Source organism: Polaromonas sp. JS666 (genome assembly GCF_900103405.1).
Taxonomy (GTDB): Bacteria; Pseudomonadota; Gammaproteobacteria; order Burkholderiales; family Burkholderiaceae_C; genus Polaromonas.
In genome coordinates, this window is sequence record NZ_FNHX01000006.1 from 1 (window position 1) to 111,178 (window position 111,178).

General features: G+C 65.7%; 114 protein-coding genes and 1 riboswitch (1 of these 115 cut by a window edge). Of the genes, 42 read left to right on the forward strand and 72 right to left on the reverse strand.

Annotated features, from left to right (window positions below):
* The 10 genes from BLQ85_RS15975 to BLQ85_RS16020 all read right to left on the reverse strand — a co-directional run.
* Positions 1-91: GTP-binding protein (locus BLQ85_RS15975; RefSeq protein ID WP_032978997.1), on the reverse strand; the 91-nt coding region annotated here is incomplete at its 3' end.
* A 146-nt stretch (positions 92-237) separates the two neighbouring features.
* Positions 238-2,340 carry an elongation factor G gene (gene fusA / locus BLQ85_RS15980; protein ID WP_007875017.1) on the reverse strand — a complete coding sequence of 701 codons (2,103 nt, stop codon included), beginning with the start codon at positions 2,338-2,340 and terminating at the stop codon, positions 238-240.
* 222 nt (positions 2,341-2,562) lie between these two features.
* Positions 2,563-3,036, reverse strand: coding sequence for a 30S ribosomal protein S7 (gene rpsG / locus BLQ85_RS15985; RefSeq protein ID WP_011481226.1), 474 nt, complete (start codon positions 3,034-3,036; stop codon positions 2,563-2,565).
* Positions 3,037-3,261: 225 nt separating this feature from the next.
* A complete protein-coding gene (gene rpsL / locus BLQ85_RS15990; protein ID WP_007851137.1) occupies positions 3,262-3,639 on the reverse strand; it encodes a 30S ribosomal protein S12 in 378 nt (125 codons plus the stop codon).
* 248 nt (positions 3,640-3,887) lie between these two features.
* On the reverse strand, positions 3,888-5,102 hold the full coding sequence (locus BLQ85_RS15995) for a D-alanyl-D-alanine carboxypeptidase family protein (protein ID WP_074578238.1): 1,215 nt from the start codon (positions 5,100-5,102) through the stop codon (positions 3,888-3,890).
* Positions 5,103-5,156: 54 nt separating this feature from the next.
* Entirely contained in the window at positions 5,157-5,798 is a 642-nt protein-coding gene (locus BLQ85_RS16000; protein WP_074578583.1) for an alpha/beta hydrolase, read from the reverse strand.
* 27 nt (positions 5,799-5,825) lie between these two features.
* Positions 5,826-6,164 carry a (2Fe-2S) ferredoxin domain-containing protein gene (locus BLQ85_RS16005; protein WP_074578239.1) on the reverse strand — a complete coding sequence of 113 codons (339 nt, stop codon included), beginning with the start codon at positions 6,162-6,164 and terminating at the stop codon, positions 5,826-5,828.
* A 43-nt stretch (positions 6,165-6,207) separates the two neighbouring features.
* The gene (locus BLQ85_RS16010; protein WP_083336882.1) at positions 6,208-6,480 is read right to left on the reverse strand and encodes a DUF2798 domain-containing protein; all 273 of its coding nucleotides are present in this window, start codon (positions 6,478-6,480) and stop codon (positions 6,208-6,210) included.
* 178 nt (positions 6,481-6,658) lie between these two features.
* Positions 6,659-7,753, reverse strand: a complete 1,095-nt coding sequence (locus tag BLQ85_RS16015) for a VanZ family protein (protein ID WP_074578241.1) — start codon at positions 7,751-7,753, stop codon at positions 6,659-6,661.
* 164 nt (positions 7,754-7,917) lie between these two features.
* Positions 7,918-8,346, reverse strand: a complete 429-nt coding sequence (locus BLQ85_RS16020; RefSeq protein WP_007875025.1) for a CopD family protein — start codon at positions 8,344-8,346, stop codon at positions 7,918-7,920.
* 446 nt (positions 8,347-8,792) lie between these two features.
* Between BLQ85_RS16020 and hemB the strand changes: the two genes are divergently transcribed.
* The 4 genes from hemB (at position 8,793) to BLQ85_RS16040 (ending at position 12,294) form a co-directional block, all read left to right on the forward strand.
* Complete coding sequence (hemB, locus tag BLQ85_RS16025) at positions 8,793-9,809, forward strand: porphobilinogen synthase (protein ID WP_007875026.1); 1,017 nt, start codon at positions 8,793-8,795, stop codon at positions 9,807-9,809.
* Between the two features lie 3 nt (positions 9,810-9,812).
* Positions 9,813-10,928 (forward strand): magnesium transporter CorA family protein, encoded by a 1,116-nt coding sequence (locus BLQ85_RS16030; RefSeq protein ID WP_074578242.1) that lies wholly within the window; start codon positions 9,813-9,815, stop codon positions 10,926-10,928.
* Positions 10,929-10,967: 39 nt separating this feature from the next.
* Positions 10,968-11,576: a DUF2799 domain-containing protein gene (locus BLQ85_RS16035; RefSeq protein WP_074578243.1), complete on the forward strand. Its 609-nt coding sequence runs from the start codon at positions 10,968-10,970 to the stop codon at positions 11,574-11,576.
* Between the two features lie 136 nt (positions 11,577-11,712).
* Positions 11,713-12,294 (forward strand): DUF1003 domain-containing protein, encoded by a 582-nt coding sequence (locus BLQ85_RS16040; protein WP_074578244.1) that lies wholly within the window; start codon positions 11,713-11,715, stop codon positions 12,292-12,294.
* Between the two features lie 4 nt (positions 12,295-12,298).
* Here the strand turns inward: BLQ85_RS16040 and BLQ85_RS16045 are convergent, their stop codons facing one another.
* From BLQ85_RS16045 to BLQ85_RS16060, 4 genes are all read right to left on the reverse strand, one after another.
* The gene (locus BLQ85_RS16045; protein ID WP_074578245.1) at positions 12,299-12,961 is read right to left on the reverse strand and encodes a glutathione S-transferase family protein; all 663 of its coding nucleotides are present in this window, start codon (positions 12,959-12,961) and stop codon (positions 12,299-12,301) included.
* A gap of 149 nt (positions 12,962-13,110) precedes the next feature.
* Positions 13,111-13,989 (reverse strand): amidohydrolase family protein, encoded by an 879-nt coding sequence (locus tag BLQ85_RS16050; protein ID WP_074578246.1) that lies wholly within the window; start codon positions 13,987-13,989, stop codon positions 13,111-13,113.
* 2 nt (positions 13,990-13,991) lie between these two features.
* The gene (locus BLQ85_RS16055; RefSeq protein ID WP_074578247.1) at positions 13,992-14,681 is read right to left on the reverse strand and encodes a dienelactone hydrolase family protein; all 690 of its coding nucleotides are present in this window, start codon (positions 14,679-14,681) and stop codon (positions 13,992-13,994) included.
* Between the two features lie 55 nt (positions 14,682-14,736).
* Positions 14,737-15,345, reverse strand: a complete 609-nt coding sequence (locus tag BLQ85_RS16060) for a 2-hydroxychromene-2-carboxylate isomerase (protein WP_074578248.1) — start codon at positions 15,343-15,345, stop codon at positions 14,737-14,739.
* A gap of 139 nt (positions 15,346-15,484) precedes the next feature.
* On the opposite strand from BLQ85_RS16060, the gene BLQ85_RS16065 reads away from it, so the two are divergent.
* From BLQ85_RS16065 to creC, 4 genes are all read left to right on the forward strand, one after another.
* Positions 15,485-16,231, forward strand: coding sequence for an SDR family oxidoreductase (locus BLQ85_RS16065; RefSeq protein ID WP_074578249.1), 747 nt, complete (start codon positions 15,485-15,487; stop codon positions 16,229-16,231).
* Between the two features lie 155 nt (positions 16,232-16,386).
* Positions 16,387-17,019 carry a MarC family protein gene (locus tag BLQ85_RS16070; protein WP_074578250.1) on the forward strand — a complete coding sequence of 211 codons (633 nt, stop codon included), beginning with the start codon at positions 16,387-16,389 and terminating at the stop codon, positions 17,017-17,019.
* A gap of 6 nt (positions 17,020-17,025) precedes the next feature.
* A complete protein-coding gene (gene creB, locus BLQ85_RS16075) occupies positions 17,026-17,724 on the forward strand; it encodes a two-component system response regulator CreB (RefSeq protein ID WP_074578251.1) in 699 nt (232 codons plus the stop codon).
* Between the two features lies 1 nt (position 17,725).
* On the forward strand, positions 17,726-19,120 hold the full coding sequence (gene creC / locus BLQ85_RS16080; RefSeq protein ID WP_074578252.1) for a two-component system sensor histidine kinase CreC: 1,395 nt from the start codon (positions 17,726-17,728) through the stop codon (positions 19,118-19,120).
* Between the two features lie 14 nt (positions 19,121-19,134).
* Here the strand turns inward: creC and creD are convergent, their stop codons facing one another.
* The 6 genes from creD to BLQ85_RS16110 form a co-directional block, all read right to left on the reverse strand.
* On the reverse strand, positions 19,135-20,493 hold the full coding sequence (gene creD / locus BLQ85_RS16085; RefSeq protein WP_074578585.1) for a cell envelope integrity protein CreD: 1,359 nt from the start codon (positions 20,491-20,493) through the stop codon (positions 19,135-19,137).
* 107 nt (positions 20,494-20,600) lie between these two features.
* The gene (locus tag BLQ85_RS16090) at positions 20,601-21,188 is read right to left on the reverse strand and encodes a Crp/Fnr family transcriptional regulator (RefSeq protein ID WP_074578253.1); all 588 of its coding nucleotides are present in this window, start codon (positions 21,186-21,188) and stop codon (positions 20,601-20,603) included.
* 13 nt (positions 21,189-21,201) lie between these two features.
* Positions 21,202-21,876 carry an ABC-type transport auxiliary lipoprotein family protein gene (locus BLQ85_RS16095; RefSeq protein ID WP_074578254.1) on the reverse strand — a complete coding sequence of 225 codons (675 nt, stop codon included), beginning with the start codon at positions 21,874-21,876 and terminating at the stop codon, positions 21,202-21,204.
* Positions 21,873-22,805: an MlaD family protein gene (locus tag BLQ85_RS16100; RefSeq protein WP_074578255.1), complete on the reverse strand. Its 933-nt coding sequence runs from the start codon at positions 22,803-22,805 to the stop codon at positions 21,873-21,875. Before BLQ85_RS16100 ends, BLQ85_RS16095 begins: the two co-directional genes overlap by 4 nt.
* A 12-nt stretch (positions 22,806-22,817) precedes the next feature.
* Positions 22,818-23,606 (reverse strand): ABC transporter ATP-binding protein, encoded by a 789-nt coding sequence (locus tag BLQ85_RS16105; RefSeq protein WP_074578256.1) that lies wholly within the window; start codon positions 23,604-23,606, stop codon positions 22,818-22,820.
* The gene (locus BLQ85_RS16110; RefSeq protein WP_074578587.1) at positions 23,603-24,733 is read right to left on the reverse strand and encodes an MlaE family ABC transporter permease; all 1,131 of its coding nucleotides are present in this window, start codon (positions 24,731-24,733) and stop codon (positions 23,603-23,605) included. Before BLQ85_RS16110 ends, BLQ85_RS16105 begins: the two co-directional genes overlap by 4 nt.
* A gap of 336 nt (positions 24,734-25,069) precedes the next feature.
* Here BLQ85_RS16110 and BLQ85_RS16115 point away from each other — a divergent pair, with 336 nt between their 5' ends.
* A complete protein-coding gene (locus tag BLQ85_RS16115) occupies positions 25,070-26,803 on the forward strand; it encodes a GMC family oxidoreductase (protein ID WP_074578257.1) in 1,734 nt (577 codons plus the stop codon).
* A 20-nt stretch (positions 26,804-26,823) separates the two neighbouring features.
* Here the strand turns inward: BLQ85_RS16115 and BLQ85_RS16120 are convergent, their stop codons facing one another.
* From BLQ85_RS16120 to BLQ85_RS16155, 8 genes are all read right to left on the reverse strand, one after another.
* Positions 26,824-27,282 (reverse strand): MarR family winged helix-turn-helix transcriptional regulator, encoded by a 459-nt coding sequence (locus BLQ85_RS16120; protein WP_074578258.1) that lies wholly within the window; start codon positions 27,280-27,282, stop codon positions 26,824-26,826.
* Between the two features lie 125 nt (positions 27,283-27,407).
* Positions 27,408-28,397 carry a Bug family tripartite tricarboxylate transporter substrate binding protein gene (locus BLQ85_RS16125; protein WP_074578259.1) on the reverse strand — a complete coding sequence of 330 codons (990 nt, stop codon included), beginning with the start codon at positions 28,395-28,397 and terminating at the stop codon, positions 27,408-27,410.
* A 94-nt stretch (positions 28,398-28,491) separates the two neighbouring features.
* Positions 28,492-28,911, reverse strand: coding sequence for an acyl-CoA thioesterase (locus BLQ85_RS16130; protein ID WP_074578260.1), 420 nt, complete (start codon positions 28,909-28,911; stop codon positions 28,492-28,494).
* Between the two features lie 5 nt (positions 28,912-28,916).
* A complete protein-coding gene (locus tag BLQ85_RS16135; protein ID WP_074578261.1) occupies positions 28,917-29,702 on the reverse strand; it encodes an SDR family NAD(P)-dependent oxidoreductase in 786 nt (261 codons plus the stop codon).
* On the reverse strand, positions 29,699-30,952 hold the full coding sequence (locus BLQ85_RS16140) for a thiolase family protein (RefSeq protein ID WP_074578262.1): 1,254 nt from the start codon (positions 30,950-30,952) through the stop codon (positions 29,699-29,701). Before BLQ85_RS16140 ends, BLQ85_RS16135 begins: the two co-directional genes overlap by 4 nt.
* 19 nt (positions 30,953-30,971) lie before the next feature.
* Positions 30,972-32,831 carry a feruloyl-CoA synthase gene (locus BLQ85_RS16145; RefSeq protein WP_074578263.1) on the reverse strand — a complete coding sequence of 620 codons (1,860 nt, stop codon included), beginning with the start codon at positions 32,829-32,831 and terminating at the stop codon, positions 30,972-30,974.
* 89 nt (positions 32,832-32,920) lie between these two features.
* Complete coding sequence (locus BLQ85_RS16150) at positions 32,921-33,694, reverse strand: crotonase/enoyl-CoA hydratase family protein (RefSeq protein WP_074578264.1); 774 nt, start codon at positions 33,692-33,694, stop codon at positions 32,921-32,923.
* Between the two features lie 206 nt (positions 33,695-33,900).
* Positions 33,901-34,734 carry a phosphate/phosphite/phosphonate ABC transporter substrate-binding protein gene (locus tag BLQ85_RS16155; RefSeq protein WP_083336883.1) on the reverse strand — a complete coding sequence of 278 codons (834 nt, stop codon included), beginning with the start codon at positions 34,732-34,734 and terminating at the stop codon, positions 33,901-33,903.
* Positions 34,735-34,869: 135 nt separating this feature from the next.
* Between BLQ85_RS16155 and BLQ85_RS16160 the strand changes: the two genes are divergently transcribed.
* Entirely contained in the window at positions 34,870-35,256 is a 387-nt protein-coding gene (locus tag BLQ85_RS16160; protein ID WP_074578265.1) for a hypothetical protein, read from the forward strand.
* Here the strand turns inward: BLQ85_RS16160 and BLQ85_RS24970 are convergent.
* From BLQ85_RS24970 to BLQ85_RS16190, 6 genes are all read right to left on the reverse strand, one after another.
* Positions 35,253-35,711, reverse strand: coding sequence for a hypothetical protein (locus BLQ85_RS24970; RefSeq protein WP_074578266.1), 459 nt, complete (start codon positions 35,709-35,711; stop codon positions 35,253-35,255). The two genes, BLQ85_RS16160 and BLQ85_RS24970, sit on opposite strands and share 4 nt — an antisense overlap.
* 36 nt (positions 35,712-35,747) lie before the next feature.
* Positions 35,748-37,256: an ammonium transporter gene (locus BLQ85_RS16170; protein WP_371327300.1), complete on the reverse strand. Its 1,509-nt coding sequence runs from the start codon at positions 37,254-37,256 to the stop codon at positions 35,748-35,750.
* A 410-nt stretch (positions 37,257-37,666) separates the two neighbouring features.
* Entirely contained in the window at positions 37,667-39,739 is a 2,073-nt protein-coding gene (gene mrdA / locus BLQ85_RS16175) for a penicillin-binding protein 2 (RefSeq protein WP_074578267.1), read from the reverse strand.
* Positions 39,740-39,925: 186 nt separating this feature from the next.
* Positions 39,926-40,444 carry a rod shape-determining protein MreD gene (mreD, locus tag BLQ85_RS16180; RefSeq protein WP_074578268.1) on the reverse strand — a complete coding sequence of 173 codons (519 nt, stop codon included), beginning with the start codon at positions 40,442-40,444 and terminating at the stop codon, positions 39,926-39,928.
* A complete protein-coding gene (gene mreC, locus BLQ85_RS16185) occupies positions 40,441-41,370 on the reverse strand; it encodes a rod shape-determining protein MreC (protein WP_074578269.1) in 930 nt (309 codons plus the stop codon). Before mreC ends, mreD begins: the two co-directional genes overlap by 4 nt.
* Before the next feature lie 61 nt (positions 41,371-41,431).
* A complete protein-coding gene (locus BLQ85_RS16190; protein WP_007872262.1) occupies positions 41,432-42,475 on the reverse strand; it encodes a rod shape-determining protein in 1,044 nt (347 codons plus the stop codon).
* Positions 42,476-42,782: 307 nt separating this feature from the next.
* On the opposite strand from BLQ85_RS16190, the gene gatC reads away from it, so the two are divergent.
* From gatC to gatB, 3 genes are read left to right on the forward strand one after another with little or no spacing between them, the layout of a single operon-like run.
* A complete protein-coding gene (gene gatC, locus BLQ85_RS16195; protein WP_074578270.1) occupies positions 42,783-43,082 on the forward strand; it encodes an Asp-tRNA(Asn)/Glu-tRNA(Gln) amidotransferase subunit GatC in 300 nt (99 codons plus the stop codon).
* Positions 43,079-44,590 (forward strand): Asp-tRNA(Asn)/Glu-tRNA(Gln) amidotransferase subunit GatA, encoded by a 1,512-nt coding sequence (gatA, locus tag BLQ85_RS16200; protein ID WP_175456133.1) that lies wholly within the window; start codon positions 43,079-43,081, stop codon positions 44,588-44,590. The genes gatC and gatA overlap by 4 nt, the downstream gene beginning before the upstream one ends.
* 49 nt (positions 44,591-44,639) lie before the next feature.
* Positions 44,640-46,100, forward strand: a complete 1,461-nt coding sequence (gene gatB, locus BLQ85_RS16205; RefSeq protein ID WP_074578594.1) for an Asp-tRNA(Asn)/Glu-tRNA(Gln) amidotransferase subunit GatB — start codon at positions 44,640-44,642, stop codon at positions 46,098-46,100.
* A gap of 44 nt (positions 46,101-46,144) precedes the next feature.
* On the opposite strand, the gene BLQ85_RS16210 is transcribed toward gatB, so the two are convergent.
* Positions 46,145-46,804, reverse strand: a complete 660-nt coding sequence (locus tag BLQ85_RS16210) for a DUF4124 domain-containing protein (protein WP_074578271.1) — start codon at positions 46,802-46,804, stop codon at positions 46,145-46,147.
* Positions 46,805-46,813: 9 nt separating this feature from the next.
* Positions 46,814-47,566 carry an orotate phosphoribosyltransferase gene (gene pyrE, locus BLQ85_RS16215; RefSeq protein ID WP_074578272.1) on the reverse strand — a complete coding sequence of 251 codons (753 nt, stop codon included), beginning with the start codon at positions 47,564-47,566 and terminating at the stop codon, positions 46,814-46,816.
* A gap of 10 nt (positions 47,567-47,576) precedes the next feature.
* Between pyrE and BLQ85_RS16220 the strand changes: the two genes are divergently transcribed.
* Positions 47,577-48,443 (forward strand): exodeoxyribonuclease III, encoded by an 867-nt coding sequence (locus BLQ85_RS16220; protein ID WP_074578273.1) that lies wholly within the window; start codon positions 47,577-47,579, stop codon positions 48,441-48,443.
* Between the two features lie 227 nt (positions 48,444-48,670).
* Here BLQ85_RS16220 and BLQ85_RS16225 read toward each other — a convergent pair whose 3' ends face one another.
* The 5 genes from BLQ85_RS16225 to BLQ85_RS16245 all read right to left on the reverse strand — a co-directional run bounded on the left by BLQ85_RS16225 (position 48,671) and on the right by BLQ85_RS16245 (position 54,655).
* A complete protein-coding gene (locus BLQ85_RS16225) occupies positions 48,671-49,057 on the reverse strand; it encodes a response regulator (RefSeq protein WP_074578274.1) in 387 nt (128 codons plus the stop codon).
* A 6-nt stretch (positions 49,058-49,063) separates the two neighbouring features.
* Positions 49,064-51,961 (reverse strand): PAS domain S-box protein, encoded by a 2,898-nt coding sequence (locus BLQ85_RS16230; protein ID WP_074578275.1) that lies wholly within the window; start codon positions 51,959-51,961, stop codon positions 49,064-49,066.
* Between the two features lie 21 nt (positions 51,962-51,982).
* Complete coding sequence (locus tag BLQ85_RS16235; protein ID WP_074578276.1) at positions 51,983-52,324, reverse strand: Hpt domain-containing protein; 342 nt, start codon at positions 52,322-52,324, stop codon at positions 51,983-51,985.
* A 303-nt stretch (positions 52,325-52,627) separates the two neighbouring features.
* Complete coding sequence (locus BLQ85_RS16240) at positions 52,628-53,785, reverse strand: HPP family protein (RefSeq protein WP_074578277.1); 1,158 nt, start codon at positions 53,783-53,785, stop codon at positions 52,628-52,630.
* A 27-nt stretch (positions 53,786-53,812) separates the two neighbouring features.
* Positions 53,813-54,655 carry a M48 family metallopeptidase gene (locus tag BLQ85_RS16245; RefSeq protein ID WP_074578278.1) on the reverse strand — a complete coding sequence of 281 codons (843 nt, stop codon included), beginning with the start codon at positions 54,653-54,655 and terminating at the stop codon, positions 53,813-53,815.
* A gap of 31 nt (positions 54,656-54,686) precedes the next feature.
* Between BLQ85_RS16245 and BLQ85_RS16250 the strand changes: the two genes are divergently transcribed.
* The 4 genes from BLQ85_RS16250 to BLQ85_RS16265 all read left to right on the forward strand — a co-directional run bounded on the left by BLQ85_RS16250 (position 54,687) and on the right by BLQ85_RS16265 (position 59,120).
* Positions 54,687-56,033, forward strand: a complete 1,347-nt coding sequence (locus BLQ85_RS16250) for an AmpG family muropeptide MFS transporter (protein ID WP_074578279.1) — start codon at positions 54,687-54,689, stop codon at positions 56,031-56,033.
* 195 nt (positions 56,034-56,228) lie between these two features.
* A complete protein-coding gene (locus BLQ85_RS16255) occupies positions 56,229-56,945 on the forward strand; it encodes a response regulator (RefSeq protein WP_074578280.1) in 717 nt (238 codons plus the stop codon).
* A 5-nt stretch (positions 56,946-56,950) separates the two neighbouring features.
* Complete coding sequence (locus BLQ85_RS16260) at positions 56,951-58,192, forward strand: ATP-binding protein (protein WP_074578281.1); 1,242 nt, start codon at positions 56,951-56,953, stop codon at positions 58,190-58,192.
* A gap of 304 nt (positions 58,193-58,496) precedes the next feature.
* Positions 58,497-59,120 (forward strand): carboxymuconolactone decarboxylase family protein, encoded by a 624-nt coding sequence (locus BLQ85_RS16265; protein ID WP_074578282.1) that lies wholly within the window; start codon positions 58,497-58,499, stop codon positions 59,118-59,120.
* On the opposite strand, the gene waaF is transcribed toward BLQ85_RS16265, so the two are convergent.
* The 6 genes from waaF to radA form a co-directional block, all read right to left on the reverse strand.
* Positions 59,117-60,133, reverse strand: coding sequence for a lipopolysaccharide heptosyltransferase II (waaF, locus tag BLQ85_RS16270; RefSeq protein ID WP_074578283.1), 1,017 nt, complete (start codon positions 60,131-60,133; stop codon positions 59,117-59,119). The two genes, BLQ85_RS16265 and waaF, sit on opposite strands and share 4 nt — an antisense overlap.
* Positions 60,120-60,329 carry a zinc-finger domain-containing protein gene (locus BLQ85_RS16275; RefSeq protein ID WP_074578284.1) on the reverse strand — a complete coding sequence of 70 codons (210 nt, stop codon included), beginning with the start codon at positions 60,327-60,329 and terminating at the stop codon, positions 60,120-60,122. Before BLQ85_RS16275 ends, waaF begins: the two co-directional genes overlap by 14 nt.
* 8 nt (positions 60,330-60,337) lie before the next feature.
* Entirely contained in the window at positions 60,338-61,276 is a 939-nt protein-coding gene (locus tag BLQ85_RS16280) for a branched-chain amino acid transaminase (protein ID WP_007873858.1), read from the reverse strand.
* An 82-nt stretch (positions 61,277-61,358) separates the two neighbouring features.
* On the reverse strand, positions 61,359-61,772 hold the full coding sequence (locus BLQ85_RS16285; RefSeq protein ID WP_074578285.1) for a glycerate kinase: 414 nt from the start codon (positions 61,770-61,772) through the stop codon (positions 61,359-61,361).
* Between the two features lie 57 nt (positions 61,773-61,829).
* On the reverse strand, positions 61,830-62,618 hold the full coding sequence (locus tag BLQ85_RS16290; protein WP_074578286.1) for a metallophosphoesterase family protein: 789 nt from the start codon (positions 62,616-62,618) through the stop codon (positions 61,830-61,832).
* 20 nt (positions 62,619-62,638) lie between these two features.
* Entirely contained in the window at positions 62,639-64,018 is a 1,380-nt protein-coding gene (gene radA, locus BLQ85_RS16295; protein ID WP_007873855.1) for a DNA repair protein RadA, read from the reverse strand.
* A gap of 174 nt (positions 64,019-64,192) precedes the next feature.
* Between radA and BLQ85_RS16300 the strand changes: the two genes are divergently transcribed.
* The 3 genes from BLQ85_RS16300 (at position 64,193) to BLQ85_RS16310 (ending at position 67,169) form a co-directional block, all read left to right on the forward strand.
* Positions 64,193-65,179, forward strand: a complete 987-nt coding sequence (locus BLQ85_RS16300) for a Bug family tripartite tricarboxylate transporter substrate binding protein (protein WP_007873854.1) — start codon at positions 64,193-64,195, stop codon at positions 65,177-65,179.
* Positions 65,180-65,257: 78 nt separating this feature from the next.
* Positions 65,258-66,232, forward strand: a complete 975-nt coding sequence (locus tag BLQ85_RS16305; protein WP_074578595.1) for a 2-dehydropantoate 2-reductase — start codon at positions 65,258-65,260, stop codon at positions 66,230-66,232.
* Positions 66,233-66,278: 46 nt separating this feature from the next.
* The gene (locus tag BLQ85_RS16310; protein ID WP_074578287.1) at positions 66,279-67,169 is read left to right on the forward strand and encodes an NAD(P)-dependent oxidoreductase; all 891 of its coding nucleotides are present in this window, start codon (positions 66,279-66,281) and stop codon (positions 67,167-67,169) included.
* Positions 67,170-67,185: 16 nt separating this feature from the next.
* Here BLQ85_RS16310 and BLQ85_RS16315 read toward each other — a convergent pair whose 3' ends face one another.
* Genes BLQ85_RS16315 through alr form a run of 3 tightly spaced genes read right to left on the reverse strand, consistent with a single transcriptional unit; the run spans position 67,186 to position 69,242 of the window.
* Positions 67,186-67,650, reverse strand: a complete 465-nt coding sequence (locus BLQ85_RS16315) for a GNAT family N-acetyltransferase (RefSeq protein WP_074578288.1) — start codon at positions 67,648-67,650, stop codon at positions 67,186-67,188.
* Positions 67,651-67,660: 10 nt separating this feature from the next.
* Positions 67,661-68,122 (reverse strand): RDD family protein, encoded by a 462-nt coding sequence (locus tag BLQ85_RS16320; RefSeq protein WP_074578289.1) that lies wholly within the window; start codon positions 68,120-68,122, stop codon positions 67,661-67,663.
* A gap of 25 nt (positions 68,123-68,147) precedes the next feature.
* Positions 68,148-69,242: an alanine racemase gene (alr, locus tag BLQ85_RS16325; protein ID WP_074578290.1), complete on the reverse strand. Its 1,095-nt coding sequence runs from the start codon at positions 69,240-69,242 to the stop codon at positions 68,148-68,150.
* A gap of 188 nt (positions 69,243-69,430) precedes the next feature.
* Here alr and lplT point away from each other — a divergent pair, with 188 nt between their 5' ends.
* The 3 genes from lplT (at position 69,431) to BLQ85_RS16340 (ending at position 72,240) form a co-directional block, all read left to right on the forward strand.
* Entirely contained in the window at positions 69,431-70,711 is a 1,281-nt protein-coding gene (gene lplT / locus BLQ85_RS16330) for a lysophospholipid transporter LplT (protein ID WP_074578597.1), read from the forward strand.
* 110 nt (positions 70,712-70,821) lie between these two features.
* Entirely contained in the window at positions 70,822-71,706 is an 885-nt protein-coding gene (locus BLQ85_RS16335) for a DMT family transporter (RefSeq protein ID WP_254806456.1), read from the forward strand.
* A gap of 48 nt (positions 71,707-71,754) precedes the next feature.
* The gene (locus BLQ85_RS16340; RefSeq protein ID WP_074578292.1) at positions 71,755-72,240 is read left to right on the forward strand and encodes a glutathione peroxidase; all 486 of its coding nucleotides are present in this window, start codon (positions 71,755-71,757) and stop codon (positions 72,238-72,240) included.
* A 23-nt stretch (positions 72,241-72,263) separates the two neighbouring features.
* Here the strand turns inward: BLQ85_RS16340 and BLQ85_RS16345 are convergent, their stop codons facing one another.
* Entirely contained in the window at positions 72,264-72,956 is a 693-nt protein-coding gene (locus BLQ85_RS16345; protein ID WP_074578293.1) for a helix-turn-helix transcriptional regulator, read from the reverse strand.
* A gap of 190 nt (positions 72,957-73,146) precedes the next feature.
* On the opposite strand from BLQ85_RS16345, the gene BLQ85_RS16350 reads away from it, so the two are divergent.
* From BLQ85_RS16350 to BLQ85_RS16390, 9 genes are all read left to right on the forward strand, one after another.
* Positions 73,147-73,506 carry a hypothetical protein gene (locus tag BLQ85_RS16350; protein ID WP_074578294.1) on the forward strand — a complete coding sequence of 120 codons (360 nt, stop codon included), beginning with the start codon at positions 73,147-73,149 and terminating at the stop codon, positions 73,504-73,506.
* A gap of 98 nt (positions 73,507-73,604) precedes the next feature.
* Positions 73,605-74,060 carry a hypothetical protein gene (locus BLQ85_RS16355; RefSeq protein ID WP_074578295.1) on the forward strand — a complete coding sequence of 152 codons (456 nt, stop codon included), beginning with the start codon at positions 73,605-73,607 and terminating at the stop codon, positions 74,058-74,060.
* Positions 74,061-74,113: 53 nt separating this feature from the next.
* Positions 74,114-74,593, forward strand: a complete 480-nt coding sequence (locus tag BLQ85_RS16360; RefSeq protein WP_074578296.1) for a hypothetical protein — start codon at positions 74,114-74,116, stop codon at positions 74,591-74,593.
* Between the two features lie 10 nt (positions 74,594-74,603).
* Positions 74,604-75,296, forward strand: coding sequence for a penicillin-insensitive murein endopeptidase (locus BLQ85_RS16365; protein WP_074578297.1), 693 nt, complete (start codon positions 74,604-74,606; stop codon positions 75,294-75,296).
* A gap of 61 nt (positions 75,297-75,357) precedes the next feature.
* Positions 75,358-75,936 carry a GNAT family N-acetyltransferase gene (locus tag BLQ85_RS16370; RefSeq protein ID WP_074578298.1) on the forward strand — a complete coding sequence of 193 codons (579 nt, stop codon included), beginning with the start codon at positions 75,358-75,360 and terminating at the stop codon, positions 75,934-75,936.
* 50 nt (positions 75,937-75,986) lie between these two features.
* Positions 75,987-76,805 (forward strand): class I SAM-dependent methyltransferase, encoded by an 819-nt coding sequence (locus tag BLQ85_RS16375; protein WP_074578299.1) that lies wholly within the window; start codon positions 75,987-75,989, stop codon positions 76,803-76,805.
* Positions 76,806-76,997: 192 nt separating this feature from the next.
* On the forward strand, positions 76,998-77,705 hold the full coding sequence (locus tag BLQ85_RS16380; RefSeq protein ID WP_217631826.1) for an aminoglycoside 3'-phosphotransferase: 708 nt from the start codon (positions 76,998-77,000) through the stop codon (positions 77,703-77,705).
* Positions 77,706-77,779: 74 nt separating this feature from the next.
* On the forward strand, positions 77,780-78,373 hold the full coding sequence (locus tag BLQ85_RS16385; protein WP_074578599.1) for a helix-turn-helix domain-containing protein: 594 nt from the start codon (positions 77,780-77,782) through the stop codon (positions 78,371-78,373).
* A gap of 5 nt (positions 78,374-78,378) precedes the next feature.
* On the forward strand, positions 78,379-78,909 hold the full coding sequence (locus BLQ85_RS16390; protein WP_083336890.1) for a GNAT family N-acetyltransferase: 531 nt from the start codon (positions 78,379-78,381) through the stop codon (positions 78,907-78,909).
* A 70-nt stretch (positions 78,910-78,979) separates the two neighbouring features.
* On the opposite strand, the gene BLQ85_RS24830 is transcribed toward BLQ85_RS16390, so the two are convergent.
* The gene (locus BLQ85_RS24830; protein WP_254806457.1) at positions 78,980-79,387 is read right to left on the reverse strand and encodes a DUF6356 family protein; all 408 of its coding nucleotides are present in this window, start codon (positions 79,385-79,387) and stop codon (positions 78,980-78,982) included.
* On the opposite strand from BLQ85_RS24830, the gene BLQ85_RS16400 reads away from it, so the two are divergent.
* On the forward strand, positions 79,349-79,816 hold the full coding sequence (locus BLQ85_RS16400; protein WP_074578302.1) for an Lrp/AsnC family transcriptional regulator: 468 nt from the start codon (positions 79,349-79,351) through the stop codon (positions 79,814-79,816). The genes BLQ85_RS24830 and BLQ85_RS16400 overlap by 39 nt on opposite strands.
* Positions 79,817-79,829: 13 nt before the next feature.
* Here BLQ85_RS16400 and BLQ85_RS16405 read toward each other — a convergent pair whose 3' ends face one another.
* From BLQ85_RS16405 to glnK, 8 genes are all read right to left on the reverse strand, one after another.
* The gene (locus BLQ85_RS16405; protein ID WP_074578303.1) at positions 79,830-80,279 is read right to left on the reverse strand and encodes an EVE domain-containing protein; all 450 of its coding nucleotides are present in this window, start codon (positions 80,277-80,279) and stop codon (positions 79,830-79,832) included.
* Positions 80,276-80,650 carry a VOC family protein gene (locus BLQ85_RS16410; protein WP_074578304.1) on the reverse strand — a complete coding sequence of 125 codons (375 nt, stop codon included), beginning with the start codon at positions 80,648-80,650 and terminating at the stop codon, positions 80,276-80,278. Before BLQ85_RS16410 ends, BLQ85_RS16405 begins: the two co-directional genes overlap by 4 nt.
* Positions 80,651-80,850: 200 nt before the next feature.
* Positions 80,851-82,080 (reverse strand): glycolate oxidase subunit GlcF, encoded by a 1,230-nt coding sequence (glcF, locus tag BLQ85_RS16415; protein WP_074578306.1) that lies wholly within the window; start codon positions 82,078-82,080, stop codon positions 80,851-80,853.
* 4 nt (positions 82,081-82,084) lie between these two features.
* Positions 82,085-82,855 (reverse strand): YoaK family protein, encoded by a 771-nt coding sequence (locus tag BLQ85_RS16420; protein WP_074578308.1) that lies wholly within the window; start codon positions 82,853-82,855, stop codon positions 82,085-82,087.
* 7 nt (positions 82,856-82,862) lie between these two features.
* A complete protein-coding gene (gene glcE, locus BLQ85_RS16425) occupies positions 82,863-83,966 on the reverse strand; it encodes a glycolate oxidase subunit GlcE (protein ID WP_074578310.1) in 1,104 nt (367 codons plus the stop codon).
* 79 nt (positions 83,967-84,045) lie between these two features.
* Entirely contained in the window at positions 84,046-84,960 is a 915-nt protein-coding gene (locus tag BLQ85_RS16430; RefSeq protein ID WP_074578317.1) for an SMP-30/gluconolactonase/LRE family protein, read from the reverse strand.
* Positions 84,961-85,119: 159 nt separating this feature from the next.
* Positions 85,120-86,679 (reverse strand): ammonium transporter, encoded by a 1,560-nt coding sequence (locus BLQ85_RS16435; RefSeq protein WP_074578318.1) that lies wholly within the window; start codon positions 86,677-86,679, stop codon positions 85,120-85,122.
* A 31-nt stretch (positions 86,680-86,710) separates the two neighbouring features.
* Positions 86,711-87,049 (reverse strand): P-II family nitrogen regulator, encoded by a 339-nt coding sequence (glnK, locus tag BLQ85_RS16440; protein WP_007873831.1) that lies wholly within the window; start codon positions 87,047-87,049, stop codon positions 86,711-86,713.
* Between the two features lie 311 nt (positions 87,050-87,360).
* On the opposite strand from glnK, the gene BLQ85_RS16450 reads away from it, so the two are divergent.
* Entirely contained in the window at positions 87,361-88,911 is a 1,551-nt protein-coding gene (locus BLQ85_RS16450; RefSeq protein WP_074578323.1) for a YifB family Mg chelatase-like AAA ATPase, read from the forward strand.
* 12 nt (positions 88,912-88,923) lie between these two features.
* Here BLQ85_RS16450 and BLQ85_RS16455 read toward each other — a convergent pair whose 3' ends face one another.
* The 6 genes from BLQ85_RS16455 to BLQ85_RS16480 form a co-directional block, all read right to left on the reverse strand.
* Positions 88,924-90,252 carry an HdeD family acid-resistance protein gene (locus tag BLQ85_RS16455; protein ID WP_083336884.1) on the reverse strand — a complete coding sequence of 443 codons (1,329 nt, stop codon included), beginning with the start codon at positions 90,250-90,252 and terminating at the stop codon, positions 88,924-88,926.
* Positions 90,253-90,310: 58 nt separating this feature from the next.
* A complete protein-coding gene (locus tag BLQ85_RS16460) occupies positions 90,311-91,528 on the reverse strand; it encodes a M23 family metallopeptidase (RefSeq protein ID WP_175456134.1) in 1,218 nt (405 codons plus the stop codon).
* 106 nt (positions 91,529-91,634) lie between these two features.
* Positions 91,635-92,444 (reverse strand): glycine zipper 2TM domain-containing protein, encoded by an 810-nt coding sequence (locus BLQ85_RS16465; protein ID WP_074578328.1) that lies wholly within the window; start codon positions 92,442-92,444, stop codon positions 91,635-91,637.
* Positions 92,445-92,628: 184 nt separating this feature from the next.
* Positions 92,629-95,382: a methionine synthase gene (metH, locus tag BLQ85_RS16470; protein ID WP_074578330.1), complete on the reverse strand. Its 2,754-nt coding sequence runs from the start codon at positions 95,380-95,382 to the stop codon at positions 92,629-92,631.
* Positions 95,383-95,397: 15 nt separating this feature from the next.
* Positions 95,398-95,491: riboswitch (S-adenosyl-L-homocysteine riboswitch) on the reverse strand.
* Between the two features lie 71 nt (positions 95,492-95,562).
* The gene (locus BLQ85_RS16475) at positions 95,563-96,540 is read right to left on the reverse strand and encodes a Bug family tripartite tricarboxylate transporter substrate binding protein (protein WP_074578332.1); all 978 of its coding nucleotides are present in this window, start codon (positions 96,538-96,540) and stop codon (positions 95,563-95,565) included.
* A 178-nt stretch (positions 96,541-96,718) separates the two neighbouring features.
* Entirely contained in the window at positions 96,719-97,765 is a 1,047-nt protein-coding gene (locus BLQ85_RS16480; RefSeq protein ID WP_074578333.1) for a homocysteine S-methyltransferase family protein, read from the reverse strand.
* Between the two features lie 161 nt (positions 97,766-97,926).
* Between BLQ85_RS16480 and BLQ85_RS16485 the strand changes: the two genes are divergently transcribed.
* Complete coding sequence (locus tag BLQ85_RS16485; RefSeq protein ID WP_074578335.1) at positions 97,927-98,319, forward strand: rhodanese-like domain-containing protein; 393 nt, start codon at positions 97,927-97,929, stop codon at positions 98,317-98,319.
* Between the two features lie 59 nt (positions 98,320-98,378).
* Complete coding sequence (gene recQ, locus BLQ85_RS16490; RefSeq protein ID WP_074578337.1) at positions 98,379-100,262, forward strand: DNA helicase RecQ; 1,884 nt, start codon at positions 98,379-98,381, stop codon at positions 100,260-100,262.
* A gap of 52 nt (positions 100,263-100,314) precedes the next feature.
* Here recQ and BLQ85_RS16495 read toward each other — a convergent pair whose 3' ends face one another.
* Positions 100,315-101,352, reverse strand: coding sequence for a glycosyltransferase family 2 protein (locus BLQ85_RS16495; RefSeq protein WP_074578339.1), 1,038 nt, complete (start codon positions 101,350-101,352; stop codon positions 100,315-100,317).
* On the reverse strand, positions 101,339-101,854 hold the full coding sequence (locus BLQ85_RS16500) for a serine O-acetyltransferase (protein WP_074578341.1): 516 nt from the start codon (positions 101,852-101,854) through the stop codon (positions 101,339-101,341). Before BLQ85_RS16500 ends, BLQ85_RS16495 begins: the two co-directional genes overlap by 14 nt.
* 563 nt (positions 101,855-102,417) lie before the next feature.
* On the opposite strand from BLQ85_RS16500, the gene BLQ85_RS16505 reads away from it, so the two are divergent.
* The 5 genes from BLQ85_RS16505 (at position 102,418) to BLQ85_RS16525 (ending at position 107,399) form a co-directional block, all read left to right on the forward strand.
* Positions 102,418-103,392, forward strand: a complete 975-nt coding sequence (locus tag BLQ85_RS16505; protein WP_254806463.1) for an amino acid ABC transporter substrate-binding protein — start codon at positions 102,418-102,420, stop codon at positions 103,390-103,392.
* Between the two features lie 96 nt (positions 103,393-103,488).
* Positions 103,489-104,691 (forward strand): amino acid ABC transporter permease, encoded by a 1,203-nt coding sequence (locus BLQ85_RS16510; RefSeq protein WP_074578343.1) that lies wholly within the window; start codon positions 103,489-103,491, stop codon positions 104,689-104,691.
* 3 nt (positions 104,692-104,694) lie between these two features.
* Positions 104,695-105,798, forward strand: coding sequence for an amino acid ABC transporter permease (locus BLQ85_RS16515; protein ID WP_074578345.1), 1,104 nt, complete (start codon positions 104,695-104,697; stop codon positions 105,796-105,798).
* 13 nt (positions 105,799-105,811) lie between these two features.
* The gene (locus tag BLQ85_RS16520; RefSeq protein WP_074578347.1) at positions 105,812-106,555 is read left to right on the forward strand and encodes an amino acid ABC transporter ATP-binding protein; all 744 of its coding nucleotides are present in this window, start codon (positions 105,812-105,814) and stop codon (positions 106,553-106,555) included.
* A gap of 10 nt (positions 106,556-106,565) precedes the next feature.
* A complete protein-coding gene (locus BLQ85_RS16525) occupies positions 106,566-107,399 on the forward strand; it encodes a class II glutamine amidotransferase (protein ID WP_074578349.1) in 834 nt (277 codons plus the stop codon).
* Positions 107,400-107,405: 6 nt separating this feature from the next.
* Here BLQ85_RS16525 and BLQ85_RS16530 read toward each other — a convergent pair whose 3' ends face one another.
* The 4 genes from BLQ85_RS16530 to BLQ85_RS16545 form a co-directional block, all read right to left on the reverse strand.
* Positions 107,406-108,401 carry an ABC transporter substrate-binding protein gene (locus BLQ85_RS16530; RefSeq protein ID WP_074578351.1) on the reverse strand — a complete coding sequence of 332 codons (996 nt, stop codon included), beginning with the start codon at positions 108,399-108,401 and terminating at the stop codon, positions 107,406-107,408.
* Positions 108,402-108,415: 14 nt separating this feature from the next.
* Positions 108,416-108,745 (reverse strand): 4Fe-4S dicluster domain-containing protein, encoded by a 330-nt coding sequence (locus tag BLQ85_RS16535; RefSeq protein WP_074578353.1) that lies wholly within the window; start codon positions 108,743-108,745, stop codon positions 108,416-108,418.
* Complete coding sequence (locus BLQ85_RS16540) at positions 108,742-110,385, reverse strand: FAD-binding protein (protein WP_074578355.1); 1,644 nt, start codon at positions 110,383-110,385, stop codon at positions 108,742-108,744. Before BLQ85_RS16540 ends, BLQ85_RS16535 begins: the two co-directional genes overlap by 4 nt.
* A gap of 170 nt (positions 110,386-110,555) precedes the next feature.
* A protein-coding gene (locus tag BLQ85_RS16545) for an ATP-binding protein (RefSeq protein ID WP_074578358.1) crosses the window boundary here: on the reverse strand, positions 110,556-111,178 show its 3' portion. It continues 1,744 nt past the right edge of the window; only the last 623 of its 2,367 coding nucleotides appear in the window; its start codon lies off the right edge, out of view; its stop codon occupies positions 110,556-110,558.

Genomic DNA, 111,178 nt, shown 5'->3' on the forward strand with positions numbered 1-111,178 from the left:
CCGCCGTCAGCGTCGTCTTGCCATGGTCCACGTGGCCAATCGTGCCTACGTTGACGTGCGGCTTGGTCCGCTCAAATTTGCCTTTTGCCATTTTTCTCTCCAGATAAAGAACATGCCCGTGTACGGTTTAACGTCTGCACTGTGTTGCTGATTCGCTTCGCACGGGTACAAAGCGGCACACAATCGCAGACAAGGAAAAAAGCCGCCGGCCCATCCGGGACCGGCGGCTGAAGTGACTTACTTGGCGCGGGCAGCCATGATGGCTTCCGACACGTTGCGCGGAGCTTCAGAGTAGTGCTTGAACTCCATGGAGTACGTTGCACGGCCCTGCGACATCGAACGCAGCGTGGTCGAATAACCGAACATTTCCGACAGCGGCACTTCGGCCTTGATGGCCTTGCCGCCACCAACCATGTCTTCCATGCCCTGAACCATGCCGCGGCGTGAGGACAGGTCGCCCATCACGTTGCCGGCGTAGTCTTCAGGCGTTTCGACTTCCACAGCCATCATCGGCTCCAGAATCACCGGGCCGGCTTTCTTGCAGCCTTCCTTGAAGCCGAAGATGGCAGCCATCTTGAAGGCCAGTTCGTTCGAGTCCACGTCGTGGTACGAACCGAAGTGCAGCGTGACCTTGACGTCGACCACGGGGTAGCCGGCCAGCACGCCGGACGTGACGGCTTCGTTGATGCCCTTTTCCACGGCGGGGATGAATTCACGGGGAACCACACCGCCCTTGATGGCGTCGACGAACTCGATGCCCTTGCCGGCTTCGTTGGGCTCGATCTTGAGCACAACGTGGCCGTACTGGCCCTTACCGCCGGACTGGCGCACAAACTTGCCTTCGGCTTCTTCCACGGTCTTGCGGATGGTTTCGCGGTAGGCCACCTGGGGTTTGCCCACATTGGCTTCCACGCCGAACTCGCGCTTCATGCGGTCAACAATGATTTCCAGGTGCAGCTCGCCCATACCGGCGATGATGGTCTGGCCGGATTCTTCGTCGGTCTTGACGCGGAAAGAAGGATCTTCCTGCGCCAGGCGCTGCAGGGCAATGCCCATTTTTTCCTGGTCGGCCTTGGTCTTGGGTTCCACGGCCTGCGCAATCACGGGCTCGGGGAAGACCATGCGCTCGAGCATGACGATGGCATCGGGATCGCACAGCGTTTCGCCGGTGGTCACATCCTTGAGGCCCACGCAGGCGGCGATGTCGCCAGCGCGGATTTCGCTGACTTCTTCACGGTTGTTGGCGTGCATCTGCACGATACGGCCGATACGCTCTTTTTTGCCCTTGACCGGGTTGTAGACGCTGTCGCCCTTCTTCAGGACGCCGGAATACACGCGCACAAAGGTCAGCTGACCCACGAACGGGTCGGTCATCAGCTTGAAGGCCAATGCGGAGAATTTTTCTTCGTCGTCGGCCTTGCGAACCACGGGCGCTTCGTCTTCGTCGGTGCCGCTCACGGGCGGAATGTCCACGGGCGAAGGCATGAATTCAATCACGGCGTCCAGCATGCGCTGCACGCCCTTGTTCTTGAAGGCGGAGCCGCAGTACATCGGCTGGATTTCGCTGGCGATGGTGCGCGTGCGGATACCCAGCTTGATTTCGTCTTCGGTCAAGTCGCCTTCTTCGAGGTACTTGTTCATGAACTCTTCAGACGCCTCGGCAGCGGCCTCGACCATCTTCTCGCGCCATTCCTTGGCGGTCGCCACCAGCTCAGCGGGAATTTCGCTGTAGGTGAACTTCATGCCCTGGGACGCTTCGTCCCAGATGATGGCCTTCATCTTGATCAGGTCGACCACGCCGGTGAAGTTTTCTTCAGCGCCGATGGGGATCACCATGGGCACGGGGCTGGCCTTCAGGCGCAGCTTCATCTGCTCAACGACCTTGAAGAAGTTCGCACCGGTGCGGTCCATCTTGTTGACGAACGCAAGGCGGGGAACCTTGTACTTGTTGGCTTGGCGCCAGACGGTTTCGGACTGGGGCTGAACGCCGCCCACGGCGCAGTACACCATGCAGGCGCCGTCAAGCACGCGCATGGAACGCTCCACCTCGATGGTGAAGTCCACGTGGCCCGGGGTGTCGATGATGTTGATGCGGTGCTCGGGCAGGGACGTGTCCATGCCGCGCCAGAAGCAGGTGGTGGCGGCGGAGGTAATCGTGATGCCACGCTCCTGCTCCTGCTCCATCCAGTCCATGGTCGCTGCGCCGTCGTGCACTTCACCAATCTTGTGGTTCACGCCGGTGTAAAAAAGGATCCGCTCGGTGGTGGTGGTCTTGCCGGCGTCGATGTGCGCGGAGATACCAATGTTGCGGTAGTTTTGAATGGGGGTAGCGCGGGACATAAATTACTTTCAGTTCGGGGTTACGAACAAAGACTCGTTGAAAGACTGCCCGGCACCCGGGCATCCTTCATTTCTTCTACGCGTCTGCCTGCAGGGAATCATGTTGTGCACGACACCCGGCTGGCAGAAACTGGGGCTGAACCGCCGGCGATCAAGGTGGCTCACACCTTCAAATCACCCGGCAACCCCTCAATTCAGCGCAGCAAATACTGCGCTCAACAATCAGAAGCGGAAGTGGCTGAACGCCTTGTTGGCTTCTGCCATGCGGTGAACTTCGTCACGCTTTTTCATGGCGCCGCCGCGGCCTTCGGTCGCCTCCATCAGCTCATTGGCCAGGCGCAGGGACATGGATTTCTCGCCGCGCTTCTTGGCAGCTTCCTTGAGCCAGCGCATGGCCAGGGCCATACGGCGAACGGGACGCACTTCAACCGGCACCTGGTAGTTGGCACCGCCGACGCGGCGGGACTTCACTTCAACCATGGGCTTGATGTTGCCGATGGCCATGTGGAAGGCCTCGAGCGGATCTTTGCCGGGGTTCTTTTTCTCGATAAAGTCGAGCGCGCCGTAAATGATGCGCTCTGCGACGGCCTTTTTGCCGCCTTGCATGATCACGTTCATGAACTTGGCGAGATCAACATCGCCAAATTTCGGATCAGGAAGAATTTCACGTTTAGGGACTTCGCGACGACGTGGCATTTTTTCACCTCTTTGCTTCAGTTGGCATTGCTTTTGGCAACACCGCGAGAGTTATCAAAACCCTCACTTACTCGACCGGTGCAACCATTTGCACTTGGGTCACTTCGTTTCAACCACCTGCCAGGGCGAGTGAAACACCTGTTTTTTTGAAGAACTGTCACAGACTTTCGTGACAACTTCCTCTGGCGCGAGCGCTCAATGAAGAGACAACCCGAGCCGTTTGGCTTATTTGGCCTTTGGCTTCTTCGCACCGTACTTGGAGCGCGACTGCTTGCGGTCTTTCACGCCTTGCAAGTCGAGCGAACCACGGACGATGTGGTAACGCACACCGGGCAAGTCCTTGACACGACCGCCGCGAACCAGCACCACGCTGTGTTCCTGCAGGTTGTGGCCTTCGCCGCCGATGTAGGAGATGACCTCAAAACCGTTGGTCAGGCGCACCTTGGCAACCTTACGCAGAGCGGAATTGGGCTTCTTTGGCGTCGTGGTGTACACACGGGTGCACACACCGCGGCGCTGCGGGGAATTTTCCATCGCAGGGCTCTTGGACTTGATCTTTTCGACCTCGCGCCCCTGACGGACTAACTGATTGATGGTTGGCATTGAAAACGTCCCTAAACGTCTGAAAACTGATTTACCGTGTTGATACGGGCACAAATATTTCCCGCCGTGAAAGCGGAAAAGCCTTCTAGTATAAACCGGTTGGGGGAAACGCTCAAGTAAAAGGCGGAAAGCGCCAGGCCATGCCTGCGCGCGCAAGGCAAGGCCAGCAGGCCTTTTCGGGATTTTGACGCCCCGCCAGGCTCAAATCACCGGGAATGTTAGCGCACACTCCCGATTTTCAGCCTGCTTTATTTGATCCAAAGCCGGATGGCATCCCAGGCACGCCCCAGAATGCCGGCTTCTTCCACCGCTTCCAGGGCTACCAGCGGCACCTCGGCCACCGGCGCCGGGTTGTCGCCCAGCATGACCTTGAGCGTGCCGACCGCCTGTCCTTTGGCAAAAGGAGCGACCAGCGGGTCCGGCCGGGCCACCTGGGTTTTGACCTTGGGCGCGCTGCCTGCGGCCACGGCTACCACGATGGCCTGGGGCCGGCCCAGCTTCACCGTGGACGATTTGCCCTTCCAGACGGATGGCGCAACTACAGCCTGGCCGGCGTCAAACAGCTTGACGGCTTCATAGGCGGTGTAGCCCCAGTTGAGCAGCTTTTGCGACTCATTGGCGCGGGCGCTGTCGCTGGTCGTACCCAGCACAATGGCCAGCAGGCGCCGTCCGCCCGGCGCGCCGGACGCGCCCAGGTTGGGGAAGTCGCGCTTGGCCGTGGCGATCATGCAGTAGCCGGCGGCGTCGGTATGGCCGGTTTTGAGGCCGTCCACCGTCGGGTCGCGGAACAGCAAAGTGTTGCGGTTGGTGTCGTTGGCGGCCGGCGTGCCGGGGTAGCGGTACTTCTTGATGGCCGAGTAGCCGATGTAATCGGGGAAATCCGTCATCAGCCGCGTGGCCAGGATGCTCAGGTCGCGCGCCGTGGTGGTGTGGCCCACCTCAGTCAGGCCTTCGGGGTTTCTGTAGGACGTCGATTTCATGCCCAGCGCCTTGGCCTGCTCATTCATGAGCTGCACAAAATGCTCGGCCGTGCCGCCCACGCCCTCGGCCAGCGCCATGGTCGCGTCGTTGCCCGATTGCACCACCATGCCCTTGATGAGGTCCTCGACAGGCACCTGCATTTTCGGGTCTATGAACATGCGCGAACCCGGCATCTTCCAGGCGCGCTCGCTGACGCCGAAGGTCTGCTTCAGGTCGATTTTCTTGGATTTGAGCGCGTCGAAGACCAGGTATTCGGTCATCAGCTTGGTCAGCGAGGCCGGCTCGACCGGGGAATCGATGTCCTTGGCGGCCAGGATCTGGTTGGCGGTGACGTCCAGCAGTAAATAAGAACGCGCGGCGATTTCAGGCGCCTGCGGCACCTGGGCGTGCGCCTGGGGCAGCACCGCGGAGAAAGCCAGGAGGGCGGCGGCGAAGGCGCGCAGGCCGGCGGCCGGGCGGAAAGCCTTGAAGGAAAGGTGCATGGGGTATCGCTGAAAAGTAGGAATTTAAGAAAACAAAAAGCCTGGCGGCGCGGGTCAGGCTGAAGGCGAGGACAGGTGGCGGACCACAAGATTTTTCAACAGGGGCAATTGTCCATGAAAGAAATGGCCGCCCCCGGGCACAACCGTAACAGGCAGTGCCTGCGGGCGCGCCCAGTCCATCACGGCCGACAGCAGCACCGTGTCATCCTGCTCGCCGTGCACCACCAGGGTTTTCAGGTGTGCGGCCGGGTCAATCGGCGCGGCCGGCGCGCGGCTCACGCTGGTCCCGACCAGCACCAGCTTCTCGATAGTGCGGACTGCGGCCAGGCGCTGGAAGGCATGCGTGGTCACAAAAGCGCCGAAGGAGAACCCGGCAAGCGCCAGCAGCTGCCCGTCGCCCGCCGGCGCGGCGTGCTCCACCACCGCCAGCAGGTCCTCGAGCTCGCCCCGGCCTTCGTCGTGACTGCCGGCGCTGCCGCCCACGCCGCGAAAGTTAAAGCGCACCGCCGTCCAGCCGCAGTGCACAAAAGCCCGCGCCAGCGTCTGCACCACCTTGTTGTCCATGGTGCCGGCAAACAGCGGATGCGGGTGCGCGATGACCGCCACGCCGCGCGAATCGCCGGCGGGAAGGTCCAGCGCGATTTCCAGCGCGCCCGCCGGGCCCTGGATGATGGATTTTTGGGTTTGGGAGTTCACGGAAACCGCTTTCTTCAATCAGAAGGCCTAGCGCCCCAGGTGCGCGGGCGTGAGCAGGCGCTCGACCACCTTGCCGTTTTTGAGGTGCGACTCAACGATCTCGTCGATGTCGCTGGCGTCCACATAGGTGTACCAGACCGCTTCCGGGTAAACCACGGCCACCGGGCCGCCGGCGCAACGGTCCAGGCAGCCGGCCTTGTTGACCCGCACCTTGCCGGGCCCGGCCAGCCCGGCGGCCTTGACCTGCGACTTGCAGCGGTCAAAACCTTCCTGGGCGCGGTGGTTGGCGCAGCAGTCTTCACCGTTGGCGCGCTGGTTCAGGCAAAAGAAGATATGGCGTTCGTAATAGGAATTATGTTCAGGCATGTGGTGACTTTAGAGGATGTGGTGTTCGATATGTTCCGCAGGCTCAGGCGGCCTCGACGACAAAAGCCGTGGCTTTTCTCACCAGCGGGAGAACCAGCAGCAGGGTCGGGAAGGCAATGACCCAGGAAACGGCCCAGGCGCCCAGCCAGATGCGCAGGACGCCGGGCGCGAGGCCCACGCCTTTGAACGTACTGATGAGCGAGACGATGCAGGTCATGAAAAGCGACAGCAGCAAAGGCGTGACCCAGCGCGCGCTGCGTGCGGGGAGCTTGGCGAAACCGAAAGGGGTGCGCGATGAAGATTTCGAAGAGTTCATACATGTTTCCATAAGCCGTCCAGTCAAGGCGCCTTTCCCGCGGCCGGCAGGCCTGAAGGAAAACACACGCCCGGCAGGGCCGGCGGTGGTTGGCGCGTTGATTAACGTAAACGCTTACGGCAACTCTTGAGGGAGATCGCCAGGTGATGGTAGCAGATGAAGGGGGTTCCGCGTGCGGCTAGGCCTTGGGCTCCCGGCCCGACAGCCGCACCAGTACATATAAAAGCGCCGCGTAAGGCCAGAGCCAGCCCAGCCATTGGACCACCCCGTGAAAGCGGATGAAACGGCCCTGCTCCCAGGTCTGCAGCGTCTGCGCGAAATAGGGGTCCGCCGGCGCCTGGTTGAGCAGCCCCAGGTGAATGGCCAGCGCCAGCAGCGCCAGCGCGGCCGCCGCGCGGCGCGGCACGGCCAGCAGCAACAGGGCCAGCACGGCCGTCAGGCCCAAGCCCGCCTGCACTGGGATGTCCAGCCAGGCCCAGGCGTGGTCGGGGCCGTAACTCAGGGCCGCGGAGAGGGCCGATGCCACGATGCCGGCCGCGATCACCGCCGCCGAGAAGGCCGCCCGCTGCCAGAGCGTGCGGATCACGCAATAGCCGAGCAGGCAGGGAATCAGCGCACCCAGCGCCACGCAAACCAGCTCCGCGATGGGCACCAGGGGTTGCAGCTCCACATCACGCACCGGCATCCACTGCAAAAAAGGCGTATCGGCCAGCGCATCAGCCAGGGCCGCTTCCAGCCGCTCGAACACCTGCCCCAGCCCCATGGGCACAGAGGCCGGAAACAGCAGGGCCATAGGCCAGAGCACCAGCAGCACCAGCGCGCCCCGCGCGTCATGGGCAAACCAGCGCGCGCGAAAGCGGCTCCAGCGGTCCACCACGCCGGTTTTTTCCAGCGCCCAGGCAAAGCAGGCCCCCAGCCAGGCGCCCACCGTGTTCAGCAACAGGTCGACGTTGGAAGGAATACGCACCGGCAGGTAGCTTTGCAGCGTCTCCATCGCCAGCGACAGCAGGCCGCTGGCCAGCACCGCCACCGTCACGGCCCAGGACACGCGCCGGCTGCGCAGGGCCGACAGCGCCAGCAGGAAGCCCAGCGGCGCGTAACCCAGCAGGTTGGCGCCCACGTCAAAACCGGTCCAGTACTGAGGCAGCGGCGCCATCAGGAAGCGAAAGGGCGAGATGCCCTGGTCGCGCCAGTCCGTGAAGGGGTAAAGGCTGGCGTAAACAATCAGGCAGATGGCGGCCAGCGCGAGGGGCCAGGCAGTGGTCTTGTGCACACCCCTGGAATTTGGCACACCCCCGACATCCTCACTGCGCTTCGCTTCGTGTAGTTCTGCCCCCCCTTGCGGGGGGCGACGCCTAGCGTCCGGCAAAGCCGGTCCGCTGGTGCCTGCTGGTTTTTGGGGGGCCTTCTTTTTCACTGCGATGCCCGCTTGTGATCCTAAAAAGGCTTGACCACGACCAGGATGACGGCGGCCAGCAGCAGCAGCACCGGCACTTCATTGAACCAGCGGAACCACTTGTGGCTGCGCGTGTTGCGGTTGGCCACGAATTTCGCGAGCAGGCGGCCGCAGGCATGGTGATAGCCGATCACCAGCACCACCACGGCGAGCTTGGCGTGCATCCAGCCATTGCCCGGGCCGCGGCCTATGCCGTAACCCAGGTAGAGCCACAGGCCAAAAGCCAGCGCCGGCACGGCCAGGATGGTGGTGAAGCGCATCAGCTTGCGCGCCATCAGCACCAGCCGCTCGCGCTCTGCCACGCTTTCCGGCGGCACCATCGCCAGGTTCACAAAAATGCGCGGCAGGTAAAACAGCCCGGCAAACCAGCTGGCGATAAAAACGATGTGGAGTGATTTGACCCAGAGCATGAAGGTAGTTTAGTCCGCAGCCTGTAAAACCCCGCCATCAGGCTTGGACGCTGCAGCCGCGCATTCAGAAATTCGCCGGCCGGGATGAAGCGCAAGGCGCCCGGAGCGCAGGACACCGGAATGGGCCGAGCACCGCGCAACGCCGCGATTCGCCCGGCCAGCGGATTTATGAATGCGCGGGGCAAAAAAATGCCCGGAGGCATAAGCCACCGGGCTGGTAAGCCTTTTTGCTGTCACACGCAAAGGCCCCGCTCAGGGAGGAAAAGCGGGATGCAGCTACCAAATGGTAACCACACGTATCAATTCTAACCACGGCCGTCCGGCCTTGGCAATGCTTTTCTAAGTAACCTAAGAAACAATCATGTAAAGCTGGCCAAGCGCTCCTGGGCACGGGCCGTGCGCCAAATAGCTCGCGGCTTTTCCGAAAGCTTTGGCACAATTTGCGCATGACTTTCCACGCCTCCAACTTCGCCCCCTTTCCGGCAGGCCGCCCCCGGCGCCTGCGCCGCGACGCCTTCACCCGCAACCTGGTACGCGAGCACACACTTACCGCAAACGACCTGATTTACCCTGTGTTTGTGGTGGACGGCAAACAGCAGCGCCAGCCGGTGGCCTCCATGCCCGGGGTCGAAAGGCTGAGCCTGGACCTGCTGCTGCCGGTGGCCGAGGAATGCGTGAAGCTGGGCATCCCGGTGATGGCTCTCTTCCCGGTGGTCGACGCCTCGCTCAAGACTTATGACGGCAAGGAGGCCACCAACCCGGACGGCCTGATCCCGCGTGTGGTGCGCGAACTCAAGAAGAACTTCCCCGGCCTGGGCGTGATGACCGACGTCGCGCTGGATCCTTTCACCACGCACGGCCAGGACGGCCTGCCGGACGAAAACGGTTACATCCTCAATGAAGAGACGGTGGCCATGCTGGTCCGGCAGGCGATGTGCCAGGCCGAGGCCGGCGTGGACATGGTCGCGCCCAGCGACATGATGGACGGCCGCATAGGCGCCATCCGCCAGGCGCTGGAAGCCAAAAAGCTGATCCACACACGCATCATGGCCTACAGCGCCAAGTACGCGAGCGCCTTCTACGGCCCCTTCCGCGATGCGGTGGGCTCGGCCGGCAACCTCGGCAAGGCCGACAAAAAGGTCTACCAGATGGACCCGGGCAACAGCGACGAAGCGCTACGCGAGGTGGCCATGGACATCGCCGAGGGCGCCGACATGGTGATGGTCAAGCCCGGCATGCCTTACCTGGACGTGGTGCGCCGCGTGAAGGACGAGTTCAAGGTGCCCACCTTCGCCTACCAGGTCAGCGGCGAATACGCCATGATGAAGGCCGCCGCGCAGAACGGCTGGCTGGACCACGACGCGGTCATGATGGAAAGCCTGCTGGCCTTCAAGCGCGCCGGCGCCGACGGCGTGCTGACCTATTTTGCGATCGATGCCGCGCGCAAGCTGCGGCAAGCCTGAGCAGTGCGCGTTTTCACCATCAGTGCCGGAAGCCAGGGCGTCGTCGAAACCGAGGCCCTGCCGACCCAGTTGCCGGCGCAGGGTTTTGTCTGGATCGCCTGCGCGCGCCGCGAGTTCGAGGCGCTGCAGGCCCAGATCCAGGCCAGCCTGCAGCTGCTGTGCGGCACCCAGCTGGTGGACCTGCATGTCTCCGACCTGCTGAACAACCAGCTGCCCTCGCACTACGACTACACCTCGCAGTACGACATCCTGGTGTTCCGCCGCCTGGCCGCGAGCCAGACCGAAACCGACCTCAGCCAGCCCGGCGAGCCGCTGCAGGCGCGCCTCAAGCGCAGCGGGCCGCCGGTGCTCAAGCGCATAGACACCAGCCCGGTTGGCTTCGCCGTATTCGACCAGTTGCTGCTGACGGTGCATCCCGCCGATTGCGCGGTGCGCGACGCCTACGCGTCCCGGCTGCTGAACGCCACCACCGCCGAATCGCGCTCCAGCGGCGTCAAGCTGCCCGCCAGCCCCGCCGACATGATGCTGCGCATCGTCAACCAGATCGTGGACGGCTACCTGGAGTTGCGGCGCGAGCTCACGCGCCAGCTCGACCACTGGCAGTCCGAACTGCTCAGGCCCGGCACGCGTTTTACCAACTGGAGCTCGGTGCTCGACGCGCGGCTGGCCATGCACCAGCTGGACGAAATCTGCGAGGACCAGCGCTCGGCCGTGCAGGACTGGATCGATTCCGTGGAGACCTGGCCCGAAGGCGGCACGCCCGCCCTGGTGCGCGAACGCGAGCTGCTCAAGGTGCGCTCGCGCGATGTGCTGGAGCACATAGAGCGCGTGGTCCACCATGTGCGCCGCATGGAGCAAAGCGCCGAAACCGCGGTGCAGATGCATTTTTCGGCGCAAAGCAACCGCACCAACGACATCATGCGCACGCTGACGGCGCTGACCGCCATCTTCCTGCCGCTGAACCTGATCACCGGCTTCTTCGGGATGAATTTCGAGTTCATGCCTTTTCTTCACACTTCCACCGGCTTCTGGTGGACCGCCGGATTTATGGTCCTGATCGTCGCCGTGGTCGGGACGGTATTCTGGCGCAAGCAATACATCGCCCGAACTCGCGGCTAGGCGCGTCGCAATCCCAGTCTATTCGCAGGAGACACCGCCATGCCAGTTGCCTTCACCCGCCTCTTCTTCGCCGGCACTTTCCTGCCGCGGGCGTCCTGGCTGGCCCTGTTGGCGGTCTCGGCACTGCTGGCCGGCTGCGAGAGCCTGAGCCCCGCCGAATGCGCCACCGCCGACTGGCGCCAGTTGGGCGTGCAGGACGGCAGCCGCGGCCGCACCGACCGCGCCGCCGACTACTACGAGTCCTGCGCCAAGGCAGGCATTGCCGTGAACGTGGCCGTCTACCGCGCGGGCCGCGACCAGGGCCTGCAAAGCTACTGCCAGCCGGCCAACGCCCTCAACGAAGGCCTGGCCGGCAACAGCTACGAAGGCGTCTGCCCCGCGCCCATGGACCAGAACTTCCGCAACATCCACGGCATTGCCTGGCGCGAGCAGGACGCCCGCAAGACCCTGGCGCGGCTGCAGCGCGAGCAGGACCAGATGCAGGCGGAACTGCGCGACGCCAAAACCGCCGAAGACCGCAAGCGCACCCTGCGCGAGCAGCTCGCACGCTCGGACCGGCGCATTGAAGAAGCCCGTTACGCGGTGCGCGACGCCAGCTACCAGCTGGACCGCCTGCGCAGCGACATGCGCCAGCGCGGCCAGTACTAGCCGGGCCCGCCACAGCCCCGGCGCCGCGCCAAAAGCCATTTCCCGGCCTCACCATACGGCGGCGTCCGACGCCCTCTTTCGCCCGCGCTGGACACACTGGCTCAAGCGTATCCATGCCCATGAAGGAGGATTTCCCATGCACAAGCAGCCCGCTGACGCCCGGCACAGAGCAAGGAACGCCCGCGATACCCGCGCCGACGACCTCACACGCGAAAACGTGCAGTCCATGCGGCGCGTGGAGGAAACCGCGCTGGCCAACCGCAGCCGCGCCGACCGCATGGCGGCCTTTATCGCCGGCTTCTGCGGCTCCATGCCTTTTGTCTGGCTGCACGCGGCCGCTTTTGCAGGCTGGATAGCCCTCAACACCTGGCCGGGGCTGGCGCATTGGGACCCGTATCCCTTCACCTTCCTCACGCTGGTGGTCTCGCTCGAGGCGATTTTTCTCGCGTCCTTTATCCTGATCAGCCAGAACTACGAGCTGCGCGTCAGCGACAGGCGCAACCAGCTGGACCTGCAGATCAACCTGCTGACCGAGCAGGAAAACACCAAAATGATCCAGATGCTGGAGCGCATCGCCAAAAAAGTCGGCGCCGATAGCGGGAGCGACCCGGATCTGCGCATCCTCAAGGAAAACACCAACCCGGAAAAACTGGTCGCCCAGATTGAACAGGCGCAGCACGAAGACTCGCCTGCCGCAAAGGCCCCGAAGAAAAGTTAGCGTCTCAGACCCAGGGCTGGGCCAGGCCTTCGGCCTCGAAGGCCTTGACCACCGCGGGGCGTGCCAGCGCGCGCTTCAAATAAGCACCCAGGTGCGCGCGGTCACGCGCGGGTTTGGACGCGAAGTTGCGCGTCCAGCGGCACAGCATCAGCGTGTAGATGTCCACCGCCGAATACTTCGCGCCCAGCAGCCAGGGCTGTTCATGTATTTTTTCCAGCCGTGCCAACTCGGTGTCCAGCTGGTCCAGCATCAGGCCGACCTTGGCTTCGGCATGCGACTTCAGCTCGGCCACGCCCGCGCTGTTGCCGGCATCCATCCAGCGGTCGGTGTAGAAATAAACAATCAGGGTGGACTGCACGGTATTGGTCAACCAGACCAGCCACTTGTAGAAATGCGCGCGCTCCGCCGTGCCCGGCGCCGGGGCCAGGCCGGCCTCGGGGTGCCTGTCGCACAGGTGCAGGCAGATCGCGGCGGTTTCGTAAAGCACCAGGTCGCCGTCGACCAGCGTCGGAATCAGGCCGTTGGGATTGAGCTTGCGGTAGGCCTCGGAACGATGCGCGCCCGTGCTGGTGTCGACCAGGATTTTTTCAAAGGGAACGCCCAGTTCCTGGAGCAGGATATGGGGCGCCATGGCGGCGGTGCTTGGGGAGAAGTGCAGTTGATACATCATTGCCCCCACGGTCGCTCACTGCGTGTAGCTCCCTGCCCCCCGAGGGGGCCGCCCGCCTGCGGTCTGGCGAAGCCAGTCCCGCGGCTCATGCTGGGCTGAAGATTCTCGTGGTCATTCATATCGATCCGGTCATTTCTAGTGGAAGATTATTTTTCGGCCATGCCGAAGATACCAGCCGCATTGCCCCAGGCGATCTTGCGCGCCGCGTCGGGCGGTAGATCACCCAGCCAGGCGCGATAGCCCTTCATGAGTTCGTCGTAATACAGCCAACGCTGGTTGACCCAGGTGTCGGAGCCGATCATGAAGCGGCCCGGGTACTTGAGCAGCAGCGCGCGCCATTCAGGACACAGTTTGCCGGCATCGCAGGTCAGGCCCGGCCGGTAAGACAGCTCGCCCATGAGCTGCGGATATTTGCCCAGCAGTGCGTCGACTCTCTCCACCGGTGCGCCGCCTATGCCGGTGTGCGCCCAGACCAGCCGGGCGTCGGGCGCATGGGCCATCAGCAGGTCTATGGCCGTGTCGTCCACATGGGCCAGCACCGCGAGTTTGTTCTTCGCGGCGAACTGCATCAGCTTGCGGGCTACGGCGCCGTTGGCATTGGCGCTGTCATACAGGTGGAACTCGCCTATGCCCTTGTACGGCCCGGCCTGGTCGCCGGCCACGCCGCGCGCGAATTCCGCCTGCACCATGTCGTAGATGGACTCGTCGCGAAACCAGTTGTCGTAATCGGCGCGGTTGCGGTACAGGCGGATAAAGGGAACCACGGTGACACCGGCCTTGCGCGTCTCGGCCATGGCGGCCAGCGACTTGGTGCCGTCGTTGGGCCGCGAGTTGGCGACGATGGCCTTGACGCCATTGCGCTGCATGCGCGCCAGCACGTCGGCCGGCGAGTGCGGGCCGCTGTTCCCGTTCCAGGCCTCCTCGTTGTAATGCAGATGGGTGTCAAACAGCGGCCCGGCATAGTCGGCCGCAAAGCCCGGCGCCGCGCAGGCCGCCAGGACGAGGGCTACCCACGCGCCGCGCATGCTCAAGCCAGCTTGGCGGCAAAAAAGGCCAGCGAACGCTCGCGCGCCAGCTTGGCCGCCGCTTCGTTGTAGGAGCCGCGCTGGTCGCAGTTAAAGCCGTGGTTGGCCGGGTAGACGTGCACCTCGACCTCAGGATGCGCCTTGGTGAAAGCCTCTATGCCCTCCATGGGGATCCAGTGGTCCTGGTCGCCGAAGTGGGCCATGACGGGGCACTTGGGCTGGCGCGCGATTTCTTCCTCGGCCGTGATGCCGCCGCCGTAATAGGGAATCGCCGCCGACAGGCCGTCCAGCAGGCAGGCCGCCCGCCAGGTCAGCAGCCCGCCCCAGCAAAAGCCGATGATGCCGACCTTGCCGCCGCTGGCCTTGGCCGCATGGTCTATCGCCGCCTGCAGGTCCTGCAGCACGCCGGCGCCGGGCAAGGCGCTGACGGCGGTCTTGAGTTCGAAGCCGGCTTTCATGTCTTCTTCGCTGTAGCCCATCTCAACGCCAGGCTTGACGCGCTCAAAGGTCGCGGGCGCCACCGCGAGGTAGCCCTGGGCGGCAAAGCGGTCGGTGACGGCGCGTATATGCGAGTTGACGCCGAAGATCTCCTGCACCACCACGACGCCGCCGCGCGGCTTGCCATCGGGTTGTGCGACATAGGCCGGCACGACAAAACCGTCGGCGGCGGTGAGATTGATGAATTGGCCCATGGGATGCTCCTTGAGAATTGCGTAAGTTGAGTGGCGGGGTGAATCAGCAGCCGCTTCAGGCGCCCGCCATGAGTTTGCGCTCGACGAAGTCAAGCCGGTCCTGGCCCCAGAACAGTTCGCCGTCCACCACATAGCTGGGCGCGCCGAACACGCCGGCGTCTATCGCCTGCTGGGTGTTGGCCTCATAGCGCTCCTGCACGGCCTGGCTGAAGGACTGCTCCAGCCGTTCTGCGGGCAGGCCGCATTCGGCCAGCAGCTCGGCCAGCACCTTTTCATCGGCGATGTGGCGCTCGCGCACCCATACGGCGCTGAAGATGGCCCCGCCGATCTTCATCGCGGCTTCGGTACCGTCATGCAGGTCCACGGCAATGATGAGGCGCGCCGCATCGTCGCCGGAAACCGGGAAGTACTTGGGCTTGAGGTTCAGCGGCGCATGCAGGTAGTCCGAATAGCGCTGCAGCTCCAGCAGCCGATAGGCCTGACGCTGCGGTGCCCGCTGGGCCAGCGGCAAGCCGCCCGAGATCGGGAACACCTTGCCGCCCAGGTCTATGGGCAGCACCCGCACGGTGGCACCCGCCGCCCGGGCGATCTGCGCGAAGCGCTCATGCCCCAGGTAGGTCCAGGGGCTTTGCGGGGTGAAGTAGTAGTCCACGGTGGTGCTCAAGAGTGTCTCCGTCAGTGTCTGTGGATGGGTGGGCCGCGCCGCCGGCGGTCGGGCATTGCGCAAGATACGGCTTAGGGTACATTGATCCGCCCAATCCTTGTTTTTACCCGGGATTGCCATTTTCTGCAGGAGGTGCGGTTTGTCAAAAGTTGTTCTGATCACGGGTGGCTCGCGCGGCATAGGCGCGGCTTCGGCCCTGCTGGCGGCGCGCCAGGGCTGGGCGGTGGCCGTCAACTACGCCAGCAACTCCCTGGCCGCCGACGAGGTGGTGCGGCAGGTCCGCCAGGCCGGCGGCAACGCCATCACGGTGCAGGCCGATGTGGCCGATGAGGCGCAGGTACTGGCCATGTTCGAGAAAGTGGACGCCAAGCTGGGCCGGCTGGACAGCCTGGTCAACAACGCCGGCGTGGTGGACCGCACCACCCGCGTCGACGCCATCACCCTGGCGCGGCTGCGGCGCATGTTCGAGATCAATGTGTTCGGCTCCTTCCTCTGCGCGCGCGAAGCCGTCAAGCGCATGAGCACGCGCTACGGCGGCGCGGGCGGCTCCATCGTCAATGTCTCCAGCGCGGCGGCGCGGCTGGGCGCGCCGGGCCAGTATGTGGACTACGCATCGGCCAAGGGCGCCATCGACACCTTTACCGTCGGGCTGGCCAAGGAAGTCGCCACCGAGGGCATACGCGTGAATGCCGTGCGCCCCGGCATCATCGACACCGACATCCACGCCTCGGGCGGCCTGCCCGACCGCGCCCGCGACCTGGCGCCCCAGGTGCCCATGCAGCGCCCGGGTACCGCCGACGAAGTTGCCGCCTCGATTGTCTGGCTGCTCGGCGACAATGCGGGCTACACCACCGGCGCGTTGCTGGATGTGGCAGGAGGCAGGTAGCGTGCCCCCACGTTCGCTCACTGCGTGTAGCTCTCTGCCCCCCCGAGGGGGCGCTGCGCCTGCGGCCCGGCAAAGCCGGTTCCGCGGCCCCTGCTGGAATCCACTGCGCAGTCCGCTACCCTACTTGCCTCTTGAGTTGCCTTTAAGGAATAACGATGGACTTTAAACCGCTTGTGACACTGCTGGCCATCGTCAACCCGCTGGCCATCGTGCCTTTCTTCATCCATTACACGCAGGACTTTTCCGACGAGCAGCGCCGCCGCACCGTGCTGGTCGCGTCCTTCACCGCCTTTGTCGTGATCGCCATCAGCGCGCTGCTGGGCCTGCAGATCCTCGACTTCTTCAGCATCTCGCTGGCGAGCTTCCAGGTCGGCGGCGGCATGCTGCTGCTGATCAGTTCCATGAACATGCTGAATGCCCAGCCGGCCGAAGCCAAGCCGCAGACCAATGAAATGGAAGACGGCGCGGCCAAGGCCGCGCGCGGCGCCAGCATCGCCGTGGTGCCGCTGACCATTCCGCTGCTGACCGGGCCGGCCACCATGTCCACGGTGGTGATTTACGCCGAAAAGGCCAAGACGGCCCTGCAGCTGTCCATGCTGGTCGGTTACGGCATCGTGATCGCCCTGGCCACCGCCATCTGCTTTTCACTGGCCGAGCCGATTGCCCGCGTACTGGGCAAAACCGGCATCAACGTCATGACGCGGCTGATGGGCCTGATCTTGGCCGCGCTCTCGGTCGAGGTGATGGCCGACGGCCTGGGCAAGCTGTTCCCCATTCTTCGCACCTGAATACAGATGGCCGGTGCGCGCATCCTGCTGGTGGAGGACGACCCGGCGATTGCCCGCTCCATCATCTACACCCTGGAGCGCGACGGCCTCAGTGTGACCCACAGCCTGCTGCTGGGCGATGCGCGCGCCCAGATCAGCCGGCAGCCACCCGATGCCGTGATCCTGGACGTCGGCCTGCCCGACGGCAGCGGCCTGGACTTGTGCCGCGAGCTGCGCGCCGCCGGCAGCCTGCCGGTGCTGATGCTCAGCGCCCAGGGCGAGGAAATCGACCGCGTGCTGGGCCTGGAGCTGGGCGCCGACGATTACGTGAGCAAGCCCTTCAGCCCGCGCGAGCTGCTGGCACGCGTGCGCAGCCTGCTGCGCCGCGCGCGCATGCCGGCTCCCGCACCGGCGCAGGCGGCCAGCCCTTTCGAGATCGACACCGCAGGCCAGCGCGTGAGCCTGCACGGCCGCCCGCTCAATCTGACGCGCCGCGAGTTCGGCCTGCTGGCCGATTTGCTGCGCCACCGCGGCCGTATACGCTCGCGCGATGAACTGCTGAACGCCGTCTGGGGTGCCGGCACGGACAGCACGGACCGCACCGTGGACACCCACATCAAGACCCTGCGCGCCAAGCTGCAGGAGATCGCGCCAGGGCATGACTGCATCACAACGCACCGCGGCATGGGTTATTCCCTGGACGTAGACCGCATCAAAGGCGGCTGAGATGCGCCTGGGCATACGCCTGCTGTTCGGTTTTTTCCTGGTCACCGGGCTGGCGGCGTTTTTCACGCTGCGCGTCTTTATGGCCGAGGTCAAACCCAGCGTGCGCGAGGTCATGGAAGACATGATGGTGGACACCGCCAACATCCTGGCCGAGCTGGCCGGCGACGACCTGGCGGCCGGCGCCATCGCGGACGGCCGCTTTGCCGGCCATGTGCGCAACTACGCCAGGCGCCCCATAGACGCAAAAATCTGGGGCCTGGCCAAGCAGTCGCTGGATTTTCGCGTTTACGTCACCGACGCCGGCGGCAAGGTGGTGTTTGATTCGGAGAACGCGGCGACCGGCCAGGATTATTCACGCTGGCGCGACGTGGCTCTGACCCTGCGCGGCGAATACGGCGCGCGCGCCACCCGCGAGGTGCAGCAGGACGACCGCACGTCGGTGATGTATGTGGCCGCGCCGGTGCAGCGTGACGGAAAAATCATCGGCGTGCTGACCGTCGCCAAGCCCATGTCCACGATACAGGCCTTTATAGACCGGGCCGAGCGCAAGATCCTGCTAAGCGGCGCGCTGCTGCTGGTGCTGTCGCTGGCCATCGGCGTGGCGGTAACGCTGTGGGTGGTATGGAGCATTCGCAAGTTGCGCCGCTATGCCAACGCCGTCGGCCAGGGCGAAAAACCCGCGGTTCCGCAGATACCGGGTGAGCTTGGCGAACTGGCCGTGGCAGTCGATGCCATGCGCCTGAAGCTCGAGGGCCACGAGTACATAGAAGATTACGTGCGCGCCCTGACGCACGAGCTCAAAAGCCCGCTCGCCGCCATCCGCGGCGCGGGCGAGCTGCTGCAGGACGAGCTCCCCGAAGACGCGCGCCGCGAGTTTTCGGGGCAGGTACTGGCCCAGTCCGGCCGCATGCAGGCGCTGGTGGACCGCATGCTCGAGCTGACGAAGCTGGAGCAGCGCCATGCAAAGGTAGAGCGCGAGCGCCTTTCTTGGGCCGGCGTCCTCAAACCCTTTGAGGTGGCGCCCGGCGGCCGGGCCCAGCATGCGGTCAAAGTCGTAATCAGCCCGGAACATGCCGACGTGCATGCGGAGCCCGGCCTGCTGGGCCTGGCGCTGAGCAACCTGATGGAAAACGCGCGCTCGTTCGCGCCCCAGGGCTCGACCATCACGCTGGAGGCAGGACCGGACCGCATCGCCGTGCAGGACAGCGGCCCCGGCGTGGCCGACTACGCCCTGCCCCGGCTGGGCGAACGCTTTTTCTCGACCGTGCGCCCCGACGGCCATACCAAAGGCTCGGGTCTGGGGCTGGCCATCGTGCGCCAGATCATGCTGCTGCATGGCGGCCGCGTGGTGGTACGCAACACCCAGCCCGGCTTGCGGGTCGAGCTGCATTTCTAGGCGGGCCGCGCCCATCACCCGGCCGCCTTCACGGTTTCGGGCTGCTTGAAGCGCGCATACCAGTCGACGCGGCGCGTCAGCATCATCACGGCGGCCAGCACCGCGAACAGGGCCACGGCGCCCAGCAGCAGGGCCGTCTGCTCCATACGCAGCAGCACAAACAGCATGCCGTACAGCGTGGCGATGCCCAGGCCGAAAGGCAGGCCGCGCGACCAGTGGCCCAGCATGTGGCTGGCGTAATAAGTCAGCAGGAGCACGCAGGCTGCCGAGGCGATCACGTAAGCACTTTCAAACGGCATGTGCTCCGACAGGCTGACCAGCAGCAGGAAAAACATGCTCATTGCCGCGCCCACCAGCAGGTACTGGATGGGGTGCACACGCAGCGACTTCATGAACTCGAACATGCCTACCGCCAGAAAGGTCAAACCTATGAACAGCAGGCCGTATTTGGTGGCCCGGTCGCTGAGCGCGTAGGTGTTGGAGGGGTCGACAAAAGTCACGCTAAGGGTCTCCACACAGGAGCTGCTGACCGAACTCTCATAGGGCGGGCAGGTGCCCCTGCGTTTGGCCGCGTCCCGCTGGGTCACATCCTGCTGAGCCGTGCTGGCCAGCGAGCTGACGCGCCAGCTGGCCTCAAAACCCTCGGGCGTGACCTTGCGGTCCACCGGCAGGAACTGCCCGCTGAAGCTGGGGTGCGGCCAGTTGGACGTAAGCTGCACCCGGGTGTCTCCGCCCAGCGGCACCACCGAAATGCTTTCGGTGCCCACCAGTTCCAGCTCCAGCCGCGCCTGCAACGGCACGGCCTGCAGCAAGGCCGGCGACAGCGGCGCATGCACGCCGCGCGGGTAGCTGCCGTAAAAGGTGCCGGGCTTGAGCGCCAGCAACTGCTCGCCGATTTTCACGCTCGCATGGCGTATGCCGCGCGCGTCGGACACCGCCATCATGAGCAGCGGCTGGCCGCAGTTCATGCGCGAGCCGGTGTGTTCCGGTATGGGTTTGAGCGCCTCCAGGTCCGCCCACTCGGCCACCAGGCTGGCTTTGAGGTTGAACGCCTGTGTTGCATGCAGGCCGCGTGCGCGCGGCTCCAGCTTGCTGGCCCCCTGGAGCGTGAGCGAGGCCGGCGCGGCGGCCAGCACGAATTCACGGCGCTCGCTGCGCACTTCCTTGCTGGCATTGGTGACATCCCACTCTTCGGTGCAAGCCCGGTGGATCAGCGGGCCGGTCAAGGTCTGCGAGCCGGCCAGGCTTTGGGCGATGCTTTGGATGGCGACCTGGCGGTAGTTCTGGCGGTCGTGCACCACGTCGCTGATTTTCATCAGCGCGACGACCAGCAGCACGATCACCAGCGCGAGTGCGGCGACTTTCTGTTTCATGACTTCCTTTCGTTTGAACAACGAAGGGGAGTTTGCAAACCGCGTGTGAAGGCAGCATGAGCTGCACACGGCCTGTGTGAAGTGAAAGTGAAGTGCGGGCAGGCGCTTCAACGCGCTGGTGTTTCCGCGGCTGCGGCAGCTTGTTTTCTAAGTATTCTGACCAACTGGTTGCTGGTATTGCGCAGGCGCTGCGCCATCATCTGGGTGATCTTGACCAGCAGCTTGGCGCCCACGCCAGGGTGGTCGCGGATCAGCAGGGCGATTTCGTGGCGGCCCCAGACGCCGGCCTCCACCGCCTCGATGGCGGTGCAGGTGGCATAGCGCGGCTCGCTGTCCAGCATGGACATGTCGCCCACCGCCGCACCGGCACGCACCACCGCCACGCGCGACACGGCCGCTTCGGCGCCGGCATCGGCATCGGCGTCCGCCGGTAACTCCAGGCGCTTGGTGACGTCCACCGTGCCTTTGAGGACCAGCATCATCCAGTCGCCGGCCTCACCTTCACGGATCATCACCTGGCCCGGTTCGGCGCGCACCAGCAGCATGGAGGCGCCCAGGATATCGGCCTCGGCCGGCGTGAAATCCTGCAGCAGCTGCGAGGTCTGCAGCAGGTCCGGGCCGTAGGCGCTCAGGCGTTCGCAGCAGCCGAACACATGCAGCCCGGCGGCGTCCAGCTGTTCTTGCAGCGTTTTCATGGCGCTGCGCGCGTCAACGCGCGGGAGTTTGCTGCAGCCACTGGTCGATCTCGGCGATGGCCGCATCGGTGGCGGCCGTCAGGGCCTGCACGCCACCGGGTGCGTCGCTGCTGGGCGCCGGCCGCTGCACGATGACGTTGCGCTGGCCGACCAGCTTCTCGCCGGCGGGTGTGACCTCCAGCAGCGTGGCGCGCAACCGGATCAGGCCGACGCTGGCCGTGGGCGAGCTGAACAGGTGGCTGAACTCTTCAAGGTCCAGGCGCAGCAGCAGCGGCAGCACCGCGTTCTGGCTGCGGTTCAGCGCCACGCTGGCCCCGGCGTTGAACACGGCACGGCGCTGGCCCAGCTGCTCGCGCACACGCTGGCGCACCAGCTGCGCGGGCGGCATGCTCCAGCGCGCCTGCGAATAAGGGCGCAGTTGCTGCGTGTCGGCATAGCCCAGGCGGTACAGCACCGCCATGTTGTCCAGCGCGCCGCCCGGGGTGGAGACGTCGTCCAGGGCCAGCGGCGGCAGCGGCGCCTGGCGCGTGGTGGGCAGGGTGGCGGTCGGGCCCGGGCCGAAGTCGTACATGGTGGCGCGCGTCGGTTTGTCGGGCAAGCCCGAACAGCCGGCCAGCGCCAGGGCGGCCAGCAGTGCACCGGCCAGGCCCACGGCCCGCGAAGGAAATTTGGAAAAAGTGGACGTCATTTTTTCACTCCAGAGGCGGAAAATCCGGGTTCGCCGGGGCCGGGTACGGGCGGGCCGTTGCCGAAGATCAGCGACTGCGGGTTATCGTCGACGGCGCTGACAGTACGGCGCATCTGGCGCATGGCGCGCGCGGTTTCGTCGGCGACTTCGCCGAGCTTGGGCAGCGTTGCGGCGCTGAAGGTCTCCACGCCCGCGGCCAGCGCGGTGCCGCCTTCGGAGAGCTTGTCCAGCGGCCCGCCCTTTTCATTGAGGCGGGTGGCGGTCGTGCTGATGTCATCAGCGGCCGTCTTGACGGACTTCAGCGTGGCCGTGGTGTCGCGCGACAGGGCCGGCAAGGATGCCACCGTGGGCTCCAGCCCTTTGGCGACACGGTCCATGCTGCCGGCGGCGTTGCCGAGCTGCTTGACGGCCGCGGTGATGGCCTGCTGGTTTTCGTCCGACAGCAGCTTGTTCAGCCGCGTACTGGCTTCCTCGACCTGGTTGAAGATCACCTCGCTTTGTTTGAGCAGCTTGTCCAGGCCGCCGGGCTTGAGCGGAATGCGCGGCGGGTCGTCGTCGTTGACGGCCAGGCGCTCGGCAGACTTGCCGTCGTCGTCGAGCTGGATAAAACCCAGCCCGGTGACACCCTGCGAGGCGACAGTCGCGAACGTGGACTTGGTGACCGGCGCGCCGCGGTCTATGGAGACGCGAATCAACACATTGCCCTTGACCTTCTCGTCAAAGCCTATGAGCTCGATCTTGCCCACCGGCACACCGCGAAAGCGCACCGCCGCCTGCGGCTGCAGGCCGGAGACGGTTTCGCTGGTGCTCATGTCGTAGAGGTCGCGCTGGGTGTTGTCGCGCGTGAGCCAGACGGCCAGCAGGACCAGCAAGGCGGTGACCACCAGCACAAAAGCGCCGGCGGCCATGGCATGGGCTTTGTTTTCCATAGTGATGCCTTTCTAGACGGTAAAAGGGTATTCGCGTAATAACTCCATCGCGCGCTGCCCCCTTTCCCCGAGGAAAAATTCGTGGATGAAGGGGTGCGGGAAGGCCACCACTTCCTTGGGAACGTCGTTGACGATGACCTTGTGCTCTGCCAGCACCGCGATGCGGGTGCTGAGTTCAAACAGCGTGTCCAGGTCGTGCGTCACCATGACCACCGTGAGTTCCATGTCGCGGTGCAGCGAGCGCAGCAATGAGACAAAGCTGTCGGAGCTTTCCGGGTCCAGCCCGGCCGTGGGCTCGTCAAGCAATAACAGCGGCGGGTCCATGATGAGGGCGCGCGCCAGGGCCACGCGTTTGATCATGCCGCCCGAGAGGTCGCTGGGCATCTTGTCGGCCGCATCGGGTCCCAGGCCCACCATCTGCAGCTTGACCATGGCCGCCTCGTAGATCAGCGCGCGCGGCAAAGTCTTGAGTTCACGCAGCGGAAAGGCAATGTTCTCCAGCACGGTGAAGGCCGAGAACAACGCGCCCTGCTGGAACAGCATGCCGACGCGGCTGGCCGCACCCTGCTTGCCGAGCTCGGCCGCCGGCCTGCCCAGCACCGTGATCTCGCCCTGGGTCGGTTTCTCCAGCCCCAGCATCTGGCGCAGCAGCACGGTCTTGCCGGTACCCGATCCTCCCACCAGGGACAGCACCTCGCCGCGCTCCACGGTCAGGTCCAGGTCTTTGTGCACCACGGCTTTTTTCTCGCCGTTGGGGAACACGGTCCAGAGCTTTTTGATGTCGACGATGGGATCGCTCATATGCCCACGCTTTTAAACAAGACCGCGAACAGCGCATCGACCAGGATGACCACGGTGATCGACGTCACCACCGAGGCTGTGGTCCCCTGCCCCAGGCTTTCGGTGTTGGGTTTGACGCGCAGGCCGTAGTGGCAGCCGACCAGCGCGATCAGCACACCGAAGACCACCGACTTGCCCGTGGCCAGCGTGAGGTTGGCCACGTCCACCGCGGCCGGCAGCGAGTTGATGAAGTAGGACGGCGTGACATCCATGGAAATGTCGGCGGCCAGCATGCCGCCCAGCAAGGCGGCGATAGTGGTCCAGACGCTGATCAGGGGCATCACCACGGCCAGCGCCAGCGCGCGCGGCATGACCAGGCGAAAGCCGCGCGCGATGCCCATGACGCGCATGGCGTCGAGCTCCTCGGTGACGCGCATCACGCCGATCTGCGCCGTGATGGCCGAGCCGCTGCGCCCGGCGATCAGGATGGCGGCCAGCACCGGCCCGAGTTCGCGGATCAGTGAGATGCCCAGGATGTTGACGATAAAAGCGTCGGCGCCGAACTGGCGCAGCTGTTGCGAGATCAGGTAGGCCAGCACCACGCCGATCAGAAACCCGACCAGCGCGGTGATGGGCAGCGCGGTGGCGCCTATGTGGAACAGATGGCCCGACAGGTCGCGCCAGGGGCCGTCCTGCGGGCGCCGTACCAGGTGGATGAGGTCCAGCAGCAGCTGCCCAATCAGGCGCACCAGGCCCTTGAGGTGGTCCAGCAGCCGCAGCACCCGCGTCCCCAGCAGGATAAAGGGCTGGCTCCAGTCGGGCTTGCGGGGTTTGGGCGGGTCGGTGCTGAATTTGGCGACGGTTTCCAGCACCGCGCGCTGGCTGGGCTCGGCCTGCAACTGCGCCGGCCAGTCGCGGCCCCAGTGGTTCCACAGCACCTGCGCGCCCAGGTGGTCGAGTTTGCCGACCTGTTCCAGACTCCAGCCCGCAGGGGAAGCGCCGCCGTCTTTCAGGCCCTGGAGCTGCGCGGTCAGCGCATCCCAGACGCTCTCACCGGTAAGGCCGGCGGCCGTCCACGCACCTTGCACGACAAACAGCCGGCCTTGCGGCGTATCCTGCAGTGCTATGCGGGGCGTGGAGTCTTCCATAAACATTAGTCAGGCCAGGCGCAAGCCGGCAGTTTGCAATGTACGAAACACAAAGTTGCATGGTAACTGCTGAAAACACCCTTGCCGCACCGCCGCCAGCGCTGTCGCCCTGGTCCTACACCGTGACTGGAAGACGGCCAAAGCCCACGCGCCATGGCATCCGGCGGGTAATCCCCGCCATGTGGCCATCCGGGTTTTGCCACAATCGACCAGGATGCGGTGGTCAGCCCCGCGTTAGGCTGGGCTGGCAGCATGGGCCCTGCGGTGCGCTGCGGCCGTGGCCGCCGGCCCGGTTTTTCCCGCTAATCTTCCAATAACGACGAGACAAAGGCATCCATGCAAGACGAGAGCCAGGTTTTTGACTACATCATCATTGGCGCCGGCACCGCGGGCTGCCTGCTGGCCAACCGCCTGAGCGCCGACGCGTCCAAACGCGTGCTGCTGATCGAGGCGGGCCGCAAGGACGACTACCACTGGATCCACATCCCGGTGGGCTATCTCTACTGCATAGGCAACCCGCGCACCGACTGGCTTTACAACACCGAACCCGACGCCGGGCTCAACGGCCGGGCGCTGCGCTATCCGCGCGGCAAGACCCTGGGCGGCTGCTCCAGCATCAACGGCATGATCTATATGCGCGGCCAGGCGCGCGACTACGACCAGTGGGCCCAGCTGACCGGCGACATGGCTTGGCGCTGGGAAAATTCCCTGCCGCACTTCAAGCTGCACGAAGACCACCACAAGGGCGCCGACGCGATGCACGGCGCGCGCGGCACGGCGCCCGAGCTGATGCAGGACAAGAGCCAGCCCTACCAGAAGGTGCTGCGCCACCGCAACGCCGGCGGCGAATGGCGCGTTGAAAAGCAGCGCCTGCGCTGGGACATCCTGGACGCCTTTGCCGAAGCGGCGCAGCAGGCCGGCATCCCGGCCAGCGGCGACTTCAACCGCGGCGACAACGAGGGCGTGGGCTACTTCGAGGTCAACCAGAAAAACGGCTGGCGCTGGAACACCGCCAAGGCTTTTTTGCGGCCCGCCTGCTACGCCCGCCCCAATTTCGAGCTGTGGAACAACGCCCAGGTGTGCAAGCTGGTGATAGAAGCGCAGCCGGACGGCGGCCAGCGCTGCACCGGCGTGGAAGTGTGGGCCGGCAGCGAGCGCGTCACGGCGCGCGCCACGCGCGACTCCGGCCCCATGGGCGAGGTCATCCTGTGCGCGGGCAGCATAGGCTCGCCGCAAATCCTGCAGCTCTCGGGCATAGGCCCGGCCGCCCTGCTGCAGCAGCACGGCATTCCCGTGCTGCAGGACCTGCCCGGCGTGGGCGCCAACCTGCAGGACCACCTGCAGATCCGCTCGGTCTACAAGTTCCACGGCGACAAGCGCTGGGGCCTGTCACTCAACACCATGGCCAATTCGCTCTGGGGCAAGGCCCGCATCGGGCTGGAATACGCGCTGCGCCAGACCGGCCCCATGAGCATGGCGCCCTCGCAGCTGGGCGCGTTCACGCGCAGTTCGCCCGACCAGCCCTACCCCAACATCCAGTACCACGTGCAGCCGCTGTCGCTGGACGCTTTCGGCGAGCCGCTGCACGGCTTCAATGCTTTTACCGCCAGCGTCTGCAACCTGAACCCAACCAGCCGCGGTACGGTGCACATCAAGAGCGGCCGCTTCGAGGACGCGCCGGCGATTGCGCCCAACTACCTGAGCACGGCCGAAGACCGCAAGGTGGCGGCCGATTCGCTGCGCGTGACGCGCAACATCGTGAGCCAGAGCGCGCTGGCCAAGTACCGGCCCGAGGAGTTCAAGCCGGGTGTGCAGTTCCAGACGGATGAGGAACTCACGCGGCTGGCCGGCGACATCGCCACCACCATCTTCCACCCGGTGGGCACCACGAAAATGGGCCGCGACGACGACCCGATGGCGGTGGTGGACTCGCACCTCAGGGTACGCGGCATTCGCGGCCTGCGCGTGGTCGATGCCGGCGTGATGCCGCTGATCACCAGCGGCAACACCAACTCGCCCACGCTGATGATCGCGGAGAAGGCGGCGGCCTGGATCCAGGCCGGGATCTGAGTGGCCGCGAGCCGCGCGCTTTAGCGGTAGATCTTTTGCAGAAGGCGCATCAGCGTCTTCTTTTCCGCGGCGCTCAGGCGCTGCGTGGCCTCGGTTTCCAGGTCGACGGCCGTGCCTTCGGCATCGCGCATCAAGGCCTGGCCCGCATCGGTGAGGTAAAGCCCCACGGCGCGGCCGTCCTGCGGATGCGGCTTGCGGTGCACCAGCTTGCGTTTTTCCAGCGTGACGATTTTCCCGACGAGGTTGGGCGGCAGGATGCTGAGCGCGCCGCAAAGCTGGCGCGAGGTGATGCCGGGGTTGTGCGTGATCAGGGACAGGATCGAAAAATCCACATGCCGGAGGTCGTAGACCGCCATGCGCTTGCTGAACAACTCAATGACCTTGAGGGAGGCACGCGTGGCGTTGTAGCCCACCAGGGTTTCGAGATAGGAGGTATCCACCTCCTCTACCGCGGGAGCGGGTTTGGACGACACTGGCATAGGGGATCAGGGCGCTTTCGTTATCGGGCAACGCTGCTGGCACGGGCAGGCTCCTAACCCGATTATGCCAACGCGCCCGGACGGCGCCCGGGCCGTCCCGCCAAGGCCGGCCCGGCGCGGGGACATCAGGACTCGGCGGTGAAGCCGACTTTTTTGATCAGCGGGCCCCAGCGCTCGAACTCGCGCTTCTGGCTGTAGGCCATGTCGTCCGCGGTGCCGCCGTAGGGAATCAGTCCCACCACCGTGAGCGAGTCGATGACGGATTTGTCCTGGATGGCGGCATTGATGGCAGCGTTGGCCGCGGCCACCGTGCTGGCGGGTGTTTTCGCGGGGGCATAGAAACCGAACCACTCCTCCACCGTGAGGTCGGCAAAACCCTGCTCGGCGAAGGTCGGCACCTCGGGCACAAAGGGCGAGCGCTGCTTGCCCGAGGTGGCCAGGATGCGCAGCTTGCCGGCCTTGTGGTTGGGAATGAAGTCGCCGTGCGGCGTCACCATCGCGGCAAGCTGGCCGCCGACCACATCGGTCACGCCGGGCACCGAACCGCGGTAGGGCACGTGCTTGAGCTCCACATGGTTGTTCAGGCCCAGCAGCGCGCCTATGAAGTGCGGGGTCGACCCTGCCGCGGGCGAGCCGTAGCTGGCGTCCTTGGGGTTGGCCTTGGCCCAGGCGAGAAAGTCCTGCACGGTCTTGACCGAAGCCGGCACCAGCGGCCCGACGGCCAGCCCATGGTGGATCATGGAGGCGGTGCCCACCGTGACGAAATCCGCGAACGGGTCATAGGACAGTTTTTTGTAGATGTGCGGGTACAGCGACAGGCAGGAGAACGGCGACATCGCCAGCACGGAACCGTCCGCCGGCGCCGTCTTGAGCACCTCCAGCGCGATGCGGCCGCCGGCACCGGTCTTGGTGTCCACGATGGCGTTGTTATTGGCATAGGCGGTGCCGCCGAGGCGGTCGCCCACGCGGCGCGCGCAGATGTCACCCGCGCTGCCGGCCGGGAAGCCGTAGATGATTTTGACCTGTTCGAGCGCCCGCGCCAGGGCCGGGAAAGGCGCGAGGGCGGCCGCTGAAAGCGCCGCGGCGCCCTGCACAAAATGACGACGTGTTTGCATGAGATGTCTCCTTGTAGTTAAGTTCACGGGTCGAAAAAGCAAAATCCGCCAGGCGCCAGGGGCCGGACACACCGGTCGCGTCAGTTGCGCCCGTTCAACTGCATTGGCTGCGGATATCCTGGGGTACGGGAATGGCTTTCATGCGCTCGGGCTTGTCGGGGTGGCGTATGCAGAAGGCGCGCGTTTCCCGGCCTTCGCAAATCAGGTCCTCGCCGCGCCGGATCACATGCTTCTGGATAAACACCTTGTCCCGCCACTCTTGCACGCTGGTATGTATGTGCAGGGTTTCGCCATAGGTGGCGGGCAGGCTGAAGCGGGTGTTGATCTCCAGCAGGGGCGTTCCTATGATGCCGGTGCTCTTGACCAGCTCCCGCCAGGGCGGCACGCCGCATGCGGCGAAGAAATTCAGCGACGCGGCATCCATCCAGCGCGAGAAGTTGGGGAAAAACACGATCCCGGCGGGATCGCAGTCGCCGAACGCGACCTTCACTTCATAGACCACGGTCTTTTCCATGCGGCTCACCTTGGCGCCATGCGCAGTGCACCGTCCAGGCGTATGACTTCGCCGTTCAGGTGGTCGTTGTGGACGATGTGCGCGGCCAGTTGCGCGAACTCCTGCGGCCTGCCCAGGCGCTGCGGAAAAGGAATGCTGGCGGCCAGCGACGCCTGGACCGCTTCGGGCAGCTGCGCCATCAGCGGCGTGGCGAACAGGCCGGGCGCCACCGTGCAGACGCGGATGCCGTGCTGCGCCAGGTCGCGCGCCATGGGCAGCGTCATGCCGGCCAGGCCGGCCTTGGAAGCGCTGTAGGCCTGCTGCCCGACCTGGCCGTCGAAGGCGGCGACCGAGGCGGTAAACATCATGACGCCGCGCTGGCCGTCCTCCAGCGGCGCCAGCCTGGCGCAGGCGGCCGCGAACAGCCGGCTGACGTTGTAGCTGCCGACCAGGTTGATGCCGACCACCCTGGCAAAGTCCTCCAGCGGCGCCGGTGTACCGTCCTTGGCGACGATGCGTTTGGCCGACCCTATGCCGGCGATGTTCATCAGGATGCGGGCCGGGCCGTGCGCGGCGGCGGCCTTGTCCAGCGCGGCCTGCACGCTGGCGCTGTCGGTGATGTCGCAGCCGCAGGCCAGCGCGGCGGCCGGGCCATGGGCCGCGCAAATATCGGCGGCAACCTTTTCGGCGTTCGCCAGGTTGATGTCCAGCACGGCAACCCTGGCGCCCAGGCGCGCCAGTTCACGGGCGGTGGCTTCGCCCAGCCCCGAGCCGCCGCCGGTGACCAGCGCCGCGAGTCCTTCGATCTTCATGCCGCTCCTCCTTGCGGGTTCTCCAGCAGCAGCGCAATGCCCTGGCCGCCGCCCACACAGGCCGAGGCAATGCCGTAGCGCATGCCTGCGCGCTGGATCTCGCGCGCGACGGTGACCGTAAGGCGCACACCGGTCACCGCCAGGGGGTGGCCCATGGCGATCGCCCCGCCGTTGACGTTGAGCTTGCCGAGGTCCAGGTCCAGCTCGCGGGCGACCGCCAGCGTCTGCGCGCCCTGGGCTTCGTTGATTTCAAAACGGCCGATCTGCTCCAGCCTGAGGCCGCAGCGCTCGAGCAGCAGGCGGATCGCGGGAGCCGGGCCTATGCCCATGATCTCGGGCGGCACACCGACCACCGCGGCGGCCACCACACGCGCCAGCGGCTTGCCGCCACGGGCCTTCACGTAGGCGCCGGAGGCCACCACGGCAGCGGCGGCAGCGTCCACCAGCGCCGCGCTGTTGCCGCCGGTCTGCACACCGCCGGCATGCACCGCCCTGAGTTTGGCCAGGACCTCGACGGGTGACGGCCGGGCATGGGTGTCCTGCGCGACTTCCGTCAGCTTGCCCAGGCTGATGCCGCGCGTGGCATAGCCGGGGAGTTCAAATTTCTCGCTGACCACCGGCACAATCTCCCCGGCGTGAAAACCGGCATCCCGGGCCGCCACGGCCTTGGCGAAGGAGCTGGAGGCGAATTCGTCGACCGCTTCGCGCGTGATGCCGTATTTCTTCGCGAGGTTTTCCGCGGTCTGGATCATGTCGATGCCGGCGGCCGAGTCCTTGAGGGCCTCCCACATGAAATCCTTGAAGCCGACGGGCGCGCCCAGCTTGAAGCCGGTGCGGTGCTCAAAGGCCGCGATCGGGTTGCGCGTCATGCTCTCGGCGCCGACGACCAGCGCCACGTTGGCCGCGCCGCTCTGTATCTGTTCGCCGGCCTGCCGGAACAGCTCGAAGCCGGTGCCGCAGATGCGCTGCACCATGATGGCGGGCACTTCCACCGGCACGCCGGCATACAGGCCGATATGGCGCGGCAGCATGAACTGCTCGAAATCGCCAGGGGCCATGTTGCCGGCAATCACCGAGTCGACATCGCCGGGGCTGACGCCACTGCGCTGCAGCACGGCGCGCGCGGCCTTGATGCCGAGGTCGGTGGGCGACACATGGCCCAGGGCGCCGCAATAGTCGACCATGGGCGTGCGCATGCCGTCCAGCATCCAGACGTCCTGGAAGGCAGAGAAAAATCCTTTGTGTTGCATGGTGGTGAGGTTCGTGGTTTTAGCGTGCGGCGGGTTTAAGGATGGGATGCGCGGCGTCCTCGTGCAGGGCCGTCACCAGCACCGCCCGGTGCGTGAGCACGGCGCGCTGGTTGATGGAGCCCTTGTCGGTGACCTCGCCCTTGTCGAAAGAAGGCGGCTCGTGCATCAGGAGCAATCGGCCTATGCAGCTGGCGCTGCCAGTGGCGCTCTGCGCGAGCGTGTCCAGCACAGCCTGGAAATGCGCGATCACCTGCTCGCATTCGAGAACCTCGCGCAGCGGCGCCTCGGGCGCAAGCCCCGAGAGCGCGCGCACCGCGGGGGATGGGAAAACCAGCGCGCCCACTTCCCTGAGGTTGATGCCCGTGAGGACCACGTCCTGTACATAAGGCGCTCCCGCCGCGATGATTTTCGCGCGCAGCGGACCCACGCTGACAAAGGTGCCGGTGGCGAGCTTGAAGTCTTCGGCGATGCGCCCGTCGAACTTCAGGCCGAGGTGGATGTTGCCCTCATCAATCCATTTGACGGCGTCGCCGGTGCAAAAAAAACCTTCCTCGTCGAACGCCTGCGCCGTTTCCTGCGGCGCCCGCCAATAGCCGGGCGTGATGTTGGGGCCCTTGTAGCGGACCTCGGTCTTGCCGTCGATGTCGGCCAGCTTGAGTTCGATGCCGGGCGCGGGAACACCCAGGTCGCCGGCCTTCACCTCGGGACTGGTCACAAAGATGGCGAAAGGCCCGGACTCGGTCATGCCCAGGCCGGTGGCCATGACGATGCGTTCGCCCACTTCCTTTTCCTCGGATTCATACAGGCTGTCCCAGACCGGCTGGGCGAGCGAAGCCCCGGCATAAAAGAACATCTTCACGCGCGACAGCAGATTGCGCCGCAGCTCCGTGTCCGTTTTCATGGCGTTGGCGATGGCCTCAAAACCGGTCGGCACATTGAAGTACACCGTGGGGGCGATTTCGCGCAAGTTGCGCAAGGTCTCGTGCATCAGCGCGGGTGTGGGTTTTCCGTCGTCGATGTAGAGCGTTCCGCCGTGGAACAGCACCATGCCGAAGTTGTGGTTGCCGCCGAAGGTGTGGTTCCAGGGCAGCCAGTCGACCAGCACCGGCGGCTCCTCCTGCAACACCGGCATGGACTGCGCCATCTGCTGCTGGTTGGCGCACCACATGCGCTGGGTGTTGATCACCGCCTTGGGCATCTTGGTCGAGCCGCTGGTGAACAGGAACTTCACGATGGTGTCCGGGCCGGTGGCCTGCATGGCGCGGTCCACCGCGGCCGTCGCCGGTGTTGCGGCCAGGTCCGCGAAGCGCGTGCTGGCGCGCCCCTCGATCTGCCCGTCGGCCAGCAGCACCTCGACCCCCGGCTCCAGCACGGCCTGGATGGCCTTGCCATAACGCTGCGCATCGGCGGCAAACACAAGGCCCGGCGTCACGGTCTTGACCACATGGCGCAGCTTGTCGTAGTCCTGGCTGACCAGCGAGTACGGCGGCGAAACCGGCACAAAGGGCACGCCGGCCACCAGGCAGCCCAGGGCCAGCTGCGCATGCTCCAGGCTGTTCTCGGACAGGATCACCACGGGCCGCTCGGCGCTGAGGCCGCGGTCCAGCAAGCCTTGAGCAATGCCGCGCGCCGCCGCCCAGGCCTGGGCGTAGCTCAGGTGCCGCCATTCGCCGGTCGTGCCGCCGGCAAGCTTTTCGCGCCGCGCCATGAAGCTGCGCTCTGGCGCGGCCTGCGCCCAATGCCGCAGCCGGTCGGTGATGCGGTCGGGATAGTCTTTCAGGGCCTGGTCGGCGCGCAGGTAGCGGACGCCGGGCTGGCCTTCGCGCAGCACGGCACGGGTCACGCCAAAGCGCAGCGGGCGGAATTTTGGGGCGCTCATGATGTTTCGTTGTCTCTTGTCTCTGCTGTTTTTGCTTTGCGTCTCTTCGTCTCTTGCTCACCGGGCCTTGGTGGCACCCGCCGGCGGGCTCAGGCTTTTTTCACCTTGGCGGCCCTGCCGCTCAAAAAATCCTTGACGCGGTCCTTGGCCTCGGGCGCGCTTTGCGCCACCGCCGCCATCAGGGCCTCGGTGAAGAATCCCTGGTCGGCCGGCTGCTCGGCGATGCGCGGCAGGGCATGCATCAGGGCGTAATTGGTCAGCGGCGCGTTTTTCGCGACCTGGCCGGCCAGTTCCAGCGCCTTGTCGAAGGCCTGGCCTTGCGGCACCAGGTATTGCGCCATGCCTATGCGTTCGCCTTCCTGGGCGCTGTAGACGCGGCCGGTCAACATCATGTCCGTCATGCGGGCCGTGCCTATCAGGCGCGGGATACGCACCGCGCCGCCGCCACCGACAAAGATGCCGCGCGAGCCTTCGGGCAGGGCGTAAAAAGCGCTTTCATCGGCGACCCGGATGTGGCAGGCGCTGGCCAGTTCCAGGCCGCCGCCGACCACCGCGCCGTGCAGCGCGGCGATCACGGGCACGGGGCCGTACTGCAGGCGGTCCAGCGCGGCATGCCACATGCGCGAATGGTGCAGGCCCTGGCTGGCGTCGCGCTCCTGCAGTTCGCTGAGGTCCAGGCCGGCGCAGAAGTGGTCGCCCTCGCCGTGGATCACGGCGGCCCTGGCGGCGGGCGGCAGGTTTTCAAACATGTCGCGCAGCGCCAGCACCAGGGCATCGCCCAGAGCATTGCGCTTGGCGGGGCGCGCCAGGCGAATCACGGCAATGTCGCCGCGCATTTCGAGAATCAGGTGTTTTTGGGTCATAGGAGTCTTTTCAGTGAGGCCAATTATGATTATGAATCATAACTATTACAACGAGGCTGATCGGCTTTTTTGGCAGTGAAAACCCTAGGAGCCGAAAAGGCGAGGCGGATCGCGGCGGCACACAAAGAGCCGCGCAGGCGACTGCGGCGCCCGGCGGGCGCAGCCCGGTTCAGGCCAGCTTTATGACGGTTGGAATCAGGAAAGGCTCAGATATTGAGCCACTTGAGCAGCTCGCGCATGCGCGGCTCGGACGTGGTGTCGAACTGCTCCACGCCTATGCGCTTGAGCACGTCCTTGCCGGCGTCGCTGGCGGGCAAGGCCAGCAGTTCTTCCTGGATGGCCTTGAGCTGCTCGGGCTTGATGCGCTTGTGCGCCACCATCGGAAAGTAGGGTTGTGGCACGCTCTTGTGAATGATGCGCCCGCCGTCTTTCTCCCACTTCTTGGCGATGCCTGAATAGGAGGCCACGCCGCCCACATCGGCGAACTTGTTGTCCAGGTAAAAGCCGACCGCGGCCTGCTCGCGCACGAACTGCACGTTTTCCTTGCCCACCAGGATGCCCTTGTCGCGCAGTTCCGCGGCGCAAAAGCGCGACATGTAGGCGATCTGCTCGGGCAGGGCGATGCGCTTGCCCTTGACGTCGTCGATGGTCTTCAGCTCGGAACCCTTGGGTGCGATGATGAAGCATTGCCCGTCGGGTTTGGTGCTGGCGATGTAGCTGTAGCCGTAGTCGCGCATGCCGCGCGCCGGGTAATCGCTGGGGCGGGCCATCACCAGGTCGAAGCGGCCGGTCTGCATGCCCTCCTCCAGCTGCTTGAATTCGCGCGCGAACACCACGCTGACCTTGGCCTTCATGGCTTTGCCTATCACTTCGGCCAGGCCCTGGTACTTGGCGATCACCTGGGCATGGTCCAGGCCACCCGAGGTGCCTTCGCTGATGCCCAGCACCAGCTGCTGGGCCGGGGCTTGCGCCATCGCGAGGCCGGGCCCGAGCAGGCCGGCTGCTGATACGAATGCCAATGCCATCAAATCGCGCAACATAAGTTACTCCTTATACAGAGTCCGCATGCTAAAGGCGTCCCTTGGGACTGGCTAGCTGTGATTACCCTTAAAAGCGCGCCTCGGCAGACAGGCGGCAAGCGCTTGCGGCCGGCCGGCGATGACACAATGCGGCGCATGAAACATGCGCCTTCTTCCCTGGCCGTCGCCCTGCTCCTGGCCCTGTCCGCCTGCGGTTCGGCGCCGCGGACCAGCCAGGACCCGCTGTCGATTGCCCGCGCGCCGGTGGCGGCCGCCATCAATGATTACCAGCGCTGCGCCGACCAGGCCCTGCTGCCGCTGAAAACCGACACAAGCCAATCCGTCTTTGTGCTCGCCGACACCGCCCTGGCCGCCTGCGATGCCGGCCTGGAGCAGGTGCGGCGCAGCATCCTGGCCGACAACGCGGGCCACCCCTATGTAGCCACCTTCGCGGAGGAAGCCAGCGCCAACATCCGCACGCGCACCCGCAACATGCTGGCGCACAGCCTGAACCGCGCGCGGGAAACGCAGCCGGCGAACTAGCGCAGGCTCTTCACATAACGCGGCGCATTCGGGTCGCGGTGCTTGCGTTCGCGATGGCCCTCTTCGCCAAAGATCGCGCCGAAGGTCGATTCGATGAAACCCGATTCCGGGTAAACCTCTTCCTCGGTATCTATGGAGCGCGCGCTCTGGCGGTCAGGCTGGGGCGGCGGGGCCATCACGGGGGCGCTGCGCTCCTTCACGGCCTCCGACACCATCTGCACCAGCGGCACCCGTGGCTTGGGATCGGGCACGGCCATGATCTCCTCCAGCCTGTCGGCCCAGACGGCCAGGTCGGGGTGGCCGTCCTCGACCGCCCTCTCACGCGCAAAACGCGCGATCTCGGCCGCGTACTCAATGTTGCCGGCCATCCACTCGGTGTCGGTCACCCGGCCGGTCTTGCGGCGCAGCAATACGTGCAGGTGGGCGGCGATGGCGATTTTCTCGTTGGAAGGCATGGCGTGGTGTCCTTCAAAAGGTGAAATGCCGGCAACTCAGGTACCCAGGCGTTCGGCGTGCTGGGTGATGTCCAGGCCGTCGCTTTCCGAGGCTTCGCTGACGCGCAGGCTGACAAGCAGCGAAGTGATCCACAAGGCCAGCGCCGTCATGAACAGGCTGTACAACATGACGGCACCCGCGCCTATGGCCTGCGTCAGCACATCGCCTTGCGCGCCCGAGATGGCCTTGCTGGCGAACACGCCCGTGAGCAGCGAGCCGACGATGCCGCCCACCCCGTGCACGCCGAACACGTCCAGCGAGTCGTCGGCATCGAGCAGGCGCTTCAGGCCCGTGGCGCCCCAGTAACATGCCAGCCCGGCGGCCACGCCGAACACCAGCGCCGCGCGCGGCGAGACAAAACCGGCCGCCGGCGTGATCGCGACCAGGCCGGCCACCAGGCCCGAGCACAGGCCCAGCAGCGAGGGCCGCCCGCGCACCGCCCACTCCGCCGCCATCCACGACAGCGCGCCGGCCGCGGCCGCGATATGGGTGACCGCCATGGCCAGGCCGGCCCGGCCGTCGGAGGCCACGGCGGAGCCGGCGTTAAAGCCGAACCAGCCGACCCACAGCATGCCGGCGCCGGCCATGGTCAGGCCCAGGTTGAAGGGTGTGAAGGGCTCGCGGCCGTAGCCGCGGCGCGGGCCGAGCACATAGGCGCAGACCAGCCCGGCGATACCGGCATTGATGTGCACCACCGAGCCGCCGGCAAAATCCAGCGCGCCCATGCGGGCCAGCCAGCCGTTGGGTTCCCACACCCAGTGGGCGATAGGCGCATAGACGATGACCGTCCACAGCGACATGAAGATCAGCATCGCCGAAAAACGCATACGCTCGACGAAGGAGCCGACCACCAGCGCCGCCGTGATGATGGCAAACGTCAGCTGGAACATCGCATAGACCGACTCCGGGATGTTGGGCGCGACGTGGCTGACCGCGACCTTTTGCGCGTCCTTCACATAATCCAGCCCGGTGAACCAGAAGCGCTCGGTGCCGCCCAGGTAATGGCCCCAGGCACCGCTGCCGGGCGTGAACGCGATGGAATACCCCAAGGCGAACCACAAGAGGCTGACGACGGCGCAGATGGCGACGACGCAGGCCATGACGTTGAGCACGCTTTTCTTGCGCACCATGCCGCCGTAAAAAAGGGCGATGCCCGGGAGCGTCATGAGCAGTACCAGCGCGGTGGACGTCATCATCCAGGCGGTGTCGGCGCCATTGAGTGTCTCAGCCCCCACCAGGCCCGGCTGGGTCAGCGCGACGGGCGGCGGCGGGGCGGATGCGGCCGCCACGGGAGCCGGCGCCGCAGGCGCGGGGGCCGCCGGTGGCGGCGCGGGAATCACGGGAGTGGCAGGAGTCGCGGCGGTCGCTGCGGCCTGGGCGGCGGCACTGGCCGCAGCCGCCGCGGAAGCGGCGGCCGGTGCAGCGGGCGCCTGCGCCATGGCCTGCTGGCAGGCTATGCCGACCCAGATCGTCAAGCCCCACGCCACAAAGCTCTTCAGGTACATACATGCCCGCCTTTCTTGCATCCAGCCAACAATCCGTAACATTTAAAGGCCGAAGGCATAACTCGTGCCAGTGCCTGGCAGCGGGGTTTTAGGCAATTTTGAGTACAAATGCGTGCACAAGGTGCATGCGGGCGCCATGGTGTGGCACGTCGCGGCACGGACTGCGGGCATGCCGCAGGGTTTCGGGGGCGGGAAACCCCCAATGCACTAAGCCAGTGCACGGGCTACATTGGATGACTTGCTGACGAGCCTCGCTGCTCGCAACGCGAGGAGCCGAGGAGACACGAGAGAGCCATTAGAAGTACACAAGCAACAGGGCATTCCAAAAGATGCCTTGTCGCAAAAAGCGCTGGTAACCCCAGCGCTTTTTTTATGCCTGTCGTTTTCCGACAGGCTTGCGGGTCCGGCACTCAGTCGGGGTTGATGCCGGCCGCGGCCATGGGCGGGGGCAGCTTGCTGAGCGCCTCCGCGATGGCCGCCGCCTTGGCCTTGGCGGCCGCTGCCGCGGCGGCGGTGGTGGGCCCGGGAGCTGTGCCGCCTGTCGACAGCAGGCCGGTCATCTCGGAGGCCTGGCGCGGTTTGCCTATGGGCGCGGCGGCCAGGCCTTTTTGCACCGCGATCATGTCTTCCTCGCTCGGGTACTGGCCCAGCAACACGTAGTCAAACACCCGGCGCGCGATGGGCGCGGCCACGCCGGCGCCCCAGCCGGCGTTTTCCACGATCACCGCCAGCGCGATCTTGGGGTCCTCAGCCGGCGCGAAAGCCATGTACACCGCGTGGTCGCGCTGGTGCTCCTCCATCTTGGCACCGTTGTACTTGTCCTTCTGGCCTATGGTCACGGCCTGGGCCGTGCCGGTCTTGCCGCCCGAGAGGTAGCCAGCACCGGCAAACACCCGCGCCGAGGTTCCCTCCTGCGTCACGCCCACCAGGGCCTTGCGCACGATGGCCACGTTCTCCGGCTTGTAGCCCAGGTCCTGCGGCGGGTCGGCCGGCAGCGGGTGCATCACGCGCGTGACCGGGTCCTGCGTGCCTATGACCAGGCGCGGCCGGTGCTTGATGCCGCCGTTGGCCAGCGCCGCCGTGGCCTGCGCCAGCTGCAGCATGGTGAAGGTGTTGTAACCCTGGCCGATGCCCAGGGAAATCGTTTCGCCGGGATACCACTTCTGCTGCTCAGGCCGCTTGTAGGCCTTGCGTTTCCATTCCTGGCTGGGCAACACGCCGCGCACCTCGCCGTTGATGTCGATGCCAGTGAGTTGGCCGAAGCCCAGCGGCTTCATGAAGTCGTGCATGGCGTCGACGCCCATCTCATTGGCCAGCGAGTAGTAATACACATTGCTGGACTTGACGATGGAGCGGTACATGTCGACCGCGCCCAGCGCGATGTCGCCGTGGCTGCGGAACACGTGGCCGCCGAAGCTCCAGGAGGCGTTGTCGTTGACGATGAAGGTCGGCGAGCGCTTGCCGGTCTGCAGCGCGGCCATGGCCATGAAAGGCTTGTAGGTCGAGCCCGGCGGGTAGGTGCCGCGCAGCGCGCGGTTGAGCAAAGGCTTGTCGATGGACTCGTTGAGCGCCTGCCAACTTTCGCTGTCGATGCCGTCGACAAAAAGATTGGGGTCGAAGGTCGGCTTGCTGACAAAGGCCAGCACGTCGCCGGTTTTCGGGTCCAGCGCCACCAGCGCGCCGCGCCGCTCGCCGAACATGTCTTCCACCAGCTTTTGCAGGCGGATGTCCAGCGACAGCATCACCGTGTTGCCGGGCGTGGCCGGGTTGCTGGCCAGCTTGCGCACCGCGCGCCCGCCGGCCGAGGTCTCCACCTGCTCGACGCCGGTGGTGCCGTGCAGCTGCTGCTCGAAGCTTTGCTCGACACCGAGCTTGCCGATGTAGTCGGTGCCGCGGTAGTTGCCCTCGTCGTCGCTGCCCTCAATGCTTTCCTTTTCGGCCTGGTTGATGCGGCCTATGTAACCCACCACGTGGCTGCCCAGCTCGCCGTAGGGGTAGCTGCGAAACAGCCGGGCCTTGATGTCGACGCCTGGAAAGCGAAAGCGCTGCGCCGCGAAACGCGCCACTTCCTCGTCGGTCAGGCGCGTGCGTATGGGCAGCGACTCGAAATTCTTGGACTCTTCGCGCAGGCGCTTGAAACGCCGCTTGTCGCGCAGCTGGATGTCAACCACCTTTTCCAGCGCGGCAATCGTTTCCTCGAGGTTCTCGACCTTGGACGGCGTGATCTCCAGCGTGTAGGCCGAGTAGTTGGTCGCCAGCACGATGCCGTTGCGGTCCAGGATCAGGCCGCGGTTCGGCACGATGGGCACGATGGCCGTGCGGTTGCTTTCGGCCTGCTCGTTCAGGTCGGCATGGCGGTACACCTGCAAATACACCAGCCGCGCCGCCAGCAAGGCAAACGCGCACAGCACCACAAAACTCGCCACCAGCACCCGCGCGCGAAAGCGCGACAAATCGGCTTCTACATTCCGCAGTTCAGTCATGGTGGTGCGACTCTACAGCTGCGGCAAAGTGCCCGCAAGGCACGTTCTTTCCCACTACGACGCCAAGGCGATGCGAAGCGAGCCGCGCAGGCCAGCAGGGGCCGCGGAACCGGCTTTGCCGGGCCGCAGGCGCAGCGGCCCCCTCGGGGGGCAGCGCATTACACGAAGTGAAAAGCGTGAGGGCCATTACAACGGCCGGTTTTGATCGGGATCTGGCGCCCGCCGCTGCGGCACCAGCAGCAGCACGCTCACGACGGGCCACAGCAAAGCCTCGATCAGGGGCGCCAGCAACATGATCCAGCCCGGGAAGATGCCGCCGCCTATCATGCGGATCACGAGCTCCACGCCGTGCGCCACGGCGAACAGCGGCAGCACCTGCAGGGCCTGCGAGGGTACGGTGAACCAGAGCAGGCGGCGATGGATCATGGTGGCGAAAAAACTCAACGCCGTGTACGACAGCGCGTGCTGGCCCAGCAGCGAGGACTGGTGCACGTCCATGCCCAGGCCGAACATGAAAGCCACGCCTATGCCCACGCGCAGCGGCTGGTGCACATTCCAGAACACCAGCACCAGCGCCAGGAAGTCGGGCATCCACGGCACGCGCCCCAGGGGCAGCATGTCCAGCAGCAGCGCCGCGATGAGGCTGCACCAGATGAACACCGGGTTGGCGGGCAGCAGCAGCTGCTGGCCTGAGCGCATGATCATTTCGCGGCCCCTTTTTCTTTCTTCTTGGGCGCGGCCTCGGGCGCGTCGGCCTCGGGCCGCGGCGGGATCAGGCCGGTGCCGGGCTTGACCACCATGACATGCCGCGCCCCCGTCACCAGTGCCTGGGGCGTGCAGTAAATCTTGGCGAAGGCCGACTCGGCGCGCCGCTCGATGCGGCTGATCTTGGCCACCGGCAGGCCGGCCGGGTAGACGCCATCCACGCCGCTGGTGGTCAGCAGGTCGCCCTGCTGCACGTCCGAATTGCTGCCCATGAAGCGCAGCTCCAGCCCGCTGCCCGAAACCGCCGGGTCGCCATAGGCCACGCTGCGCGCGCCGGTGCGCACATTGAGCACGGGAATGGCCAGGTCACGGTCCACCAGCAGGGTGACCTCGCTGACCAGCGGATGCACGCGCGTGACCTGGCCGAGCACGCCGGACTCGTCCAGCACCGGGGAGCCCAGGTCCACGCCCTGGGCCATGCCCTTGTCGATGATCACCTTGCGGGTATAGGGGTCGGCGGCGTCGTACAGCACCTCGGCGGCCATGACCGGCGTGCTGAGCTGCTCGCGCAGGCCCAGCAGCTTGCGCAGGCGGTTGTTTTCCTGGGTCAGCTGCTCGACCTGGCCGGCGCGCATCGACTGCAGCGCCAGCTTGCGGCCGGCTTCCTCGCTGGCCAGTTTGGCCTGGCTCAGGGTGGTGAAATATTCGCCGCCGCCGCGGATGGCGCGCACCGGCTGCAGTGCCAGCCATTGCACCGGGTACAGCGCGGTGGCGAGCACGGCGCGCACCGGCTGGGTGATGCGAAAGCGGGTGTCGGCGACCATCAGGAACAGCGACAAGGCGCTGAAGAACATCAGCTTGGACAGCGCCGACGGCCCCTGCTTGAAAAAGGGCGGCGGGGATCTGTCAAGGGTTCCTAAGGGCATGGTTCGCTGTCAAGCTGGCCCCGCTTCATGCCGGCGCACGGCACGAGATACGGCGTTGCGCTTATTCCGAGGTGAAGATGGAACCCAGGCGATCCATGCGCTCCAGGGCGATACCGCAGCCGCGCACCACGCAGGTCAGCGGGTCTTCGGCCACCAGCACCGGCAGTCCGGTTTCCTCGGCCAGCAGGCGGTCCAGGTCGCGCAGCAAGGCGCCGCCGCCGGTCAGCATCATGCCGCGCTCGGCGATGTCGGCGCCCAGCTCGGGCGGGGTCTGCTCCAGCGCGTTCTTCACGGCGCTCACGATGTTGTTGAGCGGGTCGGTCAGGGCTTCCAGGATTTCGTTGCTGGAAATCGTGAAGCTGCGCGGCACGCCTTCGGAAAGGTTGCGGCCCTTGACTTCCATTTCCTTGACTTCGGAGCCGGGGAAGGCCGAGCCTATGCTCTTCTTGATGGCTTCGGCCGTGGGCTCGCCGATCAGCATGCCGTAGTTGCGACGGATGTAATTGATGATGGCTTCGTCGAAACGGTCGCCGCCGACGCGCACACTGCCCTTGTAGACCATGCCGCCCAGCGAGATCACGCCGACCTCGGTGGTGCCGCCGCCGATGTCGACGACCATGGAGCCGCTGGCTTCGGACACCGGCAGGCCGGCGCCTATCGCGGCGGCCATGGGTTCTTCAATCAGGTACACGTCGCTGGCGCCGGCGCCCAGGGCGCTTTCGCGGATCGCGCGGCGCTCGACTTGGGTCGAGCCGCAAGGCACGCAGATGATGATGCGCGGGCTGGGCTTGAGCAGGCTGCGCGGGTGCACCATCTTGATGAACTGCTTGAGCATCTGCTCGGTCACGGTGAAGTCGGCGATCACGCCGTCCTTCATCGGGCGGATGGCCTCGATATTGCCGGGAACCTTGCCCAGCATGGCCTTGGCTTCATGGCCGACGGCCTGGATGGTTTTCTTGCCTTGGGGGCCGCCTTCGTGGCGGATGGCGACGACGGAGGGCTCATCGAGCACAATTCCGCGGTCGCGTACAAAAATCAGGGTGTTGGCAGTGCCGAGGTCAATGGCCAGGTCGGTGGAAAAATACCGACGAAATGCTTCAAACATATGCAAGAGTCCAGTTGGGGCATGGGCATACTTCGTTGCACCATCGCCTTTTTATTGATTAAGCCATTATCGGGAAAGTTGGGCCAGAGGCGTTGGAAACCTTGCTTCAGGCACTTAAAAAGCGCCTAAAGAGTGCATCCGGCCCTGATTTCACACCAAAGGCGGGATAATACCGCATCCCCTGTAGATCAATGGGTCCATGAGGGCCGTTTTTTCAGCTTTACACCTGGTTTCAGGCCCTTGTTTTCACGCTATTTTTCCCTGCCTTTTCCCTCGAATTCCGCTGTATTTTCCTTCATACCTACCCATGGCATTGACACCCCAAGACATCGCCCGCGTCGCCAACCTGGCGCGGCTGGAATTGCGCCCTGACGAGACCGAGCACACCCTGAGCCAGATCAACGGCTTTTTCGCCCTGGTGGAGCAGATGGACGCCGTCAACACCGAAGGCGTGGAGCCGCTGGCCCACCCGGCGGCGGTGATCGGCGACGTCGCCCTGCGCCTGCGCGAGGACGTCGCGAGCGAACCCAACCAGCGCGAAGCCAGCCAGGTCAGCGCGCCCGCCGTGGAACGCGGCCTGTTTCTTGTGCCCAAGGTGATCGAATGAGCGGCGGCCTGAACAACACCGCGCTGCACGAGCTGGGTGTCGCGCAGTTGGCCGCCAAGCTGGCCGCGCGCGAAGTCTCCAGCGTGGAAGCCACGCAGCATTTCCTGGCCCGCATCCAGAACGAAAACCTGGGCGCCTTCCTGGCGACCAACGCCGACGTGTCCCTGGCCCAGGCCAGGGCCGCCGACGCGCGGCTGGCCGCCGGCGAACGCACGCCCCTGCTGGGCGTGCCGCTGGCGCACAAGGACGTGTTCGTCACGCGCGACTTCCCCACGACCGCCGGCTCGAAGATCCTGGAAAACTACCGCAGCCCGTTTGACGCCACGGTGGTAGGCAGGCTGGGGCCGCAAGGCGCCGGCATGGTCACGCTGGGCAAGCTCAACTGCGACGAGTTCGCCATGGGCTCGGGCAACGACAACAGCGCCTACAAGCCCGTGAAGAATCCCTGGGACACCAGCCGCATTCCGGGCGGCTCCTCGGGCGGCTCGGCCGCCGCCGTGGCCGCGCGCCTGGTGCCGGCCGCCACCGGCACCGATACCGGCGGTTCGATCCGCCAGCCGGCCTCGCTGACCGGCATCACCGGCATCAAGCCCACGTACGGCCGCTGCTCGCGCTACGGCATGGTGGCCTTCGCCTCCAGCCTGGACCAGGCCGGCCCGATGGCGCGCAGCGCGCTCGACTGCGCCCTGCTGCTCTCCAGCATGGCCGGGCCCGACCCGGACCGCGACTCGACCTCACTGGACCTGCCTGCCGCCGACTATGCGGCCGACCTGCTGGCCGCGCGCCCCGCCTCGGCCGGCGACAAGCCGCTCAAGGGCCTGCGCATAGGCCTGCCCACACAGTTCTTCGGCGCCGGCTGCGCGCCCGACGTGCTGGCCGCCGTGCGCGGCGCGCTGGCCGAGTACGAAAAACTGGGCGCCACGCTGGTGGATGTCAGCCTGCCGCTGACCGAACTCTCAATCCCGGTGTATTACGTCATCGCGCCGGCCGAAGCCAGCAGCAACCTGAGCCGCTTCGACGGCGTGCGCTACGGCCACCGCGCGGCGCGGTACACCGACCTCGACGACATGTACAAGAAGTCGCGCAGCGAAGGCTTCGGCGACGAAGCCACGCGCCGCATCATGATAGGCACCTACGTGCTCTCGCACGGCTACTACGACGCCTACTACCTCAAGGCGCAAAAAATCCGCCGCCTGATCGCGCAGGACTTCCAGACCGCCTTCGCGCAGTGCGACATCATTGCCGGCCCGGTGTCGCCCACCGTCGCCTGGAAGATCGGCGAAAAATCCGACGACCCGGTGGCCAGCTACCTGGCCGACATCTACACCCTGTCATCCAGCCTGGCCGGCCTGCCCGGCATGAGCGTGCCGGCCGGCTTCGGCGCCGGCGGCATGCCCGTGGGCCTGCAGCTGATCGGCAACTACTTCAAGGAAGCGCAACTGCTGGGCGCGGCCCACCAGTTCCAGCTCGCAACCGACTGGCACCTGCGCCAGCCCCCAAGCCTTTAAGTGATTTGACATGAGCCAGACACACTCCACCGTCAACCCCTTCGCCGAAATGCAAGCCGGCCGCCCCACCGGGCCGCTGGTGCAGGGCTACGAAGTCATCATTGGCTTTGAGACCCACACGCAGCTCACCACCCAATCGAAAATCTTCAGCCGCGCCTCCACCGCCTTCGGCGCCGAGCCGAACACGCAGGCCAGCGCCGTGGACTTCGCTCTGCCCGGCGCGCTGCCGGTGATGAACAAGGGCGCGGTGCAGCGCGCCATCGAGTTCGGCCTGGCCGTCAACGCGCACGTCGCCGAGCGCAGCGTGTTCGCGCGCAAGAACTACTTCTACCCCGACCTGCCCAAGGGCTACCAGATCAGCCAGTTTGAAATCCCCGTGGTGCAGGGCGGCAGCGTCGAGTTTTTCCTCGACGGTGAAAAGCGCTCGGTGCGCCTGGTGCGCGCCCACCTGGAAGAAGACGCGGGCAAGTCCCTGCACGAAGACTTCATCGGCATGAGCGGCATCGACCTGAACCGCGCCGGCACGCCGCTGCTGGAGATCGTGACCGAACCCGACATGCGCTCCTCCGCCGAGGCCGTGGCCTATGCCAAGGAATTGCACAAGATCGTCACCTGGATAGGCATTTGCGACGGCAACATGCAGGAAGGCAGCTTCCGCTGCGATGCCAACGTATCGGTGCGCAAGCCAGGCGAGCCGCTGGGCACGCGCCGCGAAATCAAGAACCTGAACAGCTTCAAGTTCATGCAGCAGGCCATCGACTACGAGGTGCGCTGGCAGATCGGACAGATCGAAGACGGCCATGCCATCCAGCAGGCCACCGTGCTGTTCGACCCCGACACGGGCGAGACGCGCAGCATGCGCACCAAGGAAGACGCGGCCGACTACCGCTATTTCCCCGATCCCGACCTGCCGCCGCTGGTGATTGGCCGCGACTGGGTGGAAAAAACACGCTCGGAAATGTCCGAACTGCCGCGCGTGATGGCGGCGCGGTTCGTCAAGGACTACGGGCTGCCCGAATACGATGCCGGCCAGCTCACGCAGAGCAAGGCGACGGCCGCGTTTTTTGAAGCGGTGGCCGAGGCCAGCCAGCAAGCCAAGCTGGCCAGCAACTGGGTCATGGGCGAGTTGTCACGGCGCCTGAACAGCGAAGAAAAACCGATCGAGGACTCCGCCGTCAACGCCGCTCAACTGGCGAGCCTGATCAGCCGCATCGCCGACGGCACGATTTCCAACAACGCCGCCAGGCAGGTGTTCGACGCGCTGTGGACCGGCGAGGGCTCGAACGTCGATGCCGTTATCGAGGCCAAGGGCCTCAAGCAGATGAGCGACACCGGCGAGCTCGAGAAGATCATCGACGACGTGCTGGCCGCCAATGCGAAGAATGTGGAAGAGGTCAAAGCCGGCAATGCCAAGGCCATGAACGCGCTGGTCGGCCAGGCCATGAAAGCCACCAAGGGCAAGGCCAACCCGGCGCAGGTCAACGAGCTGCTGAAGAAAAAACTGGCTTAAAAAGCCGCGCCTGGGGACACCGGGGCGGCCCGCGCCCGCCCCCTTCAGTTTTTGGCGCTGGACGCCGGCGGAGGAATGGATCCTTCCCTCAGGGCCCACAGCTGCTTGAGCTTGACCAGCTCTTCGTCAAAGCGCTGGCTAACGCGCTTTTTCTCCTGCTCCTGGTCCTGGACGAACTTCCTCTGCACGGCCGAGCTGGCCTCGTTTTCTTCCACTTTGCGCTTGAGCCCGGGCGGCGCCTTGCCGGGGTCTTTGGCGTAGAACTCGAATTCGGCCTGGATGGCCTTGCGCTGCTCGGCCAGCTCCGCCGTTCGCTTGTTGGAGGCTTTGATGACTTCGTCGACCTGGGCCAGGGCGATGACGCGTTCCTGGTCATGCACCGCGCGGCTGGGATAACGCAGCAGCAGGGCGCGGTCCCGGCGCTTGTCCTCGGCCTCGCGCGCGCGCGCCTCGGCGGCGGCCTTGTCCTTTTCTTCCTGCGCCGCGCGCTCCTGCGCGGTCAGCGAGGGCCCCACCTCGCGCTTCACCGTACCCGAGCGGTTCAGTTCCTTCTGGGTGCGGTCCATGCACTCGGCGATCGGGCGGTCGGCCGTGATTTTGCGGCCTTTGCCGTCCACACAGGTATAAATGTGTTGGGCCGCGGCCTGACTCGCCGTGAAGGCAGCCGACACCCAGATGATCGTAAGCGCTGTTCGCAAGAGCAAATCGACTCCTTAATCCACGCCGTAGCGTTCCCGATAGGCCAGCACGGCCTGGTAGTGCGTCTTCAGAGACAGTGCATCGGGACCGTTGGACCCCGGCGTGTCGCCCTGTGTTGAGAGATATTGCAGCAAGTCCGTCAAGCGCGCAATCGCGCAAACCTGAAGGCCCAGGTGTTTCGTAACATATTGCACGGCACTATGGCTCACGTCCACGCCGTTTTCCGTGGCTTTCTCCTGGCGGTCCAGCGCCAGCGCCATCGCGTGGGGAACGGCGCCCGCGGCCTGGATGATGGCGATCGATTCGCGCGCCGCCGTGCCGGCGGACATCACGTCGTCAATGATGAGCACGCGGCCCTTGACCGGCGCGCCGACCAGCGTGCCGCCTTCGCCGTGGTCCTTGGCTTCCTTGCGGTTGTAGGCGAAGGGGTAGTTGCGCCCCAGCCGCGCGAGTTCGACGGCCACCGCCGCGGCCAGCGGGATGCCCTTGTAGGCCGGCCCGAAAATCATGTCGAAGGCCAGGCCCGTGCGCTTTTCCTCGGCCAGCAGGTGGCGCGCATAGAATTGCGCCAGCCGTCCCAGCTTGGCCCCGTCGTCGAACAGGCCGGCATTGAAAAAATACGGGCTCATGCGCCCGGCCTTGGTCTTGAATTGCCCGAAGCGCAGCACGCCCGCCTCCACGGCGAACTGCACGAATTCCTGTGCCAGCGCGCCGTCCGCCGAAGTTGCCACGTCCCTGTTGTCCTGTTGTTGCCCTGCCGTGCTCATTGGAAGTCCCATGTTTAAATTGACCAGCCTCAACCTCAACGGTATCCGCTCCGCGGCCAGCAAAGGGCTGCTGGACTGGGTTGCGCAGTCTATGCCGGATTGTATTTGCGTGCAGGAGCTCAAGGCCCAGGCGGCCGACATGAGCGGCCGCTTCGAGGAAATCGCCGGCCTCAAGGGCTATTTTCATTTTGCCGAGAAAAAGGGCTATTCCGGCGTGGGCATCTACACGCGCCATGAACCCAGCGACGTGATCGTGGGCTACGGCTCCACCGAATTCGACGCCGAAGGGCGCTACGTCGAGCTGCGCTTTGACAGGCCCGGGCGCAAGCTGAGCCCCAAACTCTCCATCATCAGCTGCTACTTCCCGAGCGGCTCCTCGGGCGAGGAGCGCCAGGCCGCCAAATTCCGCTTCCTGGCCGAGTTTTACCCGCGCCTGCTGGCCCTGAAGGAAACGCGCGATTTTGTGCTGTGCGGCGACGTCAACATCGCGCACCAGGAGATCGACCTGAAGAACTTCAAGGGCAACCGGAAAAACAGCGGCTTCCTGCCCGAGGAACGCGCCTGGATGACCGAACTGCTGCGCGACGCCGAACTGGCCAACGAGGCAGCCGACGAGCTGACGCAGCGCACAGGCCCCTCGACCCGAGGCGGCGGCATGGTCGACGTCTACCGCAAGCTGCAGCCCACGGCGACCGATGCGGCCTACACCTGGTGGAGCAACCGCGGCCAGGCTTATGCGAAGAACGTGGGCTGGCGCCTGGACTACCACCTGGCCACGCCGGCCTTCGCGGCGCTGGCCCGCAGCGAGCACATCTACAAGGAACAGCGTTTTTCCGACCACGCGCCCATGAGTGTGGACTATGAGTTTGGACTTTGACCCCCGCCCGGGGTTCACTGCGTGTAGCCCGTCCCCCCCTTCCAGGGGGCGGCGCCTTGGGCCGGCAAAGCCGGACCCTCGGCCCCCGCTGGTGAAATACCACCACCCACTAGTTCCGCCCTGAACTCTTCAAGCCAGCATGAGCCCCGGAACCGGCTTTGCCGGGCCGGAGGGCGGGTGGCCCCTCGGGGGGCAGGGAGCGACACGAAGTGCGCGACCGTGGGGGCCTAACTCTGCTCTGCCCAGATCCGCTGGATCTGCGTGGACAGCTCCATGGGATCGAAAGGCTTGGGAATCACCTCCAGCGCGCCCAGGCCCTTGTACACCGCCACCTCGGCGGCCTGAACCTTGGCGGTCATGAAGATGACCGGCGTGCTGGCCGTGGCTGGCAGCTCGCGCAGGCCCTTGAGCGTGGTGGGCCCGTCCATGCCGGGCATCATGACGTCCAGCAGCAGCAGGTCGGCCCCGGCGCCGGGCGCGGCATCCAGCGCCTCCTGGCCGGAGGCACAGGCGATCACGGTAAAGCCTCCCACGGCCTGCAGCGCCATCTGCGCCACCATGCGGATGTCGGGCTCGTCTTCAACATAGAGGATGCGGTTCAGTGGTTTGGTCATGATGGTTCAACTCAAGGCTTGGGGACGGGTTGGGCCCGGATCACCGGGAATCTGGAGGACTCGCTGGATTGTATTGAGCAGTTCGGTGTTTGAGGTATGGGCCTTGACCAGGACCGCGTCGGCATACCGGCCGTCCGAGGGTTCCACGTCGCCGGCCGAGAACACGATCACCGGCGGACGGGGGTCCAGCGCGTCGATGTCTTCGAACAGGTCCCAGCCCGAATGGCTGCCCAGCGCCAGGTCCAGCAGCACCAGGTCAAAGGTGTGCTCGCGCAGGAGGGCGCGGGCCTCGTCCAGCGTGGCGGCGAATTCGAAGCTCGCGAACTCCTGGGCGATGGCGGCGGTGATGCGCTGGATGTCCAGGTCGTCTTCGACATGCAGGATGCGCGGCTTTCCCGAGTCCAGGCTGGCGACGGCGCGACGCAGGCTGTGAACCAGCAAGTGCTCGTCGATGGGTTTTTTCAGCCAGTCCGACACCGTGTGCGGCTTGCGGTTGAATTGCAATTCGCCCTGCTCGGCCATGGCCGAAATGACCACGACGGGCAGGTTGCGCGTGCTCTCGTCCTCGCGCAGCTGGCCGATGAAGGACACGCCGTTCTGGCCGGGCAGCTTGAGGTCCACCGTCACCGCGTCGTAACTGTTGGAGGCCAGGCTGGCCAGCGCCTCCTCGGCGCTGTAGGTCATGTCCGAATCAAAACCGGCCTTGCCCAGCATCATGCTGATCAGCCGGGCCACGTCGGGGTCGCCCTCGCAGATCAGGATGCGCGGGCGTGACGATACCGAGGGCGGCCGCAGGGGCTTGAGCAGCGGCACCGGGTTTGTCCATTCGGGCATCTCAAAAAAGAAGGTGGTGCCCATGCCCGCCTTGCTGGAAAAGCCGATGGTGCCGTCCATTTTTTCGACCAGGGCGCGGGAAATGTTCAGGCCCAGGCCGGTTCCGCCTTTCTGGCGGGTGTCGGAGGAATCGGCCTGCGAAAACTTCTGGAAGATGCGGGCGCTGAACTCCTCCGGAATGCCGGGGCCGGCGTCGACCACCTCGGTCCGCACCTTCTGCGCCGTACGCGAGAGCCTGACTTCCACCACACCGCCCTTGGGCGAAAACTTCACCGCATTGGACAGCAGGTTGGTCAGCACCTGGGTCATGCGGTCGCTGTCGACGCGCACGTGCAGCGCCGCCTCGGGTGCCCGCATCACCAGGCTCACGCCGTGCTGGCTGGCAAAACCCTCGTTGGCGACCAGGGTCTGCTGCACCAGCTGCCGGAGGTCCACCACCTGCAGGTCCAGGCGCAGCTTGCCGGATTCGATTTTTTCGCTGTCCAGAATGTCGTTGATCAGCCGGATCAGGCGCTCGCAGTTGTTTTGCGCAATGGTCACCAGGCTCTTGACGGCATCGGGCAACTGGCCGGCCACGCCGCCCGAGATCAGGCCCAGAGAACCGCGTATCGAGGTGAGCGGCGTGCGCAGTTCGTGGCTGACGGTGGAAACGAACTCGGTCTTCATGCGATCTATGCGCTTGAGCTCGGTGATGTCGGTGCCCAGCGAGAAAAAGCCGATCACCTTGTCCGCCGCCGAGCCTTCGCCGTAGCGCGGGAAATACTGCATCGCGTAGTGCCTGCGCTCGCCCTGGGGCGTGACCTGCGTGCGCTCGTAGCGCACCGTATGCCCGCTCAGGACTTCGTCCACCTTTTCCCGCACCGTTTCATAGACCTGGGGGCCCAGCACGTCGGCCAGCGGCTTGCCGTCGATCTGCTCGTAGCTCAGGCCGAAGTTGTCCTCATAGGCCCGGTTGTGGAAGCGAAAGCGCTGGTCGGTGTCCAGGTAGGCGATCAGGGCCGGCACCGTGTCGGTGACCTGGCGCAGCTGCGACTCGCTGGCCCGCAGGGCCTTGGTGATGCGCTTGCTTTCGGTGATGTCATGCATCAGCGCGGTGAACACGCGCCGCCCGCCCACCTGCACGTCGCTGAAGGACACGCTGACCGGGAATTCGGTGCCATCCTTGCGCAAGGCCAGTACTTCGCGCCCGGAAATCCGGAAGGCGCCGGGCCGCGCATGCATCATCGCGGTGAATTCCTTGTACTGGCCGCGCAGGCGCTCGGGCACCAGTTCCGAGACGTCGCGACCCACCAACTCACTGCGCTCATAGCCGAAAAGCTGCAGCGCGGCGGCATTGGCCTCCAGCACGATGTCCTCCGAGGTGGTGGTGATCACGGCCTCCACCATGCCTTCGGTGATGCTGCGGCTCATGGCTTCGCTGTCGCGCAGCTGGGCCTCGCCGCTTTTTCGCACCTGTTCGTAATGCTTGACCACATAAACGACCCAGCCCAGCATGCCGAAAAACAGGGCGCTGGCGGCCACGATGAGGCTCAGCGCCCACTGCGCGCTGCGCTCGGCCGCCGCCTGTGCGTCACGCCACTTGTAGGACTCGCGGTTGCGCGCGCCTTCGAGCAGTGCATTGGTGCGCAGGCGCAAATCACGGCTGGCCTGGCTGGCCAGGACGGCCGCCGCGGCCTCGGCGCCGCCTGCCTGGCGTGCCGCAATGGCCTGGTTCGCGGTCTGGGCGCGCTGGTTGATCAGTTCGTCAAAATCCGCCGCCTCCTGCAACACATTGGCGCTGCGCGTGCGGGCCCTGACGGCGCGCAATTCGACCCGGGCCTCCTGGAAGGCCGCCAGGTCGTCCTCGCGGCCGCTCAGCAGGTACTGCCGCAGCGTGGACTCGGCCGTTCGCAGGCTGGAGTCCACGCGCTCCAGCATCACCAGGGTGTCCTCGGTCCGCACACGGGACTGCGCCGTTTCCAGCAAGCGGCTGATGGCCATATAGGACGCCGTGCCCACCACGGCCATGAGCACCACACCGCCGGCCATCGCGACCTTGATCTTTTTCAGGAAGATGGCGGAGGATGGCATGGGCAGTTCCTTCGCAAGCCGTCAGGCAGCGCCGTGAAAGCGTTGCTGCAATTGCTCAACGGCGCGGCCCACTTCGGCCTGCGCCTCGGGCGCCAGCGCCTGCTCCGTGCCGACATGGGGGCCCAGGGCAAACTCCAGCGCCTGCGCGGCCAGCCCGAGTTCCGCCCAGCCGAAGGTGGCCGCGGAGCCGGCCAGGCTGTGCGCATGGCGCTCCAGCGTCGGCAAAGCCTGGGCCAGGTCCTCGCCCCGCAGAATCTGCTGCCAGAGCAGCCCGACCTGTTCCAGGCGGCGCGGCAGGGAACGGGTGTAATCGGCGCGCTGCTCCTCCAGGAATGCGATCAGGGCCGGATCGGTGCGCGTCATGGCTTCGGGATGGAGGGTGCCCGCCGTGCGTCCGTGCCCTGCCACCGCGCGAAAAAGGCGGCTTGTCCTGAAAGAAGGGGAGGGCTCATGCGGCCCATCTTAAGGCGCAAGTATCAAAAAGCAGCGTAGGACAAGTACGAGTGGTTGCCGCCCTGGACGCCTCTTTGGCGCGGGTCCACCCCGCGCGAAAACCGCTCAAGGCAAATTCGTTAAACCTTATGCCTTGATATGTGGCGAACTACATCAACAACCGCGCAGCAATTGAATACCTTTGACCTCATTCACCAAACACCTCACTCCTGATCACGCCGCCGGGTCAGCCGCCTTGCCGAGCGCGGCGACCAAATCCGACTGGGTAATAATCCCGACCAGCCGTTCACCCTCGCCGATGATGGGGATGTGGTGGTGGCCCGTGCTGCCGAACAGCGGCACCAGTTCGACCAGCCGGCGCTGCCGGCCCGCCACGCGCACGTTGCGGGTCATGATCTGCCCCACGACTTCGGGCTTGTCCGAATACACGCTGCGCGTGCTGCGCACCAGCTGCCTGAGCTTGGCGTCAAAGCCCTCGTACAGGTCCAGGTCGGCGGCGCGCATGAAGTCCGCCACCGTGATGATGCCCGCGATGCGAAAGCCGCGGTCCACCACCGGCAGCGCCTTGATGCGGCGCTCCCTCAGCAGGGCCCAGGCCTCCTCAAGCGGCGTGCCGAATTCCACCGTCACCAGCTCGCGCGACATGATGTCTTCGCAACGCACCTCGGCCAGCTTTCGGTCGTAGGCGCGCAGCCGGGTTTCGGCCAGCAGGGCTTTGAGGTCGTCGCGGCTCACGTCCAGCACCTGGTTGTAGCGTGCCAGCACGGCGTCCAGGTCGGCATCGAGCTGCCGGTCCTGGGCCGAGGGCGCCGCGCCCGGCGGCGGCAGTTGCGTGTGCGGGTAGGCGCGCCGCGTTGCGTTGTTGTACAGGATGCCCATGAGCACCAGCAGCACCGAATTGAGCATCACGGGATAGAAGGCGAACACCGGGCTGGAGATGCCGCCCAGCACCATCATGAGCGCCGTGGCCCCACCCGGCGGGTGCAGGCAGCGCAGCGCCAGCATCAGCGCAATGGCCGTGGCCACCGCCAGGGCCGCAGCCAGCTCGGGCGAACCCAGCAGGTGCGCGCCGTGCACCCCGGCGATGCCGGCCAGCGCCGACAGCGTGTTGCCGCCCACCACCGGCCAGGGCTGCGCCATGGGGCTGGCCGGCACGGCAAAGATCAGCACCGCGCTGGCCCCCAGCGGCGCCACCAGCCAGGGCAGGCCGGGCACCACCCAGCCGGCCAGATGGCACAGCAGCCCCGTCAGGAAGATGCCAAACAGCGAACCCGCCACCAGGCGCAGGCGCTCGCGTGTGTTGATGCGGGTGCGCGCCGGGCGAAAAGCCCGCCACCAGGCGCGCGAGAAGAGAGCGGCGCGCTGCGTCAAACCGGTTACCGGAGACGGCCGGCCTGCTTAGCTGCGGGCGCGTTGATAAAGGGCTTGCACCTTGGGCACATTGGCCTGCAGTTGCTGGATGCGCTCGGGGCCGGAAGGATGGGTGGACAGAAAGCTCGGGCCGGAAGATCCGCCGCCGGCCTGGCCCATTTTTTCCCACAGGCTGACGGCCGCCTGCGGGTTGTAGCCGCCGCGCGCGGCCAGCTCCAGGCCCACCAGGTCGGCATCGGTTTCGTCCTCGCGGCTAAAGCGCAGCGTCAACAGCTGCGTGCCTATGCTGGCGGCCAGGTCGCCGACCTGGCCCCAGCCCAGCAGCTGGGCGCCCAGCGACAACAGGGTGCCCGTGCCCTGGCTTTTGGCAATGCGCGCGCGCGCATGCTCGCGCAGCGCGTGGGCCATTTCGTGGCCCATGATCATGGCCGCCTCGTCGTCGGTCAGCTTGAGCTGGTCGAGGATACCGGTATAAAAAGCGATCTTGCCGCCCGGCATGCAAAACGCGTTGATCTGCTTGCTGCCCAGCAGGTTGACCTCCCAGCGCCATTGCCTGGCACGGTCGTTCCATTGGGCGGTCTGCGGCACCAGCTTTGCGGCGATGGCGCGCAGCCGCTGAAGCTGCGGGTTGCCTTGCGGCGCCAGCGCGCCCTTGGCGCGGGCTTCGGCCAGCAGCTTGCTGTATTCCTGGGTGGCGGCGCTTTCGATCTCGTCGGCGGGCACCAGGTTGCGCAGCTGGGACGCGGGCCCGACATCCACCTGGGCGCGCAGCGGCGTGGTGGCGGCCGTCGCCGCGGCGCCGGCGGCAGCCAGCAGAAATGCCCGGCGGCCGGGCCAGGCGGAGTGTTTGGCATCGCATAAAAAGCACATGGGTGAATAATAGTCACAAATCGAAATCACCATGTCAGACAAAACCCCCTCCGCCGAGCTCTCCCCTTCCCCTCCCAAAAACTCCTGGCGCGATGTCTGGCATGTGTATGCCGAGGCGGCTACCCTGCGCATGCTGTTTCTGGGCTTTTCCGCCGGGCTGCCGCTGCTGCTGGTGTTCGGCACGCTGAGCTTCTGGCTGCGCGAAGCCGGCATAGACCGCACCACCATCGGCTACCTGAGCTGGGTGGGCCTGGCCTACGGCTTCAAGTGGGTGTGGGCGCCGCTGGTGGACCGCATGCCGATTCCGCTGCTGACACGCCTGCTCGGGCGCCGGCGCAGCTGGCTGCTGCTATCGCAGCTGGTCATCGCGGCGGCGCTCACCGGCATGGCCCTGACCGACCCCCGGGTGGCGCTGCTGCCCGTGGTGTGGTGCGCGCTGGCCGTGGCCTTCGGCTCGGCCACCCAGGACATCGCGCTGGACGCCTTTCGCATCGAATCGGCCGACACGCAGCGCCAGGCGGCGCTGGCAGCCGCCTACCAGACCGGCTACCGCATCGCGATGATCTGGGCCGGCGCCGGCGCGCTGTGGATCGCCGCGCGCGCCGAAGTCGGCGACGCGGCCACCTACCAGCACGGCGCCTGGCAGGTCGCCTACCTGGCCATGGCCGCTTCCATGCTGCTGGGCATGGCGACCGTGCTGCTGTCGCCCGAGCCGGCGGCCCGCGTGCTGCCGCCCTCGCGCAATGCCACCGAATGGCTCAAGACCGCGCTGGTCGATCCTTTTGCCGATTTCCTGCGCCGCTACGGCAAGCAGGCGCTGCTGATCCTCGCGCTGATCGCCATCTACCGCATCAGCGATGTGGTCATGGGCATCATGGCCAACCCGTTTTACGTGGACATGGGCTATACCAAGGACGAGGTCGCGGCGGTGACCAAGATTTACGGCGTGGTCATGACGCTGGCCGGCGCCTTTATCGGCGGCGCGCTGGCCATGCGCTTTGGCGTGATGCGCGTGCTGATGCTGGGCGCCGTGCTGAGCGCGGGCAGCAACTTGCTGTTCGCCTGGCTGGGCACGCGCGGCCATGACGTCAGCGCGCTGATCTTCGTGATCTCGGCCGACAACCTCTCCAGCGGCATTGCCTCTGCCGCCTTCATCGCCTACCTGTCCAGCCTGACCAACGTCAATTATTCGGCCACGCAGTACGCGCTGTTCAGCTCCATGATGCTGCTGCTGCCCAAGTTCCTGGCCGGCTACTCGGGCAAGTACGTGGACGCCTTCGGTTACAGCCATTTCTTCACCGCGACCGCCCTGCTGGGCCTGCCGGTGCTGCTGCTGGTGGCCCTGGCCTCGCGGCTGCAGCCCCCTAAATCCCAATAGGAACAGGCGCCTGCAGCTATTAAATTAATAGCTGCAAAACAGCCGCCAGATACCCGCGCAGCGGAGTATGCTGGTGGCTGTCGCCCCGGTTTACCGTAACTTTACGATGGCTTCAAGTGCGATTGTTGCGTGCGGCGCACCATGAATCCATCGTGTTCCACCCGGGGGACACACCCTGCAACCGAGGACCTCTCCATGACCCAACAACTCCTGATGATCGAAGACGACGCCCGCCTGGCCAGCATGGTGGGCGAATACCTGCGCCAGTCGGGCTATGGTTTCACCCACGCGGCCGACGGCGCGAGCGGGCTGGCCGCGCTGGAAGGCAACACCCCCGACCTGGTCATCCTGGACCTGATGCTGCCCGACATGGATGGCCTGGAAGTATGCCGGCGCATCAAGGGCCAGGGCAGCGACAGCGCCAACACCGCGGTGCTGATGCTCACCGCCAAGGGCGACCCCATGGACCGCATCGTCGGCCTGGAAATCGGCGCCGACGATTACCTGCCCAAGCCTTTTGAGCCGCGCGAGCTGCTGGCGCGCATACGCGCCGTGCTGCGCCGCGGCGGCGACACCGCCAGCGCCGCGGCCAATGGCGGCCACAAGGTCATGCGCTTCGGTTCGCTGGAAATCGACCGCGATGCGCGCACCGTCTCGGTGTCGGGCAGCCCCTGCGAACTGACCTCCTACCAGTTCGACCTGTTGGTGGCGCTGGCCGAGCGCGCCGGCCGCGTGCTCAGCCGCGACCAGATCATGGAAGCCGTGCGCGGGCGCGAGCTCGAGGCCTTCGACCGCTCCATCGACGTGCACATGGGCCGCATACGCAGCGCCATCGAAGCCGACGCCAAGGATCCCAAACGCATACTCACCGTGCGCGGCGTGGGTTATGTGTTCGCCAAGCAGCAGGACTGATCTTCATGTGGGGCCGTTTTACTTCGCACCTCTATGTACGCATTTGGCTGGCGGTGGTCGCCACCGTGGTCGTGCTGACTTTCCTGGTCGGCGCGGCCTGGCGCCTGAGTGCCGACCCGCCGCAGTTGCCGATACGCGAAGTGCTGGTACACAACGACAAGGGCGAAGTCATAGGCACGGCGCAAACCCGGCCCGACCGCAAGCTCGGCGATGACCTGGAGTTCGACGTCGTGACCAATGACGGCCGGAGCCTGAACCTGCTGCTGCCCCGGCCCAAGCGCCCGCCGGGCAACCCCTGGATGCGCCCGCCTTTTGGTTTCGGCTTTGGCTGGATGCTGGGCCTGGTCGGCCTGGCCGTGGCCGTGGGCGCCTACCCCGTCATGCGGCGGCTGACGCAGCGGCTCGAGGCCTTGCAACGCGGCGTCGAGCGCTGGGGCGCCGGCGACCTGTCGGCCCGCGTCAATGCCGACGGCAAAGACGAAGTGGCTTTCCTGGCCGGGCGCTTCAACCACGCGGCCGAGCGCATCGAAACCCTGATGGAATCGCACAAATCGCTGCTGGCCAATGCCTCGCACGAGCTGCGCTCGCCCCTGGCACGCATCCGCATGGGCCTGGAGCTCATGGGCACCGACGCCGCCTCGCCCCAGCGCAAGGAAATCTCGCGCAGCATCAACGAGCTCGACCAGCTGATCGACGAAATCCTGCTGGCCAGCCGGCTGGACGCCAAACAGGCCGACGCGGAGCCCTTTGAAACCCTGGACCTCACGGGACTGGCGGCCGAGGAATGCGCGCGCGTCAACGCCGAACTCAGCGCGGAACTCGGCCAGCAGCCGGCCGCCGGCCTGGGGCTGGACGCCGCCAGCCACAGCCTGACCGTGCAGGGCTCACCGCGCCTCTTGCGCCGACTGATCCGCAACCTGCTGGAAAACGCCAGGCGCTACAGCACCGGCGAAATCAACCTCGAACTCGCGCAGACCCGCGTCGGCGCCAAACAGCTGGCCGTGGTCAAGGTGCACGACCGCGGGCCGGGTGTTCCGGCCGGCCAGCGCGAACGCATCTTCGAGCCTTTTTACCGCCTGCCCGGCGCCAGCGAGCGCGAGGGCGGCGTGGGCCTGGGCCTGGCGCTGGTCAAGTCCATCAGCCAGCGCCATGGCGGCAACGTGCGCTGCGAGGCACGGCCCGGCGGCGGCGCGTCCTTCATCGTGGAGCTGCCCGTGGCCCATGCGGCCGCCCAGCCCGCAACGTGAAATAAATCACGAACTTGCGACGATTCAGCTGAAATCCCGGCCGTCTCCTCTATTTGGAGAATGGTCAAACCCTGCGCAATCGCCGACAGTTGCGGACGTTGCTGTCACAACACCCGCAATTCGAGGGAAACAGGGAAATAAAAACTCAGACGTCGGTGAAGCATTTATTTGATCTCCCAACGACGTTCTCCCACCCAGGAGAACTTTCAACAGGCCACCGCGAGGTGGCCTTTTTTTGCCCCGGTGCCGGGCAGCGCGGGCTTTGATACCCTTGGGCCTCCTTCCCATCACAGGACCGCAAGCCATGAGCACCGCCGCCACGCCCCAGCCCGCCAACATCCCCCAGGGCTTTTTCCCGTCCACCGCGGACCGCATGCCGCTAATGCCGCGCGAGGCCATGTCGCCGGCGCAGCGCGAAGCCGCCGATGCCATCATCGCCGGGCCGCGCAAGGCCGTGTTCGGCCCCTTCATCCCGCTGCTGCGCAGCCCGCAGCTCATGGGCCGCGTCGGCGACGTCGGGGCTTACCTGCGTTTCGAGAGCACGCTGGACGCGCGCATCCGCGAACTCGCGACCTGCGTGGCGGCCCGCCACACCGCCAACCAGTTCGAATGGCTGATGCATGCGCCGCTGGCGGTGGCCGCGGGCGTGGCCCAGGCCACCGTGGACGCGATCGCCGACGGCCGCCAGCCGCGTGGCATGGCCGATGACGAAGCCGTCGCCCTGGACCTGAGCTTCGAAGTGCTGCGCCAGCACGGCTGCAGCGATGCCACCTATGCCGCGGCCGTCAAAACCTTTGGCGAGCAGGGTGTGGTCGAGCTCGTGAGCCTTGTGGGTTACTTCGTGATGGTGTGCTGGGTCATGAATGTGGCGCGCACGCCGACGCAGGCCAAGCCGGGCGTGGCGCCCCTGTCCGCCTTCCCGGCCTAGGACATCGGCGCCAGCGCCGCCAGCACGCGGTCGGCGCTGATGTCGTTCAGGCAACGCGTGTGGCCCAGCGGGCATTCGCGTTCAAAACAGGGCGCGCAGTCCAGCGGCGGCTGGTAATCCGCATCGGCCTTGAGCCAGAGCACGTTGGCCCTGCCGCTCAGCGGCGGCGTGTGCAACGGGCTGGACGAACCGAAAATCGCGACCTGCGGCACGCCGAACGCCGCCGCCACATGCATCAGACCCGAGTCGTTGCTGACCGTGCTTTTGCAGGCGGCGATCAGGCACAGCGCCTGTACCAGCGAGGTCTTGCCCGCGAAGTTCAGGCATTGGCCGGCATGCGCCGCATTCACGGGCCCAGCGATCTCATCGCACAGCGCCGCTTCCTTGCCCGAGCCCAGCAGCACCACCGGCAAGTCCAGCCGCGCGGCCAGCTCCGAGAAATGGCGGGCCGGCCAGCGCTTGGCGGGGCCATATTCGGCGCCCGGCGCGAACACGTAATAAGCACCGCGCCGCAAGCCCAGTTCGGCCAGCGCCTGGTCGATTTCGGCCGGCGCCATCTGCAGCCGCGGTTTGTCCTTGTCGAGATCGCCCTCCCCGCTCAAGGCCGAATAAAACGCCACCATGGGCGGTTTGTTCTTGGGGTTCTTGAGCCGGTGCGTGAGCAAGCCCACGCGCGCTTCGCCGAAATAACCGATGCGCTCGGGAATGCTGGCAAGGAAGGGCAGCAGCGCGCTTTTCAGCGAGTTGGGCAACACATAGGCTTTGTCGAAACGGCCTTCAATGCGTTTGGCGATCGCCCGGCGTTCCCGGAACTGCAGGCCGCCGTGCGCAAAAGGAAACTCGATGACCTCGGCCACCTGCGGCATGGCGCGGTACACCGGCGCGACCCAGGGCAAGGCGCCCACCGAGAGGCGCTCGCCGCGCGCATGCAGCCGGCGCAGCAGCGGCTCCGTCATCACCGCATCCCCAATCCACTGTGGAGCGATGACGAGGGTGTTTTTAGTGGCCGCCACCGAAATGCTCGCCGTCTTTTAATTTGTAGACGGTCCCGCAATAGGGGCATTTCGCTTCGCCGGTACGCGCCACATCCAGGTAGACCTTGGGATGGCTGTTCCAGATTTTCATGTCGGCCTTGGGGTTGGGGCAGTAGACACCGCCTTGCGCGTTCAGGTCGGAGGCCAGCAGTTCAACAGAAGAAGAGGTGCTCATAGATATGCTCAAACCTTGGCCAGCCAGTGGGCGTACTTGGGATTGCGGCCGTTGACGATGTCAAAGAAGGCGCTCTGGATCTTTTCGGTGATGGGGCCGCGCGAGCCGGCGCCGATTTCAATGCGGTCGAGTTCGCGGATCGGCGTGACTTCGGCGGCGGTGCCTGTGAAAAAGGCCTCGTCGGAGATATATACCTCGTCGCGCGTGATGCGCTTTTGCACCAGTTCCAGGCCCAGGTCCTTGCAGATGTGCAGGATGGTGTTGCGCGTGATGCCGTTGAGCGCGCCGGCCGAGAGGTCGGGCGTGTAGACCACGCCGCCCTTGACCACAAAGATGTTCTCGCCCGCGCCTTCGCTGACGAAGCCCGAGGCGTCCAGCAGCAGCGCCTCGTCGTAGCCGTCGTCCAGCGCTTCCATATTGGCCAGGATGGAGTTGGTGTAGTTGCTGACCGCCTTGGCCTGCGTCATGGTGATGTTGACGTGGTGGCGCGTGTAGCTTGAAGTTTTCACGCGTATGCCGCGTTTCATGCCCTCTTCACCGAGGTAGGCGCCCCAGGCCCAGGCCGCGACCATCAGGTGGATCTGGTTGCCCTTGGGGCTGACGCCGAGTTTTTGCGAGCCTATCCAGGTCAGCGGGCGGATGTAGCAGGACTCCAGCTTGTTCTCGCGCACCACGGCTTTGGTGGCCTCGTTGACTTCTTCCTGGGTAAAGGGAATCTTCATGCGCAGGATCTTGGCGCTGTTGAAGAGGCGCTCGGTATGCTCTTCAAGGCGGAAGACCGCCGTGCCGCCGGCCGCGTTGTAGGCGCGCACGCCTTCAAAAGCGCCGCAGCCGTAGTGCAGGGTGTGGCTCAGCACGTGGATCTTGGCGTCGCGCCAGTCGACCATCTGGCCGTCCATCCAGATTTTGCCGTCGCGGTCTGCCATGGAGGGTGCTACTGGGGGCATGATGGGAATCCTGTTCTATGTGGGGTGATGCGGGAAGCCGGGCGCGGGCGGGGCGCAGCCCGAAAAACCTGAATTGGGGATTTTACGGGGCGGGCGGTGCCGCGTCCTGCGCGGGCCTGAAAAGCTCATGGTGGGCCAGCTTGCCGCCCACAAAGGTGCAAGTGACGTGCGATTCGCCGGCATCGGCCCAGCGGAAGATCTCGGGCTGCTCATCCTTGGGCGAAAGCCGCTCACCCAGTGCCCGCGTCATGGCCACCACGTGCAGCATCGTCATGCCGGGCTTGAGTTTGGCATTGAGCATGACCGCGCTGTCGACATACCCTATAGGGCGATTGGCCGCGCGTTTCAAGACCTGCATCATGCGGGTGAAATGCAGCAGCACCCACATCACCAGGCCGCCGGCCACCGCGGCCACGCCGGCCCAGCCGTAAAAGCGATAGCCCAGCACAACGGCCGCAACGCCGGCCACGGGAACAATGATTTTCTGGAAGTTCATGGCGCTATTTTCGCAGCCCCGGCCCGGCGGCCGGCTGCGGGGACTGCGTAGGCCAGTTCATCCCGCGCGCGCGGCCCAGCCCGTGGCCAGCGCATGCGCCCAGTCGCTGCGCCCGCGGCCAGCCGCCACCCGCGACTGCGCCAGGTGGTCGTAAGGTACGGCGCGCAGATCAACACGCCAGCCCGCGCCGGTTTTCTCGGCGATGGCATAACGCGCGTGCGGCGCGCCGTTTTCCACGACGTGCGGATGCGGGTGGGCGTCGTCATAGGCCTGCAAGCCCACGCTTCCGGGGTTGACGATGAGCACATCGCCGCACTGCACCAAACGCGGCACATGGGTGTGGCCGCACAGGACCAGTGAATGCCCGGCCTGCGCTGTGGCGCCCAGGCGCTCGCGCACCTCATCGGCCGTGGCCGGGCGTATGCCCGTGGCGTGGCCCGCGCCAAAACCAGCAACGGTGGTTTCCAGCCAGTAGATCAGGTCGCTGGCCGGCGCGCCGTGGCACAACAGGATGTCGCCGCCGGCCAGCTCCAGGCTTTCGGGCAGCGAGCGTATCCATGCCAGCTGCGCCGAACCGAGCTGGGCCGCCGTGTAGCCGTCGGTGCCCAGGGGGTCCAGGTACTGGCCCTGGTCGATCAGCTCCAGCACCTGCCGTTCGTGGTTGCCGCGAATCGTGGGAAAGCCGCGCGCCATCAGCAAATCAGCCGTTTCGGCCGGCTGCAGCGGCCCGCTGAGGATGTCGCCGAGGTTCACAACCTGGTCCACGCCCTGACGCTCGATGTCGGCCAGCACGGCCTCCAGCGCCGGCAGGTTGCCGTGGATGTCGGAGATGGCGGCGAGTTTCATGGCACTGATTGTGCAACGCCTCAGCCCAGGCCGCGCACCACGTTCATCGCCTCTTCCACGCGCTCCACCGCGTGGATGGTCAGGCCCTCGATGGGCTTTTTGGGCGCGTTGGCTTTGGGCACCACGGCCACGCTAAAGCCCAGCTTGGCGGCTTCCTTCAGGCGCTCCTGGCCGCGTGGGGCCGGCCGCACCTCGCCGGCAAGGCCGACCTCGCCAAAGGCGATAAAGCCCTTGGGCAGCGGCTTGCCGCGCAGGGACGAGGTAATGGCCAGCATCACGGACAGGTCGGCGGCCGGCTCGCTGATGCGCACGCCGCCCACGGCGTTGACGAACACGTCCTGGTCCATGCAGGCCACGCCCGCATGGCGGTGCAGCACGGCCAGCAGCATGGCCAGGCGGTCGCGGTCCAGGCCCACCGAGAGGCGCCGCGGGCTGGGCCCGCCGTTGTCGACCAGCGCCTGGATTTCGACCAGCATGGGGCGCGTGCCTTCCAGTGTGACCAGCACGCAGCTGCCGGGCACCGGTTCACTGTGCTGGCTCAAAAAGATGGCGCTCGGATTGGCCACGCCCTTGAGGCCTTTTTCGGTCATGGCGAACACGCCGATCTCGTTGACCGCGCCGAAGCGGTTCTTGATGGCGCGCACCAGGCGAAAACTCGAATGCGTGTCGCCTTCAAAGTAGAGCACGGTGTCCACCATGTGCTCAAGCACACGCGGGCCGGCCAGCGCGCCCTCTTTGGTCACATGGCCGACCAGCACGATGCACACGCCGCTGGACTTGGCCGCGCGCGTGAGGTGGGCCGCGCATTCGCGCACCTGCGCGACCGAGCCGGGCGCGGAGGTCAGCTGGTCGGAATACACGGTCTGGATGGAGTCGATCACGGCGATCGCCGGCTGGGTGGCTTCCAGCGTGGCGAGGATTTTTTCAAGCTGGATCTCGGCCAGCACCTTGACCTGCGAGCCGTCCAGCCCGAGCCGGCGTGAGCGCAGCGCCACCTGCGCGCCGCTTTCTTCACCGGTCACATACAGGGTGTTGAGCCCAGCGCGCTGCAGCGAATCAAGCGCCTGCAGCAGCAGCGTGGATTTGCCGATGCCCGGGTCGCCGCCTATCAGCACCACGCCGCCTTCAACGATGCCGCCGCCGAGCACGCGGTCCAGCTCTTCGTGGCCGGTGGGCGTGCGCTCCATGTCGGTGGCTTCGATGTCGGACAGGGCGGTCACGTCGGAGGCCTTGGCCAGTGACTGGAACTGGCTGCTGTAGCGGTTCTTGGCCGGCGCACCGCTCTCGGCGGCCGATTCGACCAGGGTGTTCCAGGCATTGCAGTGCGGGCACTTGCCCAGCCACTTGGGGCTGCTGCCGCCGCATTCGCTGCAGGTGTAAATCGTCTTGTCTTTGGCCATACGTGATATTACTGTATAAATAACCAGGTTTTGGGCTTCATGATGATGCGGGAGGCGCCTGCCTGAATCCCGCCTGCTCAGCATAATTGCGCGCTTGCACAGACAATGGCTTTTCGCTCTTTGTGTATTTCCCCGCCGCCCCGCCCCCCATCGCTTTCTTGAGGACACAGCACCATGAACATCTCGCGCCGCCAGCTCATACAGTCTTCCAGCGCCGCCGCCCTGCTCGCCGGCATAGGCCGCCAAGCCTGGGCCCAGGCCCTTGACAGCACCAAGGTCATCGCCGGTTTCGCGCCCGGCGGCACCGCCGACATCGTCTCGCGCCGCGTGGCCGACAAGCTGCACCCCGGCTATGCCAAAAGCGCGGTGGTCGAGAACAAGACCGGCGCGGGCGGGCAGATCGCCGTGCAGTTCGTCAAGACGGCCGCGCCCGACGGCGCGACGGTGCTGCTCACGCCCATGTCCATGCTGGGCATCTACCCGCACACTTACAAGAAGCTGCCTTACGACCCGGTGGCCGACCTGACGCCGGTCTCGGCCGCGGCGATTTTTGACTACGGCTTTGCCGTCGGCCCCATGGTGCCGGCCAGCGTCAAGACCGTGCCCGACTTCCTCGCCTGGTGCAAGGCCAACCCCGGCCAGGCCAACTTCGGCTCGCCGGCGGCCGGCTCCTCGCCGCACTTCATAGGCGCGCTGCTGGGCCGTGCCGGCAATGTCGACCTGCGCCACGTCGCCTTCCGCGGCACGCAGCCCGCGGTGCTGGACATGGTGGGCGGGCAGATCGCCGCCGTGTCGGGCCCCACCGGCGAATTCACCCAGCATGTGGCGGCCGGCAAATGCCGTTTGCTCTCCACCAGCGGCCCCAAACGCAGCCGCTTCACGCCCAACACGCCCACGCTTGTGGAGCAGGGTTTCAAGGACATGGCCTTCACCGAATGGTTTGGCTTTTTCCTGCCGGCCAAGGCGCCGCAGGATGTGGTGCAGCGCCTGAATGCCGGCATACGCGGCGCGCTGGCCTCGCAGGACGTGATCGACGGGCTGGCCGTGTCCTTCCTGGAGCCGGCGCCCACCTCGCCGGCCCAGCTCGCCGCCATGCTCAAGGCCGACACCGAGCTCTGGGGCCCGCTCGTGAAAGCCGTCGGCTTTACGCCGGAAGGCTAAGCCCGCCGCTGATGGGCAGGTGCCGCCCTTTACGCCGGGCGGCCTTTTTTTGTGATCAAGAGAACCATGGGCAGCAACATGAAGGTATGTATTTACGGCGCAGGCGCCATAGGCGGCTGGATAGGCATGGGCCTGGCGCGCGCCGGCTGCAGCGTCAGCGTGGTGGCGCGCGGCGGCACACTCGAGGCCTTGCAGCTGCACAGCCTCAGGCTCAACCAGGGTGGCACGGTCAGCTCGCAGGCCGTGGCCTCCAGCGCCCGGCCGGCCGAGCTTGGCGTGCAGGACATGGTGGTGCTGGCCGTCAAGGCGCCCTCGCTGCCCGAGGTCGCGCGCCAGATCGCTCCGCTGTTGGGCCCGGACACCCTGGTGCTGACCGCCATGAACGGCGTGCCCTGGTGGTTTTTGCAAGGCTTTGGCGGCACGCTGGCCGGCCAGCGCCTCAGCTCCGTGGACCCCTCGGGCGAGATCGCCGAGGCGATCCCGGCCCGGCACATCGTCGGCTGCGTGGTGCACGCGAGCTGCTCGCTCGACGAGCCCGGCCAGGTGCACCACCACTTCGGCAACAAACTCATCATTGGCGAGCCTTCGGGCGAAAAAACCGCCCGCGTGCTGCAACTGGCCGCGCTGCTCGAAAAAGCCGGCTTCGAAGCCCCGGTGTCGGACCAGATCCAGAAAGACATCTGGTTCAAGCTCTGGGGCAATATGACGGCCAACCCGATCAGCGCGTTGACCGGCGCGACCATGGACCGCGTGCTCGACGACGAACTCGTGACCGCCTTTACCCACAGCATCATGCTGGAGGCCAAGGAGATCGGCGCGCGCATAGGCATTCCCATTAACCAGACCCCGGAGGAGCGCCACGTCATCACGCGCAAGCTGGGCGCCTTCAAGACCTCCATGCTGCAAGACGTGGAGGCCGGCAAGCCCGTTGAGCTCGACGCACTGGTGAGCGCCGTGCGCGAATTGGGCCAGTTGACGGCCGTGCCCACGCCCTCTACCAACGCCCTGCTGGGCCTGGCGCGGCTGCAGGCGCGGGTCAAGGGCCTGTACTGACATCTCTCCTTTCGCTTTCACTCACCACCACTTTTCAGGAGACAGCATGAAACATATAGGCGTCATAGGCGCATCAGGCATGATGGGCCACGGCATCGCGCGCAACCTGCTGGCCAAAGGCTTCACCCTCAGCCTGACCGTGCACCGCAACAGGGAGCGCGTAGCCGACCTGCTGGCCGCGGGCGCCAAACAGGCGTTCGGCCCGGCCGAACTCGGCACCTGCGACGCCGTCGTGATTTGCGTGACCGGCTCGCCCCAGGTAGAAGAAACCTTGCTGAGCCCCAACGGCGTGCTGTCCAAGGCCAGGGCCGGCCTGGTCGTGATCGACACCTCGACCAGCGAGCCCGAGTCCACGCGCCGCCTGGCCGCTTTGTGCGCGCAGCATGGCGCCACGCTGGTCGACGCGCCGCTGGCGCGCACGCCGGTGGAGGCCGAACTCGGCAAGCTCAACACCATGGTGGGCGCCGAGCAGGCGGTGTTCGACAAAATCCGCCCCGTGCTGGCGGCTTACTGCGAAAACATCTTCCACGTGGGCGGCCCCAGCGCCGGCCATGTGGTCAAGCTGCTCAACAACTTCGTTGCCCAGGCCATCTGCACCGCCACCGCCGAAGCCTTTGCCGTGGGTGCGCTGGCCGGCATTGAACCGCAAAAACTGGTCGACGTGGTGTCGGCCGGCGCGGTGAATTCGGGCCTGTTCCAGGCCATGGCCAAGACCCTGGGCGGCGATTTTGCCGGCCTCAAGTTCGAGCTCGACAACGCGCGCAAGGACTTGCGCTACTACACCCACCTGGCCGAACTCATGAAAGTGCCGTCCCTGGTCGGCGAAGCCGTGCACCAGAGCCTGGTGACCGCCAGCGCGCTGGGCTACGGCAAGGAGTTTGTGCCGGCGCTGGTGAAGGCGCAGGAAAAGCTGACCGGCGCGAAGATCGCGCCGTAGTCAAGAACGCAGCCCGCTACAAGGCCTTGGCGTAAACCACAAAACCGGATTTTTCGGCCACCTGGTCGTACAGCCGCATGGCCGTGGTGTTGGTTTCGTGGGTTTGCCAGTACACCCGGTCGCAGCCCGCCTCCCTGGCTTGTTCATAGACGGCCTCGATCAAGGCCTTGCCGACGCCGCGGCCGCGCACCGATTCGGCGCTGAACAAATCCTGCAGGTAGCAGACCGGAACAATGCGGGTGCTGCTGCGGTGATACAGGTAGTGTGTGAGTCCGACAAGCTCGCCATTCCCCGATTCGGCGACCAGCGCATGCACCGGCTCATAGGCATCAAAAAACCGCGACCAGGTCATGGCGGTGATCTCGTCAGCCAGGGCGGTCGGGCCGGCTCGGCCGTAGAAGCGGTTGTAGCCGGCCCAGAGCGGGAGCCAGGCGGCGAAATCTGTTTTGCGGACGGGACGGATCGTGATGGCGGAGGTCATGGGTGATCGATCAGGCATTAAATTCCACAGGCCGGGTGGTGCCGGACTTTTTACGCACCACCACCGTGCCGGCCATCTTGTCATGCCAGCCCTGCTTGCGCGAATCAAAAGCCACCCAGAAAATGCCCAACCCCAGCGGGATGCAGGAAACAAAGTAACCGAGGTAGCGGATCAGCAGCTGGCCGGTGCTGGGGTTGTTGCCGGTGTTGGCGTCAACTATGCGCGCGGCAATCGCCATCTTTCCAGGGGTGGCCTGGCGCGCCATCCAGAACGCGACCACCGCCACCGCGGGTAGCACCCAGGAGATCAGGAAATCCAGGGGGCCGTGGACGAAGTTCGCGCCCTCCCAGTAGGCGTCGCCGTAAATCGCCGTCAGCAGCGGGTACACCACGATGCCCAGCAGCAGGGTGTCGATGACGGACGCCCAGACGCGGATCCAGAAGCCCGCGTATTCCAGTTCTTCCGATGCCATGGAAAACTCCAGTTGGAGAGGTTCTTTATTCGACCTGCACGGGCACGCGCTGCGCCAGCGCGCACATCAATTCATAGCCCACGGTGGCACCCGCCTGCGCGACTTCGTCGATGGGCAGTTCGGCGCCGCCTCCAGCGCGGCCCCACAGGGTGACTTCGCTGCCCATGCCCGCGGCGGGCACGGGCGTGAGGTCCACCGTGATCATGTCCATGCTGACGCGGCCCACCATGCGGGTGCGCACGCCGTTCACCAGCACGGGCGTGCCGGTGCTGCAGTGCCGCGGGTAGCCGTCGGCATAGCCGCAGGCCACGACGCCAATGCGCAGCGGGCCGTCGGCGGTAAAACTCGAGCCGTAGCCCACGGTGTCGCCGGCCTTGAGGTCCTGCACGCCGATGATTTTTGATGACAGTGTCATGGTGGGCTGCAAGCCCCAGCCGGCCGCCGTGTGTTCGGGGAAGTCGGGCGCGCTGCCGTAGACCAGGATGCCGGGCCGCACCCAGTCGGAGCGGCCGGCCAGTACGTCGCGGTGGCGCAGCGTGGCGGCGCTGTTGCTCAGCGTGCGCTCGCCCGGCAGGTCGTGCGTGACGGCGTCGAAGGCCTGCAGCGCCGCGCTGATGCCCTTGGGGCCGTCGGCGTCGGAGAAGTGCGTCATCAGCGTGATCTCCTCGACCTGCGGCAGCGCGTTGAGGCGCGTCCAGGCGGCGCGGTAGCGCTCGGGTGGAAAGCCCAGGCGGTTCATGCCCGAGTTCATCTTGAGGAACACGCGGTGCGGCAGCTGCGTCTTGTGGGCGGCCAGCATGTCGATCTGCTCAGTGCAGTGGATCGAATGCCACAGGCCCAGGCGCGAGCACAGCTCCAGGTCGCGCGCGTCAAAACACCCCTCCAACAGCAGGATGGGGCCGCGCCAGTCGAGCGCGCGCAGGCGCTGCGCCTCGGCCAGGTCCAGCAGCGCGAAACCGTCGGCGCTGCGCAGCGCGTCGAAGACGCGTTCTATGCCGTGGCCGTAAGCATTGGCCTTGACGACGGCCCAGACCTTGGCGTCGGGTGCGGCGGCGCGCGCAACGCCCAGGTTGTGGGCAAGCGCGGCGGTGTGGATGGTGGCAAGAATGGGACGTGGCATGGTGCGAAGAAGAAGTTGGTGCGAGCGGCGGCTTCAGCGGCCCGGTTGAGGCGGTGAACCGGTTCTAAGGGCTTTCTGCATTCTGACACCGCCCCCCATGCTATAAACCGGAATCGTCTGGAGACATTCATTCATATCTTGCAGCATCAGATCGGCTGATGCAGTGCCGCAATGACCACAACAGTTTAATGAAGCGCGGTTTTTACACCATCATGGCGGCCCAGTTTTTCAGCTCGCTGGCTGATAACGCGCTGTTTGTGGCCGCCGTGGAGCTGCTCAAGACCAGCGGGGCGCCCAAGTGGCAGCCGGCGGCGCTAGTGCCCATGTTTGCCTTGTTTTACGTGGTGTTGGCGCCTTTTGTGGGCGCTTTCGCCGATGCGCGGCCCAAGGGCAACGTGATGTTCGTGAGCAACGCGATCAAGGTGATCGGCTGCCTCATGATGCTGTTCGGCTCGCACCCGTTGCTGGCCTACGCCATCGTCGGGCTGGGCGCCGCCGCCTATTCGCCCGCCAAATACGGCATCCTGACCGAGCTGCTGCCGGCTTCGCAGCTCGTCAAGGCCAACGGCTGGATCGAGGGACTGACGATTTCCTCCATCATCCTGGGCGTGCTGCTGGGCGGCCAGCTGGTCGGCCACACGGTGTCCAACCTGCTGCTGTCCTTTGACTTCCCGATTCTCGAAACCGGCATAGACACTGCGCCCGAAGCAGCGATCGCCGTGCTGATTCTGCTGTACATCATCGCGGCCTGGTTCAACACCCGCATTCCCGACACCGGCGTCGAGATGCGGCCCATGCCACGCAACAAGCTTGAGCTGCTGCCCGACTTCTGGAACTGCAATTCGGCGCTGTGGCGCGACAAGCTGGGCCAGATCTCCCTGGCCACCACCACCTTGTTCTGGGGCGTTTCCGGCAACCTGCGCTACATCGTGCTGGCCTGGAGCGCCGCGGCCCTGGGCTACAGCACCTCGCAGGCCTCCTCGCTGGTCGGTGTGGTGGCCATAGGCACGGCCGTGGGCGCCGTGCTGGCCTCCATGCGCATGCGGCTGGACCAGGCCACCAGCGTGATGCCGCTGGGCATTGCCATGGGCCTGCTGGTCGTGCTGATGAATTTCATCGGCAGCGTCTGGGTGGCCGCGCCCTTCCTGATCCTGCTGGGCGGCCTGGGCGGCTTCCTGGTCGTGCCCATGAACGCGCTGCTGCAGCACCGCGGCCACAACCTCATGGGCGCGGGCCGCTCCATCGCGGTGCAGAACTTCAACGAACAGGCCTGCATCCTGAGCCTGGGCGCCTTCTACAGCCTGTCCACCGGCATGGGCTTGTCGGCCTTCGGCGCGATCACCGCCTTCGGCATCGTGGTGGCCGGCTTCATGTGGCTGATCCAGCGCTGGCACCAGCACAACCTTGTCAAACACAAGGAACAGGTCGACCACCTGCTGAGCATCGCCCGCAGCGATAAATCTCACTGATGGCGAAAGACATCCGCGGCGGACAATTTTCCGCCGGGCCGCCCCAAGGAAAATTAGCCCCCTCGGGGGGCAGCGCAGCACACGAAGTGGCAAGCGTGGGGGCAAAGGCAGTGCTGGCTCTCACATTCAATGCCTTCGTCTGGGGCGTGTCCTGGTGGCCGCTGCGCCAGCTGCAAAGCCTGGGCCTGCACCCGCTGTGGACCACGGCGCTGGTCTATGCGATTGTGGTGGCCGGGCTGCTGGTCTTGCTGCCGAAAGCCTGGCGAGGCTTTGCCGCGCATCCGCAGCTGTGGCTCCTGGCGGCGGGCGCGGGCCTGACCAATGTCGGCTTCAACTGGGCCGTGACCGTCGGCGACGTGGTGCGCGTGGTGCTGCTGTTCTACCTGATGCCGGCCTGGTCGGTGCTGGTGGCCTGGGCCATGCTGGGCGAAAAACCCACGCCGGCCTCGCTGCTGCGCCTGCTGCTGGCCATGGCCGGCGTGTTGATTGTGCTCAAGACGCCGGACTCCCCCTGGCCCGTGCCGCAAGGCGGGGCCGACTGGCTGGCCATCATGGGCGGCTTCAGCTTCGCGCTGACCAACGCCATGCTGCGCAAATCCAGGCACACGCTCGGTGAATCGCGCATGCTGGCCATGTTCGGCGGCAGCGGCCTGATGGCGGCTTGCGCCGCATTGGTCGGCATGTCGCAAGCCGTGGTGCCCGCGCCGGCTTTGGCGCTGGCGGGCATTCCGGTGGCGCTGGGGCTGGCGCTGGCTTTCATGGCCAGCAACGCCTGCCTGCAGTACGGCGCGGCGCGCCTGGCCGCCGGCACCACGGCCATCGTGATGCTGACCGAAATCCTGTTTGCCAGCCTGTCCTCGGCCGCGCTGGGCGCCGCCGAACTCACGCCGCGCATCCTGCTGGGAGGCAGCCTGATCGTGCTGGCCGCGCTGCTGGCGGCCATGGCGCCGTCAGCATCTGCCCAAACCGCGCCGGGCGGTGCAGAATCGCAGTAAACCGGCAACCGGGACGGCGCCGGCAACAACAGCACCAGGAGACACCCCATGAGCACCGTCTATGACTTTGAAGCGCGCCAGATCAACGGCCAGGACATTTCGCTGGCCGGGTTCAAGGGCAAGGTCATGCTGATCGTCAACACCGCCAGCAAATGCGGCTTCACGCCGCAGTTCGGCGGCCTCGAAGAGCTGCACAAGCAGTACGCGGGCAAGGGCCTGGCGGTGCTGGGTTTTCCCTGCAACCAGTTCGGCTCACAGGACCCGGGCGCCGACGGCGAAATCGAGTCCTTCTGCCAGGTCAACTACGGCGTGAGTTTCCCCATGATGTCCAAGATCGATGTCAACGGCCCGGCCGCGCACCCGCTCTACAAATGGCTGTCGGCCGAAGCGCCCGGCCTGCTGGGCAGCAAATCCATCAAGTGGAACTTCACCAAGTTCCTGGTCGGCAAGGACGGCAAGGTGATCCGGCGCTATGCGCCCACCGATAAACCCGCCGACCTGGCCAAGGATGTTGAAGCCGCACTCGCTGCCTGAGGCAGAGCCGCTCTGCGTGTAATTCAAGGAGGCTTGGGGCCGGCTTTGACGGTGCGCAAATAATCCGCCAGCGTGCGGCCCGCCTCGTGGCCCACGCGCTCGTCCAGCACGTCGATCGCGGCCATGCGGTCCACACGAAAGCTGCGAAAGTCCTGCCGGGCCTCGCACCAGGCGCCCAGCGTCCAGACGCTGCCCCAGTAAAAACAGCCCAGCGGCCAGAGCACACGCCGGCTTTCGCGCCCGGCCGCATCGAGATAGCGCACCCTCACCTTGCAGCGCGCATGCACCGCCTCGCGCAACAGCTGCAGGCTGCGCTGCGTGGCTTCATCGGGATTGATCACCACCGCATACAGCGGCACACCCTCGGCCGCCGCACGCGCCGTGGGCGGCAGCACCGAAAAAATCTTGCTCCAGGCCGCTTCCGCATCGCCCGCCATGGCCGGGTCCAGCCAGGCCTGGGCCAGCCGTACAGAGGCGGCCAGGGCATTGGCTTCCTTTTGCGTGAACATCAGCGGCGGCAGGTCAAAACCCGCGCCCAGCCGGTAACCCACGCCGGCCTCGCCCTCAATCGGCACCCCCTGGTGCTGCAGGTCGGCCACATCGCGGTAAATGGTGCGCTCCGACACCTCCAGCCGCTTCGCGAGAAATTCCGCCGTGCTCAGGCGGCGGCCGCGAATCAGCTGGACTAGATGGAAAAGGCGGTCGGCGCGGCGCATGGTGGGTTGAGTGATTTGAATGACCGCAGCTTACCGCGTGTCGAAATGGCCAACATACGCCATGCGCGGCTATAGTGCAGGCATCCATCTGCGCGCGTATTGCCCTCCGACAAACTGAGGAGACATCGTGGTGTTTCGTGGAACTTTCATACCCGTATAAATGAGTACAGCCTGTCCGAACTGACCTGACATGTTTAGCAACGTCAAGCTGAAAGCGGTGGCCCTCGGGGCGTTGGGCGGTTTTATTCTTCCGTATTTTGTTTCGTTCTGGTTCAAGGTGTCTTTCCTTGGGGATGTCAAACAAGCCCACATCGATTCACCGGACGTTGACTACACGGTGATGTACATTTTTTTGCTTGTGTTGGGACCGCTGGCCGGCGGCGCCATCGCGGCGCATGTCTCAAAGCATCAGCCCATCCTTCACGCGGTGCTGGCAGCACTCGTCGGGTGGGCTTTCTATGCCTGGCTGGGGTCTGGGCTTCTACTCGGAATTTTGTTCGTAGCCGTCGCGGCGGTTGGGGCACTAGGCTGGAAGAAAATACATGCCTGACCAGCCCAGGGGCGACTCCGACCTCGGTCGGTTGAAAGCGCCGCTGTTTCTTGTGCGCCTCTCACCTTGACGTCAGAGCGCAAGGAGTCTTTGCCACGATGCGAGCGTTTTTTCTCTTTTTTCCGAAGATTGCCCTGCTGTCAAGCATCGGCTTGTTCTGCCTTTGCCTGCTCGGCGACGGTTTCTACCCGTACGCATCGCGGCCTGGCAGCGCAATACCAGGGTGGCAGTTGTTCCTGTTTGGTTGGTCAGCGATTCCCCAAGGCGGCATTGCGTGGCTTGCGAATCCCGCGATTGGCGCAGCGTGGGCACTCTTTTTCCTGAAGCATCCCGGCCGGAGCGCAGGCCTGGCCGCCCTGGCACTTGCATTCATGATCAGCTTCCTGTTTGAGAGCAAAGTCACCTCGATCTATTCAGAAACCAGCACGTTTGTCGCTGAGTACGGGCCCGGCTACTGGTTGTGGGTTGCCTGCGCATCCACGCTGCTTCTCGGCAGCATCGTCGCGGCTCTGCCAACCGAGTTCCTGGATCAGGAAAGGAACGGCGCACCCTGACATTTCCCCCGGCACGAACAGCCAAGCTTTCAGATCGCCCTATAGTGCAAGCTATGACCCCACAACTACTTCTTAAAACACTCACTATCGTCGTATTTTTGGTGACCCTGTTTATCGCGCCCATTGCGTGGTTTCGGATGGTGCGGGCGCAGACGCGCTCAGCGTACTGGAAGAACATGCTGTTTTTCGCGGCGCCAATTCTGCTGACCATTTGGCTGGGCGAAGCGGCCGGCCTCATGCCGGAACCCGCGGGGCCGCCGCCCACGCTTCCTGCGGTTGAGGATGTCTTCTCCGGAATGCCGACAGTCCAGCTGGTGTTGCTCTCGGCGGCCGCTGTACTTTGGCTGGGCGGGGGAAATTTGCTGTCTTATTTGCACAATCGGCGACTCGGAAAAAAATGGTGGCAGGCCTTAAACCCGTTTGACCCTCCCTTCAAAGATTTCAACGTGACCGAGTGGCTGATTTTGGGCGGCCTTGTACTCAGCTCATTGGGTCTTGGAGCACTCGCGATCTCGTATGGCCATCCGGGGTAAGACTCTCTCCATGCGCGGCCTCAACACCCTGATTGCCGCAGCACTGGCCGCCACATCCGCACAATCCCCCGCAGCCGACAGCCAGTGCTTCGGTACCGTCAACAAAGGCCGCATCGAAGGCAGCGTCAAGCTGCCGGCCAGCGGCCCCAACTTCACGGCCTACAGCAGCCTGGCCGCCACGGCGGGCCGCACGCATGTGCATGCCAAAGTCGCGGACATCATCACGGCTTCCTATGCGGCGCTCCATACTGCCCACCCCTCCGTCACCTATGTCTATGGCGAAACGGGCTGGCCTTCGGGCGGGCGCTTTCGGCCGCACCGCACGCACCAGAACGGCCTGTCGGTGGACTTTTTTGTGCCGGTCCGCGATGCGCAAGGCAAATCGGTGCCGCTGCCGACCAGTATGGCCAGCCGCTTTGGCTACGACCTGGAATTTGATGCCGATGCAAAGTACGGCGAATACAGCATCGACTTCCCCGCGCTGGCAGAACACCTGTACCAGCTGCACGTGGCCGCGAAAGCGCGCGGCGCCGGCATCGCGCTGGTCATTCTTGACGCGCCATTTTTGCCCCGGCTGTTTGCCACGCCGCGCAGCGCCTACCTGAAGCAGAACCTGAACTTCATGAAAGGCAAACCCTGGATTCGCCATGACGAGCACTACCACGTGGATTTCGCCATCCCCTGCAAACCCAACGCGGGCTAGGGCTCGCTGTCGGCGGGCGCTTTGGCTATAGTGCTCCTACCGGTTTCACCCTTCCAGCCCCATGAAGCTCACCGTCAGCCCTCTCACGCCCGAGCGCTGGCCCGACCTTGAAACGCTCTTCAACGCCAAAGGCTGTTCGGTGGCGCGCGGCTGCTGGTGCATGTTTTACCGCCGCAGCGGCGCCCGCGGGCCCTTGCCTGCGGGCACCACGGCCGCCCAGGCCAATCGCGCCGAGCTGAAAAAACTCACACGCGGCGACACGCCGCCCGGGCTGATCGGCTACCGCGGCAAGTTGCCCGTCGGCTGGGTGTCGCTGGGGCCGCGCGAGGACTACGCCAAGCTCCAGCGCTCACCGGTGATGAAGCCGGTCGATGACAAGCCCGTCTGGTCCATCATCTGTTTTGTCGTGCCCTCGGAACACCGCGGCCAGGGCGTTGCGCGCGCGCTGCTGGACGGGGCGATTGCCTACGCCAAAAAGCAGGGCGTGACGCTGCTGGAGGCCTACCCCGTGGACAAGCCCGGCCGCGCCCAGGACGACGCCATGTGGTTCGGCGCCAAGTCCATGTACGACGACGCCGGCTTTGAGGAAGTCGCGCGCCGCAAGCCGCAGCGGCCCGTGGTGCGCATCAAGCCCGCCTGAGCTGCCGATGCGCGTCAGCGCACAATGATGCCGAAGTGGAGGCAAATACCATGAGCAATCCCAACGGCGATAAAGTCTTCAGCGGCTCGATTCCGAAGCTCTATGAAACGTATCTGGTTCCGCTGATCTTCGAGCCCTACGCGGCGGATCTGGTGGCCCGGCTTGCATCGAGGCCTTTGACGCGTGTTCTCGAGATCGCGGCCGGCACCGGTGTCGTGACGCGTGCGTTGACAAGCGTTCTGCCCGAAAGGGTCTCCATCGTGGCCACGGATTTGAATCAGTCGATGCTGGACCAGGCCTGCGCGGTTGGGACCATGCGCCCAGTGGAGTGGCGGCAGGCGGATGCCATGCAACTGCCTTTTCCGGATGCGAGTTTTGACGCGGTTGTGTGCCAATTCGGAGCCATGTTCTTCCCTGAAAGGTCAAAGGCGTTTGCGGAAACACGCCGGGTGCTCAGGCCGGGAGGTGTTTTCATTTTTAATGTATGGGACCGGATTGAGGAAAACGAATTCGCCGACACCGTGATCACGGCGCTCGAATCCGTCTTTCCTCAAGACCCGCCGCGCTTCCTGGCCCGTACGCCGCACGGCTATTACGAGCGCCGGAGCATCGAGCAAGATCTTGCAGACGGCGGATTTATGGCGTCACCTCAAATCAGCACGGTTGCAGCGCGAAGCCGGGCGGAATCTGCCCGGGTTCCAGCGATCGCCTACTGCCAGGGCACGCCGCTGCGAAACGAGATCGAAACGCGCGACGCTTCACGGCTTCTGGAAGCCACCGACGTTGCGGCGGAAGCGATTGCCCGGCGCTTCGGACGCGGGCCGGTGGACGGCAAAATCCAGGCGCATGTTGTCACCATTGAAAACTGAGCGCGCGAACTGTGCCTGTCTGCCCAGGTGGATGCTGGCTGGCGTTTGACCCGCGGGCTATGTGCTTGCAACCCGGCCAGGCACCCATACCTGCCTGAATAGCGTCGCTGGCGCGCGCTGGGCTCCCCGGCACGCCGCAGGCATAGGCCATCACCCCACATCCGCAAAGGCAGCATGGAGCACACCGGCAGTTTGTCCCCCTCACCCCTTCCACCCTTTATTCGCCAGCTCTGTGGCGGCAGCGAACCGGAACTCGTGTGGACCAACGAGCGCGGCGGCACCACCTTCCGCGCGGGCGACCGCTTTGTGAAATGGAATCCCCATGGCAGCGGGTTGGACCTGGATGGCGAACGCCTGCGGATGGAATGGGCGGTCCACTGGCATGCCGTGCCCCGGGTGCTGGACTGGGGCGCGACAGACGAGGCGCAATGGCTGGTGACTGCGGCGCTGCCCGGCGACGGCGCCGTCACACCCGCCTGGCTCGCTAGGCCGGTGGAAGCCGCCCGCGCCATAGGCCGCGGGCTGCGCATCCTGCACGAGGCGCTGCCGGTCGCGCACTGCCCCTTTGACTGGTCGCCCGAAAAACGCACCGGCTACCGCGTTCCCGCCGAACGCCTTGGCATTCCGCCCATAGACCGGCTGGTGGTCTGCCACGGCGACCCCTGCTCGCCCAACACCCTCATCGCGCCGGACGGCAGCCCGGCCGGGCACGTCGACCTGGGCTCGCTGGGTGTGGCCGACCGCTGGGCGGACCTGGCGGTGGCCAGCATGAACCTGGACTACAACTACGGGCCGGACTGGGAGGACGAGTTCTTCAAGGCCTACGGCATTGCGCGCGACGAGGAGCGCATTGCCTTTTACCGCCACCTCTGGGACAACGAAGACAACATAGGCGCCTGAGCCGCGCCGTTTCCATGTCGATGCCGCTGAGGCACTGGACAGTTATTCCAATATGATGGAAAATGAATTCCATCATGACAGAAATCCCCTCCGACCTGAACCAGCGCATCGCCGAGCGCGTGCGTGAGCTGCGCGCCGCCAAAAGCCTGTCGCTGGAAGCGCTGGCCGCCAAAAGCGGCGTGAGCCGTTCGATGATTTCATTGATAGAGCGCGGCGAGAGCAGCCCCACGGCCGTGGTGCTGGAGCGGCTGGCCACCGGCCTGGGCGTGATGCTGGCTTCGCTGTTTGACGCGCCCGCCGCGCAGGCGCCTGCCAGCCCCATCAGCCCGGTGGCGCGCCATGCCGACCAGGTGCAGTGGCAAGACCCCGCTTCGGGTTATGTGCGGCGCAACATCTCGCCGCCCGGTGTGCCGCAGCCTATGCAGATCGTCGAAGTGCATTTCCCGCCGGGCGGGCGCGTGGCCTTTGAGACCGGCGCGCGCGACGCGCGTGTGCACCAGCAGGTGTGGGTGCTCGAAGGCGCGATCGACATCACCGTGGGCGAAGCACGCCACCAGTTGAGCCAAGGCGACTGCCTGGCCATGCAGCTGGATCGGCCCACGATGTTCCACAACGCCACGCGAAAGCCCGCGCGCTATGCGGTGGTGATCGCCACTGAACCCGCATGAACACCATGACGAACACAACACCTTGGTCGCTGCGGCGCCTGCATGAAGTGAACGAGGCGCAGATCAACGAACTCGCCGACGTGCTGATCGACTGCGTGGAAGGCGGCGCCTCGGTGAGTTTTATGCACCCGCTGCCGCGTGAACGCGCCCAGGCTTTCTGGCGCGGCGTGGCCGAAGGCGTGGCGGCTGGCGAACGCGCGCTGCTGGTGACCGAGGACGCGCAAGGCATTTGCGGCACGGTGCAGCTGGTGCTGGCCCAGCCCGAGAACCAGCCGCACCGCGCCGACCTGGCCAAGATGCTGGTGCACCGCCGCTGCCGCCGCCAGGGCCTGGGCGAGGCCTTGATGCGGGCCGCCGAATCCATGGCGCACGACTGCGGCAAGACGCTGCTGGTGCTGGACACCGTCACCGGCGACAACGGCGAGCGCCTGTACCAGCGCCTGGGCTGGCAGCGTGTCGGCGTGATTCCCGGCTACGCGCTGCTGCCGCGCGGCGGGCTGGTGGGCACGACGGTGTTTTACCGCGAGCTGGCCTGACGGAAGTTGTTGTGGGTTGTTTGCGTGCCGGCAGCGGGCGCAAGGCCCCGCGGCGTGTGCGCCGCTGTTCTCAGGCTTTTTTAGCGGCGCGATGAACCACCATGCGCTCATGCAGGCGTGTGACGATGCGGCTTCCCGTCCTGACGAAGAAGAAGGGGAACACGCCGTGGATAAACGCGGCGATGGCTGCCGACAGCAGTGGCACGGCAAATGAAAAAGAGGCGGACATGTGCTCGAAATAGCTCTCCCCTACGGAGTCAGGGTGTTCCTTGAACAGCTGGAGAATTTTTTCCATGGTCGTATCCGTCGGTTTTGGGAACTGCGCCCCTGCTTGCATCGATGCCTGGCTGGAATCATAGGCCTGCGGATCGGAAAATAAGTTGCAAGTTCGGCTAGAAATTTCCTCATAATTAGAATTAATTTCTAATAATGTGGCCACATGGACAAAAAAGACATCCGGATCCTGGAGCTGTTGCAAGACGATGCCTCGATGGGGCTCAATGAACTGGCGCAGGCCGTCAGCCTGTCACCAACACCTTGCTGGCGGCGAATCCAGAAGCTGCGCGACGAAGGCGTCATCAAGCAGCAGGTCACCTTGTGCGACCCGGTCAAGCTCAACCTGGGCCTGACGGCTTTTGTGAGCATACGCGCGAGCCTGCACAACGACGCATGGACCCAGCGCTTCATCAAAGGCATCGTCGCCATCCGCGAGGTGGTGGAGGTCTACCGGATGACGGGAGACATCGATTACCTGCTCAAGGTCGTCGTGCCCGACATTGCCGGTTACGACAGCGTGTACAAACGCCTGATCAAGGTCGCCGAACTGCAGGACGTGAGTTCGGGCTTTGTGATGGAGGTGGTCAAGCACACCACCGCCCTCCCCACGGATTACGCGCTGCCGGCCTGAGGGGCCGAAAGCGTCAAAACCCCAGCATCGCACCATCGGCCCGCATGGCCTGCGCGATCAGCCGCATGTCGTGGTCGCTGATATCGAACAGGCCGAAACGGAACTTGTAGCCCCAGCGCTGGCGGTCTTCCACAAACTCGAAGTCGTCGAGCAGCGGCAGTATGGACGCCTCCTGCGCGGCCACATAGGCCACATCGCGGCGAAAAGGCACAAAACCGCCGCCCATGTCAAAAGCGTAAGGCTCGCCGGCCTGCACTAGGCCTATGGACACAAAACGCTGGAGTTTGTCCTTGCCACCCATGGTCAGCGCGGGCGAGTAGTAGGCCACCCGGTCGCCCGCCGACATGCGCCTGAGCGGCGCGCTTTTGCCGTGGCAGACCTGCATGAATCCGTTTTGCGGATCCACGCAGCCATGCCGCGCATGCTCGGCGCTGGCGACCGCTATCCAGTTCCTGCGGCTCATGCGAGGGCGTGCAGGCCGACGCGGTTGCCGTCCAGGTCGGTGACGTGGGCAAAGAACCCCAGGCCGGGCGGCAGCGCCTGGCGCGGCAAGGCGACCTTGCCGCCGGCCTTGACGGCGCGCGCCAATGCGGCATCCAGCGAGGGCGAGGCATCGAGGTAAATCAGGGTTCCATTCGAGGCCGGCGCCGGCGCGGTGGGGCCGGCCAACAGGGCGCCGCCCACACCTTCCTCGCGCTCATAGGGAAACACCGCGCCTTCCGACGGGCCCATGGGCTCGCGGCGCATCTTGCATTCGAGCACGGCTTCGTAAAAGGCCTGGGCCTTGTCGAGTTGGGTGCTGGGGATTTCAAACCAGGTGACGGCGTTTTTCATGGGAAGGCTCCTTGTGTGTTGAAGAAGCCTTGATGATGCTGGGGGGCTACTGACAACGTGATGTCAGGAGGATGTTGGCCCCCACGCTTTTCACTTCGCCTTCGGCTACGTGTAATACGCTGCCCCCCGAGGGGGCGCTGCGCCTGCGGCCTGGCAAAGCCAGTTCCGCGGCCCCGGCTTGCTCAGACGTTTCGTTCAACTCAAGACGTCAGCGCGTCGTCCAGCACTTCCACCCAATGCCGCACCGGCATCGCCGTACCGCTTTGCAAGTGCGTGATGCAGCCGATATTGGCCGAGATGATGGTGCCGGGCGCCGAGGCCTGCAGATTTCCCAGCTTGCGGTCGCGCAGCTGGTAGGCAATCTCCGGGTTGAGCACCGAATAAGTGCCGGCCGAGCCGCAGCACAGATGGGATTCGGAGGCCGCCAGCGTCACCGTGAAACCCAGCGCGCCCATCAGCGTCTCCACCCCGCCGCGCAGCTGCTGGCCGTGCTGCAGGGTGCAGGGCGGGTGGAACACCAGCGCGCCGGCCTGGGCCTTGACCTTGCCCTGCAGCTCACCGACCAGTTCGGGCATCAGCTCGCTGAGGTCGCGCGTGAGTTCGCTGATACGCGCGGCCTTGGCCGCATAGGCCGGGTCGTCCTTGAGCAGGTGGCCGTAGTCCTTGACGGTGACGCCGCAGCCCGAGGCATTCATGACGATGGCTTCCACGCCGCCACCTTCCGAGATATGCGGCCACCAGGCGTCGATGTTGCGCCGCATCTGCTCCTTGCCGCCTTCCTGGTCATTGAGGTGGAATTTCACCGCACCGCAGCAGCCGGCCTTGGGCGCCAGCACGGTTTCTATGCCGGCCGCGTCCAGCACACGCGCGGTCGCGGCATTGATATTGGGCATCATGGCCGGTTGCACGCAGCCTTCGAGCATCAGCATCTTGCGCGCATGCACTCGCCGCGGCCAGGCGCCGGCCTCCTGCTTTTTCGGCACCTTGTTTTTGAGGGCCTCGGGCAGCAGGCCGCGCACGGCCTGGCCGGCCTTCATGGCGGGCGCGAACAGCGGCGAGGGCAAACCTTCCTTGAGCGCCCAGCGCAAGGCCTTCTCGCCGGCCGGGCGCGGCACGCGCTCGTCGACCAGCTTGCGGCCTATGTCGACCAGGTGGCCGTATTCCACGCCGCTGGGGCAGGTGCTTTCGCAGTTGCGGCAGGTCAGGCACCGGTCCAGGTGCAGCTGGGTCTTGCGTGTGGGCGCCTCGCCCTCAAGCACTTGTTTGATCAGGTAGATGCGTCCGCGCGGGCCGTCGAGCTCGTCGCCCAGCAGCTGGTAGGTCGGGCAGGTCGCGGTGCAAAACCCGCAATGCACACATTTGCGCAAAATGGCTTCGGCCTCACGGCCTTCAGTGCTGTTCTTGAATTCGGGGGCGAGGTGGGTTTGCATAAAGTCAGGGCGCCTCTTTCAGTGCCAGTGCCCTGCGGCGACGGACACGCCGGAAGTCCGCATGCAGGGGCGGCAGGGACAAAGCCAGCAGCATGAGCGCCAGCGGCACGACCCAGATAAAGCCGATGTATTTGAAGCCGGCCGCGCCCACCACGCCGCCGGCGATGAACATCGCCAGCAAGGTGCCGAACAATCTCAGCTTGATGCGGTTGGCGCGCACGCGCGATTCGGGCGGGCTGGCCGTGCGGTTCCAGTAAAACATCTTGCCGAGCTCTATGCCGAGGTCGGTGATCACGCCGGTCATGTGGGTGGTGCGGATCTGCGAGGACGAGATCTTGCTGACCAGCGCGTTCTGCAGCCCCATGGTGAAAGCCAGCACCAGCACGGTCAGCGGCACGGCGAAAGGGGTCTGACGGTTCAGCGTCGCGCCCAGCAGCCCGAACAGCAGCATCAGCACGGCCTCCAGCAGCAGGGGCAGCGCGTATTCGCTGCGCAGGTGGTTCTGGCGCGCCCAGTTCACCAGCACGGCGGTCACGGCGGCGCCGGTGGTAAAGGCCAGCAGCGCCCCGACGGCACCCAGCACCAGCGCCATGTGGCCCAGGACCAGGTTGTCGGCTAGCAGGGAGGCGAATCCCGTCATGTGCGAGGTGTACATGCCGACCACCAGAAAACCGCCGGCATTGATGGCGCCGGCGTTGAACGCCAGCAAGCCGCCCAGCAGGCGGTTCATATAGGGCGTGCGGTGCTGCCCGGTCAGGTGGCGAAGGCGTCGCATGGCTTGTTTACCAGTCCGCGTAGAGTCGGCCCGGGTTGAACACGCCGGCCGGGTCGAACTGCTGTTTGAGTTCGCGGTGTATGCGGTCCAGCGGCGGCTTGAGCGCGGAGAACACCGGCACGGATTTACCGGCCGAGCGGAATAGCGTGGCATGGCCATGGGCACCGGCCGCCGCTTCGCGTACCAGCGCCGCGTCACCGTCAGGCTGCTTGACCCAACGCTGCGCGCCACCCCACTCCACCAGCGTCTCGCCCAGCCCAAGCGGCGGCGCCGTGTCGGGCAGGCTGAGCCGCCACAGCGATTCATCGCCCTGCAAGGCAAAGAAGGGCTGGGCTTGCTCGCGCAGCGCAGTCCAATAGCGCGCCGCGTCGCTGTCCAAAGCTTCTCCACCCATGGATTTTTGCGCGGCGGCGACGGCGGCTTTCGCGCCGCGCAGGCGCACCCACAGGCGGCCTTCCCGCCAGCAGGAGGCATTGACGGGCAAGGGCATGGCACCCCAGCGGTTGAGCTGCCGCAGGGCGGCGGCTTCGTCGAGCTCAAACACCAGCGTGGCCTCTTGCGGCGCGACCGGCAAGACCTTGAGTGAGACCTCCAGCAGCACGCCCAGCGTGCCCAGCGAACCGGCCATCAGGCGCGAGACGTCGTAGCCCGCCACATTTTTCATGACCTGGCCGCCGAAGACCAGGCGCTCACCCTTGCCGTTGAGCAGCACCACGCCCAGCATGTAGTCGCGCACGGCGCCCACGCTGGCGCGGGCCGGGCCGCTCAGGCCGCTGGCCACCATGCCGCCCACGGTGGCCTGGGCGCCTATCGCGTCGTTTGCGGCAAAATGCGGCGGCTCAAAAGGCAGGCACTGGCCCTGCGCGGCCAGCAGCGCTTCGAGTTCGGCCAGCGGCGTACCGGCGCGCGCGGTCACCACCAGTTCGCTGGGCTCGTAACTCGTGATGCCGCGGTGCGGCCGGATGTCCAGGGTCTCGCCCACCAAGGCCTGCCCGTAGAAGTCCTTGCTGCCGCCTCCGCGCGGGCGCAGCGGCGTATGCGCAGCGGCGGCAGCGCGCACGCGCTCGGCCAGCGCGGCGCTGATGTCGGTATCTGGAGTCATTGCCGCCATGGTAAGCGGCGCCCGCCCGTACCGGTTTGATTTTTTTGAACGCGGCTTGTTCGGTTTTTTGAGGCCGCCAACTGCAAGGTCAGTCCTGGAAGAAGTTCACCGGCAGGCCGGGCACCTCGACCTGCATGGAAAACACGCAGCCCGAATCGGGATAGTGCTGCAGTTCCTGCGCGGGCCGGTTGTAGCGCGCGGTCGTGAGGTACAGGGTCTTGAGGTCGTCGCCGCCGAAGCAGGGCATGGTGGGGCAACGCGCCGGCACGGCGAACTCGGCCAGCAGCGTACCGGCCGGCGAGAGCTTGAGCATGCGCCCGCCCTCAAACATCGCGACGTAGTAGTTGCCCTCGCGGTCCACCGCGGCGCCGTCGGGCCGCCCGCCGTAGCCGGCCATGCCGGGCAACCAACCCTCGGGCTTGCCGGGCCACTGCGCGAACACGCGAGGCTCGGTCATGGTGTTGCGCTCGGCGTCCCAGTTCCAGGCGCGGATGATGTGGCGCGGCGTGTCGGACCAGTAGACCGTGGCCGCATCGGGCGACCAGGCCAGGCCGTTGGCGATGATGGCATCGCCCGCCTTGCGCTCGACCACAGGTGCGCGGCCGCCGCGGCAGTCCAGCGAAAACAGCTGGGCCGTGGACTTGTCGCGCGGCTCGTACATGGTGCCGGCCCAGAAGCGCCCCTGCGGGTCGGCCTTGCCGTCGTTAAAGCGTGTGGTCGCCGTGTCGTGGTCGGCCCGCATAAGTTGGCGCAGTTCACCGCCCCATTGCCCGGCGCGGTAAATGCCATCGCGCAGCGCGATCACCAGGCCCCCGCTGCGCGCCGGCGCGATGCTGCCGGGCTCGGAGGGCATGGCCCAGCTCTGGACCGTGCCCATAAAGACGTTGCAGCGGTGCAGCTGCCGGCCGGGAATGTCTATCCAGTACAGCATCTGCTCGTCGGGGTGCCAGAACGGCGATTCGCCGAGTCCGCTGGGCGGTGCAGCAAGGGTTTGCCAGGTCATCACGCTACCTTTGTTTGTGTGTGGACAGCCGCCACTGTAACGCTCCCCAAAAAAAACAGCCCACCGGTTTGCACCGGCGGGCTGAACATCCAAAGGAGACTCTCAGTAAATAAATATTTGGCAGGACCGGACCGCCTCCAGGGCGGCCCGTCCGCTGTATCAGCGGTTGTAAGCGGTTTCGCCGTGGGACGTGATGTCCAGGCCTTCGCGCTCGTCTTCTTCGCTGACACGCAGGCCTATGGTCAGGTCCACCACCTTGTAGGCGATGAAGGAGACCACGCCGGACCAGATGATGGTGATCAGCACGGCCTTGGCCTGGATCCAGACCTGGCCGGCGATGGTGTAGGCGTCGGGCGTCACGGCCGTGGCGGTCACCCAGTCACCCACGAAGCTCGGGCCGCCGAGGGCGGGCGAGTTGAACACACCGGTGAGCAATGCGCCCAGGATACCGCCCACGCCGTGCACGCCGAACACGTCCAGCGAGTCGTCGGCGCCCAGCAGCTTCTTCAGGCCGTTCACACCCCAGAGGCAGGCGAAACCGGCGATCAGGCCGATGACCAGGCCGCCGCCAATGCCGACGTTACCGGCTGCGGGAGTGATGGCCACCAGGCCGGCGACGGCGCCGGAGGCGGCACCCAGCATGGAGGCCTTGCCGCGCATCAGCGCTTCACCGACGCACCAGGCCAGCACGGCGGCTGCCGTGGCACCCAGGGTGTTGATGAAGGCCAGGGCGGCGAAACCGTTGGCTTCCAGGGCGGAGCCGGCATTGAAGCCGAACCAGCCCACCCACAGCAGCGCGGCGCCGACCATGGTCAGGGTCAGGCTGTGAGGTGCCATGGCTTCCTTGCCGTAGCCGATGCGTTTGCCGATGCAGAAGGCACCAACCAGGCCGGCGACGGCGGCGTTGATGTGGACCACGGTACCGCCCGCGAAGTCCAGGGCACCCATTTGCCAGATGTAACCGCCCTTGCCGTTCATCGCGTCGACCACTTCCTTGCCGGTGTAGGCATCGGGGCCCATCCAGAACCAGACCATGTGGGCAATAGGCGCATAGCTGAAGGTGAACCAGATGGCCATGAACAGCAGCACGGCGGAGAACTTGATGCGTTCGGCGAAGGCGCCGACGATCAGCGCGCAGGTGATGCCGGCGAAGGTGGCCTGGAAGGCGGCGAACACGATCTCGGGGATCACGACACCCTTGCTGAAGGTCGCGCCGTTGGCGAAGGTGCCCGCAACGTTGTCCCAGATGCCCTTCATGAAGAGCCGGTCGAAGCCGCCGAAGAAGGCGTTGCCCTCAGTGAAGGCCAGGCTGTAGCCGTAGATGAACCACAGCACCACGATCATCGAGAAGGTGACCATGACCTGCATCAGCACCGACAGCATGTTCTTGCTGCGCACCAGGCCGCCGTAGAACAGCGCCAGGCCGGGCACGGTCATCATGATGACCAGCAGCGTGGAAACCATCATCCAGGCGGTGTCGCCCTTGTTGGGAACAGGCGCGGGCGCTGCGGAAGCGGCCGCTGCGGGTGCGGAAGCCGCTGCGGCGGCGGCCGGGGCGGCGGCAGCCGAGGCTGCGGGCGCTGCGGCGGAAGCGGCCGCTTCAGCCGGTTTGGCTTCGGCTGCGGAAGCGGCGGGCGCGGCGGCCGGGGCTTGCGCCATGACGGCGCCTGTTGTCAGCAGGCTCAGTCCCAATACAAGGGAAGCAAGTATTTTTTTCATGTCGATGTTCTCTTTTTGTGTGGATTGAGCCTTACAGCGCTTCCTTGCCGGTTTCACCGGTGCGGATGCGCACGACCTGCTCGAGGTTGTAGACAAAGACCTTGCCGTCGCCGATCTTGCCGGTACGGGCCGCGCCCTCGACCGCTTCGATCACGCGGTCCACCAGGTCGTCGGAGACAGCCGCCTCGATCTTGACCTTGGGCAGGAAGTCGACGACATATTCAGCACCGCGGTACAGCTCGGTGTGGCCTTTCTGGCGGCCGAAGCCCTTGACTTCAGTGACCGTGATGCCTTGCACGCCAATACCGGACAGCGCTTCCCGCACTTCGTCCAGCTTGAACGGTTTGATGATGGCCGTTACGAGTTTCATGTTCAGGTTTCCTCCAAGGATGAATAAAGAAGCGGCCCCTCGGTGCGCCACTCCAGCTGCTTTACGGTTTTTCTGAGCGTAAAGGTCAGGCGCTCTGATTCAGGGATTTCGACGGTTGCGGAAAGGGTCCTATTCCCGGATTCCACGAAGTCTTCGTAGCACGTACCGTGCCAAAGCAAGCCCCTTGACCGGGCGCGGTCCACCCGCTTCGCGCTTGCCACGTTGAACACGGGAATCCAAAAAAACACGATAAGCACCAGATTGGGGCGTTTACAACGCACAACTTTGGAGCATCACCAGGGAGTTAGTTCATGAGCCTGTCTTTAGTGCACAGCCGCGCCTTGCTGGGGCTGGAAGCGCGGCCCGTCCGCGTCGAGGTCCACCTGGCCAACGGCCTGCCCAGCTTCACGCTGGTCGGCCTGGCCGAAACCGAGGTCAAGGAGGCCCGCGAACGCGTGCGCTCCGCCATCCAGAACACCGGCCTGGAGTTTCCCGCCAACAAGAGGATCACCGTCAACCTGGCGCCGGCCGACCTGCCCAAGGATTCCGGCCGCTTCGACCTGCCGATCGCCCTGGGCATCCTGGCGGCCAGCGGCCAGGTCGACGCCCGCAAGCTTGAAGGCTATGAGTTCGCCGGCGAACTGTCCCTGGGCGGCGACCTGCGGCCCGTGCGCGGCGCGCTGGCCATGAGCCTGGCGCTGGCCCGCCCCGGGCGTGACACCGCCGGCGCCGAAAAACTGCCCAAATTGGTGCTGCCGGACGCCAGCGCCCAGGAGGCGGCCCTGGTGCCCGGCGCGGAAATCTTCCGGGCGCTGCATTTACTCGACGTGGTCAGGCAGTTTTTGCCGGGGGAGGCCCCCGTGGAGGCGCTGGATGGCTGGTCGCGGGTGAAGCCGGCAGCGCCGCCCCCGCAGTCGGCCTACCCGGACCTGGCCGACGTGAAAGGCCAGGCCGCGGCCCGGCGCGCCCTGGAAATCGCGGCCGCCGGCGGCCACAGCGTGCTCATGATGGGCGCGCCCGGCTCCGGCAAATCCATGCTGGCGCAGCGTTTTGCCGGCCTGCTGCCGGCCATGAGCACCGAAGAGGCGCTGGAAAGCGCGGCGGTGGCCTCCCTGGGCGGCCGCTTTTCGCTGGATAAATGGGCGCTGCGCCCGACCTGCGCACCCCACCATACCGCCAGTGCCGTGGCCCTGGTCGGCGGCGGCTCGCCGCCGCGGCCCGGCGAGATCTCGCTGGCGCACCGCGGCGTGCTGTTTCTTGACGAGCTGCCCGAGTTTCCGCGCGCGGCGCTGGAGGCGCTGCGCGAGCCTCTGGAGTCCGGCAGCATCACCATCTCGCGGGCCGCCCAGCGCGCCGAGTTTCCGGCCCGCTTCCAGCTGGTCGCAGCCATGAACCCCTGCCCCTGCGGCTACCTGGGCTCCAGTCTGCGGGCCTGCCGCTGCTCGCCCGAGCAGGTCTCGCGCTACCAGGGCAAACTCAGCGGCCCGCTGCTGGACCGCATAGACCTGCATGTGGAAGTCGGCGCCCTGGCAGCCGATGAACTCGTGAACACGCCGCCCGGCGAGGCCACGGCCGATATCCGGCGCCGGGTGGTCGCGGCGCGCGAGCGCGCCCTGGCCCGGCAAGGCAGCACCAACCAGGCGCTGGCAGGCCAGGCCATAGACGCGCAATGCCAGCTCGATGACACGGCCGCGAAATTCCTCAACACCGCGGCCGCCCGCCTGGGCTGGTCGGGGCGCAGCATCCATCGCTGCCTGAAAGTCGCCAGGACGATTGCCGACCTGGCCGGCGCGCAGGTGGTGCAGACGGTCCATGTTGCGGAGGCGGTGCAGTACCGCCGGGCGCTCAAGGCCGCCCCGTGAGGTCCTGGTTCTTCAATCCACGCGCAGCCTGCGCGCCTTGCGGGTCTTCCACCAGCGCGAAAGATGCACCTTCAGGTCGTGGCGCGGGTGGGTGATGCGCCGGATCGCGCTCACGTAGTCGAGCGCCAGCCCCGGCGTCCAGGCCATGGACTCGGCGCGCACCCGGGCGCTGCCGGCCATCCAGACGTCGGGATGCAAGGCAAGCCGCAGCAGGGTCCGCCAGAAGGGCTTATCCGCAAAGACGCCTTCCATGGCCGCGTCCACGGCCTGCGTGACCACAACGGAGCAGTTGCGATGGGTGAGGTTGTAGGTGTCGTCCTGGCGATACACGTCCCAGAAGGCCTGGAGGTAGCTGCGGTTGTAGACGCGGAAATGCAGCTTGTGCGTGGAAGGACGGGTCGCCGCGGCCTCTTCGGCATAAGAGGGCAGCCAGACGCCGGGATGGTCGTTGCCGGAGGTGGCGCGCAAGTGGTCGACCAGGTTGGCCTGCGTAATGGCCAGGCGAACTCGCGGGTGGTGGCTGATGTACAGGCCGTCCTCGCACTCAAGCGCCACATGGCCGGTTGAAACACGGCCCTTCTTTGTCATGGAGGCGATGTAGCGCTCGATCAGCGGAAGGCGTATGCGGTCCTTGTCGTCGTCCACCGCATCGACCGCCGTCCAGACATGCACGATCATGTGGCCGGCGGCGGCATTTGCGGCCAGCGTTTCGGCCGTGGCCGGCGCCGCATCTGGTTGAAGCACCCGGGTGCCGCTGTAAAGCTCGACGGCCGCCAGCCGGGAGCCGCGCGGCAGGCGCCTGAGCCGCCAGGCGCCGCGCATCAGGATGTGGCCGCCCGCGATAAGCGCCAGGCCCGTACACAGCGAGACATTCATGCTCGAGGGCACCGGCCAGTTGGTCAGCAGCAGCAGCGCCAAGACCAGGTAGGCCCAGCCTATCAGGTTGGACTTGCGCCAGCTCGGGTAGCGGATCAGCCAGCTGGAGGCAATGCGGATCAGGCCGTTGAAAGTGAAAGCCGCGCCGAACAGAATGCCGGCGGCAATCGAGTTGTCCCAGGGGAAATCGAGCACCAGGCAGGCGAACACCACCATGGCCGCGCCGCGCAGCATCTCAAAACGGCGCCGCTCCCGCGCGTGGGTGGCGCCCACCACCAGCTCGACCACCCCCTGGGCCAGCAACACCGCGCCCAGGACCCAGGTGGCCACATCGGCCACGCCATCGACCAAATCAACCAGGAGCAGGATGCCCAAGATGGCGGTCAGCACACCCGCCGCCATGAAAATTTTCCAGCGCTTGACCAGCGCATCGCCGCCAAAAAGAATCAACGCAAGTCTGAACATATTCTTCTTCTGCTTTGCCGCCGCGCCGGCGCCCCAGGGCGGCCGGCAAGGCCGGGCTTCACTTCAAGGCCGGGAAATCCACCACATAGGCATCCATGGGCAAGGCCGCGCGCTGAGGGCCCTGCTGGGGCAGCGGCTGAACGACCACCTTGCCCTGCTCCGTGGCATCGGTGGCCAGCCCCTTGACGACAAAAGCGTCGATCACATAAGGCAAGCCCTGGGACGACAGCGGGCCCATGCCGTCCGACACATGGAAATGCAGGTGCGGCGCCGTGGTGTTGCCCGAATTGCCCAGCAGCGCCAGCACCTGGCCGCGCTTGACGCGGTCGCCGATGCGCACCTTGAGCGAGCCGGGCTGCAGGTGGGCGTAAAAGGCGTAGTAGCCGCGGCCCAGGTCCAGGACCACGTGGTTGCCGGTGACGTTCTGCATGGTGGTGTCGGGCGGCAAGGCATTGGGCACGCGTTCGGGCAGGCCGTCGAGCACGGACACCACCTTGGCATCCGCCACGGCAATGGCTTTTTGCCCGTAGGTGGGCCAGTTTTCGTTCTTGTTGCTGTCGCCGTTGCTTTGCTGCGAGTTCGCGTCCAGCTTGATCCAGTCGATGGCAAAGCGCTGGCTCACATACAGCACGCCGTTGACGGGAATACCGGCGCGCCGGTGCGGGACCTCCTTGCAGCAGCCGTTAAAAGCCACCCAGCCCGTTCCTTCCAGCGGCGGGCCTATCAGCGGTGCCGGCCGGGTGCTGAGGGCCACGTTGCCGCCGGTCTGCGTGGTCTGGACCGTGCCTTCACTCGCGGCTTTGACGGCGGCCGTGAGCTTGACCTCGGCGCCGGCCGTCACCACGCGGTGCGAAAGCGCTTTCGGCAGGGGCTGGCCGGGCTCCAGCACCACGTCGACCCAGAAAAAACCGGCCTGCGCCGCGTCCATGCTGTCGGTGGCGGCGCCGCCCAGCAGGGAGAAGGTGCGCGCCACGTCGGCGCCGGATACGCCGGCCAGCACCTTGCCGGAGCCGGCGTCCAGCACCTCCAGCGACACCAGCTTGACCGGCACGGCCCGCGCGTTGATCACCTGCAGCTCGTAATCGATGTGCACGCGCCCGTCGGCGCCTAGAAACGGCACGGGGCGCGAGGCGGCACTGAGCAGCACAGGGGTGTTCTGGTCGCGCGCGCCCGCGAATTCGAGCTGGTCCAGGCCCGCCTTGGGCCCGGCCGCCATCGCCTGAAAATTGCCGGCAAACAGGAGCGGGGCCAGCAGGAGCATGAAAAAACGCCGCATGCGATCCTCCTTGTGATGGGCCGGGTCATCATAGCGCCAAGCCCCTGGAGAGCGGACGTAAAAAAGCCCCGCAACAGGGGTGCTGCGGGGCTTTGCTGTGGATGGATCAGCGGCTGTAGTAAGGAGCGGGCTCCGCCGGCTGCGCGGCCACGGGCGCGGGCGGCGGCTTGGGACCATAAACGGCGCCGTCATTGGTGCGCAGCACATTGCCTTCCACCGTCACGCGGCTGCCCACGCTGGGGGCGCGCGCCACTTCCACCATGCGCTGCGAACCGTCTTCCATGCGCACGCCGACCTGGTAGACGGTTTCCTTGCGCATATGGCCTTCGATCGCATTGCCGGCAAAACCTCCGCCGACCGCGCCCAGGATGGTGGCCGCGGTGCGGCCGCCGCCATGGCCGATCTGGTTGCCGAGCACGGCGCCCAGCACGCCACCGGCGACGGCGCCCGCGCCGACACCGGCAGGTTTGGTGGAGCGTTCAACGGGCGTGACCGATTCAACGGCGCCGCACACATGGCAAACCGCGGCCACGGCCACCGGTGCGGGCGTGGGGCCGGGCGCGGGCGAAATACCGGCGTAGCTGGGCGCGGGCGCCGGCTTGGGCGTGGGCTTGGCCACCTTCTTGGCGGGAACGGGTGCGGGTTTGGCGGGGGCTGCGGCCGGTTTTTCGGCCAGGTCGTCCGCGGCGCTGGCGCTGCTGCTGGCCGCGGCCAGAGGGGCGACCGCTTGCGGCGTTGCCTGCGGGGTGGCCAGGGCCACCGGCGGCGTGGCGCCGGCCGGGTTGCGCATCTGGTAAATCATGGTGCCGCCCATGGCCAGGACGGCAACGCCCAGAATGCCGACGGCGGCCCACAAGGGCTTGCTGGCCGACGAGGCTTGCTGGCCGGGCTGGAGGTTTTCAGTGGATGTGTTCATGGCAATTCCCTCTATTGAGATCAGATCGCTTGTTTAACGTTTCCCATGCCGTGAAAGTAAACACGCTTTGGCAAGCGGCTGTGTATTTATGTAAACGCTGCTTATTCTGCGGCAAAGTCGCCGTAAACGCGAATGGCCGCGGCCATCCTGGAAGCTGCCATTCCAGGAGGGTTCTGGGTGGTTCTCAAAGGTTCGGTGCGAGCAGGCGCTGCAGTTCATCCGCCTTGAGGCCGCGCCGCTGCGCCAGGTCCTGCAGCTGGTCGTCGCCTATCTTGCCGACGTTGAAGTAGGTGCTTTGCGGGTGGCTCAGATAAAAACCACTGACGCTGGCCGCCGGCGTCATGGCCAGGCTTTCGGTCAAGGCCATGCCGATCTCGCCGGCCTTGAGCAGCTCGAACATCTCTTTCTTGACGCTGTGGTCCGGGCAGGCCGGGTAGCCGGGTGCCGGGCGTATGCCCTGGTACTTTTCTGCGATCAGCGCCTCGCCGTCCAGCGATTCACCGGGCACATAGCCCCACAAGTCCTTGCGCACGCGCTGGTGCAGGCTTTCGGCAAAGGCCTCGGCCAGGCGGTCGGCCAGCGCCTTGAGCATGATGGACGAATAGTCGTCGTGGTCGTCGAGGAAGTATTTTTCCTTCTTCTCGGCGCCTATGCCGGCGGTCACGGCGAAGACGCCGATGTAGTCGGAAACACCCTTGGGCGCGACAAAATCGGCCAGGCAGCGGCTGGGCCGCATCACGCCCTCAATCGCGGTTTTTTCGGTCTGCTGGCGCAGGCCGTACCAGGTCATGGCCACTTCACTGCGCGTCTCGTCGGTGTATATCTCGATGTCGTCGCCCACGCTGTTGGCCGGGTAGAGCGCCATCACGCCGTTGGCAGTCAGCCAGCGGCCTTCGATGAGGCGCTTGAGCATGCGCTGCGCGTCGCCGTACACACGCACGGCCTCGGTGCCCACCACCTCGTCTTTCAGGATGGCCGGGAAAGGGCCGGCCAGGTCCCAGGTCTGGAAGAAGGGGCCCCAGTCGATGTAGTGCGCGAGCTCGGCCAGGTCGAAGTTCTTGAACACGCGCCGGCCTATGAACTTGGGCACCGGCGGCGTGTAGCCGGCCCAGTCCATGGGCGTGGCATTGGCGCGCGCCTTGGCCAGCGGCCACATCGGCACCTGTTTTTTGTTGGCGTGCTGGGTGCGCACCTTGTCGTAGTCGGCGTAGAGCTCGTCGATGTATTTGGCCGCCTGGTCGGACAACAGGCTTTGCGCCACGCTGACGCTGCGCGAGGCGTCGGGCACATAGACCACCGGGCCTTCGTAGTGCGGCGAGATCTTGACGGCCGTGTGCACCCGGCTGGTGGTGGCGCCGCCTATCAGCAGCGGGATTTTCTTGATGCGGAAATGCTCGTCCTTCTGCATTTCGGCGGCCACGTACTGCATTTCCTCCAGGCTGGGCGTGATCAGGCCGGACAACCCGACGATGTCGGCACCCTCGACCTTGGCGCGCGCCAGGATCTCGTGGCAGGGCACCATCACGCCCATGTTGACGACCTCGAAGTTGTTGCACTGCAGGACCACCGTGACGATGTTCTTGCCGATGTCGTGCACGTCGCCCTTGACGGTGGCGATGATGATCTTGCCCTTGGTCTTGACGTCGCCGCCGGCGGCTTCGAGCTGCAGCTTTTCAGCCTCGATGTAGGGCAGCAGGTGGGCCACGGCCTGTTTCATCACGCGGGCGCTTTTGACCACCTGGGGCAGGAACATCTTGCCCTGGCCGAACAGGTCGCCGACGACGTTCATGCCGTCCATCAGCGGGCCTTCGATGACGTGCAGCGGCCGGCCGCCGCCGGCGAGGATTTCGCGGTACATCTCCTCAGTGTCTTCGGTGATGAACTCGTTCATGCCGTGGACCAGCGCATGCGACAGGCGCTGGCGCACCGGCAGGGCGCGCCATTCGTTTTTCTTGCTATCGTCCTTGGCGCCGCTTTTCGCGGTTTCGGCCACTTCGATCAGACGCTCGCTGGGCGTGAGCTCTGGCTCGCCGGGTTTGTAGACGGGCGTGCGGTTGAGCACCACATCCTCGACGCGCTCGCGCAGCACCGGATCCAGGTCGTCGTAGACGCCGACCATGCCGGCGTTGACGATGCCCATGTCCATGCCGGCCTGGATCGCGTGGTAGAGGAACACGGTGTGGATGGCTTCGCGCACCGGGTCGTTGCCGCGAAAGCTGAAGGACACGTTGGACACACCGCCCGAAACCTTGGCGCCGGGCAGGTTCTGCTTGATCCAGCGCGTGGCGTTGATGAAGTCGACCGCGTAGTTGTTGTGCTCCTCGATGCCGGTGGCGATAGCGAAGATGTTGGGGTCGAAGATGATGTCTTCGGGCGGAAAGTCGAGTTCGTCGACCAGCACGCGGTAGGCGCGTTCGCAGATCTCGATCTTGCGCTCGTAAGTGTCGGCCTGGCCTTTTTCATCGAAGGCCATCACCACGGCCGCCGCGCCATAGCGCTTGAGCAGCTTGGCCTGCTGCTTGAAGGGCTCCAGGCCCTCTTTCATCGAGATCGAATTGACGATGCCCTTGCCCTGGATGCAGCGCAGGCCGGCCTCGATGACGCTCCACTTGGAGCTGTCGATCATGATGGGCACGCGCGCGATGTCGGGCTCACTGGCAATCAGGTTCAGGAAGCGCACCATGGCGGCCTGGCTGTCCAGCATGGCCTCGTCCATGTTGATGTCGATGATCTGCGCGCCGTTTTCCACCTGCTGGCGGGCCACCGCCAGGGCCTGCTCGTACTCGCCGTTGAGGATCATGCGGGCGAAGGCCTTGGAGCCGGTGACGTTGGTGCGCTCGCCGATGTTGACGAACAGGGTGCCCGCGCCTATGTCGACCGGCTCCAGGCCGGACAGTTTCATGGGGGGAACAGGGACGGAATTTTCGGTTTCGGACACGGACTCACCTTAAGGACAAGGTGAGCGTCGTTGCGGAAGGCCGCCGCTGGCGGCCGCCGTAACCCAAGCCTGACGGACGCTGGGGTCCGCTGCAACGCTCCTTGGGTTGCCGCTATTTTAAGGGCTGAAGCCCTGTTGCGCCATTTCCCGGTGCGAAGCCCCGGGAAATGGAGTGCCTGCTTAATCCAGCTTGATCTTGGCCACTTTGATCAGGCGGCCGTAGTCAGCATGTTCCTTCATGACCATATAAGCAAAATCCGCCGAGGTCATGGGGCTGGGCGTGGCGCTCATGCGCGCGAACTTTTCGGCCGTGTCGGGCGTGTTGAGCGCGGCGGCAAAAGCCTTTTGCAACTGGTCCGTCGTGGCCTTGGGCAGGTTGGCCGGGCCGAAGATGCCGAACCAGGTGCTGATGTGGAAACCGGGCAGCACGTCATTGATGGTGGGGATCTCGGTGAAGCTGCTGGAGCGGTTGATGGTGGTCACGCCGAAGGCCACCAGCTTGCCCGACTTGATGTTGGCGCTGGCCGAGGCCAGGTTGTCGAACATCAGGTCGGTCTGGCCGGACAGCAGGCTGGCCTGCGCCTGGGCCGAGCCGCTGGAAGGCAAGTGCACCACGCTGATTTTGGCCAGGCTTTTGAACAGCTCGCCGGCGAGGTGGCCGGCGCTGCCGTTGCCGCCCGAGGCATAGTTCAGCCGGCCGGGGTTCTTGCGCGCGTAGGCGATCAGGTCCTTGGTGTCCTTGATGTTCAGGCGCTTGGCCGTCTCGGCGTTCATGACCAGCACATTGGGCACACGGGCCACCAGCGTGATGGGCGTGAAGTCCTTGAGCGCGTCATAAGGCATGTTGGGATAGAGCCAGGGGTTGATGGCGTGGGTGGCGACCGCGCCCATGACCAGCGTGTGGCCGTCGGCCGGCGCCTTGGCGACCAGCGCGGCGCCCACATTGCCGCCCGAGCCGGGCCGGTTGTCGACCACCACTTCGGTTTTGAGCATGGGGCGCAGCTTGTCGGCCAGGATGTGCGCGGCATTGTCCAGCGGGCCGCCGGCCGGATAGGGAACAACGATGGTGACGGGCTTTTGCGGCGCCAGCTGCGCCTGGGCCGCCAGGGAGACGGTGGCCACGGCGAATGCCGCGGCGATCTTGATGAGTGAACGCACGTTCAGGGTTTCCTTTGTGATGATGGGTTGTCCGGCCGCGGGCGGCCGCGGGGCGCGGCGCCGGAAGGTGAAAAGCCAGGCCGGACAAACGGGCCTGACTATAGCCGCTAAACGTGACGCGCCATGGGCGCACCCCGCCTGGATGGCGGGGGAGCAGACGAATGGCCGTGTTGGCCGTTCAGGCGGCTTCTTTGTAGAAGCCGGCGCGCTGGCGCGAGCGCGCGGCCACGGGGGCCACGGCGTGCGCGATGGCGCCTATATGGTCCGGCGTGGTGCCGCAGCAGCCGCCCACGATGTTGACCAGGCCTTCGTCGGCGAACTCGCGCAGCAGGCGCGAGGTGACGTCGGGCGTCTCGTCGAAGCCGGTGTCGCTCATGGGGTTGGGCAGGCCGGCATTCGGGTAGCAGCTGATGAAGGTGTCGCCGGCCACGCGGGCCAGCTCCTGGATGTAGGGGCGCATCAGGGTGGCGCCCAGCGCGCAATTGAGGCCTATGGCCAGCGGCGCGGCATGGCGTACGCTGTGCCAGAAGGCGGTCACGGTCTGCCCGCTCAGGATGCGGCCCGAGGCATCGGTCACGGTGCCGCTGATGATCAGGGGCAGGCGCTCGCCGGAGTTATCGAAGTACTCGTCGATGGCGAACAGCGCCGCCTTGGCGTTGAGCGTGTCGAAAATGGTCTCGACCAGCAGCACGTCGCTGCCGCCCTTGACCAGTGCCTCGGTCTGTTCGTAGTACGCCTTGCGCAGTTCCTCAAAGCTGGTGTTGCGCGCGCCGGGGTCGTTGACGTCGGGGCTGATGCTGGCCGTCTTGGGCGTGGGGCCCAGGGCGCCAACCACAAAGCGCGGTTTGTCGGGCGTGGAGAACTTGTCGCAGGCGGCGCGGGCGATGCGGGCCGATTCGTAGTTCATCTCGACGGCCAGGTCGGCCATGTCGTAATCGGCCTGGGCCACCGTGGTCGCGCCGAAGGTGTTGGTTTCAATCATGTCGGCGCCGGCGGCCAGGTAGCCCTCGTGGATGTCCTGGATCACATCGGGGCGCGTGAGGCTCAGCAACTCGTTGTTGCCCTTGACGTCCTTGTGGAAGTCCTTGAAGCGCTCGCCGCGGTACTGGGCTTCGCTGAGCTTGAAGCGCTGGATCATGGTGCCCATGGCGCCGTCGAGGATGGCAATGCGTTGTTCCAGGATGGCCGGCAGCTGCTGCCCGCGGGTGTAGGTGATTGGCTTCATGCCCCAATTTTAAGGTGCGGCGGTTTTTTCGACAGGCTGCGAGGCGGCCGCGCCCGTTTTGCGCCGGGCCGCCCGCAAAAAAAGCGCGCGCCCAGAGAGGAAGGCAAACCGCGGCATGTCGCGCAGACACCATCGGCCACAATAGGGGTATTAGCCCGATCATGAAAAACTTTCAACCCAAAGAAGCCTGGACCTGGCTGCAGTCGCATCCCGACGCGCTGTTCGTGGACGTGCGCATGGAAATCGAATCGCTGTACGTGGGCCGCCCGCCGGGCGTGGTCAATGTGCCGTGGTACGAATACCCCGACCTGCAGCCCGACGCGCTGAAGTTCGCCGAGGCCGTGGCGCGCGAGGCCAACAGCAAGGCGCAACCGGTACTGCTGATCTGCCGCTCCGGCAAACGCACGCTGGACGCGGGCAAGGCGCTGGAAGCGGCCGGCTTCACCGACGTGCAGCATGTGGTGCACGGCTTCGAGGGTGAGCTCGACGAGCAGTTCCAGCGCTCCACGCTCTCGGGCTGGCGCTTTGACGGCCTGCCCTGGGAGCAGATGTAGGCCCCGCCTTCCCGGCTTACCCGGCCTTCGCGCAACCCGTTTTCATTTTCATTCCGATCTTGTCCTCACTCCCCGTTTCTTCCCCTTCCACCCCGCTGCACGTGCTGGCCGAGGTCTTCGGCTACGACAGCTTCCGGGGCCCGCAGCAGGCCATCGTGGACCACGTGGTGCGCGGCGGCGATGCGCTGGTGCTGATGCCCACGGGCGGCGGCAAGTCGCTGTGCTACCAGATCCCGGCCATCGTGCGGCAGCAGGCCGGCCACGGTGTGACGGTGGTGATCTCGCCGCTGATCGCGCTGATGCACGACCAGGTCGGGGCGCTGCATGAGGCCGGCGTGTCCGCGGCCTTCCTCAATTCCACGCAAAGCTTCGACGAAAGCAGCCAGCTTGAAAAGCAGCTGCTGCGCAACGAGCTGACGCTGCTCTATGCCGCGCCCGAACGCATCAACACGCCGCGCATGAAGGGCCTGCTGGCCTCGCTGCACGAACGCGGGCTGCTGAGCCTGTTCGCCATCGACGAGGCGCACTGCGTGAGCCAGTGGGGCCACGATTTCCGGCCCGAGTACCGCTCGCTGAGCCTGCTGCACGAGACCTTTCCCGACGTGCCGCGCATCGCGCTGACGGCCACGGCCGACGCGCTGACGCGCCAGGACATGATCGAGCGCCTCAAGCTGGAGGACGCGCGCCAGTTCGTCAGCAGCTTCGACCGGCCCAACATCCGCTACACCATCGTCGAAAAAACCGACCCGACGCGCCAGCTGCTGCGCTTCATCGAGGCCGAGCACGAGGGAGAGGCCGGCATCGTGTATTGCCAGTCGCGCAAGCGCGTGGAAGAAATCGCCGGCATGCTGCAGGACGCGGGCCTGAAGGCGCTGGCCTACCACGCGGGCCTGGATTCGGCCCTGCGCCAGCAGCGCCAGGACCGATTCCTGCGCGAGGACGGCATCGTCATGGTGGCGACGATTGCCTTCGGTATGGGCATCGACAAGCCCGACGTGCGTTTTGTCGCCCACCTGGACATGCCCAAGAACATCGAAGGCTATTACCAGGAGACCGGCCGCGCCGGCCGCGACGGCCAGAGCGCCGACGCCTGGATGGTCTACGGCCTGCAGGACGTGGTGAACCAGCGCCGCATGATTGACACCAGCGAGGCGGCCAGCGAGGAGTTCAAGCAGGTGATGCGCGGCAAGCTCGACGCCCTGCTGACGCTGGCCGAGGACACGCGCTGCCGCCGCGTCAGCCTGCTGGGCTATTTCGGCGAGGACAGCCAGCCTTGCGGCAACTGTGACAACTGCCTGAACCCGCCGGCCGTCTGGGATGCCACCGAGGCCGCGCGCAAGATGCTCAGTTGCATCTACCGTGTGCAGCAGGCCAGCGGCATCAGCTTCGGTGCCGGACACATCATGGACATCCTGCGCGGCAAGATGACCGAGAAGATGGCCCAGTACGGCCACGACAAGCTCAGCACCTTCGGCATAGGCGCGGACCTGGCCGAGGCGCAATGGCGCGGCGTGCTGCGCCAGCTGATCGCGCGCAACATGGTGCGCGTGGACGCCGAGGCCTTCAGCACCCTGCAGCTGCTGCCGGACGCGCGCCAGGTGCTCAAGGGCGAGGTCAGCGTGGTGCTGCGCGAACAGGCGGCAGGCGCCAAGGCCGGCGGGCGCGGCAAGCGCGTGACCAAGACGTCGGTCAAGGGCCTGGCCGAGGCCGCCCTCAATGCCGGCGCGCTGGAGCGCCTGGCGCGCCTGAAAGCCTGGCGCGCCGAAGTCGCCCGCGAGCACAACCTGCCGGCCTTCGTGATTTTTCATGACGCAACCTTGCGCGCGATTGCGGAACGCGCACCGCAAGGTGTCGCCGACCTCGAAGGCATCAGCGGTATCGGCGTCAAAAAGCTCGAGGCCTACGGGGCCGAAGTGCTGCGCGTCTGCGCCGCAACGGCTTAGGCCTTCGCAAGCCAGCGACCGACTCCCGCGCGGTACCGCACGCCTTGGCCGCTTAAACCGCGCCAGGCGTATTCCGGATCTCGACGCTGTCTATGGCCGCGCGCGCAGGGCGCTGCGGCGTCAACAGCCCGCGAACCAGGCCAGCAGCGTTAAAACACCACGACACGACCGAAAACACGGCTTTTGTGGCGCTGCGTTTTCGCCATGCCATCAACAGGATGGGTACCGCCGCAATGCAGGAGAAGGCCGCGATGCGCGCCGTCCACGGCAGGGGAGCCACCAAAACGGCGAGCAACACGGTCCACCATCCCAGCACGGCAACATACAGCCGCAACTCGCGCACCCGCGTCAGCACCAGCCCCAGGTGCGACTCGCCCCAGGCGGCGCGCAGCACTTCACCCAGGCCGCAGATGTAGCGGCTGCGCCAGCGGCGCACCAGCAACTGGTAGGGAGGCGCATCGTGGCCATGGTGCCGCACGGAATCGATGCCCAGACGCCACAATTTCCAGCCCCTGGCATGCAGGCGCATGGCCAGGTCAAACTCCTCATAGCTGTGCAGGTTGCGGTCTGAAAAGTACCCGGCTTGCTCCACTGCGACCCTGCGGTACAGGCCGCCCATGTCCAGCCGGTCCACCATGCCCGCCTGCATGTGGCCCAAACCCCGCTCCACGCGCGCCACATATTCCAGGCTGCTGGTATTCATTTCAACGACTTGCCCTCCCACGCCGGCCACGTCGGGGTGCGCCTGCATGAAGGCCAGCGCCTCCGGCAAAAAACCAGGCTGCATTTCCATGTCGCCGTCCAGGATGTAAACAAATTCGCCCACCGAATGCTGGTAACCCAGCTGGGGGCCGGCGCCGCAGCAGCGTTCATCGGCGCGTGCCAGTTGCACGATACGGATGGGGTAAGCAGACGCCAGTGCCACGGTGCGGTCGCTGGAGCAGGAATCGGCGAGCACCACCTCGCCACCGACCATCCGGACGGCCGTCAACGCACTCTCCACCGCGGCTACGATGCGCTTTTCTTCGTTCAGGGCCTTGATGACGATGCTCACCCGGCATGGGGCACCTGTGGTTTCAAAGGACTGCATTATTTTTACCTCGCAAAATAACGCGGGCCGGCACGCCCACGGCAAGCGCGCCCGCCGGCACATCGGTGATCACCACCGCATTGGCGCCGATGTCAACGTCGTCCCCAATCCGTATGGCCCCAAGGACCTTCGCGCCGGCGCCGATGTTCACACGGTTGCCGATGTGCGGCGCTTCCAGCGGCCTGTCCATGCGCTGGTTGCCGATGGTGACGCCCTGGCGGATGATGCAGTCATCCCCGATGACGGCCTTACCGTGCACCACAATCGCACCGGAATGCTCTATCACAAGGCGCCGCCCAATCCTGGCCGAAACGCCGATAGTGACCCCGCAGAACATTTCAGCCAGCTTGGCCAGTACCAGATGCAGGGCGCCAAGCGGGTAGCGCACCAGCCTGGACTGAAACCGGTAGCGCAGATGCCCCAGCCTGTATACCTGCAGCGCCCAGAAGCCCAGGGACAAAACGCCTTCCTGCGCTGCACGCAAGTCCTCAAGAAAAGCCATCGCTAGTGAGCTTTCATAACAAGCATTGGGACGTGACAAGCACTCGCACGGTCGCGGGCTCCAACGGGGGCTGTTCGGCGTTCCGGGAAGAAGTCCGTGGCAAGTGCCTCAGAACCCGGCAAAGCCAGGGCAATAAATCTCAACGCTCTCAGAGGTGAAGTGCAAGATTCGTACCAATGGACTTGCCAGAGACTGACCTGGCTGCGGCTGTATCACCGGCGCAGGCAGACCATAAAGAAGGCCGTTGCGCCCGGTTTTGGGGCGAACGAGCCAGCGCACAGCGGTGGCCGGGACGGGAAATCTTCTGCTTTGTGTCCATGCGCCATGCTTGCAGTGCATATCAACCCATCGTTAAGCTCATGACGCATTTTTCGCAAGGGTTTATCCCGAGCGAATAGGCCTTTGCGCCCCCTCGGCTCGCGCAATGCTTGGGTTAGCATTTCGGCGCTGGCACGCATCGTGCTGGACTACAAAAGTTTCACTGACTGGAGAATCCCGTGATCAAAATCGCCAAAAAACATGGTCTTGCCACGCTGGCTGCCGCCGGCCTCACCCTTGCTGCGATGGCTCCCGCCCACGCCGGCAAGACACTGGACACCATCAAGTCTCGCGGCCAGGTAATTTGCGGCGTCAACGTCGGCCTGGCGGGGTTCTCCTCCGCCGACAGCAACGGCGCCTGGACCGGCCTTGACGTGGACACCTGCAAGGCCATCGCCGCCAGCGTGTTGGGCGATGCCAGCAAGGTCAAATGGGTTCCCCTGAACGCCCAGCAGCGCTTCACCGCGCTGCAGTCCGGTGAAGTCGACGTGCTCGCGCGCAACACCACCTTCTCGCTGACCCGCGACGCCTCGCTGGGCCTGCACATGACCGCCGTGACCTACTACGACGGCCAGGGCTTCATGGTTCCCGTGAAGAGCAAGATCAAGAGCGCCAAGGCGCTAAAGAACGCCACCGTCTGCGTGCAATCCGGCACCACGACCGAAAAAAACCTGACCGACTTCTCCAAGGCCAACAACCTGAACATGAAGCCCGTGGTGTTTGAAAAGCAGGAGGCCGTCAACGCCGCCTACTTCTCGGGCCGCTGCCAGGCTTACACCACGGACGCCTCAGGCCTGGCCTCGGTGCGCAACAAGGAAGCCAAGGTTCCCGCCGACCACCTGATCCTGCCCGAGCTGATCTCCAAGGAGCCGCTGGGCCCCATGGTGCGCCGCGGTGACGACGAGTGGTTCGCCATCGTCAAGTGGGTGGTCTACGGCCTGATCGAAGCCGAAGAGTACGGCGTGACCCAGGCCAACGTCGACGCCATGACCAAGGAAAGCAAGGACCCCGTGGTCATGCGCCTGACCGGCAGCGGCGAGGACACCGGCAAGCTGCTGGGCCTGGACAAGGAATGGCTGGTGCGCGCCGTCAAGGCCGTCGGCAACTACGGCGAGATCTTTGAGCGCAACGTCGGCCCCAAAACGCCCCTGGCGCTGCCGCGCGGCCAGAACAACCAGTGGAACAAGGGCGGCCAGATGTACGCCATGCCGGTGCGCTGATCATCTCTGATCACCTGATTCCGATGCGTTGAACGCAAGCGGGCCGCTCGCAACCCTCCGTTGTCGAGCGGCCCGTTTTTTTTGGGTACACCGTTTATGTCCGAGCACTCCCTGATCCCACCGCGCCCGGCACCCGCCTTGCGGCGCAAGGTTTTTTCCTGGCGCAGCAAGCAGGCGCGCGCCATCGTCTACCAGGTGCTGGCCGTCAGCCTGATCGTCTTCCTGATCTGGCTGCTGGTCAGCAACACCATGGCCAATATGAAGACCCGCGGCATCCAGAGCGGCTTCGACTTCCTGATGCAGCCGGCCGGCTTCGACATCGGCGAAGGCTGGCTCAGCTACGACTCCATAGACCCCTACTGGAAGGCCTTCCTGGTCGGGCTGGTCAACACGTTGCGCGTGGCGGTGGTCGGCATCGTGCTGACCTCCATCCTGGGCACCCTGCTGGGCGTGGGGCGCTTTTCGCGCAACGCCCTGGTGCGGGCGCTGTGCTACGGCTATGTCGAGACCTTCCGCAACATTCCGGTGCTGCTGCAGCTGCTGATGTGGTACCTGCTGTTCACCGAATACCTGCCGGCCGTCGACCAGGCCCTGCACATCGGCAAATGGGTTTACGTCAGCAAGAACGGCATCTCCTACCCGTCGCCGGTGTGGGGGCTGGGCCAGACGCTGGCACTCGTCGGGGCGCTGGCGGGGGTGGTGGCCAGCGTGCTGTATGCGCGGCGCGCGCGCCGGCAGTTCGACCTGACCGGCAAACCGCGGCCTGTGCTGTGGGTGTCGCTGGCGCTGGTCATTGGCGGCGCATTGGCCGGCTGGCTGGCCGGCGGCGCGCCCATGGAATGGAATATGCCGCTGCTGACCGAATCGCAGGTCGAAGGCGGCGGCGCGCTATCGCCTGAATACCTCGCGGTGCTGCTGGGCCTGGTGCTTTACACCTCCGCCTTTGTGGCCGAGGTGGTGCGTGCCGGCATCGCCTCGGTGTCGCTGGGCCAGCATGAGGCCAGCGCCTCGCTGGGCCTGTCGCGCGGCCACTCGATGCGGCTGGTGGTGCTGCCGCAGGCGCTGCGGGTCATCATCCCGCCGCTGACCAACCAGTACCTCAACCTGACCAAGAACTCCTCGCTGGCCGTGGCCGTGGGTTATCCCGACCTGGTTTCCATCGCCAACACCTCGCTGAACCAGACCGGCCGGGCCGTGGAGTGCATCGCCATCATCATGCTGATCTACCTGAGCACCTCGCTGGCGACGTCCGGCCTGATGAACTGGTTCAACAGCCGTGCCGCCATCAAGGAGCGCTGAGCGATGAGCAAGACTTTTGTCCCGATCGCAGCCCGCCCCGCCCCCATCAAGATGGAGGGCTTTATCCCCTGGCTGCGCAACAACCTGTTTTCCAGCGTCGGCAACTCGCTGGTGTCCCTCATCGTGCTGGCGCTGCTGCTGTGGGCCGCCTCAGGCATCGCGCAGTGGGGCATCATCCATGCCGTCACCGCGGCGGAGCCGGATGCCTGCCAGGCCGCGCGCGGCGTGGGCGCCTGCTGGGGTGTGATCCGCGAAAAAGGCCGCATCATCCTGCTGGGCCGCTACCCCCAGCCCGAGCACTGGCGCGCCGAGCTCGCGACCCTGCTGCTGCTGGGCCTGGTGGTGGCCAGCTGCATACGCTGGTTCTGGAAGCCCTGGCTGGCGCTGCTGTGGGTGGTGGTTCTGGCCGCCTTCTTCACGCTGATGAGCGGCGGCGTCCTGGGCCTGGCCAAGGTGACGACCGACCAGTGGGGCGGCCTGCCGCTGACGGTGATGCTGACGGTGATCTCCATGACCATCGCCTTCCCCATCGCCGTGATGGTGGCGCTGGGGCGCCGCGCCAACATGCCGGCGATACGCACGCTGTGCGTCATCTATGTGGAGCTGATACGCGGCGTGCCGCTGATTTCGGTGCTGTTCATGGCCAGCTTCATGTTCCCGCTGTTCATGCCCATAGGCCAGTCGCCGGACGTGCTGGTGCGCGTCATCGTCGGCATCACGCTGTTCGCGGCGGCCTATATGGCCGAGATCGTGCGCGGCGGCCTGCAGTCGCTCTCCAAGGGCCAGACCGAGGCGGCGGCCAGCCTGGGCCTGGGCTACTGGCAGACGCAGGTCAAGATCGTGCTGCCGCAGGCCCTGGGCACGGTGGTGCCCAGCATCATGAACAACTTCATCTCGCTCTTCAAGGACACCTCGCTGGTGACCATTGTGTCGCTGTACGAGCTCACCGGCGCGCTGTCGCTGGCGGTGGGCTCGGACCCGAACTGGCGGCCCTTCAAGATCGAGGCCTATATTTTCATCGCCGCGATTTATTTCACCTGCTGCTTCGCCATGTCGCGCTACAGCCTGTGGATTGAACGCCGGCTCGCCGTGGGCAAAGCCCGTTGAACAGGAATAAAAAATGAGTGAACCCACCATCCACTTCGACAAGGTCAACAAATGGTATGGCAACAATTTCCACGTGTTGCGCGACATAGACCTTGAGGTCAGGCCGGGCGAGCGCCTGGTGATCTGCGGGCCTTCGGGCTCGGGCAAGTCCACCATGATCCGCTGCATCAACGCGCTGGAGGACTACCAGGAAGGCAAGCTCACCGTCGCGGGCTCGCTGCTGGGCGACGACATCAAGGCGATTGACGCGGTGCGCCGCCAGGTCGGCATGGTGTTCCAGCAGTTCAACCTGTTCCCGCACCTGACGGTGCTGGAAAATCTCACGCTCTCGCCAACCTGGGTGGCGGGCCTGTCCAAGAAAGACGCGATCGAGCGCGCCATGCACCAGCTCGAACGCGTGCGCATCGCCGAGCAGGCGCAGAAATACCCGCTGCAGCTCTCGGGCGGCCAGCAACAGCGCGTGGCGATTGCCCGGGCGCTGTGCCTGACGCCCAAGATCATGCTGTTCGACGAGCCCACCTCGGCGCTGGACCCGGAAATGATCAAGGAAGTGCTGGATGTGATGATGGAGTTGGCCAACCAGGGCATGACCATGCTGTGCGTGACGCACGAAATGGGCTTCGCCAAGGCGGTGGCCGATCGCGTGATCTTCATGGACCAGGGCCAGATCGTCGAAGAGAACACGCCCACCGAGTTCTTCAACCATCCGCAGACCGACCGGGCCAAGGATTTCCTGTCCAAAATTCTGGGGCATTAAACTAGCGCCCATGTGCCAGTTATTGGGAATGAATTCGGCCAAGCCGGCGGACCTTAGGTTCTCGCTGACGGGTTTCGCCGCGCGCGGCGGCCTGACCGACCACCATGCGGACGGCTTCGGCATCGGGTTTTTTGAGGACAAGGCCTGCCGCCTGTTCGTCGACGCCCAGCCGGCGGCGACCTCGCCGGTGGCCGAAATGCTCAAGCATTACGCCATCAAGTCGCGCAACGTGGTCTCGCACATCCGCAAGGCCACGCAGGGCGACCCGATGCGGCTGGAAAACTGCCATCCCTTCACGCGCGAACTCTGGGGCCGGCACTGGCTGTTCGCCCACAACGGCGACCTGATCGACTACCAGCCGGAGTCTGCCGGCAACTACCAGCCCGTGGGCACCACCGACAGCGAACGGGCTTTCTGCGCGCTGATGGAAGAACTCAAGCGCATCAGCCCGCGCGAGCCCTGCTCGGCCGACCTCGTGTTCGACACGCTATGCGCCATGAGCGAGCGCACGGCCGAGTTCGGTGTTTTCAACTACCTGCTGTCCAACGGCCAGTCGCTTTTCGCGCACTGCTCGACGCGGCTGTGGTACCTGGTGCGCGAATGGCCTTTCTCGAATGCCAGCCTGGTCGATGCCGACCTCAGCATGGATTTTGCGCAGACCAACAACCCGGAAGACCGGCTCTGCGTGGTCGCCACCCAGCCGCTCACGCGCAACGAAAACTGGCAGCAGATGCAGCCGGGCCAGCTGCTGTGGATGGAAGACGGCCGCATCGTGCGGCAGGCGCAGCTGGAGGTCAGCGAAGCCATTCGGCAGAAACACGCCGCCAGCCTGGCCTGCGTATAAGCCGCCCTAGTCAGCCCCCGCCACCGTCCACTGCGCGACGGAAAAGTCCCGCCGTATCAAATTCTCGGCCAGCAAAAACCGTTTCACTTCCTCGATGAGCCTGAGCCCTTCGGCCGGATAGGCCGTGTCGGGGAAATGCGAGAGCGGATAAGAGTCTTTCACGGCCGCCACCGGAAAGCCGCTGGCTTCGGCATGAAAGGCGTAATAGGCCGCGTTGTCACGGCGTATGTCCTGCAGGGCCACCGTGCGCGCGCGGCCCCAGGCGGCGGGCAGGCCGGGCGCAGCGGCCAGCAACTGGGGTGAGGCGACGATGACCGAGGTGCCGCGTAGTGTTGGGTGTCTTTCGGCCTCGTCGATCACCGGGTAGCCGCGCGAGGCCAGCAGCGGGCCGGTGTTGATGGGCGCGGCAAAGGCCGCCACGGCGCCACGCTCCAGCGCGGGCTCGCCGTCGCGCGGCAGCATGTGCACCACCTTGACGGCTTTCAGGAGCTTTGCCTCCTTGAGCAGGCCCAGCACATAGCGGTGCATATAGGAGCCCAGTGCGACGCCCACGGTTTTGCCTTCCAGTTCCCTCACGGTTTTCACGCCGCCACGCGGCGTGAGCAGCCAGACATTCATGCCCACGTTGTCAAAGCCCAGCAGCCGCCCTTCAAAACCCTGGGCGCGCGCGACGACGGCGGGTGTATCGCCGTAGATGCCGACGTCGAGGTTGCCGGACACAAAAGCCTCGTTGAGGTCGGGACCGTTGGGAAATACCCGCGTCACCACCTCGCCGAAACCCAGCGGTGCGAGTTCGCGCTGCAATTGGCCCTGCTGCAGGGCCCAGCCCGTGGCCGAGGCGAGCTTTTTGCCGGGACCGATAAAACCAAGGCGCAGCGCACGGGCGGATGCGGCCTGGCTGCGCGCCAGGCCGGGCAAGGCCAGTGAAGCCGTTGCCGCCAGCGCCGCGCCCAGCAGGCGGCGGCGAGCAGCGGTAGGGGATGTGTTTTTCAGGTCAGTCATGTCGAATCGCCGCGTCAATGCGCGCGCTGTAAAAGTTCATAACTCGCGTCAGCCGCGGCGGTGGACTTGCGCCCCTTGCCCCAGCCTATGGCGCTGCGGTAGCTGCCCATCAGGGCCTGTGTGCCGGGCGCGTGTTCGTTGATGGAGGCGGCATGGTCGGCAATCGGCGCGACGTAGAGCGCGTCCTCGGGGCAGTAGAGCTCGCACATAAAGCAGGTCTGGCAGTCGGCCTGGCGCGCGATCACGGGCGGGCCGCCGGGCACGATGTCAAACACATTGGTGGGACAGGCATGCACGCAGATGTTGCAGGCGGTGCAGCGGCTGGCGCTGACAATTTCAATCATGCGGCCACCTCCTGTGCAGCCCGCACCGACGGCGCGCCGTCCACCGCATGTTTGCGCACCCAGACCTCGTCAAGCCCGCCGCTGAGCAGCCGGTGGCGCTGCAGCGGGTCGCTGGCTGTGTGCTCCTTGCGCCTGTGCATGCCGCGCGTTTCGGTGCGCTGCAAGGCGCTGCGGTACATCCAGCGCGAGGTGGCCAGCATGGCCGCGGCTTCACGCGCGCGCACCGCTTCCTGCGCATTGGCCGCGGGCGCGCCCGCGCGCAGGCGATGCCACAGGGCGTCGAGCCGCTGCAGGGAATCTTCGAGCAGGTCGCCGCGCCGGTACCAGTTGCGTTCATAAGGAAAGACCTCGGCCTGCACCGCGCGTATGACGTCGGCACTGTCGGGCGCCTGGCTGCCCCGGCCTTGCAGGCCTGCGCCGCCCGCGCGCAAGGCCACACGCTGCGCCGAGCCGCGCGCACTGCGGCCGAAATCGGCCGCGCCCGCACCGGCCCAGAAGCCCGAGGACAAGGCCCAGGCAGCGTTATGGCTGCCGCCGCCGGTGAAACCGCCGCAGATCAGCTCGCGCGTGGCGGCGTCGCCCGCGGCGTAAAGGCCTGGCACGGTAGTCGCGCAGTGCTCGTTCACCAGGTGCAGGCCACCGGTGCCGCGCACCGTGCCCTCCAGCCGCAAGGTCACCGGGAAGTGCTGGGTGAAGGGGTTGATGCCCTGCCGGTCGAAGGAGACAAAGAAATTGGGCTGGGCCGTGCGCATCCAGGCGCGTATGTCGGCACCGGCGCGGTCCAGGCAAGCGTAGACCGGCTGGCTTTGCAGGGTCTGCGCAATCACGCTGCGCCCGCGCGCGGAGCCCGCGCCTTCAATCGGCGAGCCGTCCTGGTAGTAAAAAGTCGCCCAGTTGTAGAACAGCGACTTGGTGACCGACGAAAACGCCGGTCCCAAGCCGTAGGCATTGGAGAACTCCATGCCCGACAGTTCGGCGCCGGCCTCGGCCGCCATCAGCAGGCCGTCACCGGTCAGCACATTGCAGCCCAGCGCGCGGCTCAGGAAAGCGCAGCCACCGGTGGCGATGACCACGGCGCCCGCGCGCGCCACCCAGGTTTCGCCGCTCTGGCGGTTGACGCCGGTAGCACCGCACACCGTACCGCTGTCATCGACCAGCAGTTCCAGCGCGGGGCTATGGTCGATGATGCGGGCGCCGGCTGCCTTGACCTGCTTGCGCATCAATCGCATGTATTCGGGGCCTTGCAGCGAGGTGCGGCGCAGCTGGCCGTCGGCATCAACGGGAAACGGATAGCCCCATTCGGTGAGCAGGTCCACGTTGGCCCAGGTCTGTGCCAGCACGCGGTCCATCCAGGCATGCTCGGCCAGGTGGCCGCCCATGGCCAGGCGGCTGGCCTTGGCTTCTTCGCGCGCGGCGCCGTCGGGCGAGACATGCCAGAGCCCGGTACCCGATGGCGCGGTGGCGCCCGAGGTACCGCAATAGCCCTTGTCGGCCAGCAGCACCGAGGCGCCTGTAGCCGCCGCGCTGATGGCGGCCCAGGCCCCGGCAGGGCCGCCGCCTATGACCAGCACATCGACCTCGTGCCGTACCGCGCCCGCCGCATTCGACAGCCGCTCAAGATCCCAATCCCGTGTTCCCATTGCCTGCTCCTGAAGTTCCGCATGGGCGGCAGCCGCTTTTCAAAACAGCGGAGGCGCCAGGGGCAACTCTAGGCAGGCCCGGTCGGCTTGCGAACGAAGCTTTCCGGTTAAAGATAGTTGGAAATGACAGGTCTCGGCGAACCGGAACCGGCAGGGGGCGGCGCGCAGCCTTACTGCAGGAAGCCCATGCTGCGCCCTTCGCGCACCTCGGGTTTGATGCGGTGCTCGGCTTCCAGCTGCGCGAGGAATTCCTCGGCCGAGAACTCGGCCGCGAGGATATCCACCTGGCGCTTGACGGCCGCGAAATCGCCGGGGCACAGCTGGGTGAGTTTGCCCAGGCGCTCACGCAGCTCGCCGGTCAGCAAGGCTGTATCGCCGGCCAGGGCCTCGACCACAAACATGGTTTCGCGCTGCTCGCGCGTCAACGGCATGAAGCGGATCTTGAAGGTGAAGCGGCGCAGCGCCGCCTGGTCCAGGCTGTCGAACAGGTTGGTGGTGCAAATGAAGATGCCGGCGTGGCGCTCCATGCCCTGCAGCATTTCGTTGACCTCGGTCACCTCGTAAGTGCGCTGGGCGCCGCGCCTGTCCTGCAAAAAGCTGTCGGCCTCGTCGAGCAGCAGCACGGCTTTTTCGGACTCGGCCTCGCGGAACATGGCGGCCATGTTCTGTTCGGTCTCGCCGACGTACTTGCTCATGAGGTCGCTGGCCTGCTTGATGATCAGGGGCAGGTCCAGCGCCTTGGCGATGTGTTCAGCCAGTGCGGTCTTGCCGGTGCCGGGCGGGCCGTAAAAAC

Bases quoted from the DNA above. Each gene is read 5' to 3' on its own strand.
- fusA (WP_007875017.1), bottom strand. From the start codon at position 2,340: ATGTCCCGCGCTACCCCCATTCAAAACTACCGCAACATTGGTATCTCC.
- rpsG (WP_011481226.1), bottom strand. From the start codon at position 3,036: ATGCCACGTCGTCGCGAAGTCCCTAAACGTGAAATTCTTCCTGATCCG.
- rpsL (WP_007851137.1), bottom strand. From the start codon at position 3,639: ATGCCAACCATCAATCAGTTAGTCCGTCAGGGGCGCGAGGTCGAAAAG.
- BLQ85_RS15995 (WP_074578238.1), bottom strand. From the start codon at position 5,102: ATGCACCTTTCCTTCAAGGCTTTCCGCCCGGCCGCCGGCCTGCGCGCC.
- BLQ85_RS16005 (WP_074578239.1), bottom strand. From the start codon at position 6,164: ATGCCTGAACATAATTCCTATTACGAACGCCATATCTTCTTTTGCCTG.
- BLQ85_RS16010 (WP_083336882.1), bottom strand. From the start codon at position 6,480: ATGAACTCTTCGAAATCTTCATCGCGCACCCCTTTCGGTTTCGCCAAG.
- BLQ85_RS16020 (WP_007875025.1), bottom strand. From the start codon at position 8,346: ATGCTCTGGGTCAAATCACTCCACATCGTTTTTATCGCCAGCTGGTTT.
- hemB (WP_007875026.1), top strand. From the start codon at position 8,793: ATGACTTTCCACGCCTCCAACTTCGCCCCCTTTCCGGCAGGCCGCCCC.
- BLQ85_RS16035 (WP_074578243.1), top strand. From the start codon at position 10,968: ATGCCAGTTGCCTTCACCCGCCTCTTCTTCGCCGGCACTTTCCTGCCG.
- BLQ85_RS16040 (WP_074578244.1), top strand. From the start codon at position 11,713: ATGCACAAGCAGCCCGCTGACGCCCGGCACAGAGCAAGGAACGCCCGC.
- BLQ85_RS16045 (WP_074578245.1), bottom strand. From the start codon at position 12,961: ATGTATCAACTGCACTTCTCCCCAAGCACCGCCGCCATGGCGCCCCAT.
- BLQ85_RS16050 (WP_074578246.1), bottom strand. From the start codon at position 13,989: ATGCGCGGCGCGTGGGTAGCCCTCGTCCTGGCGGCCTGCGCGGCGCCG.
- BLQ85_RS16055 (WP_074578247.1), bottom strand. From the start codon at position 14,681: ATGGGCCAATTCATCAATCTCACCGCCGCCGACGGTTTTGTCGTGCCG.
- BLQ85_RS16070 (WP_074578250.1), top strand. From the start codon at position 16,387: ATGGACTTTAAACCGCTTGTGACACTGCTGGCCATCGTCAACCCGCTG.
- creB (WP_074578251.1), top strand. From the start codon at position 17,026: ATGGCCGGTGCGCGCATCCTGCTGGTGGAGGACGACCCGGCGATTGCC.
- creC (WP_074578252.1), top strand. From the start codon at position 17,726: ATGCGCCTGGGCATACGCCTGCTGTTCGGTTTTTTCCTGGTCACCGGG.
- creD (WP_074578585.1), bottom strand. From the start codon at position 20,493: ATGAAACAGAAAGTCGCCGCACTCGCGCTGGTGATCGTGCTGCTGGTC.
- BLQ85_RS16090 (WP_074578253.1), bottom strand. From the start codon at position 21,188: ATGAAAACGCTGCAAGAACAGCTGGACGCCGCCGGGCTGCATGTGTTC.
- BLQ85_RS16095 (WP_074578254.1), bottom strand. From the start codon at position 21,876: ATGACGTCCACTTTTTCCAAATTTCCTTCGCGGGCCGTGGGCCTGGCC.
- BLQ85_RS16100 (WP_074578255.1), bottom strand. From the start codon at position 22,805: ATGGAAAACAAAGCCCATGCCATGGCCGCCGGCGCTTTTGTGCTGGTG.
- BLQ85_RS16105 (WP_074578256.1), bottom strand. From the start codon at position 23,606: ATGAGCGATCCCATCGTCGACATCAAAAAGCTCTGGACCGTGTTCCCC.
- BLQ85_RS16110 (WP_074578587.1), bottom strand. From the start codon at position 24,733: ATGGAAGACTCCACGCCCCGCATAGCACTGCAGGATACGCCGCAAGGC.
- BLQ85_RS16115 (WP_074578257.1), top strand. From the start codon at position 25,070: ATGCAAGACGAGAGCCAGGTTTTTGACTACATCATCATTGGCGCCGGC.
- BLQ85_RS16120 (WP_074578258.1), bottom strand. From the start codon at position 27,282: ATGCCAGTGTCGTCCAAACCCGCTCCCGCGGTAGAGGAGGTGGATACC.
- BLQ85_RS16125 (WP_074578259.1), bottom strand. From the start codon at position 28,397: ATGCAAACACGTCGTCATTTTGTGCAGGGCGCCGCGGCGCTTTCAGCG.
- BLQ85_RS16130 (WP_074578260.1), bottom strand. From the start codon at position 28,911: ATGGAAAAGACCGTGGTCTATGAAGTGAAGGTCGCGTTCGGCGACTGC.
- BLQ85_RS16135 (WP_074578261.1), bottom strand. From the start codon at position 29,702: ATGAAGATCGAAGGACTCGCGGCGCTGGTCACCGGCGGCGGCTCGGGG.
- BLQ85_RS16140 (WP_074578262.1), bottom strand. From the start codon at position 30,952: ATGCAACACAAAGGATTTTTCTCTGCCTTCCAGGACGTCTGGATGCTG.
- BLQ85_RS16145 (WP_074578263.1), bottom strand. From the start codon at position 32,831: ATGAGCGCCCCAAAATTCCGCCCGCTGCGCTTTGGCGTGACCCGTGCC.
- BLQ85_RS16150 (WP_074578264.1), bottom strand. From the start codon at position 33,694: ATGACCCAAAAACACCTGATTCTCGAAATGCGCGGCGACATTGCCGTG.
- BLQ85_RS16155 (WP_083336883.1), bottom strand. From the start codon at position 34,734: ATGTTGCGCGATTTGATGGCATTGGCATTCGTATCAGCAGCCGGCCTG.
- BLQ85_RS16160 (WP_074578265.1), top strand. From the start codon at position 34,870: ATGAAACATGCGCCTTCTTCCCTGGCCGTCGCCCTGCTCCTGGCCCTG.
- BLQ85_RS24970 (WP_074578266.1), bottom strand. From the start codon at position 35,711: ATGCCTTCCAACGAGAAAATCGCCATCGCCGCCCACCTGCACGTATTG.
- BLQ85_RS16170 (WP_371327300.1), bottom strand. From the start codon at position 37,256: ATGTACCTGAAGAGCTTTGTGGCGTGGGGCTTGACGATCTGGGTCGGC.
- mrdA (WP_074578267.1), bottom strand. From the start codon at position 39,739: ATGACTGAACTGCGGAATGTAGAAGCCGATTTGTCGCGCTTTCGCGCG.
- mreD (WP_074578268.1), bottom strand. From the start codon at position 40,444: ATGATCATGCGCTCAGGCCAGCAGCTGCTGCTGCCCGCCAACCCGGTG.
- mreC (WP_074578269.1), bottom strand. From the start codon at position 41,370: ATGCCCTTAGGAACCCTTGACAGATCCCCGCCGCCCTTTTTCAAGCAG.
- BLQ85_RS16190 (WP_007872262.1), bottom strand. From the start codon at position 42,475: ATGTTTGAAGCATTTCGTCGGTATTTTTCCACCGACCTGGCCATTGAC.
- gatC (WP_074578270.1), top strand. From the start codon at position 42,783: ATGGCATTGACACCCCAAGACATCGCCCGCGTCGCCAACCTGGCGCGG.
- gatA (WP_175456133.1), top strand. From the start codon at position 43,079: ATGAGCGGCGGCCTGAACAACACCGCGCTGCACGAGCTGGGTGTCGCG.
- gatB (WP_074578594.1), top strand. From the start codon at position 44,640: ATGCAAGCCGGCCGCCCCACCGGGCCGCTGGTGCAGGGCTACGAAGTC.
- pyrE (WP_074578272.1), bottom strand. From the start codon at position 47,566: ATGAGCACGGCAGGGCAACAACAGGACAACAGGGACGTGGCAACTTCG.
- BLQ85_RS16220 (WP_074578273.1), top strand. From the start codon at position 47,577: ATGTTTAAATTGACCAGCCTCAACCTCAACGGTATCCGCTCCGCGGCC.
- BLQ85_RS16225 (WP_074578274.1), bottom strand. From the start codon at position 49,057: ATGACCAAACCACTGAACCGCATCCTCTATGTTGAAGACGAGCCCGAC.
- BLQ85_RS16230 (WP_074578275.1), bottom strand. From the start codon at position 51,961: ATGCCATCCTCCGCCATCTTCCTGAAAAAGATCAAGGTCGCGATGGCC.
- BLQ85_RS16235 (WP_074578276.1), bottom strand. From the start codon at position 52,324: ATGACGCGCACCGATCCGGCCCTGATCGCATTCCTGGAGGAGCAGCGC.
- BLQ85_RS16245 (WP_074578278.1), bottom strand. From the start codon at position 54,655: ATGTGCTTTTTATGCGATGCCAAACACTCCGCCTGGCCCGGCCGCCGG.
- BLQ85_RS16250 (WP_074578279.1), top strand. From the start codon at position 54,687: ATGTCAGACAAAACCCCCTCCGCCGAGCTCTCCCCTTCCCCTCCCAAA.
- BLQ85_RS16255 (WP_074578280.1), top strand. From the start codon at position 56,229: ATGACCCAACAACTCCTGATGATCGAAGACGACGCCCGCCTGGCCAGC.
- BLQ85_RS16260 (WP_074578281.1), top strand. From the start codon at position 56,951: ATGTGGGGCCGTTTTACTTCGCACCTCTATGTACGCATTTGGCTGGCG.
- BLQ85_RS16265 (WP_074578282.1), top strand. From the start codon at position 58,497: ATGAGCACCGCCGCCACGCCCCAGCCCGCCAACATCCCCCAGGGCTTT.
- BLQ85_RS16275 (WP_074578284.1), bottom strand. From the start codon at position 60,329: ATGAGCACCTCTTCTTCTGTTGAACTGCTGGCCTCCGACCTGAACGCG.
- BLQ85_RS16280 (WP_007873858.1), bottom strand. From the start codon at position 61,276: ATGCCCCCAGTAGCACCCTCCATGGCAGACCGCGACGGCAAAATCTGG.
- BLQ85_RS16285 (WP_074578285.1), bottom strand. From the start codon at position 61,772: ATGAACTTCCAGAAAATCATTGTTCCCGTGGCCGGCGTTGCGGCCGTT.
- BLQ85_RS16290 (WP_074578286.1), bottom strand. From the start codon at position 62,618: ATGAAACTCGCCGCCATCTCCGACATCCACGGCAACCTGCCGGCGCTG.
- radA (WP_007873855.1), bottom strand. From the start codon at position 64,018: ATGGCCAAAGACAAGACGATTTACACCTGCAGCGAATGCGGCGGCAGC.
- BLQ85_RS16300 (WP_007873854.1), top strand. From the start codon at position 64,193: ATGAACATCTCGCGCCGCCAGCTCATACAGTCTTCCAGCGCCGCCGCC.
- BLQ85_RS16305 (WP_074578595.1), top strand. From the start codon at position 65,258: ATGAAGGTATGTATTTACGGCGCAGGCGCCATAGGCGGCTGGATAGGC.
- BLQ85_RS16310 (WP_074578287.1), top strand. From the start codon at position 66,279: ATGAAACATATAGGCGTCATAGGCGCATCAGGCATGATGGGCCACGGC.
- BLQ85_RS16315 (WP_074578288.1), bottom strand. From the start codon at position 67,650: ATGACCTCCGCCATCACGATCCGTCCCGTCCGCAAAACAGATTTCGCC.
- BLQ85_RS16320 (WP_074578289.1), bottom strand. From the start codon at position 68,122: ATGGCATCGGAAGAACTGGAATACGCGGGCTTCTGGATCCGCGTCTGG.
- alr (WP_074578290.1), bottom strand. From the start codon at position 69,242: ATGCCACGTCCCATTCTTGCCACCATCCACACCGCCGCGCTTGCCCAC.
- lplT (WP_074578597.1), top strand. From the start codon at position 69,431: ATGAAGCGCGGTTTTTACACCATCATGGCGGCCCAGTTTTTCAGCTCG.
- BLQ85_RS16340 (WP_074578292.1), top strand. From the start codon at position 71,755: ATGAGCACCGTCTATGACTTTGAAGCGCGCCAGATCAACGGCCAGGAC.
- BLQ85_RS16345 (WP_074578293.1), bottom strand. From the start codon at position 72,956: ATGCGCCGCGCCGACCGCCTTTTCCATCTAGTCCAGCTGATTCGCGGC.
- BLQ85_RS16350 (WP_074578294.1), top strand. From the start codon at position 73,147: ATGTTTAGCAACGTCAAGCTGAAAGCGGTGGCCCTCGGGGCGTTGGGC.
- BLQ85_RS16355 (WP_074578295.1), top strand. From the start codon at position 73,605: ATGCGAGCGTTTTTTCTCTTTTTTCCGAAGATTGCCCTGCTGTCAAGC.
- BLQ85_RS16360 (WP_074578296.1), top strand. From the start codon at position 74,114: ATGACCCCACAACTACTTCTTAAAACACTCACTATCGTCGTATTTTTG.
- BLQ85_RS16365 (WP_074578297.1), top strand. From the start codon at position 74,604: ATGCGCGGCCTCAACACCCTGATTGCCGCAGCACTGGCCGCCACATCC.
- BLQ85_RS16370 (WP_074578298.1), top strand. From the start codon at position 75,358: ATGAAGCTCACCGTCAGCCCTCTCACGCCCGAGCGCTGGCCCGACCTT.
- BLQ85_RS16375 (WP_074578299.1), top strand. From the start codon at position 75,987: ATGAGCAATCCCAACGGCGATAAAGTCTTCAGCGGCTCGATTCCGAAG.
- BLQ85_RS16385 (WP_074578599.1), top strand. From the start codon at position 77,780: ATGACAGAAATCCCCTCCGACCTGAACCAGCGCATCGCCGAGCGCGTG.
- BLQ85_RS16390 (WP_083336890.1), top strand. From the start codon at position 78,379: ATGACGAACACAACACCTTGGTCGCTGCGGCGCCTGCATGAAGTGAAC.
- BLQ85_RS16400 (WP_074578302.1), top strand. From the start codon at position 79,349: ATGGACAAAAAAGACATCCGGATCCTGGAGCTGTTGCAAGACGATGCC.
- BLQ85_RS16405 (WP_074578303.1), bottom strand. From the start codon at position 80,279: ATGAGCCGCAGGAACTGGATAGCGGTCGCCAGCGCCGAGCATGCGCGG.
- BLQ85_RS16410 (WP_074578304.1), bottom strand. From the start codon at position 80,650: ATGAAAAACGCCGTCACCTGGTTTGAAATCCCCAGCACCCAACTCGAC.
- glcF (WP_074578306.1), bottom strand. From the start codon at position 82,080: ATGCAAACCCACCTCGCCCCCGAATTCAAGAACAGCACTGAAGGCCGT.
- BLQ85_RS16420 (WP_074578308.1), bottom strand. From the start codon at position 82,855: ATGCGACGCCTTCGCCACCTGACCGGGCAGCACCGCACGCCCTATATG.
- glcE (WP_074578310.1), bottom strand. From the start codon at position 83,966: ATGGCGGCAATGACTCCAGATACCGACATCAGCGCCGCGCTGGCCGAG.
- BLQ85_RS16430 (WP_074578317.1), bottom strand. From the start codon at position 84,960: ATGACCTGGCAAACCCTTGCTGCACCGCCCAGCGGACTCGGCGAATCG.
- BLQ85_RS16435 (WP_074578318.1), bottom strand. From the start codon at position 86,679: ATGAAAAAAATACTTGCTTCCCTTGTATTGGGACTGAGCCTGCTGACA.
- glnK (WP_007873831.1), bottom strand. From the start codon at position 87,049: ATGAAACTCGTAACGGCCATCATCAAACCGTTCAAGCTGGACGAAGTG.
- BLQ85_RS16450 (WP_074578323.1), top strand. From the start codon at position 87,361: ATGAGCCTGTCTTTAGTGCACAGCCGCGCCTTGCTGGGGCTGGAAGCG.
- BLQ85_RS16455 (WP_083336884.1), bottom strand. From the start codon at position 90,252: ATGTTCAGACTTGCGTTGATTCTTTTTGGCGGCGATGCGCTGGTCAAG.
- BLQ85_RS16460 (WP_175456134.1), bottom strand. From the start codon at position 91,528: ATGCGGCGTTTTTTCATGCTCCTGCTGGCCCCGCTCCTGTTTGCCGGC.
- BLQ85_RS16465 (WP_074578328.1), bottom strand. From the start codon at position 92,444: ATGAACACATCCACTGAAAACCTCCAGCCCGGCCAGCAAGCCTCGTCG.
- BLQ85_RS16480 (WP_074578333.1), bottom strand. From the start codon at position 97,765: ATGAAGCCAATCACCTACACCCGCGGGCAGCAGCTGCCGGCCATCCTG.
- BLQ85_RS16485 (WP_074578335.1), top strand. From the start codon at position 97,927: ATGAAAAACTTTCAACCCAAAGAAGCCTGGACCTGGCTGCAGTCGCAT.
- BLQ85_RS16495 (WP_074578339.1), bottom strand. From the start codon at position 101,352: ATGCAGTCCTTTGAAACCACAGGTGCCCCATGCCGGGTGAGCATCGTC.
- BLQ85_RS16500 (WP_074578341.1), bottom strand. From the start codon at position 101,854: ATGGCTTTTCTTGAGGACTTGCGTGCAGCGCAGGAAGGCGTTTTGTCC.
- BLQ85_RS16505 (WP_254806463.1), top strand. From the start codon at position 102,418: ATGGCTCCCGCCCACGCCGGCAAGACACTGGACACCATCAAGTCTCGC.
- BLQ85_RS16510 (WP_074578343.1), top strand. From the start codon at position 103,489: ATGTCCGAGCACTCCCTGATCCCACCGCGCCCGGCACCCGCCTTGCGG.
- BLQ85_RS16515 (WP_074578345.1), top strand. From the start codon at position 104,695: ATGAGCAAGACTTTTGTCCCGATCGCAGCCCGCCCCGCCCCCATCAAG.
- BLQ85_RS16520 (WP_074578347.1), top strand. From the start codon at position 105,812: ATGAGTGAACCCACCATCCACTTCGACAAGGTCAACAAATGGTATGGC.
- BLQ85_RS16525 (WP_074578349.1), top strand. From the start codon at position 106,566: ATGTGCCAGTTATTGGGAATGAATTCGGCCAAGCCGGCGGACCTTAGG.
- BLQ85_RS16530 (WP_074578351.1), bottom strand. From the start codon at position 108,401: ATGACTGACCTGAAAAACACATCCCCTACCGCTGCTCGCCGCCGCCTG.
- BLQ85_RS16535 (WP_074578353.1), bottom strand. From the start codon at position 108,745: ATGATTGAAATTGTCAGCGCCAGCCGCTGCACCGCCTGCAACATCTGC.
- BLQ85_RS16540 (WP_074578355.1), bottom strand. From the start codon at position 110,385: ATGGGAACACGGGATTGGGATCTTGAGCGGCTGTCGAATGCGGCGGGC.